The organism is Palleronia aestuarii (assembly GCF_003253995.1).
Lineage (GTDB): Bacteria > Pseudomonadota > Alphaproteobacteria > Rhodobacterales > Rhodobacteraceae > Palleronia > Palleronia aestuarii.
The window spans coordinates 112,743-225,916 of the sequence record NZ_QKZL01000003.1 but is presented as its reverse complement, the minus strand read 5'-3'; the positions used below and the strand labels follow the sequence as shown (position 1 = coordinate 225,916).

At 65.8% G+C, this 113,174-nt stretch carries 110 protein-coding genes, 2 tRNA genes and 1 pseudogene (2 of these 113 cut by a window edge); 66 read left to right on the top strand and 47 right to left on the bottom strand.

Going from position 1 to position 113,174, the window contains the following annotated elements:
* Positions 1-263 carry the beginning of a uracil-DNA glycosylase family protein gene (locus LX81_RS05165; RefSeq protein ID WP_111536223.1) on the bottom strand. The gene continues 322 nt to the left of window position 1, outside the view, so the window shows 263 of its 585 coding nt (coding positions 1-263); its start codon is at positions 261-263; its stop codon lies beyond the left edge, outside the window.
* 149 nt (positions 264-412) lie between these two features.
* On the opposite strand from LX81_RS05165, the gene LX81_RS05160 reads away from it, so the two are divergent.
* Positions 413-487 (top strand) — tRNA-Gln (locus LX81_RS05160).
* Positions 488-2,737: 2,250 nt separating this feature from the next.
* Here LX81_RS05160 and LX81_RS05150 read toward each other — a convergent pair.
* On the bottom strand, positions 2,738-3,634 hold the full coding sequence (locus LX81_RS05150) for an ion channel (protein ID WP_111536221.1): 897 nt from the start codon (positions 3,632-3,634) through the stop codon (positions 2,738-2,740).
* A 2,148-nt stretch (positions 3,635-5,782) separates the two neighbouring features.
* On the opposite strand from LX81_RS05150, the gene LX81_RS05145 reads away from it, so the two are divergent.
* The 3 genes from LX81_RS05145 (at position 5,783) to LX81_RS05135 (ending at position 10,969) form a co-directional block, all read left to right on the top strand.
* Complete coding sequence (locus tag LX81_RS05145; protein WP_111536220.1) at positions 5,783-9,226, top strand: class I SAM-dependent DNA methyltransferase; 3,444 nt, start codon at positions 5,783-5,785, stop codon at positions 9,224-9,226.
* Positions 9,216-10,133 (top strand): restriction endonuclease, encoded by a 918-nt coding sequence (locus tag LX81_RS05140; protein WP_111536219.1) that lies wholly within the window; start codon positions 9,216-9,218, stop codon positions 10,131-10,133. The genes LX81_RS05145 and LX81_RS05140 overlap by 11 nt, the downstream gene beginning before the upstream one ends.
* 140 nt (positions 10,134-10,273) lie before the next feature.
* On the top strand, positions 10,274-10,969 hold the full coding sequence (locus LX81_RS05135) for a DNA-binding protein (RefSeq protein WP_111536218.1): 696 nt from the start codon (positions 10,274-10,276) through the stop codon (positions 10,967-10,969).
* A 40-nt stretch (positions 10,970-11,009) separates the two neighbouring features.
* On the opposite strand, the gene LX81_RS05130 is transcribed toward LX81_RS05135, so the two are convergent.
* On the bottom strand, positions 11,010-12,770 hold the full coding sequence (locus LX81_RS05130) for a hypothetical protein (protein WP_111536217.1): 1,761 nt from the start codon (positions 12,768-12,770) through the stop codon (positions 11,010-11,012).
* A gap of 561 nt (positions 12,771-13,331) precedes the next feature.
* Here LX81_RS05130 and LX81_RS05125 point away from each other — a divergent pair.
* The 4 genes from LX81_RS05125 (at position 13,332) to LX81_RS05110 (ending at position 15,879) form a co-directional block, all read left to right on the top strand.
* A complete protein-coding gene (locus LX81_RS05125; RefSeq protein ID WP_111536216.1) occupies positions 13,332-13,724 on the top strand; it encodes a hypothetical protein in 393 nt (130 codons plus the stop codon).
* Positions 13,721-14,191, top strand: coding sequence for a hypothetical protein (locus tag LX81_RS05120; protein WP_111536215.1), 471 nt, complete (start codon positions 13,721-13,723; stop codon positions 14,189-14,191). The genes LX81_RS05125 and LX81_RS05120 overlap by 4 nt, the downstream gene beginning before the upstream one ends.
* Before the next feature lie 357 nt (positions 14,192-14,548).
* Positions 14,549-14,806 carry a helix-turn-helix domain-containing protein gene (locus LX81_RS05115; RefSeq protein WP_111536214.1) on the top strand — a complete coding sequence of 86 codons (258 nt, stop codon included), beginning with the start codon at positions 14,549-14,551 and terminating at the stop codon, positions 14,804-14,806.
* Positions 14,803-15,879 (top strand): tyrosine-type recombinase/integrase, encoded by a 1,077-nt coding sequence (locus tag LX81_RS05110; RefSeq protein ID WP_170133850.1) that lies wholly within the window; start codon positions 14,803-14,805, stop codon positions 15,877-15,879. The genes LX81_RS05115 and LX81_RS05110 overlap by 4 nt, the downstream gene beginning before the upstream one ends.
* 214 nt (positions 15,880-16,093) lie before the next feature.
* Here LX81_RS05110 and LX81_RS05105 read toward each other — a convergent pair.
* The 7 genes from LX81_RS05105 to LX81_RS05075 all read right to left on the bottom strand — a co-directional run bounded on the left by LX81_RS05105 (position 16,094) and on the right by LX81_RS05075 (position 22,893).
* Positions 16,094-16,170 (bottom strand) — tRNA-Arg (locus LX81_RS05105).
* Between the two features lie 185 nt (positions 16,171-16,355).
* On the bottom strand, positions 16,356-18,380 hold the full coding sequence (locus tag LX81_RS05100) for a M3 family metallopeptidase (protein ID WP_111536212.1): 2,025 nt from the start codon (positions 18,378-18,380) through the stop codon (positions 16,356-16,358).
* Positions 18,381-18,416: 36 nt separating this feature from the next.
* A complete protein-coding gene (locus LX81_RS05095) occupies positions 18,417-19,490 on the bottom strand; it encodes a HesA/MoeB/ThiF family protein (protein ID WP_111536211.1) in 1,074 nt (357 codons plus the stop codon).
* Positions 19,490-19,954, bottom strand: coding sequence for a dUTP diphosphatase (dut, locus tag LX81_RS05090; RefSeq protein ID WP_111536210.1), 465 nt, complete (start codon positions 19,952-19,954; stop codon positions 19,490-19,492). Before dut ends, LX81_RS05095 begins: the two co-directional genes overlap by 1 nt.
* Positions 19,951-21,153, bottom strand: coding sequence for a bifunctional phosphopantothenoylcysteine decarboxylase/phosphopantothenate--cysteine ligase CoaBC (coaBC, locus tag LX81_RS05085; protein WP_111536209.1), 1,203 nt, complete (start codon positions 21,151-21,153; stop codon positions 19,951-19,953). The genes dut and coaBC overlap by 4 nt, the downstream gene beginning before the upstream one ends.
* Before the next feature lie 58 nt (positions 21,154-21,211).
* Entirely contained in the window at positions 21,212-22,018 is an 807-nt protein-coding gene (locus LX81_RS05080; protein WP_234822494.1) for a ChaN family lipoprotein, read from the bottom strand.
* Complete coding sequence (locus tag LX81_RS05075) at positions 22,015-22,893, bottom strand: RNA polymerase factor sigma-32 (protein WP_111536383.1); 879 nt, start codon at positions 22,891-22,893, stop codon at positions 22,015-22,017. Before LX81_RS05075 ends, LX81_RS05080 begins: the two co-directional genes overlap by 4 nt.
* Positions 22,894-23,018: 125 nt before the next feature.
* On the opposite strand from LX81_RS05075, the gene cobU reads away from it, so the two are divergent.
* Genes cobU through LX81_RS05055 form a run of 4 tightly spaced genes read left to right on the top strand, consistent with a single transcriptional unit; the run spans position 23,019 to position 26,607 of the window.
* On the top strand, positions 23,019-23,555 hold the full coding sequence (gene cobU / locus LX81_RS05070) for a bifunctional adenosylcobinamide kinase/adenosylcobinamide-phosphate guanylyltransferase (protein ID WP_111536208.1): 537 nt from the start codon (positions 23,019-23,021) through the stop codon (positions 23,553-23,555).
* On the top strand, positions 23,552-24,121 hold the full coding sequence (locus LX81_RS05065) for a histidine phosphatase family protein (RefSeq protein ID WP_111536207.1): 570 nt from the start codon (positions 23,552-23,554) through the stop codon (positions 24,119-24,121). The genes cobU and LX81_RS05065 overlap by 4 nt, the downstream gene beginning before the upstream one ends.
* Positions 24,122-24,179: 58 nt before the next feature.
* Positions 24,180-25,064, top strand: coding sequence for a glutathione S-transferase (locus LX81_RS05060; protein WP_111536206.1), 885 nt, complete (start codon positions 24,180-24,182; stop codon positions 25,062-25,064).
* 34 nt (positions 25,065-25,098) lie between these two features.
* Positions 25,099-26,607, top strand: a complete 1,509-nt coding sequence (locus tag LX81_RS05055) for a YifB family Mg chelatase-like AAA ATPase (protein ID WP_111536205.1) — start codon at positions 25,099-25,101, stop codon at positions 26,605-26,607.
* Positions 26,608-26,615: 8 nt separating this feature from the next.
* Here LX81_RS05055 and gshB read toward each other — a convergent pair whose 3' ends face one another.
* The 3 genes from gshB to rsmI all read right to left on the bottom strand — a co-directional run bounded on the left by gshB (position 26,616) and on the right by rsmI (position 28,814).
* Positions 26,616-27,557, bottom strand: coding sequence for a glutathione synthase (gshB, locus tag LX81_RS05050; protein WP_111536204.1), 942 nt, complete (start codon positions 27,555-27,557; stop codon positions 26,616-26,618).
* Between the two features lie 61 nt (positions 27,558-27,618).
* The gene (locus LX81_RS05045) at positions 27,619-27,969 is read right to left on the bottom strand and encodes a YraN family protein (RefSeq protein ID WP_111536203.1); all 351 of its coding nucleotides are present in this window, start codon (positions 27,967-27,969) and stop codon (positions 27,619-27,621) included.
* Complete coding sequence (rsmI, locus tag LX81_RS05040; RefSeq protein ID WP_111536202.1) at positions 27,966-28,814, bottom strand: 16S rRNA (cytidine(1402)-2'-O)-methyltransferase; 849 nt, start codon at positions 28,812-28,814, stop codon at positions 27,966-27,968. The genes LX81_RS05045 and rsmI overlap by 4 nt, the downstream gene beginning before the upstream one ends.
* 86 nt (positions 28,815-28,900) lie before the next feature.
* Between rsmI and LX81_RS22695 the strand changes: the two genes are divergently transcribed.
* The 4 genes from LX81_RS22695 (at position 28,901) to murJ (ending at position 34,862) form a co-directional block, all read left to right on the top strand.
* Entirely contained in the window at positions 28,901-30,067 is a 1,167-nt protein-coding gene (locus tag LX81_RS22695; RefSeq protein ID WP_111536201.1) for a penicillin-binding protein activator, read from the top strand.
* Positions 30,027-32,846 carry a [protein-PII] uridylyltransferase gene (locus LX81_RS05030; RefSeq protein ID WP_373280268.1) on the top strand — a complete coding sequence of 940 codons (2,820 nt, stop codon included), beginning with the start codon at positions 30,027-30,029 and terminating at the stop codon, positions 32,844-32,846. The genes LX81_RS22695 and LX81_RS05030 overlap by 41 nt, the downstream gene beginning before the upstream one ends.
* A 1-nt stretch (position 32,847) precedes the next feature.
* Entirely contained in the window at positions 32,848-33,198 is a 351-nt protein-coding gene (locus LX81_RS05025; protein WP_111536199.1) for a nuclear transport factor 2 family protein, read from the top strand.
* A gap of 68 nt (positions 33,199-33,266) precedes the next feature.
* A complete protein-coding gene (gene murJ, locus LX81_RS05020) occupies positions 33,267-34,862 on the top strand; it encodes a murein biosynthesis integral membrane protein MurJ (protein WP_111536198.1) in 1,596 nt (531 codons plus the stop codon).
* A gap of 4 nt (positions 34,863-34,866) precedes the next feature.
* Here murJ and LX81_RS05015 read toward each other — a convergent pair whose 3' ends face one another.
* Positions 34,867-35,553, bottom strand: coding sequence for a rhomboid family intramembrane serine protease (locus LX81_RS05015; RefSeq protein ID WP_111536382.1), 687 nt, complete (start codon positions 35,551-35,553; stop codon positions 34,867-34,869).
* Positions 35,554-35,623: 70 nt separating this feature from the next.
* On the opposite strand from LX81_RS05015, the gene trpS reads away from it, so the two are divergent.
* On the top strand, positions 35,624-36,643 hold the full coding sequence (trpS, locus tag LX81_RS05010) for a tryptophan--tRNA ligase (protein WP_111536197.1): 1,020 nt from the start codon (positions 35,624-35,626) through the stop codon (positions 36,641-36,643).
* Between the two features lie 165 nt (positions 36,644-36,808).
* On the opposite strand, the gene LX81_RS22475 is transcribed toward trpS, so the two are convergent.
* The gene (locus LX81_RS22475; RefSeq protein WP_111536196.1) at positions 36,809-36,991 is read right to left on the bottom strand and encodes a hypothetical protein; all 183 of its coding nucleotides are present in this window, start codon (positions 36,989-36,991) and stop codon (positions 36,809-36,811) included.
* Positions 36,992-37,150: 159 nt separating this feature from the next.
* Positions 37,151-37,333: a hypothetical protein gene (locus tag LX81_RS05000; protein ID WP_146259389.1), complete on the bottom strand. Its 183-nt coding sequence runs from the start codon at positions 37,331-37,333 to the stop codon at positions 37,151-37,153.
* A gap of 316 nt (positions 37,334-37,649) precedes the next feature.
* Between LX81_RS05000 and LX81_RS04995 the strand changes: the two genes are divergently transcribed.
* From LX81_RS04995 to LX81_RS04930, 14 genes are all read left to right on the top strand, one after another.
* On the top strand, positions 37,650-38,513 hold the full coding sequence (locus LX81_RS04995; RefSeq protein ID WP_111536194.1) for a branched-chain amino acid aminotransferase: 864 nt from the start codon (positions 37,650-37,652) through the stop codon (positions 38,511-38,513).
* Between the two features lie 73 nt (positions 38,514-38,586).
* Complete coding sequence (locus LX81_RS04990; RefSeq protein ID WP_111536193.1) at positions 38,587-39,042, top strand: universal stress protein; 456 nt, start codon at positions 38,587-38,589, stop codon at positions 39,040-39,042.
* On the top strand, positions 39,039-39,758 hold the full coding sequence (locus LX81_RS04985) for a heparan-alpha-glucosaminide N-acetyltransferase (RefSeq protein ID WP_111536192.1): 720 nt from the start codon (positions 39,039-39,041) through the stop codon (positions 39,756-39,758). Before LX81_RS04990 ends, LX81_RS04985 begins: the two co-directional genes overlap by 4 nt.
* Before the next feature lie 72 nt (positions 39,759-39,830).
* Positions 39,831-40,394 carry a NifU family protein gene (locus LX81_RS04980; RefSeq protein WP_111536191.1) on the top strand — a complete coding sequence of 188 codons (564 nt, stop codon included), beginning with the start codon at positions 39,831-39,833 and terminating at the stop codon, positions 40,392-40,394.
* Positions 40,394-41,062 (top strand): tRNA (adenosine(37)-N6)-threonylcarbamoyltransferase complex dimerization subunit type 1 TsaB, encoded by a 669-nt coding sequence (tsaB, locus tag LX81_RS04975; protein WP_111536190.1) that lies wholly within the window; start codon positions 40,394-40,396, stop codon positions 41,060-41,062. Before LX81_RS04980 ends, tsaB begins: the two co-directional genes overlap by 1 nt.
* Complete coding sequence (locus LX81_RS04970) at positions 41,059-41,472, top strand: GNAT family N-acetyltransferase (protein WP_111536189.1); 414 nt, start codon at positions 41,059-41,061, stop codon at positions 41,470-41,472. The genes tsaB and LX81_RS04970 overlap by 4 nt, the downstream gene beginning before the upstream one ends.
* 177 nt (positions 41,473-41,649) lie before the next feature.
* A complete protein-coding gene (locus LX81_RS04965; RefSeq protein ID WP_111536188.1) occupies positions 41,650-42,639 on the top strand; it encodes a BMP family lipoprotein in 990 nt (329 codons plus the stop codon).
* A 78-nt stretch (positions 42,640-42,717) separates the two neighbouring features.
* Positions 42,718-44,304, top strand: coding sequence for an ABC transporter ATP-binding protein (locus LX81_RS04960; protein ID WP_111536187.1), 1,587 nt, complete (start codon positions 42,718-42,720; stop codon positions 44,302-44,304).
* Positions 44,304-45,413, top strand: a complete 1,110-nt coding sequence (locus LX81_RS04955; RefSeq protein ID WP_111536186.1) for an ABC transporter permease — start codon at positions 44,304-44,306, stop codon at positions 45,411-45,413. The genes LX81_RS04960 and LX81_RS04955 overlap by 1 nt, the downstream gene beginning before the upstream one ends.
* Positions 45,414-45,444: 31 nt before the next feature.
* Positions 45,445-45,921: a LysE family translocator gene (locus LX81_RS04950; protein WP_111536185.1), complete on the top strand. Its 477-nt coding sequence runs from the start codon at positions 45,445-45,447 to the stop codon at positions 45,919-45,921.
* Between the two features lie 3 nt (positions 45,922-45,924).
* A complete protein-coding gene (locus LX81_RS04945) occupies positions 45,925-46,890 on the top strand; it encodes an ABC transporter permease (protein ID WP_111536184.1) in 966 nt (321 codons plus the stop codon).
* Position 46,891: 1 nt separating this feature from the next.
* Positions 46,892-47,695, top strand: coding sequence for a purine-nucleoside phosphorylase (locus LX81_RS04940; protein WP_111536183.1), 804 nt, complete (start codon positions 46,892-46,894; stop codon positions 47,693-47,695).
* Between the two features lie 65 nt (positions 47,696-47,760).
* Complete coding sequence (locus LX81_RS04935) at positions 47,761-48,672, top strand: sulfite exporter TauE/SafE family protein (protein ID WP_111536182.1); 912 nt, start codon at positions 47,761-47,763, stop codon at positions 48,670-48,672.
* Positions 48,669-49,424, top strand: a complete 756-nt coding sequence (locus tag LX81_RS04930; protein ID WP_234822493.1) for a TIGR02186 family protein — start codon at positions 48,669-48,671, stop codon at positions 49,422-49,424. Before LX81_RS04935 ends, LX81_RS04930 begins: the two co-directional genes overlap by 4 nt.
* On the opposite strand, the gene LX81_RS04925 is transcribed toward LX81_RS04930, so the two are convergent.
* The 7 genes from LX81_RS04925 to LX81_RS04895 form a co-directional block, all read right to left on the bottom strand.
* The gene (locus LX81_RS04925) at positions 49,421-50,956 is read right to left on the bottom strand and encodes an ATP-dependent DNA helicase (RefSeq protein WP_111536181.1); all 1,536 of its coding nucleotides are present in this window, start codon (positions 50,954-50,956) and stop codon (positions 49,421-49,423) included. The genes LX81_RS04930 and LX81_RS04925 overlap by 4 nt on opposite strands.
* Positions 50,957-50,997: 41 nt before the next feature.
* Complete coding sequence (locus LX81_RS04920) at positions 50,998-51,636, bottom strand: acyl-homoserine-lactone synthase (RefSeq protein ID WP_111536180.1); 639 nt, start codon at positions 51,634-51,636, stop codon at positions 50,998-51,000.
* Between the two features lie 89 nt (positions 51,637-51,725).
* Positions 51,726-52,442 (bottom strand): helix-turn-helix transcriptional regulator, encoded by a 717-nt coding sequence (locus tag LX81_RS04915; RefSeq protein ID WP_111536179.1) that lies wholly within the window; start codon positions 52,440-52,442, stop codon positions 51,726-51,728.
* On the bottom strand, positions 52,411-52,605 hold the full coding sequence (locus LX81_RS04910) for a hypothetical protein (protein ID WP_111536178.1): 195 nt from the start codon (positions 52,603-52,605) through the stop codon (positions 52,411-52,413). The genes LX81_RS04915 and LX81_RS04910 overlap by 32 nt, the downstream gene beginning before the upstream one ends.
* A gap of 127 nt (positions 52,606-52,732) precedes the next feature.
* Positions 52,733-54,016 carry a crotonyl-CoA carboxylase/reductase gene (gene ccrA, locus LX81_RS04905; RefSeq protein ID WP_111536177.1) on the bottom strand — a complete coding sequence of 428 codons (1,284 nt, stop codon included), beginning with the start codon at positions 54,014-54,016 and terminating at the stop codon, positions 52,733-52,735.
* Between the two features lie 84 nt (positions 54,017-54,100).
* Entirely contained in the window at positions 54,101-55,513 is a 1,413-nt protein-coding gene (locus tag LX81_RS04900; RefSeq protein ID WP_111536176.1) for a 1-acyl-sn-glycerol-3-phosphate acyltransferase, read from the bottom strand.
* Between the two features lie 103 nt (positions 55,514-55,616).
* Positions 55,617-57,605, bottom strand: coding sequence for a calcium-binding protein (locus LX81_RS04895; protein WP_111536175.1), 1,989 nt, complete (start codon positions 57,603-57,605; stop codon positions 55,617-55,619).
* A gap of 338 nt (positions 57,606-57,943) precedes the next feature.
* Between LX81_RS04895 and LX81_RS04890 the strand changes: the two genes are divergently transcribed.
* Entirely contained in the window at positions 57,944-59,911 is a 1,968-nt protein-coding gene (locus LX81_RS04890) for a methylmalonyl-CoA mutase family protein (RefSeq protein WP_111536174.1), read from the top strand.
* 129 nt (positions 59,912-60,040) lie between these two features.
* On the top strand, positions 60,041-60,349 hold the full coding sequence (locus tag LX81_RS04885) for an H-NS histone family protein (protein ID WP_111536173.1): 309 nt from the start codon (positions 60,041-60,043) through the stop codon (positions 60,347-60,349).
* Between the two features lie 87 nt (positions 60,350-60,436).
* On the opposite strand, the gene LX81_RS04880 is transcribed toward LX81_RS04885, so the two are convergent.
* The 10 genes from LX81_RS04880 to LX81_RS04835 form a co-directional block, all read right to left on the bottom strand.
* On the bottom strand, positions 60,437-61,216 hold the full coding sequence (locus LX81_RS04880) for a succinate dehydrogenase iron-sulfur subunit (protein ID WP_111536172.1): 780 nt from the start codon (positions 61,214-61,216) through the stop codon (positions 60,437-60,439).
* Positions 61,217-61,239: 23 nt separating this feature from the next.
* Complete coding sequence (locus LX81_RS04875; RefSeq protein WP_111536171.1) at positions 61,240-61,554, bottom strand: hypothetical protein; 315 nt, start codon at positions 61,552-61,554, stop codon at positions 61,240-61,242.
* The gene (locus LX81_RS04870; RefSeq protein ID WP_234822492.1) at positions 61,551-61,838 is read right to left on the bottom strand and encodes a hypothetical protein; all 288 of its coding nucleotides are present in this window, start codon (positions 61,836-61,838) and stop codon (positions 61,551-61,553) included. Before LX81_RS04870 ends, LX81_RS04875 begins: the two co-directional genes overlap by 4 nt.
* 111 nt (positions 61,839-61,949) lie before the next feature.
* Positions 61,950-63,749: a succinate dehydrogenase flavoprotein subunit gene (sdhA, locus tag LX81_RS04865; protein WP_111536170.1), complete on the bottom strand. Its 1,800-nt coding sequence runs from the start codon at positions 63,747-63,749 to the stop codon at positions 61,950-61,952.
* A gap of 16 nt (positions 63,750-63,765) precedes the next feature.
* Positions 63,766-64,137, bottom strand: coding sequence for a succinate dehydrogenase, hydrophobic membrane anchor protein (locus tag LX81_RS04860; RefSeq protein WP_111536169.1), 372 nt, complete (start codon positions 64,135-64,137; stop codon positions 63,766-63,768).
* Positions 64,138-64,148: 11 nt separating this feature from the next.
* The gene (gene sdhC, locus LX81_RS04855) at positions 64,149-64,532 is read right to left on the bottom strand and encodes a succinate dehydrogenase, cytochrome b556 subunit (protein WP_111536168.1); all 384 of its coding nucleotides are present in this window, start codon (positions 64,530-64,532) and stop codon (positions 64,149-64,151) included.
* A gap of 125 nt (positions 64,533-64,657) precedes the next feature.
* A complete protein-coding gene (locus LX81_RS04850) occupies positions 64,658-65,692 on the bottom strand; it encodes a MaoC family dehydratase (protein WP_111536167.1) in 1,035 nt (344 codons plus the stop codon).
* Positions 65,689-65,889: a DUF1737 domain-containing protein gene (locus LX81_RS04845; protein WP_111536166.1), complete on the bottom strand. Its 201-nt coding sequence runs from the start codon at positions 65,887-65,889 to the stop codon at positions 65,689-65,691. Before LX81_RS04845 ends, LX81_RS04850 begins: the two co-directional genes overlap by 4 nt.
* Positions 65,890-65,893: 4 nt before the next feature.
* Positions 65,894-66,454: an NnrU family protein gene (locus LX81_RS04840; protein WP_111536165.1), complete on the bottom strand. Its 561-nt coding sequence runs from the start codon at positions 66,452-66,454 to the stop codon at positions 65,894-65,896.
* Positions 66,451-67,323 (bottom strand): HpcH/HpaI aldolase/citrate lyase family protein, encoded by an 873-nt coding sequence (locus tag LX81_RS04835; RefSeq protein WP_111536164.1) that lies wholly within the window; start codon positions 67,321-67,323, stop codon positions 66,451-66,453. The genes LX81_RS04840 and LX81_RS04835 overlap by 4 nt, the downstream gene beginning before the upstream one ends.
* A 272-nt stretch (positions 67,324-67,595) precedes the next feature.
* On the opposite strand from LX81_RS04835, the gene LX81_RS04830 reads away from it, so the two are divergent.
* The 4 genes from LX81_RS04830 to LX81_RS04815 all read left to right on the top strand — a co-directional run bounded on the left by LX81_RS04830 (position 67,596) and on the right by LX81_RS04815 (position 71,201).
* Entirely contained in the window at positions 67,596-68,297 is a 702-nt protein-coding gene (locus tag LX81_RS04830; protein WP_111536163.1) for a PRC-barrel domain-containing protein, read from the top strand.
* Between the two features lie 143 nt (positions 68,298-68,440).
* Positions 68,441-69,403, top strand: a complete 963-nt coding sequence (gene mdh / locus LX81_RS04825) for a malate dehydrogenase (protein WP_111536162.1) — start codon at positions 68,441-68,443, stop codon at positions 69,401-69,403.
* 70 nt (positions 69,404-69,473) lie between these two features.
* Positions 69,474-70,232 (top strand): sulfotransferase family 2 domain-containing protein, encoded by a 759-nt coding sequence (locus LX81_RS04820; RefSeq protein WP_111536161.1) that lies wholly within the window; start codon positions 69,474-69,476, stop codon positions 70,230-70,232.
* A gap of 177 nt (positions 70,233-70,409) precedes the next feature.
* Positions 70,410-71,201 carry a putative nucleotide-diphospho-sugar transferase gene (locus LX81_RS04815; protein WP_170133848.1) on the top strand — a complete coding sequence of 264 codons (792 nt, stop codon included), beginning with the start codon at positions 70,410-70,412 and terminating at the stop codon, positions 71,199-71,201.
* A gap of 19 nt (positions 71,202-71,220) precedes the next feature.
* On the opposite strand, the gene LX81_RS04810 is transcribed toward LX81_RS04815, so the two are convergent.
* Entirely contained in the window at positions 71,221-71,652 is a 432-nt protein-coding gene (locus LX81_RS04810) for a CBS domain-containing protein (RefSeq protein ID WP_111536159.1), read from the bottom strand.
* Between the two features lie 279 nt (positions 71,653-71,931).
* Between LX81_RS04810 and LX81_RS04805 the strand changes: the two genes are divergently transcribed.
* The 4 genes from LX81_RS04805 to LX81_RS04790 are packed head-to-tail and all read left to right on the top strand — an operon-like array spanning position 71,932 to position 76,576.
* Positions 71,932-73,110, top strand: a complete 1,179-nt coding sequence (locus tag LX81_RS04805) for a glycosyltransferase (RefSeq protein WP_111536158.1) — start codon at positions 71,932-71,934, stop codon at positions 73,108-73,110.
* A complete protein-coding gene (locus tag LX81_RS04800) occupies positions 73,107-74,234 on the top strand; it encodes a carboxylate-amine ligase (RefSeq protein WP_111536157.1) in 1,128 nt (375 codons plus the stop codon). The genes LX81_RS04805 and LX81_RS04800 overlap by 4 nt, the downstream gene beginning before the upstream one ends.
* Positions 74,235-74,266: 32 nt before the next feature.
* The gene (locus LX81_RS04795; protein ID WP_111536379.1) at positions 74,267-75,358 is read left to right on the top strand and encodes an enoyl-CoA hydratase/isomerase family protein; all 1,092 of its coding nucleotides are present in this window, start codon (positions 74,267-74,269) and stop codon (positions 75,356-75,358) included.
* A gap of 51 nt (positions 75,359-75,409) precedes the next feature.
* Positions 75,410-76,576, top strand: coding sequence for a cytochrome P450 (locus LX81_RS04790; protein ID WP_111536156.1), 1,167 nt, complete (start codon positions 75,410-75,412; stop codon positions 76,574-76,576).
* Here LX81_RS04790 and LX81_RS04785 read toward each other — a convergent pair.
* Complete coding sequence (locus tag LX81_RS04785; RefSeq protein WP_111536155.1) at positions 76,573-77,034, bottom strand: Lrp/AsnC family transcriptional regulator; 462 nt, start codon at positions 77,032-77,034, stop codon at positions 76,573-76,575. The genes LX81_RS04790 and LX81_RS04785 overlap by 4 nt on opposite strands.
* Before the next feature lie 138 nt (positions 77,035-77,172).
* On the opposite strand from LX81_RS04785, the gene cysG reads away from it, so the two are divergent.
* The 6 genes from cysG to LX81_RS04755 all read left to right on the top strand — a co-directional run bounded on the left by cysG (position 77,173) and on the right by LX81_RS04755 (position 82,661).
* Positions 77,173-78,606: a siroheme synthase CysG gene (cysG, locus tag LX81_RS04780; protein ID WP_111536154.1), complete on the top strand. Its 1,434-nt coding sequence runs from the start codon at positions 77,173-77,175 to the stop codon at positions 78,604-78,606.
* Positions 78,603-78,902 carry a DUF2849 domain-containing protein gene (locus tag LX81_RS04775; protein ID WP_111536153.1) on the top strand — a complete coding sequence of 100 codons (300 nt, stop codon included), beginning with the start codon at positions 78,603-78,605 and terminating at the stop codon, positions 78,900-78,902. Before cysG ends, LX81_RS04775 begins: the two co-directional genes overlap by 4 nt.
* Positions 78,903-78,933: 31 nt before the next feature.
* Entirely contained in the window at positions 78,934-80,601 is a 1,668-nt protein-coding gene (locus LX81_RS04770) for a nitrite/sulfite reductase (protein ID WP_111536152.1), read from the top strand.
* Positions 80,591-81,328 carry a phosphoadenylyl-sulfate reductase gene (locus LX81_RS04765; protein WP_111536151.1) on the top strand — a complete coding sequence of 246 codons (738 nt, stop codon included), beginning with the start codon at positions 80,591-80,593 and terminating at the stop codon, positions 81,326-81,328. Before LX81_RS04770 ends, LX81_RS04765 begins: the two co-directional genes overlap by 11 nt.
* Before the next feature lie 23 nt (positions 81,329-81,351).
* Positions 81,352-81,762 carry a DUF934 domain-containing protein gene (locus LX81_RS04760; RefSeq protein ID WP_111536378.1) on the top strand — a complete coding sequence of 137 codons (411 nt, stop codon included), beginning with the start codon at positions 81,352-81,354 and terminating at the stop codon, positions 81,760-81,762.
* 65 nt (positions 81,763-81,827) lie between these two features.
* A complete protein-coding gene (locus LX81_RS04755; RefSeq protein ID WP_111536150.1) occupies positions 81,828-82,661 on the top strand; it encodes a ferredoxin--NADP reductase in 834 nt (277 codons plus the stop codon).
* Between the two features lie 19 nt (positions 82,662-82,680).
* Here the strand turns inward: LX81_RS04755 and LX81_RS04750 are convergent, their stop codons facing one another.
* Together LX81_RS04750 and LX81_RS23105 are read right to left on the bottom strand one after the other, a co-directional pair.
* Complete coding sequence (locus LX81_RS04750) at positions 82,681-83,019, bottom strand: hypothetical protein (protein WP_111536149.1); 339 nt, start codon at positions 83,017-83,019, stop codon at positions 82,681-82,683.
* A 94-nt stretch (positions 83,020-83,113) separates the two neighbouring features.
* Entirely contained in the window at positions 83,114-83,236 is a 123-nt protein-coding gene (locus LX81_RS23105) for a hypothetical protein (RefSeq protein WP_272939472.1), read from the bottom strand.
* Positions 83,237-83,250: 14 nt separating this feature from the next.
* Between LX81_RS23105 and infC the strand changes: the two genes are divergently transcribed.
* Positions 83,251-83,943 carry a translation initiation factor IF-3 gene (infC, locus tag LX81_RS04745; RefSeq protein ID WP_444543919.1) on the top strand — a complete coding sequence of 231 codons (693 nt, stop codon included), beginning with the start codon at positions 83,251-83,253 and terminating at the stop codon, positions 83,941-83,943.
* Between the two features lie 76 nt (positions 83,944-84,019).
* Positions 84,020-85,102, top strand: a complete 1,083-nt coding sequence (locus LX81_RS04740) for an endonuclease/exonuclease/phosphatase family protein (protein ID WP_111536147.1) — start codon at positions 84,020-84,022, stop codon at positions 85,100-85,102.
* Here LX81_RS04740 and LX81_RS04735 read toward each other — a convergent pair.
* The 5 genes from LX81_RS04735 to LX81_RS04715 form a co-directional block, all read right to left on the bottom strand.
* Positions 85,099-86,091 carry a molybdopterin-binding protein gene (locus tag LX81_RS04735; protein ID WP_111536146.1) on the bottom strand — a complete coding sequence of 331 codons (993 nt, stop codon included), beginning with the start codon at positions 86,089-86,091 and terminating at the stop codon, positions 85,099-85,101. The two genes, LX81_RS04740 and LX81_RS04735, sit on opposite strands and share 4 nt — an antisense overlap.
* Complete coding sequence (locus LX81_RS04730) at positions 86,091-87,068, bottom strand: XdhC family protein (protein ID WP_111536145.1); 978 nt, start codon at positions 87,066-87,068, stop codon at positions 86,091-86,093. The genes LX81_RS04735 and LX81_RS04730 overlap by 1 nt, the downstream gene beginning before the upstream one ends.
* 41 nt (positions 87,069-87,109) lie before the next feature.
* A complete protein-coding gene (locus LX81_RS22095; RefSeq protein WP_111536144.1) occupies positions 87,110-89,389 on the bottom strand; it encodes an OmpA family protein in 2,280 nt (759 codons plus the stop codon).
* Between the two features lie 63 nt (positions 89,390-89,452).
* Entirely contained in the window at positions 89,453-90,694 is a 1,242-nt protein-coding gene (locus tag LX81_RS04720) for a vWA domain-containing protein (protein WP_111536143.1), read from the bottom strand.
* A gap of 13 nt (positions 90,695-90,707) precedes the next feature.
* Positions 90,708-91,619: an AAA family ATPase gene (locus LX81_RS04715; RefSeq protein ID WP_111536142.1), complete on the bottom strand. Its 912-nt coding sequence runs from the start codon at positions 91,617-91,619 to the stop codon at positions 90,708-90,710.
* A 96-nt stretch (positions 91,620-91,715) separates the two neighbouring features.
* Here LX81_RS04715 and pyrC point away from each other — a divergent pair, with 96 nt between their 5' ends.
* From pyrC to LX81_RS04645, 14 genes are all read left to right on the top strand, one after another.
* Positions 91,716-92,762: a dihydroorotase gene (gene pyrC / locus LX81_RS04710; RefSeq protein WP_111536141.1), complete on the top strand. Its 1,047-nt coding sequence runs from the start codon at positions 91,716-91,718 to the stop codon at positions 92,760-92,762.
* Between the two features lie 13 nt (positions 92,763-92,775).
* Positions 92,776-93,468 carry an orotate phosphoribosyltransferase gene (locus LX81_RS04705; RefSeq protein WP_111536140.1) on the top strand — a complete coding sequence of 231 codons (693 nt, stop codon included), beginning with the start codon at positions 92,776-92,778 and terminating at the stop codon, positions 93,466-93,468.
* A 171-nt stretch (positions 93,469-93,639) separates the two neighbouring features.
* Positions 93,640-95,127 carry a replicative DNA helicase gene (locus tag LX81_RS04700; RefSeq protein ID WP_111536139.1) on the top strand — a complete coding sequence of 496 codons (1,488 nt, stop codon included), beginning with the start codon at positions 93,640-93,642 and terminating at the stop codon, positions 95,125-95,127.
* Positions 95,128-95,190: 63 nt separating this feature from the next.
* Positions 95,191-95,991, top strand: a complete 801-nt coding sequence (locus LX81_RS04695; RefSeq protein WP_111536138.1) for a DUF1194 domain-containing protein — start codon at positions 95,191-95,193, stop codon at positions 95,989-95,991.
* A gap of 62 nt (positions 95,992-96,053) precedes the next feature.
* Positions 96,054-97,097, top strand: a complete 1,044-nt coding sequence (gene alr / locus LX81_RS04690) for an alanine racemase (protein ID WP_111536137.1) — start codon at positions 96,054-96,056, stop codon at positions 97,095-97,097.
* Positions 97,098-97,299: 202 nt separating this feature from the next.
* The gene (locus LX81_RS04685) at positions 97,300-98,061 is read left to right on the top strand and encodes a DNA repair protein (RefSeq protein WP_111536136.1); all 762 of its coding nucleotides are present in this window, start codon (positions 97,300-97,302) and stop codon (positions 98,059-98,061) included.
* A 40-nt stretch (positions 98,062-98,101) separates the two neighbouring features.
* The gene (gene radA / locus LX81_RS04680; RefSeq protein WP_111536135.1) at positions 98,102-99,466 is read left to right on the top strand and encodes a DNA repair protein RadA; all 1,365 of its coding nucleotides are present in this window, start codon (positions 98,102-98,104) and stop codon (positions 99,464-99,466) included.
* A gap of 14 nt (positions 99,467-99,480) precedes the next feature.
* Positions 99,481-100,041 carry a CvpA family protein gene (locus LX81_RS04675; RefSeq protein ID WP_111536134.1) on the top strand — a complete coding sequence of 187 codons (561 nt, stop codon included), beginning with the start codon at positions 99,481-99,483 and terminating at the stop codon, positions 100,039-100,041.
* Positions 100,042-100,050: 9 nt separating this feature from the next.
* Positions 100,051-100,644, top strand: coding sequence for a LysE family translocator (locus tag LX81_RS04670; protein ID WP_111536133.1), 594 nt, complete (start codon positions 100,051-100,053; stop codon positions 100,642-100,644).
* Positions 100,645-100,739: 95 nt separating this feature from the next.
* Complete coding sequence (purF, locus tag LX81_RS04665; RefSeq protein ID WP_111536377.1) at positions 100,740-102,197, top strand: amidophosphoribosyltransferase; 1,458 nt, start codon at positions 100,740-100,742, stop codon at positions 102,195-102,197.
* Positions 102,198-102,239: 42 nt separating this feature from the next.
* Positions 102,240-102,908 carry an SDR family NAD(P)-dependent oxidoreductase gene (locus LX81_RS04660; protein WP_111536132.1) on the top strand — a complete coding sequence of 223 codons (669 nt, stop codon included), beginning with the start codon at positions 102,240-102,242 and terminating at the stop codon, positions 102,906-102,908.
* A gap of 73 nt (positions 102,909-102,981) precedes the next feature.
* Positions 102,982-103,776: a 5'/3'-nucleotidase SurE gene (gene surE / locus LX81_RS04655; RefSeq protein ID WP_111536131.1), complete on the top strand. Its 795-nt coding sequence runs from the start codon at positions 102,982-102,984 to the stop codon at positions 103,774-103,776.
* Positions 103,773-104,414: a protein-L-isoaspartate(D-aspartate) O-methyltransferase gene (locus tag LX81_RS04650; protein WP_111536130.1), complete on the top strand. Its 642-nt coding sequence runs from the start codon at positions 103,773-103,775 to the stop codon at positions 104,412-104,414. Before surE ends, LX81_RS04650 begins: the two co-directional genes overlap by 4 nt.
* 84 nt (positions 104,415-104,498) lie before the next feature.
* Entirely contained in the window at positions 104,499-105,668 is a 1,170-nt protein-coding gene (locus tag LX81_RS04645; protein ID WP_111536129.1) for a M23 family metallopeptidase, read from the top strand.
* 3 nt (positions 105,669-105,671) lie between these two features.
* Here LX81_RS04645 and LX81_RS04640 read toward each other — a convergent pair whose 3' ends face one another.
* From LX81_RS04640 to LX81_RS23290, 4 genes and pseudogenes are all read right to left on the bottom strand, one after another.
* Positions 105,672-106,469, bottom strand: a complete 798-nt coding sequence (locus LX81_RS04640; protein ID WP_111536376.1) for an ATP-binding protein — start codon at positions 106,467-106,469, stop codon at positions 105,672-105,674.
* Between the two features lie 38 nt (positions 106,470-106,507).
* Complete coding sequence (gene tatC / locus LX81_RS04635; protein WP_111536128.1) at positions 106,508-107,404, bottom strand: twin-arginine translocase subunit TatC; 897 nt, start codon at positions 107,402-107,404, stop codon at positions 106,508-106,510.
* On the bottom strand, positions 107,401-107,814 hold the full coding sequence (gene tatB / locus LX81_RS04630) for a Sec-independent protein translocase protein TatB (RefSeq protein WP_111536127.1): 414 nt from the start codon (positions 107,812-107,814) through the stop codon (positions 107,401-107,403). Before tatB ends, tatC begins: the two co-directional genes overlap by 4 nt.
* Positions 107,815-107,952: 138 nt before the next feature.
* Positions 107,953-108,132 (bottom strand): annotated as a pseudogene (locus LX81_RS23290) (twin-arginine translocase TatA/TatE family subunit); the annotation flags it as partial.
* A gap of 414 nt (positions 108,133-108,546) precedes the next feature.
* Between LX81_RS23290 and LX81_RS04620 the strand changes: the two are divergent.
* Both LX81_RS04620 and LX81_RS04615 read left to right on the top strand, forming a co-directional pair.
* Positions 108,547-109,026, top strand: a complete 480-nt coding sequence (locus LX81_RS04620; RefSeq protein ID WP_234822503.1) for a flavin reductase family protein — start codon at positions 108,547-108,549, stop codon at positions 109,024-109,026.
* A gap of 77 nt (positions 109,027-109,103) precedes the next feature.
* The gene (locus LX81_RS04615; RefSeq protein ID WP_111536125.1) at positions 109,104-110,342 is read left to right on the top strand and encodes an aspartate kinase; all 1,239 of its coding nucleotides are present in this window, start codon (positions 109,104-109,106) and stop codon (positions 110,340-110,342) included.
* A gap of 14 nt (positions 110,343-110,356) precedes the next feature.
* Here the strand turns inward: LX81_RS04615 and bluB are convergent, their stop codons facing one another.
* Positions 110,357-111,034 (bottom strand): 5,6-dimethylbenzimidazole synthase, encoded by a 678-nt coding sequence (bluB, locus tag LX81_RS04610; RefSeq protein WP_111536124.1) that lies wholly within the window; start codon positions 111,032-111,034, stop codon positions 110,357-110,359.
* A gap of 113 nt (positions 111,035-111,147) precedes the next feature.
* Here bluB and ptsP point away from each other — a divergent pair, with 113 nt between their 5' ends.
* Positions 111,148-113,174, top strand: partial view of a phosphoenolpyruvate--protein phosphotransferase gene (ptsP, locus tag LX81_RS04605; protein WP_111536123.1) — the 5' portion only. Its footprint extends 226 nt past the window's final position; the window shows 2,027 of its 2,253 coding nt (coding positions 1-2,027); the start codon lies at positions 111,148-111,150; its stop codon lies beyond the right edge, outside the window.

Below are 113,174 nucleotides of genomic sequence, written 5' to 3'. Positions count from 1 at the left end.
GCCATCGGCACGATCGCCACCCGGCTGCGATCGTAGAAGGTCGCCTCGTCGAGCCCGAGCCAGTCTCGCAGCCGAACGCCCGACTGGTCCCAGAAAGGCGTGTTCGCCTCGTGGACCCGCAACCCGGGCGCCTGGGAGGCGATGAGCAGACGCGCGCCCGGACGGAACCAGACGACCGGGTTGGGCGCATGCCCCGTCGCCGTGTGCGCGAACCGTTCGGCACAGATCGTGCAGCCGCGTAGCGCGTCCATGAGGTCTTCCATGCCGCGCACCCTATCCACGAGGAAGTCGGGCGCAACCGCCCTCCGACGTGGTGACCCGGACAACTTGATCGGAAGGTGACACGGATCGGAGAAACCGGTCCCGAACCTCTTGCACCCGGCCCCGCTCCTGCATAGAACGCGAGCCACGTTGGGGTGTAGCCAAGCGGTAAGGCATCGGTTTTTGGTACCGTGTATCGTAGGTTCGAATCCTACCACCCCAGCCATTTTTCTTGCGATAGTTTTGACGATACCCCGTCGGCAGGTTGCGGTTACAGAATGATGGCTCGCGCCATCCCGGGGCCTGCAAATGAAGCACGACGTGTGAAGCTGCGGTATCGTTCTTGTCGTCCTGCCGATAGACCATGGTCGAATGGCCCCGACATCCGGCAAAATTCTGGTTCCACAGGTTCGCTAGGCTGTGCTCCGCGTCATGGCTCCAAGGGCGAAACTGAAGCGATCCGCGCACAGATCAGTTTCTACGATCCTTGGTAAGTGAACACTTACGCCGGAGCGTTTCGACGCGACCGTTCCGACGACACTCGATCAAACTCCGACGATCTCTACTGCTTTCTTCGAGCCAGAGCTGAAATCGATGAATCTCGAACCGAACCGGGCACCTTGATCCGAAGCTTGGCGCCGACAGAAAAGGGAGGAGTCAGATCAGTCCTCCGACCATGCTGGAAAACCGCTATATCACTTCTTGAGAGAAAAATGGCGCGCTGGGGAGAACTTCCCAAATCTTTTATTTTCAATGCCTTATAGGATATTAGACAAAATATCGGCCCTATGCTTCGCAATGGCTTAGTTGGGTCTATGTCTAACCATCCGGCGCACGAAAACTGTCAAGGCCTCTCTTGACTGAAGGCAACGAGAGTTCGACCGCGGAATGCCAAGGCCCTGACCAAGGATCGCGCAGGCATCGTCAGCCTCGGCTCCCATGTCCGCGACGGGCATAGTCGGACGATAGTGTCTCAACGCTCGCCTCTACGGGTCGCAGAGATGGCACTCTCTCTATGTTTAGGTTGAATGATCATGACTTCGTTCGAAATCGTCTTCCTCTTGGTCTACTTCGTTTCGACTGTTCTTGGACTTGCCTTCGTAGCGTATGTGCTGCGAACCTACGTGCGCGACAGGCCACACGATCCTGAGGCCGTGGATCGGCTGATCGCGATTGTGCAGAAAGGGAAGGGTCCGCAAGAGAGTTCTGATCACGTCGCGAAAGATCGTGGACAAGTTCCTGAGGACGACCGACCAGCTCCACATGATTTCGATCTGCGATCACCGTAGCCGCTCGACTTGCAGCCGGATCTCGACTGCGTTCGGCCGAGGCTGTGTGAAAACTCGACAGGACATGGTCGGCTCTGGGATAGCGTTCGCCAGCTGGCGATCCTGAGGAGTTTTGTTCCGATGCTGGCGGCCGTGAGTGGCCTGAGAAGGAAATCGTCCCTCGCCATTTTGGTAAATCTGAGTTTCCACACAGCCTCGGCCCGAACCCGCCATTCAAAGCGAGCTTGGTGAAAGACATGAACCAGCCCGGGGATAATTTTATTCGGAAATGTAGACTGCAACTCTTGCACGTATGGTTTGCGCCGAAGTAGCGCCTTTAGTGCCTGTGCTGCCATGCGAGGAAATCTGACACGTTCTTGGACCATTTTTGTAGACGAGGAGGTCTCGGCTTGTAAGGGTCAGAGTTACATATCGTGGACCATAGCTCCGTCAGTTCGTGAGATCTGTCCAATTTATCCATGTATACGGGTCCAACTGCGCGAACAAGCTGACCTTCGAGTGCGCGCATCTCGAAGTAACCATTTGAGACTTCTTTTGCATTTTCGGTCGCACAAGAAAGTCCAGCCCAATAATTAGCCAGCTTTCTCGTAGCGCTTGAAATCTCAATGAGATCGGAGACATCTATGGCCGTGCATCGCGCCCGATATGCATGCTTTAATAAGCGAAGGCGCAGCAACGTGTCTTTTTCCGCGGGCGTCAGGCCTACAATGCAGCTTGCCCAATCAATCAATCTCTTAAAATCAAACTCCGGCTCCGCGACAGTTGCCCGATGGAGTATGCAAGCATTGCGAACAGCCACATATAGAATATCGGCCTGAAATAGCTTTCCCCAATAGCTCGACTCAACCCCTCCGAATAAGCGGATTGGTTTGATCGCAGACGATAGCTGCTCGGTGTAATTGCAGTTGGGTCTGTAGATATCCAACAGATTCCGCAAATATCCTTGGTCATCTCGGACTATCCGCCCGTCCTGTTTGACATGCTGGACAAATAACGATTGAGACTGCGCCATTTCATTAAACTCCAACCAGGAGTAATGCGCTATATTCCATCCGCTCGCTTTGTAGTCAGAAACAGCCATTTCCGCCTCGACCGAACATCCGACTGCAAGGAGGTCCTTGTCACTTAGTATGTCGCTCTCGCATCGAGCAACTGAGCCTATTTCGCAGATTGAAATCATCTCGCCCTCAACTTGTGATTTTCCTGAATGTCATAGAAACAAGTAAGGCAAATGTCAGGAAGCCAACAATCGCTTCAAACGCAACTACAATCCTGCCCAGATCAGTGCCGGGCGTTATGTCCCCGAAACCGAGAGATGTTACTACTATTGTCGAGAAATAGAATGCTTCGGTGATCGTCAGAACCGGGTCGCCTTGCAAGCTAAGACCAAAGGTCGAGCAGTAAAAGTAATTTATGCCGGTAATGGTAGCAAGCAAGACACAGGACGTTATGGCAAGATTGCTTAGTCGCATGCCAGACCCCGTCGTCAACTCAAACAGCCATGAAGGAACTAAGGCTATTGACTTCAGTAATTTCACCAATCGACCAGCATCTGAGTTTCTAATTTCACTCCTCTTTAGATATCTTTTCCATTGCACGAATTTGTATTGTGCGTAACTTGTGAATTCCGTCTGGGCTTGCTGTCTACTATTGTGCAGAAGCTCTTGGTAAAGCCCTACGCCAATGTTCGCATGCCTCTTAGGGTCAAGGCATTCGGCGAACGCCTTGGGGTCAATAAAGCATTCTTGAATTCGCGCCCGGTAAAAGTTACAATTCACAAAAATGCAAAAATTGAACCTGCAATCGTAGATTACCGATCCCGTAAAGAGGCATTCTTCAAAATGGCAATCGGTGAACTCAATTTGTGAAAGTAGAGTTTTTGAGAAGGATACGTTACAGAATTTCTTGTTTCTAACCCGCCATCTCTTAGGCGGCTCAACGCTCTCAAGCTTATCTGGCCTGAAAAGAAGATCTTTAAGCACCTTCTCGTCGTCACCGTCCACTAATGCCCAAAACTCACTTGGGGTCGAAAGCTCTTCATAAGGCTTCCTCAAAGTAAAGAAATCTCTTGTCTCTCGACTCATGCTAATGATTTCATTCCGCAGGTCTTCGAGAAAGGTTTCCTATAGTGAATATGTTTCATGTGAATTCTGTCTTCCGAAGTTGAGTCTGAACCGCTCCGACAGGGTCACACAAAATAGATTACTTGCGTAAGCTTATCGGTTCTCATGTTTGTCCGCCAGTCCCTCAAGGCTACCATTCCTACAGTTCAGCAAACCCTGATCGCAAGAGCGCTTAACTTCGCCTCCCCGCGCAAACCGGTCGTTAGTGGCAATTGCAGCGAACGGTTGCTGCCCGCCCTTTTCAGGCATCGGCGCTGACCGCAGCGAACGACTCTCCGCCCTTCGTGTCAATCGAGCGGGCTCTGGTCCGGGTCACCGACTGAATGTCCGCTCGTGCGGTGTGGCCGGGGTACCCTCGCGACCGCGAAGAACGACCGCGGCGCACCCAGCAAGCCAACGCAAGCAACTTCACAGAATGGGCCGCTCCTCGGCGACCATAGGTGTTCGCTCCTGCGATTTCCGTACTCCCTCTGGTGAAACGACCTGCGCGGGTTACTAAAACGAGGGTTCGAACAGGTTACTCGACAAGTTTTGAGGGGGAGCTGTTTGGAACCAGTTCCTTGCGATGGAACACTTTGCCCCTTCAATTCTCGATATACACACTCCCGTCGGCAATACCCTTTCACCGGCGGACTACGTGCGGATTCTCCACACTCCTGGTTCCGTCGGCAAGACATCGATCATGGTAAAGGCTTGCCGAGACCGGATCTTTACGAAGACCTACTCGGTCGAGGATGCGCCGCGATGGATCGAACCCTTGCTCGACTACGACGCATACATCACGTTGCATCGCTTCCATGGACCACGCTCAGGGCATCGACTCGCAGCTCTCAACGGCCTCTTCCTCGATCTTGACATCGATCGCGTTCCGAGTCGACCGGCGGACACAGGTCGTTGGGCTTCCGCAATCAGTGCAAGGGCTTCTGAACTTGGCTTGCCGGAACCGAGTATCCTGCTTTTCACCGGGCGAGGGCTGGGAGCGATCTGGTTGATCGATGAGATGCCGGCCCGAGCGCTACCTCGCTGGCAGGCAGCGCAAGATGCTCTGATCGCGCTTTTTCGTGTCCATGGTGCGGACCCGTCGCGCCGGGATGCCGCCCGCATCACGCGCCTACCCGGGTCGATCAATTCGAAGAGTGGAAAGGAAGCCGCAGTTATTGGCGGTTCTCTGCGCCGCTACTTCTTCGACGCCTTGGCAGATGCGATTTATCTTGCCGCAGGACGGCCAACGCGTGAGCAGCTACGATCCAACAAGGAAGCGACCAAGAAGAAGAAAGCCGGAATCAAACAGACACCCGGCGGCCTAACGCCGCGGGCCAAGTTTCGTGCCGTTCAGCGTGATCTGGAGCGCATTTGTTGCGCTTGGGGCGGCAGAGTCCCTGAGGGCTTCCGAAACACTTGGCTGCACCTCTTCGCTACGAGCCTGTCGCATACTTCGACGCCGGCCGAAGTCGAGCAGAGGGTCATGGCAGCAGCGGCCTCGGCGACACCGTTCCTGCCGGCCGCGGAGGTGAGGGCCGTAGCGAAGCTTGCCAGTCGCCAGGCGGAACTTCCGAGATCCACCGCCCCCCTACGCGACGGCCGCTATCACTACTCCGGAGCTATGATCGCAGAACTGCTCGGCATCTCCGGGCGGACATCCGAAGCTCTCGGGCTGGAACAGATCATGCCTCCGGAAGAGCGCGCGCGTCGCAAAGCGCGCAGACAGCGCGCACGCCGGCATGATGCCGGAGCCACCGCCCGCAATGAGTGGCTGGAGAAGAACGATCAGGAACGGCGGCAGCCTTGGGTCGCGCTCGGAATCTCCCGGAGCACCTTCTTCAGAAGGAAACGGGCAGGCATCGTTGCTGATAGCCAAGAGTCGAGCCGGTACGATGAGACTGGTCCGTGCCCGCTACAGGGGGGCTATGCCTTGCCGAAGGCGCAAGCTGAGGAGCCCCGCTCCTCAGCTATTCTGCCCCCGCACCAGCCACCAGCCACGCCGCCGCAACCGTCCGGCGACGAAGCGGAAACGCATGATATTCGCATTCCCTGCGCAAATCGCCCTCGAGATGGCATTGTTGATTCAAGCCCTTGCGTGCAATCTGATCTCCAACGGGGAGACGGGTATTGCAAGTTGAAGATTTCATTACGCGGTGGCGTGCATCCGGCGGAAGCGAGATCGCGAATTTTCAGACCTTCGCATCCGAGCTCTGCGACATACTCGGGGTCGACCGTCCGAAACCTGCCCAGAGCGATGGTCAGACAAACGACTATCGCTTCGAACGCCCAGTCACCGAAACCCACACCGGGACACGCCGACGGCGGCGGATAGATCTCTACCGCCGACAGTGTTTCGTCATGGAGGCGAAGCAGGGCGCTGGCCCGAAGGCTGAATCCGAGCAGCTCAGCCTCCTGTCGGCTGAGGACGCCCCCCAGGGTCAACTGGGGCATGGTCGCCGAGGCACGCGAGGCTTCGAAGATACGATGCTACGCGCCCGAAACCAGGCGGACGGCTACGCCCGGGCAATCTCGAAGGAGGACGGATGGCCACCATTCCTGCTGGTCGTCGACGTCGCGCATGTCATCGAGGTCTACGCCGACTTCTCCGGCCAAGGACAGGGCTACACTCAGTTCCCCGATGGCAACCGCTACCGCATCACACTCGAAGATCTCCGGGATGACGAGGTCCGCGAGCGTCTGCGGACCATCTGGTCCGACCCCTTGTCTCTCGATCCCTCGCGCACCGCGGCACGGGTCACCCGTGAAATCGCCGACCACCTGGCTCAGCTTGGACGCAGCTTCGAGGGCCAGGGCCATGAGGGAGAGGATGTCGCCCGTTTCCTCATGCGCTGCCTCTTCACCATGTTCGCCGAGGATGTGGAGCTGCTGCCCAAGGATTCCTTCCGCGACAAGCTGCGGGACCTGCGCGGCAAGCCCGAGATGGCCGCGCCGGTGCTCCAGTCGCTCTGGGAGACGATGAACACCGGCGGCACCTCGACGGTCCTCATGGCGAAGCTCCTCCGCTTCAACGGCGGGCTCTTCCGCGACGCTTCGGCGCTGCCCCTGAACGAGGTGCAGCTTAGCCTGCTGATCGAGGCGGCCGAAGCGGACTGGAAGCAAGTCGAACCGGCGATCTTTGGCACCCTGCTGGAACGCGCGCTCGACAAGAAGAGCCGGCACAAGCTGGGCGCGCACTACACGCCTCGCGCCTATGTCGAACGGCTTGTGATGCCGACAATTATCGAGCCCCTGCGCGCCGACTGGCGCAGCGTGCAAGCCGCCGCCGATTTGCTGCGCAGCCAGGGCAAGGAAAAGGAAGCGCTGCGCGAGGTGCAAGGCTTCCACCGCCAGCTCTGCGAGGTCACGGTGCTTGACCCTGCCTGCGGGTCGGGAAATTTTCTCTATGTCGCGCTGGAGCTGATGAAGCGCCTCGAAGGCGAGGTTGTCGCCACCATGGAGGAGCTGGGCGAAACGCAGACAAACCTTGGCCTTGCAGGATACACCGTTGACCCGCACCAGTTCCTCGGGATCGAGCTGAACCCCTGGGCCGCCAACGTCGCCGAGCTGGTGCTGTGGATCGGCTACCTGCAATGGCACTACCGCACTCACGGCAAAGCCGCGCCTTCCGAGCCGATCCTGCGCGACTTCAAGAACATCGAACATCGCGACGCCGTGCTCACGTGGACGAACCGCACGCCCCGGCTGGACGACAACGGCGCGCCCGTGACCCGCTGGGACGGCACGACCACCATGCGCCACCCGGCGACGGGGGAGGAGGTGCCGGACCCCTCGGCGCGGATGCAGATCTACGACTACGCCGATCCCCGGCCGGCGGTGTGGCCCGAGTCGACCTTCATCGTCGGCAACCCGCCCTTCATCGGGGCGAGCCGTATGCGCGAGGCGCTGGGCGACGGCTACGTCGAGGCGCTGTGGAAGGCCTATCCGAAGATGCCGCAAAGCGCCGACCTCGTGATGTTCTGGTGGGAAAAGGCGGCACTGAAGGCGCGAGCCTATGACGGCCAGACCGGGTTGCGGAGGTTTGGCCTGATCACAACGAACTCGCTGCGTCAGGCGTTCAACCGTCGGGTCCTGGAGCCGCACCTTGGCGATGCTAAGCGCCCTCTGTCGCTGCTTTTCGCGATCCCGGACCACCCGTGGGTAGATACCGTGGATGGGGCCGCCGTGCGGATCGGCATGACAGTGGCAGCGGCCGGCAGTCGACCGGGTCGGCTGGTGACGGTGGTCTCCGAGAGTGGTGAGCGAAACGAGGCCGAGGGGCGGCATGTCGAGCTCAAGACAGAGATGGGCCTAATCTTCTCGAACCTACGGATCGGCGCAGATATCGGTAGCGCCGTGCCGTTGAAATCTAATCTGCGTATCGCAGGCATGGGGGTAAAGCTCCACGGTCCGGGCTTCATTGTCTCGGAGAATGAAGCCCGTGAGCTTGGCTTGGGCATCCGACCCGGTCTGGAAAATCACATCCGTCCTTTCAGAAACGGACGCGACCTAACGGGCCAACCGAGAGATGCTCATGTAATCGATCTTTTCGGACTGACTTCAGATCAAGTCAGGCATAGTTTTCCGGAGGTTTACCAACACGTTGCCGACACGGTGAAGCCTGAGCGCGACCAGAACCAGCGTGAGTGGCGTCGGCGAAATTGGTGGCTTTTCGGGGAACCGATAAGCACTTTTCGACCCGCCTTCTCGGGACTGAAACGATATATCGCAACAACGAGAACCGCACGTCACCGTGTGTTCCAGTTCCTCCCGGAAGATATACTCCACGAGAGCAAGGTCGTTGCGATTACCATTGATAGAGCCGAAGAACTGGCGGTTCTATCCTCTCGACAGCACACAGTCTGGGCTTTGGCAGCAGGGGGCTGGCTTGGTGTGGGCAATGACCCGACTTACAACCACGCCGATTGCTTCTACAAGTTTCCGTTCCCCGACCTCACCCCCACGCAACGCACCATCCTCCGCCAGCTCGGTGAGGAGCTCGACGCCCACCGCAAGGAGCGACAGGCGCAGCACCCGAAGCTGACGCTGACCCAGATGTACAACACCCTCGAAAAACTCCGCGCGGGCGAGGTCATCGAAGGCAAGGACAAGCAGGTCTACGAGGACGGGCTGATCGGTCTGCTCAAGGACATCCACGACCGGATCGACGCCGCCGTGGCCGAGGCCTATGGCTGGCCGGCCGATCTCTCCGAGAACGACCTCCTGATGAACCTCGTGGCCCTCAACCACGAACGCGCCGCCGAGGAAGCGCGCGGCCATGTCCGCTGGCTCCGCCCCGATTACCAGAACCCCGACGGCCTCGCCGCCGAGGCGAAGCAAGGCAAGCTGGAGATCGCCGCCGCCGCCAAGACCGGCAAGGCCCCCTGGCCGAAGTCGCTCCCCGCTCAGATCGCCGCCGTCTGCGAGGCGTTGGAGGATCTCGGAGAGGCCGACGCCGAAACCGTCGCCCGCACCTTCGCCCGCGGCCGCGCCACCACGGTCGCCCCGCTGCTCGAGACGCTGGCAGGCCTCGGCATGGCCGAAATGACTGATGAGGGCCGCTATGCCATCTGATCGCCGCTTCATCATCGAGCCCGAGGGGTTGCCGGATCTCGCTGGCATGATGGTCGCCACTCTCGACGCCCTTCGGCACCTCGGCGGGTCGGGCAGCATCCAGGAGATCGACGAGACCGTCATCGAGCTCGAGGGCTTGTCGGAGGCCGAGCAGGCGATCCCGATGCCGAACAATGATCAACGCCTGAAGGTGAACTACTACCTCGCTTGGGCGCGCACCTACCTTCGGCGCGGCGGTGCCGTCGAGAACTCCGCACGTGGCGTCTGGGCGATTACCGAGGCCGGCAGCGCCATCCACGATCGCGCACCCGCGGCTGCCATCGTCGAGACCGTTCAGGCCGAAGAACGCGAGAAGGCGCGGCAAAAACGCAAGGCCAAGGAAGCGGCCGAAGTTTCCGGCGATGCGGATGTCGTTATCGCAGACGCGGATGCTGGGCCGGCGGACGAAGAGGACTGGAAAACCGCGCTGCTCTCCGTCCTCGGGTCTATGGCGCCAGATGCCTTCGAGAGACTGTCCCAGCGTCTCCTGCGCGAGGCTGGCTTCACCAAGGTCGAGGTCCGCGGAAAGACCGGCGACGGCGGCATCGACGGGCTCGGCGTCCTGCGCGTGAACCTCGTCTCGTTCCAGGTCTACTTCCAGTGCAAGCGCTGGAGAGGCAGCGTCGGCGCGAAGGAAATCCGCGACTTCCGCGGGGCCCTTCAGGGACGGGCCGATAAGGGGCTTTTCATCACCACGAGCCACTACACCCCGGCCGCGACCGATGAAGCGACCAGGGACGGCGCCATCGCCATCGACCTCATCGACGGAGACCGTCTGTGCGACCTGCTCAAGGAGAACGGGCTTGGAGTCGCGACCGAGATGGTCGAACGGGTTCGCATCGACGGCTCATGGTTCGACAGCGTTTGAGCGCAGAATACCAACTTTTCTGACTGTCGCGTTTCCGACCTTCGACCGACGATCCGACATTCTTCCTGCCACCTCGGGACGGGGTGGTAGCGCCGAGACGGTATTACCGGCGCTTACCATTACCCGAGCAGGTGCCAAGAATGACCGAAGCTACGAAGAAGACCAACGCCGCCCTCGAGAAGAAGGTGCGCAAGGCCGTCGCCGACATCCAGGCGAAGGGCGAAAAGCCGACCAACGCCGCCGTGCGGGAGATCACGAAGGGATCGTTCCGAGACATCGGGCCAATCGTGAAGATCGTCCTCGCTGAACAGAAGGCCGCGGCCGAAGCATCGCGCGCGGCCCCCGAGATGCCCGAAGAGGTGATTGACCTCTATGCCTCCGCTTGGGAGGCAGCCTGGCGCTGCGCCGACGAGGCAGCGGCTATCGAACGGCGCGCCCACGCCAGCCAGCTCGCCGAGGTCGAAGAGGAAAAAGCGGAGGTCCTCGACAATATCGGGCTGGTCGAGGACGAGCGTGACAGTGCCGTCGCCGAGGCAGAGGCCGCCGGGGAACGCGCGCAACAGGCTGAGGAGAGGGTCGCTTCGCTTACGGCAGAGCTCATGGACGCCAAGGTCCTCATCGCGAAACTCGAAGGTCGTCTCCTTGGGCGGGAGGAGTTCGCCTCGCAGGGCAACAGTCACGCATCCAACGAAGAGAGCTCCGCGGCGCCTGCCGTGAAGGACGACAGTCAAATGTCTCTATTTCCCGACTCCGGCGACGACCGGATCGTCGGGCAAAACGATGACGGCGGCGCGGAGCAAGTAGATGATCCCGACGACGAACAGGATGCAGCGTGATAGTGGAGATGCCGAGACGCCACCGTCTCGGCATCTCTCGTCATGATCCGCGAACCCGCTGGCGCTCCTTGGCCGCATTGGCGACCCTTATAGGCCCAAGGAACTCGTCGCGGTGCAATGCAGCGACCTCGGGGCGCTTGGCTGTATCGAGGTTCTGCTGACCACTTTCCAGGTCCACCCCCCGATCGTCCGCATTCGCTTCGATGACACGCACGCCGAGTGCGAAGCGATCTCGCAGAGATGTGTTATTCTCGACCAGCTCAACCGCGTCCCGGGTTGCCTGCCACGCCGTGCGTAGCTGGAGATTGGTCGTAGCATTGAGGCGTTCCCGGATCTCATCCGGCTTCGCCTCCGGCGAGATCGACCATGCTCCAGGAAAGCTCGCCTCGGACATGATCAGCGGCTCGCCAGCAGCTACCGCCTCGAGAGGTGCCGGTACCGATTGCCCATCGCTTCTGAGGGCCGCCGCAACGACCCCGGCGCGGCGTCGCGTCTCGGCATCCTGACGGTCCCGTTTGCGAGCCCGTCGCTCGCTCTCCGCTTCCAGTTCCGCATGGGCTTCCTCTCGCTGACGGAGACGGAAAACCCGTCTGGCAAAGCTGACCAACACGTCGAAGGCCGGCCGGATCGCCTCCTTGAGCTTGCCACGCTCCTTCTTGTCGGCAGGTGCTGCGGGTCCGAAAGTAAGGCCCTCCCGGCGGTCCCGATCCCCTGGCCGGTAATCTATCTGGCGCTCCTCGATCGCCCGTGTCCCGACATTCAGCGCCCTGATCCGTGCCTCTGCGGTCGAAGCGACCGACCGGCCGCGCGAGATCTCCTCGCGTGCTTGAACGGTCAACGAAGCGACTTCATGCTCGCGGACCAAGAGGTCCACCTTGTCTCCAGCCATCGAGGCCTTCTCACGCGCGAGGTGTCGCGCGCTCTCGGCGGCTTCTTTCACAATTGCGGCGAGCTGCTCTTCCTGGCCAGAGATCTCAATCGCCAAGATCTTGCTGCGCTTAGCGTCTTCAGCCTGCTGGGCTTTCGCGGCCTTCGCCTTCTGGTAGTCCGCCCGGCTCAACCGATGGCGCTTCGGCCCATACCGGAGAAGTCCGGCCCCTTCGAAGACCTCCTCATGAAACGAGTCCTGCCAGCCGCGCATGGCCTCGCAGTAAGCCCTGTTCGCCCCATGTCCGACAGCTTTCCTATCTGTGCCATCGGCATCGACATGGGCAGCATTGAAAACGGCCTTCGCAGCATGTCCAGGATGCAGGCCGTCGGCCCGTCCAGCCTGAGGCGCGACGGCGAGATAGTGCGCATGGACATGTTCCTCATCCCAGTGGATCACCCCCATCAGGAGCACACCTCCGCGAGCTGCCAAGGTCTTCTGCTCGTGCTGCATCGCCTCGGTGAGAAGCGCGACGCAGTCGGCGGCGAGAGCCGGATCAGCGAGTGCGTCGCGCGTAAGTGTCGGAAGCGAGACGACGGAGGAATAGAGCGTCCGGGCATCTGATCGCAGCTTCCGCCAGGCCTTTTTCTTTTTCCCGTCCTTGCCCTTCCGCATGTAGGATTCCTTCGCGGCCGCAGCCTTGGCATGCTCGGCCCGCACAGCTGCGAACGATCCCACCGTGCCAGGAAGTATCTGCGGCGGCGGGCAACCGGGGTTCACGTGCAGTGAGGCCATGGGATGACGCTCCGCTTCCCGAAGAACCTCCTCGGCGGTCCATGCCCGCGCGCCGTTCTTACGTATCTTCGTCGGCTTGCTGCCGGGTGCGCCTTGGACGGAAAACGTCTCCAGGCGCGCGAATTGATATCCTTCCATCGCCATCTCCTTTGTTCGAGGCGACGGGGAAATAGGTAAAAAGGGTGCCCCTCCGGGAATGTCTGCGACGCGCGCCGCAGGCGCGCGTATCAGGCATAGTGTCCGACTATGCGTAGTGCGAGACGCCCCCCTCCAGGGGCTCACTACGCGCGGCTCTCCGAGGGCCCCTTGCGCCGGGGAGGCGGTCCTGGGCGGACGGCCAACGGAAGCTCGCTGCGCGCACTCCCGCGCCTCCGGCGGCCGGGGGGAGTCGTTCCGCACTCTCCCCCCGGCCCCCCGCTGCTCGGGCCTCCCCGGCCCCGGCGAGGAAAGGGCAGGCCCTCTCCTCGACCTCTCCCGACATGACGGCGCCGAGCGCCAAGGCCACATCGCGATGCCTTCGGCCGGGAGGAATGACGCGCGCAGTAGCACGGGCGGGGTGCATCATTCCGTTTCGGCTCCTCTCTCCGAGAGCCGAAACTGAATGATGCACCGAGGGGAAAGAGAGACACAGGACTGAGAGAGAAGATCGAACACTGCTTGACCCGGACCTGATCCGGAAACCCCGAGGGAGATCCTCTCATGTTCGATTTCACCCCACCATCCGAGCACACCGGTTTTGCGTCATCGGACGCCTTCGACGAGCTTAGAGGCTTCGTCGAGGAGCATCGCGAAGGCCTCTTCGCGGCCGCGGAATTGCTGGGTGCCACACCCGGTCTGCGCCTCGCTCAAGCGGCGCTGGACGGCGTGGCCGCGCCGCAGCTACCGACGCGCAGCACAATGAGAGCGCTCGCCGGTCTGCTCGACCTTCTCATGCTCGAGCACGTTCACGATCCGTCGCGGATCGAAGCTGCCCAGTTCGCGCTGATCGATCCAGCAAGCCCTGTCGTCGAAGACATCTGCTTGCTCGCGGACGGCCTCGAAGAGGCTCTGACGTCCTGCCAAGAGGGCGTCGCGGGGAGGGCCGCCGCATGATGCCGAGTCCTCTCAAGCACTTCCCGACGCTGGTCAATCTCATCGCAGATACGGAGATGACCGAAAATCTCGTTACGCGGATAGCAGCCATCGCTTTGATGCAGGCCCATATCGTCACGACACAGGTCCACGACGTCGTGATCCCGCATCTGCCGCCAGAACGGCGCGCCATCGCCCGAACCTTTGTCGGTCGGCTTGATCGTCGGCGGCTCTTTTCGCTGAGCATTCTGGACGAGGTCGATGCCCTCAGGGCAACGCTCCAAGACCGGGTAGACGCGGGCACCTACACATCCTGGCACGGCGACGCTGATCACGTAAGAGGCGGCTACGAGGTGCTTCATGTCGATCCCGCCGCGCGAACGCTCGGCAAAGTGATCGGAGAACTCGACCTTCTGTCGAACCTCGTCCTCGCGACCATTTCTGCGCTCGACGCCATGCGAGAGGCTGGAAACCTGATTCACCGATAAAGATCCGCGGTGCCCCACGTGGGGTGCCGCGTCTTGAGGGTCGCAAGACCCAAGCTCACGGCTGGATCACCGTGAGCGGGCGTGTCGACACCCATCTCCTTGCTGCTGCTCCATCGACACGCCTCTTGACGCCGATCGGCCACCGATAACGGGGGTGTACCCCAAGAAGGGAAATCCAATCGTTATCTGCCGCTGAACCGATCTCCCTCCCGAGAGCGGCAAGCCGCTCTCGATCGACCAACCAACCCGATCGGTGGAGGGGAAAATGGAGCGCATATTCAAGAAGAGCTGTCGGGCTGAAAGCTCCGATCGCCTTCCTTGCCTGTCGCGCATCATCGCCTCCCGGGGAGAGTGCTGATGTCCCAGAGCTACGGCTATGCACCGCGCCTGATGCAGGCACGTGAAGCTGCAAGATACCTCGGCGTGTCCGAGAGCAAGTTTCGCAGTCTTGACCTGCAATCGAAAAGGTCCGGCGGAAACCGGCTCTGGGACCTCCGCGATCTCGACGACTACGCCGATCGCCTCGAATACAACGGAGAAAAGACATGCGAGATCGAAACCAACGACAAGGCGGCGGCAGCGTTCGGCATGACGCCAAACCAGGCAGCAGCATGAAACTGAAAGGCCTGAAGCGATACGAAAGCGGCGGCATCAAGTACGTCTACCACCGCGCCACGGGAAGTCAGTTGCCAGCCCATCTTCCCGAGGACCACCCAGACTTCCTGGCCGCCTACCTCGCAGCCTGCAATCAAGGGGCAGCCAAGCCGCCTAAGGTCGTGGAGCTTGTAAAGCCGAATTCTGTTGCCGATATCGTCGCACAGTATCTGCGCTCGCACTCCTTCAAGGGCCTTTCAGAGTCCTACCGGGACGTCCGACGCCGCGACATGATGCGGCTTCTGGCAGTGAACGATGGCGCCGTCGGCAGGGTCGCTTTCGCCAGCGTGCGCCCCGAACACATCCGACACCAGATGGATAGCATGGAGCGAAATCCAGCAAACGAGCGCCTCAAGTCGTGGAGCGCTCTTGGAGAATTCGCGCTCGGGCGGCGTCTGATCATCACGAAGCCCACCGAAGGGGTGAAGAAGCTAAAGGTAGAGGCCACTCAAGGGTACCTTCCTTGGACTTTCTCGGATATCTCCAAATATCGCTCTCGCTGGGAATATGGCACCGAGGAACGCATAGCCTTCGAGCTGCAATACTGGGCCGGTTCCCGGATCTCGGACACCGTCGGTCTTGGCCCTAAGAACGTCGATGACGATGGTTGGCTTGTCTTCATCCAAGAGAAGACCAATAGTGAGGTCTCGGTGCCATTCGACAGAGGGTTGCCGAAGTTCGCGGTAGCAGAAGATCTCGAGCATCTTCGCCTCGCGATCGCCGCCATGGGAGAACGCACCGAAACCTTTATGTTGACGGTGCATGGCAAACCTCGGTCCCGCAAGGGCGCCTCGCAGTGGTTCTCGGAAAGGGCTCAAATGGCCAACGTCCCTGCGGGGAAAACGTCTCACGGGCTACGGAAGAGCCGGATGATTCTTCATGCCGAGCGTGGCGCGAACATTCATCAGATCGCTGCGTGGAGCGGACATGAGACGCTGAAGGAAATCGAGCGCTACACGAAGCGCGCCGAACGGCGGCGGCTTCTCAGCCCTGAACCCTCCGCGCTTGAGACCGGCAAGTTTTTGAAAGAATGAGCGTCCAAGCATCCGAAGAGGGCCGCACTTGGTGCGGCCCTTTTGCTTTCTGCCGCGTGTCACTTCGGCGACACCTCGATGAAATTTCGCAGGGGCATGAGGAGAGAAGCGACTGGGAAGCATCCTTCGGGACGCCGTAAATTGTCTAAGGCCCAATCTGCCTTAGACAAAACCAACCAAGAAGCCAGTGATACCAATGCTTCGCGGAAGGTAGTGGCGCGCTGGGGAGGATTCGAACCCCCGACCCTCTGATTCGTAGTCAGATACTCTATCCAACTGAGCTACCAGCGCGTCACGGGTGGGCGTAAATAATGACCCGGCGGTTTGCAACGCCAAAATGCGCATGATCCGGGATTACCTGTGCCGTTTCACGCGCGGCGGAGTGAGGCGCGCCGTCGCCCGAAATGCATCGGCGCACGACCCCGGCCCGACGCCCCGCAACGACGGAGATCGCCGGCGCGTCGAAGCCCGCCCGATCAGGCGTCGATCAGGCCACGGCCCTTCAGGAGGGCTTCCACCCCTGGCATGCGTCCGCGGAAATCGGTATAGGCCTCTTCCGCTTCCTTGACCCCGCCGGCCGAAAGAATATGGGCCTCCAGCTTGCGCGCAATTTCCGGATCGAAGGGACCGCCCGCCTCTTCGAACGCCGCGAAGGCGTCGGCGTCCATCACCTCCGACCACATGTAGCTGTAATAGCCCGACGAATAGCCGTCCCCGGTGAAGATATGGGCGAAATGGGGCGTCGCGTGCCGCATCCCCACGGCCTTCGGCATCCCGATATCTTCCAGGATGCGCGCCTGTTCCTCCATCGGATCCTCCGGCGCTTCGCCCGCGTGGAACTCCAGATCGACGAGGGCGGAGCCAACGTATTCGACCGTCTGGAACCCCGTGTCGTAGGTGTTCGCCGCGAGCAGCCGGTCGAGGAGATCACGCGGCATCGGCTCACCCGTTTGCGCATGGGTCGCGAATTCCGACAATACCTCAGGCACTTCCAGCCAGTGCTCGTAGAGCTGACTCGGCAGTTCCACGAAATCCCGCGCGACGGACGTGCCGCTCAGGCTCTCGTAGGTGACGTCGGACAGCATCTGGTGCAGCGCATGGCCGAACTCGTGGAAGAGCGTGCGGGCGTCGTCGTAGCTCAAAAGCGCAGGCCGCCCTTCTGCGGGACGCGCGAAGTTGCAGACGTTGACGACGACGGGCCGGATGTCGCCCGCGAGCTTCTGCTGTGACCGGATGGCGGAACACCAGGCCCCGGAGCGCTTCGATCCACGTGCGAAATAGTCGCCGAGGTAGACGGCCATGTGCCGCCCGTCCCGCGTCACCTCCCAAGCACGGACATCCGGGTGGTAGAGCGGTACCTCCACTCGCCGGAACTCGAGGCCGAAGAGGCGGTGGGCGCAGGCCATCGCGGCCTCGATCATCCGGTCGAGCTGCAGGTAGGGCTTCAACTCGGCCTCATCGAGGTCGTGCTCCTCCTCGCGCCGCTTCTCCGAGTAGTAGCGCCAGTCCCAGGGTTCGAGATCGCCGTTCACCCCGTCCTTGTGCATCATCGCGGTCAGCCGGATCTGATCCGCCTCCGCCGCCGCCCGCGCCGGTTCCCAGACCTTCATCAGGAGATCGCGCACCGCCTCGGGCGTCTTGGCCATTTCCGGCTCGAGCTTGAACTCGGCGAAGCTGTCGTATCCCAGAAGTCCCGCACGTTCCTCGCGCAGCGCCAGGATCTCGGTCGCGATGTCGCGATTGTCGGTCTCGCCGCCATTGGCGCCGCGTGCCGTCCAGGCGGCATGGGCCTGCTCGCGCAGGTCGCGGCGGGGCGAGAATTGCAGGAACGGCACGATGAGCGAACGCGAGAGCGTGATCGCGGGACCGTCCACCCCCTTCTCCTTGCCTGCGGCACGGGCCGCCTCGACGAGAAAATCGGGAAGTCCTTCCAGATCCCCCTCGGCGAGCTCCATGAACCACGCCCGTTCGTCGGCGAGCAGGTTCTGCCCGAACTCAACGCCGAGGCTCGAAAGTCGCCGTGTGACCTCCGCGAGACGGTCCCTCGCGAAACCTTCGAGCTCCGCACCGCGCCGGACGAAGGACCGGCGGGTGAGCGTCAGGAGCCGCATCTGCTCCTCTGAGAGATCGAGCGTCTCGCGCGTGTTCCAGACCGCCTCGATCCGCGCGAAGAGCTCGGCATTCATCGACACTTCCGAGGAATAGGCGGAAAGCTTGGGAGAGAAATCACGGCTCAACGCCTCGCGCTCCGGATTGCTGTCCGCGCCAGCGAGATTGTAGAAGACCGACAGAACCCGTCCCAGCGTCTCGTCCGCGCGCTCCAGCGCCTCGATCGTGTTCGCGAAGGACGGCGCCTCCGTATTCCCCGCCATCGCCGCGACATTGGCGCGGGCCTCCTCGAGCGCCGCGTCGAGCGCGGGTGCGAAGTCGTCGTCTTCGATCCGGTCGAACGGCGGCATCTCGTAAGGCGTGGTCCAGTCGTCGAGGAGGGGATTGGTCAAGGAGGAACTCCGATGTTCAGGAAAGAAGGTCGGGATCTACGCGTTGCCACTGCGATTGGCTAGTCCCGGGGCCACGTCGCCGCAATCGGGACAGGCCGGATCGCGGGCGATCCTGATGGTGCGGTTCTCTCCGTAGAGTGCATCGTGGATCGCCATCCGTCCACGCAGGCTCTCTCCCGCCCCGGTCAGCTCTTTGATCGCCTCCGCCGCCATGAGCGATCCGACGAGGCCCGGCAGCGGCCCGAGGACGCCCGCCTCGGCGCAGGTGGGCGCGAGGCCCGACGCGGGCGGTTCGGGAAAGAGACAGCGATAGCATGGGGCGCCCGCATGCGGGGCGAAGACGCTGACCTGCCCTTCCCACTGCGACAGCGCCCCGTGAACGAGCGGAATGCCGGCCGCGATGCAGGCGCGATTGACTGCATAGCGGGTCGCGAAATCGTCGCATCCGTCGAGGACGAGATCGTAGTCGGAGACGAGCGTCGTCGCCATCTCCTCCGTCAAGCGGCGGTTGTAGGGGCGCACGACCGTGTAAGGGTTGACCGCCCGCATGGCGGCTTCCGCCGAGAACACCTTGGGCATGCCGATCCGGCCGTCGGTGTGGATCACCTGTCGCTGCAGGTTCGATTCCTCCACGCGATCGTCGTCGATCACCCCGATCGTCCCGACACCCACCGCGGCGAGATAGAGAAGCGCGGGCGAGCCCAGACCCCCTGCCCCGACGACGAGGACGCGCGCTTCCTTCAATCGCCGCTGCCCCGTGCCGCCGATCTCGCGTAGGACGATATGGCGGGCATAGCGTTCGATCTCGCCGGGTGCGAAGGCGCCGGGCGGGGTCTCTGGCTTGCGGTTCTCGGGCCGCACCCGCGCGCGAAGCCTGACGAGGACGACGCGATACGCCGCGACGACGAAGCCGAGGATCCCCAGAAGCGCCCAATCCCCTGTGGAGCCTCCAAGCGCCGCGCGCAGGCCGTTTCCGACCGGCAGGACAATCGTGAGAGCGAGGATCGAGACGTAGAGAAGGCCGAGCGTGATCGCACGCGCCTGGACCGGCCAGCCCGCGCGCCGACCGAGCCACCAGATCGCAGCCGCTGCGAGAAGAAAGAGCAGCATCAGCCGGTCCCGGTGGAGCCGAACCCGCCCGCCCCGCGCTGCGTCTCGTCGAGCGTCATGACGGAACGGAAGGTGGCCCGGACGACGGGAGCGAGGATGGCCTGCGCGATCCGCATTCCGTGAGTTATCGTCACCGGCTCCGTGCCGAGATTGACCATCAGCACGCCCACCGGCCCACGGTAATCCGCATCGACCGTTCCGGGAGTATTGACCAGCGTCAGCCCGTGCTTCAGCGCGAGGCCCGATCTCGGGCGGATCTGCATCTCCATCCCGTCTGGCAGGGCCACGCGCAACCCGGTGGGAACGACGGCCCGCTCGAAGGGCGCGAGGACGCAGCCCTTTTGCCGGACCTCCTCGGGGAAGTTCGCGCGCAGATCCGCCCCCGCGGCGGCAGGCGTCGCGTAATCGGGCAACGCGACTGCGTTGTCCGCCCAGGGCTCGCGCATGACCAGAACCTCCGTCATGCCGTGGTCGCCAGATGCGCCGCGATCCGGTCGACGAGGCGGCGCGCGACCGCGTCCTTGCCCGCGCGCGGCCAGCGCTCCACGCCGTCCTGCGCGATCAGCGTCACGGCATTCTCGCTCCCGCCCATGATCCCGGTATCGGCGGAGACGTCGTTGGCGAGGATCCAGTCGCAGCCCTTGCGCAACCGCTTGGCGGCGGCGTTCTCCTCGACGTTCTCGGTTTCGGCAGCGAAGCCCACGACGAGGGGCGGCCTGCCCGCGTCGAGACCGGCGATCCGACGCAGGATGTCGGGATTCTCCGCCAGGCGGATTTGCGGGACCTCGCCCGGGCGCTTCTTCATCTTGGTGTCTCCCGCCCCCTCGACATGCCAATCCGCGACGGCTGCCGCGAAGACCGCGGCATCGGCGGGCAAGGCCGCCTCCACGGCACGGAGCATCTCCGCCGCCGTCTCCACCCGGATCACATCGACGCCCGTGGGCGGCGGCACCGTCGCGGGGCCGGTGACGAAACTTACCCGCGCGCCGGCCGCCCGCGCGGCGGAGGCGATGGCCGCGCCCTGTGCGCCCGAGGAACGGTTGGCGATATAGCGGACCGGGTCGATCGGCTCGTGCGTCGGCCCGGAGGTGACGAGCACGTGGCGTCCCGTCAACGGGCCAGAGCCGAGCCGCGCCTCGATCGCCGCGACGATCTCGAGCGGTTCCGCCATCCGGCCCGGCCCGTACTCCCCGCAGGCCATGCCACCCTCATTGGGCCCGACGACCCCGATCCCGTCGGCTGTGAGCGTCGCGAGATTGCGTCTCGTCGCGGCGTGCTCCCACATCCGCACGTTCATCGCGGGCGCGATCAGGACGGGTGTATCCGTCGCAAGAAGCAGCGTCGCCGCCAGATCGTCGGCACGGCCCATAGCCATTTTGGACATCAGATCGGCCGTCGCGGGCGCCACGACGATCAGATCGGCCACGCGGGAAAGCTGGATGTGTCCCATCTCCGCCTCGTCGGTCAGATCCCAGAGATCGGTATAGACCTTGCGTCCCGCCAGCGAGGAAACGGAAAGCGGGGTGACGAATTCGGCCCCCGCCCGGGTGAGCACCGGCGTCACCGTGACCCCCCGCTCCCTGAGCCGGCGGATCAGGTCGAGCGACTTGTAGGCGGCGATCCCGCCGCCGACTATGAGAAGGATGTGTCTGCCTGTCAGCATGCGGATGCCCCCGGTCGCGCCGGACCCTAGGCAGAACCCGCCCGGGCGGCAAGGCGGCTTACCGCAGCGCGTCGCACGGATCGCCGCGACCGGATGCGTCGTCCGCGGTCACGACCCAGGCATCGAAGGGTGCATCGGGATCGGGCGCCGTGAGCTGACCCAGGGCGAGAACGCGCAGATCGGGTCTCGCGAGGGCCAGCATCGCGGGCACGCCGCGGTCGCGGCGGGCATGTCCGTTCCCCGTGACCACCGCGATCGGCCCGCCCGTTGCATCCAAGGCGGCAAGCGCCTGAGCGGCCAGCGTCGCGTCGCGCAATCGCTGCGCCTCAACCATTCCGGGCAGCATCTCCTCGGGCAAGAGCCCGCAATGCGCCTCGTCCTGTTCCGCCTCCCGCTCGGCCCGAACGTCTTCAGGCAGGGCCTCGTCGAGGCCGAAGAGCGCCGCGTCGCCCGGAAAGACGGCGGCTGCACCCTCGGCGACGGCCTCGCCCAGCGCCTCCCGCGAGACTTCCGCGCCGAAGAGCTCGGCCTCGCCCGAGGCCTTGAAGATCGGATCGTAGATGGCGAAGTCGGGCCAGCCGCGCGCTTCCCAATCGAGGGCTGCACCGAGGATCTCCGCCGGCGCGAGGCGCTCTGCTTCCGCAGCATCGCCCTGCCCCGGCACCAGCATTTCGAAGACGATGGCACGTGCGCCCATGCGCCGTACCCAGTCTGCCTGATTGACATGATGAGCCGGTACGTCGTGATACTCGCCCATCACGACGATATCCGCATCGAGCGGAACTGCGTCCGCCGCGAGTTCCTCCGCGTGCGACGACGTGGCGGTCAGGATGGCTCCCAGAAGCAGCGCCGTGCTGCGCCTCACGCGAGGAAGTGGCGCACCTCAACGGAGGTGGTCTCCAGCGCCTTGCGCATCTTGCCGAACGCCGCCGCCTCGAGCTGGCGGACCCGCTCCTTCGAGAGACCGAGCTCCGTCCCGAGGCTTTCGAGCGTGCGGGGCTGATCGCGCAGCTTGCGCTCGCGCACGATGAACCGTTCGCGCTCGTTCAACTGCCCCATCGCGTCGACGAGCCAGTGCCTCAACGTGTCGATATCCTTGGCGTTGCTGACCGTCTCGTCGGCCTGTGCGCTGTCGTCCTCTAGCGCATCGATCCACTGACGCCCCTCGTCCTCCATCGACTGCGTGGCGTTGAGCGAGAAATCTGATCCGGCGAGACGTCCCTCCATCATCTCCACGTCATGGAGGGGGACGCCCACTTCCGTCGAGATCATGTGGCGCATCTGATGCTTGTCGAGCCGTTCGCCCCGCGAGGCCGCCTCGCGCTCGAGGCGCGCCTGAACCCGGCGCATGTTGAAGAACAGCGATTTCTGCGACGATGTCGAACCGGTCCGCACCATCGACCAGTTGCGCATGACGTAATCCTGGATCGAGGCCTTGATCCACCAGACCGCGTAGGTCGAGAATCGTACGCCGCGATCGGGGTCGAACTTGTCGGCCGCCTTCATCAATCCGAGACCCGCTTCCTGGATCAGGTCATTCATCGGCGCGCCGTACCGCTTGAACTTCGCGGCCATCGAGATGGCGAGGCGCATGTAGGCCGTGATCAGGCGGTGCAGCGCCGCTTCGTCGCGATGATCGCGCCACGCATAGGCGAGCGCCAGTTCCGTCTCGGCATCGAGAAGTTCCGCCTGCATCGCGCGGCGGGACAATGTCTGATCGTAGGAACCGTCCAAAGCCATCATGAGTCTCCATACCAATCGGGTCGTGCGGGCGACGCACGCGGCGCCGTTGCTAAACTGTACCGGACGGTCTAGGACCGCCGTCACTGGGGAGACGCCCTCAAACGAAAGAAAGTTCCCCGACGATGTTGCCTCGTCTGACATTCGTGCTAGGCGGCGCCGCCTCGGGTAAGTCCAACCTAGCGGAAAGATTGGCAAAGTCCTGCGACAAAACGCGCGTCTACATCGCGACGGCGCAACCTCTGGATGGAGAGATGGCCGCCAAGATCGCCCTCCATGTCGAGGCTCGCAGCGGTGATGGATGGCGCACTCTCGAGGCACCAGTCGAACTCGCGGATACGCTTGGCGGGATCGGCGCAGGCCATGTCACCCTCGTGGATTGCCTGACCATGTGGCTCTCGAACCTCGTCCTGTCGGAGCGCGATGCCGAACGGGAGATCGACGCCCTCCTCGCGGCGTTCGACGCCGCGACCGGTCCAGTCGTCGTCGTGTCGAACGAGGTCGGACAAGGGATCGTGCCCGACAATGCCCTGTCGCGACGCTTCCGCAATCTCCAGGGGCGGATCAACCGCGAGATGGCGGCGCGATCGGATTGCGTCGTCGCTGTGATGGCGGGGCTGCCACTGTGCCTCAAGGGCGCGATGCCCGACCTCCCAGGATGACCCGGCTCTGGTTCATCCGTCATGGCCCGACGCATGCGCGCGGCATGGTGGGACACAGCGACATCGCGGCCGACCTTTCCGATCTCGAGGCAATCGACAGGCTGGAGGCGCTGCTGCCAAAGGACGCTCCCGTCCTCTCTTCCGATCTTTCACGGGCCGTCCGCACCGCAGACGCGCTGCAAAAGTCGCGCCCCCGCCTGCCGCACGACCCGGACCTGAGGGAGATGCATTTCGGCGAATGGGAACTGCGCGAGCATGACGAGATTTCGGCAGAAACCCCGGATCTCGCCTTCGCCTTCTGGGACCGCCCGGGTGACGTGCGCCCACCAGGCGGCGAGAGCTGGAACGACCTCTGCCGACGGGCGGATCGCGCCGTCGACCTTCTCGCGGAGTTCGGCGGCGACGTGATCGTCGTCGCACATTTCGGCGTCATCCTGAGCCAGTACCAGCGCGCCGCCGGCCTCCGCCCGAAGGAGGCGATGGCCCAGAGGATCGCGCCGCTCTCGCTCACCCGCATCCGGGCCGGAGCGGACTGGGCCGTGGAGACGATAGATCACCACCCGTGATGGCCGGATCCTCAAAGCGTCGTTAGGAAAACCGGCGCTACCTTTCTAGCCTCGCCGCATGACATATGACCTCCATCTCGGCGATCGCGCCTATTCGAGCTGGTCGCTCCGCGCCTGGCTCGTCGTGGAACGGTTCGGCATCGCGCACCGCACGCACCTCGCGGGGCTCTATCAGGACGCGTCGCTCGCCCATCAGATCGGCGAGCCGCCGGCGCGCACGGTGCCGACCCTCGTGACGCCGGAAGGTGCCGTGATCTGCGATTCGCTCGCGATCGCGGAAGAACTCGCCAACCGGCATCCCGACCTCGGTCTCTGGCCTGCCGATCCGAAGCTGCGCGCCACCGCGCGAAGCCTCACGGGGGAGATGCATTCGGACTTCCCCGCGTTGCGCAGGGACTGCCCGATGAATTTGCGGCGCGCCTGGGCGGGCTACGTGCCGGACGATGCCGTCTGCGCGGATCTCGACCGGATCGAGACGATATGGACCCATGCCCTCGATCTATCCGGCGGACCGTGGCTTGCCGGGACATACTCGATCGCGGATGCCTTCTTCGCCCCCGTCGCGGCCCGGATCGCGGGATACGACCTCCCCGTGGGCGAACTCGCGCAAGCCTACATGGCCCGCCACCTCGCGGACCCCGCCTTCCGCCGCTGGCGCGCGATGGGGCTCGTCTCGGGACCGGATTTCGCCGTCTACGCGCGCGACTTCGCACAGCGCGCCTGGCCGGGGCCGACACCCTTGCCGGCGACGGAGGCGAACGGGCCCTCCGTCAATCCCGCCTGTCCCTATTCCGGTGATCCCGTCACGCATTTCCTGTCCCTCTACGGGACGGTCTGGGGTTTTTGCAACGCATTCTGCCGCGACAAGACGCTGGCCGACCCGGAAGCCTGGCCGGCCTTCGAGGCGATGCGGCTTAACCTCGATGAAAGCCGCATGGGGTAGCGCTCTCCCCGAAACGTCATGCGGGGAGACGGATTTGGTCACGCGCGCCTACACGGTGGCCTTCGAGGGGATCGAGGCCCGCCTCGTCGAGGTGCAATGCGCCGTCGCGCCCGGCCTGCCGGCCTTCTCCATCGTGGGGCTACCCGACAAGGCGGTGAGCGAAGCCCGCGACCGGGTGCGTGCCGCGCTCACCGCGATGTCGATCGCGCTGCCTTCCAAGCGGATCACCGTCAATCTCTCGCCCGCGGACCTGCCGAAAGAAGGGTCACATTTCGACCTGCCCATCGCGATGGCGCTTCTCGCCGCGATCGGTGCGGTCCCGCCCGATGCGGTGGAGCGTACGCTGGCCCTGGGCGAGTTGTCGCTCGACGGATCGCTCGTCCCGGTCATCGGTGCGCTTCCCGCGGCGATGACCGCGGCCGCGGAGGACCGGCTTCTGCTCTGCCCAGCGGGCTGCGGCGCGGAAGCCGCATGGGTGGACGCGGCGACCGTCATCGCACCGAGGACGCTCGCCGCGGCGATCCAGCATTTCCTCGGCCGCTCTCCCCTCCCCCCGGCCGAGGCCGGTACCGTGCGCTCGGGGACGGGTCTGCGCGACCTGCGGGAGGTGAAGGGACAGGAACGCGCCAAGCGCGCGCTCGAGATCGCGGCCGCCGGGCGGCATCACCTGATGCTCGTCGGCACACCCGGATCGGGCAAGTCGATGCTCGCCCAGCGCCTGCCGGGTCTCTTGCCACCGCTGACGGCGCGCGAGGCGCTCGAGACCTCGATGATCCACTCGCTCGCTGGGCTCCTCGACGAAGGCGGTATTTCCCGCGACCGACCTTTCCAGGAGCCGCACCACACCGCCTCGATGGCCGCCATCGTGGGCGGCGGGAAGGGCGCCAAGCCCGGCCAGATCAGTCTTGCCCATAACGGCGTCCTCTTCATGGACGAGTTCCCGGAATTCGCGCGCCCCGTCCTCGAGACCCTGCGCCAGCCGATCGAGACCGGCGACGTGGTGATCGCGCGGGCGAACGCGCATGTCCGCTATCCCTGCCGCTTCCTGCTCGTCGCTGCCGCGAACCCGTGCAAGTGCGGCTACATGAGCGATCCGGCCCGCGCCTGCGCTCGCGCGCCCGTTTGCGGAGAAGAATACATGGCGCGCGTCTCCGGCCCCCTCATGGACCGGTTCGACCTGCGCGTGGACGTGCCGCCCGTGACCTTCTCCGACCTCGACCTGCCCGCATCGGGCGACAGTTCCGCGGAGGTCGCGGAGCGGGTGGCCGCGGCGCGTCGGGTGCAGGCGGACAGGTACGTGTCGGCGGAAGGCGTACGAGTCAACGCCGATGCGGAAGGCACCCTCCTCGACGAAGTCGCCCGGCCGGATGCCGAGGGCAAGTCGCTGCTCGTGCGCGCGGCGGAGCGGTTCGGGTTGTCCGCGCGCGGCTATCACCGCGTGCTCAGGGTCGCGCGGACGATCGCGGATCTCGACGGCAGCGCGGGGGTCCGCAAACCCCATGTGGCCGAAGCCCTCTCCTTCCGCATCGGAAACGCCGCCTGAGAGGGGGCTCAGGCGCGGCGCGCCTCGATCGCCTCCCAGATCGCGCCCGCGACGTTAGTTCCGTCGAACCGCTCGAGTTCCTGGATGCCGGTGGGCGAGGTCACGTTGATCTCAGTGAGGTAATCGCCAATCACGTCGATGCCGACGAAGATCTGGCCCTTCTCCTTCAGGAGCGGCCCGATCGCCTCGCAGATCTCGCGGTCACGCGCGGTCATCGCGACCTTCTCCGCCCGGCCGCCGACATGCATGTTCGAGCGCGTCTCGCCTGCCTGCGGCACGCGATTGATGGCACCCACGGCCTCCCCGTCGACGAGGATGATGCGCTTGTCGCCCTTCGAGACGTCGGGCAGGAACTTCTGCGCGATGAGCGGCTCGCGATTGATCCCCGCGAAAAGCTCGTGGAGCGAAGCGAGGTTGCCATCGGATTCGGGCAGGCGGAACACGCCCGCGCCCCCGTTGCCGTAGAGCGGTTTCAGGATCATGTCGCCGTGGCGCTTCTTGAACTCCCTCAGCGTCGGGAGGTCGCGGGCGATGAGCGTCGGCGGCGTCAGCTTCGGAAACTTGAGGACCAGAAGCTTCTCGGGATAATTCCGCACCCAGAACGGATCGTTGACGACGAGGGTGGAGCCACGGATCAGGTCGAGGATGTGGGTCGTGGTGATGTAGCCCATGTCGAACGGCGGATCCTGGCGTAGCCAGACCACATCGTAATCCGCGAGCGCCGCGTCCTGCTCCTCCCCGAGGGTGAAGTGGTTGCCCTTCTCGCGCCGGACCTCGAGCGGCCAGCCGCGCGCCATCACCCGCCCCTCGCGCCAGGACAGCTTGTCGGGCGTGTAGTAGAAGAGCGTATGGCCCCGCGCCTGCGCCTCCTCCGCGATGCGGAAGGTGCTGTCGGCGTCGATGTCGATCGGACCGATCGGGTCCATCTGGATGGCGACTTTCAGGCCCATGAAGCTCTCCCGTTCGGCGTCGGGCCCTTACATGGCGCAGGCCCGCCCCCGGGGCAATGGCCTAGAGGAAGGCGTTCTCCCGGATCTCCACGACCCCGCGCGCATCGACGAGCGCCACGTCGAAGCGCGCCTCGGTCAGCGTGCCGGCGAGCTCGCCGCCCAGGAATTCTTCCGCGGCATCGAAGAGCCGGGCGATCTGCGGGCCCTGAACCTTCTCGGCGGCCTTCGCGTGACTTCGGGCGAGCTTCACCTCGACGAAGACCACGGTATCGCCATCGCGCAGGATCAGGTCGATCTCCCCGCCCTTCCCGCGCCAGCGACGATGGGCGAGCGCGAAGCCCAGCGCCTCGTAATGACGCTCAACGATCTCCTCGGCCGCCGCGCCCGCGTGATGTCCGATGGCGCCGCTCATTCCTCGCGCCCGAAGCTGAGCGCCAGCTGATAGACGTCGCGGCGCGGCACGCGGTAGGCGTCGGAGACGGCCTGCGCGGCGTCCTTTACGCGCATCGTCTTCAGGGCCTCGCGCAAGGCCGTCTCCACCCGCCCCTCGTCCGCCCCCGCGCGGTCGCGGTCGATCACCAGCACGATCTCTCCGCGCGGCGGGTCGGCCTCGCACCCCGCCACGAGCTCGGAGAGCCGGCCGCGCCGCACCTCCTCGAACCGTTTGGTCAATTCCCGGCAGAGGGCCGCGTCGCGATCCCCGAGCACTTCCCGCAGGCCCTTCAGCGTCCGCAACACGCGTTTCGGCGCCTCGAAGAAGATCAGCGTGGCCGGGACGCTGGCGAGGTCCTCGAGCGCGCGGGCGCGGGCGGCATCGGTGGGAGGCAGAAACCCCGCGAAGAGGAAGCGATCGGTGGGCAGCCCCGCGAGGCTGAGCGCGGCGAGGGCGGCGGAGGCGCCCGGCGCGGTCGTGACCGGCAGACCCGCCGCGCCGAGTTCGCGGGCGAGCTGGAAACCCGGATCGGCGACGAGCGGCGTGCCCGCATCGGAGGCATAGGCGACCGACAGCCCCTCCTCCACCAGCGCGCGGATCCTCGGCCGCATCGCAGCGCCGTTATGATCGTGATAGGCGAGGATCTTCCGGTCCCCGAGCGCGATCCCGTGGATCTCCATCAGCTTGCGGAGCGTCCGTGTATCCTCGGCGGCCAGCACATCGGCCGAAGCGAGGATGTCGAGCGCACGGAGCGTGATGTCGCGCGCCGAGCCGATCGGCGTCGCCACGAGATAGAGGCCGGGAGCGAGCGGGGGCGCACTCACAGCCCGTCATCCGATTTACACCACGCAAGGGAGGGCATAGGGTCGCTCACGAAAAAGACGGTCTCGTCACAGGGAGAGTTCGACCGATGGTTGCCTTTTTGTCTGCCCTGCGCAAGCCGCTGGGTCTGCGCCTCCTCTCGCTCCTGACCCTCGGATCGCTCGCCGCCTGCGGCCCCCTCCCGGTTCGCGGTCCGCTTTCGGGTCCGACCGTGGGTGGCAATGCGCCGGTCGAGGTCGCGATGCTTCTTCCCCTGGGCGATACCGGCGGCGCGTCGGACGTGGCGCGCTCGCTCGAGAATGCGGCGCGGCTCGCGGCATCCGATCTCGTCGGGGCGCAGATCGATCTCACGGTCTACGACACCGCGTCGGGCACCACGGCCGCGGCCTCGCAGGCCATCACCGAGGGGGCGCAGATCATCCTCGGCCCCCTCTATGCGCAGAACACGACCGAAGCCGCACGGGTGGCCGCGGGCAGCGGCATCAACGTCCTGTCGTTCTCCAACAACACCGCGGTGGCGGGCGGCAACGTCTTCGTCCTGGGCCCGACCTTCAACGATATCGCGTCGCGCCTTTCCTCCTATGCCGCGCGGAACGGGCGCAGTTCCATAGCCGTCGTCCACGCCGACGACGTCTCGGGCAATGCGGGACGCGACGCGATCGTCGACGCGGCGCGGTCCGCAGGCCTCAGCGTGGCGACGGTGCAGGGCTATCCGCTTTCCCAGCAGGGCATCGTGGAGGCCGGTCCGCGCATCGCGGAGGCAATCGAGCAGACGGGCGCGGATGCCGTGTTCCTTACCGCGAACGTCGACAGCGACCTTCCTTTGATTGCATCGACCCTCCCCGAGAACGGCATCGATCCCGCGCAGACCCGCTATCTCGGCCTTACGCGCTGGAATGCGGCCCCGCAGGCGCTCTCGCTCCCGGGATTGCAGGGCGGACTCTTCACCCTGCCCGACCAAAGCGTGCAGGCGCAGTTCGAGGCCCGCTACCGTGCGGCCTACGGAAGCGCACCGCATCCGCTCGCGGGCCTCGCCTACGACGCCGTACAGGCGGTCGGGTCCCTCGCGGCCAACGGCTCGGCGCTCAATGCCGTGGGGCTCACCCAACCCTCGGGCTTCGCGGGGGCGACCGGTGTCTTCCGGCTTCTTCCCAACGGCACCAATCAGCGCGGACTCGCCGTCGCTCAGGTCCAGAACAATCAGGTGGTCATCCTTGACCCTGCCCCAAGGCGTTTCGGTTCCGGCGGCTACTAGCACCGCCGCGGGACCCGACGACACGCATCGCGCCCCCAAGGGGCTCATCGTCCCGGGCGAACGGCTGTTCGACGCGGCAGCCATTCGTGCGGTGATCGAGGCGGACCTTTCGCCCGATGCCACGCCCGCGACCGTGCGGGCGGTCGTGGTCGAGCATCTGAAAGCGGCGCGATCCACGGCACGCGCCGAGATCGAGGCGGCCTTCGCGGCGGCACCGCTCGACTCTCGCGCAACCGTGTCGGCCTATAGCTGGCTCACCGACCGGATCGTGGAGATGGTCCACGAGATCGTCCTCACGCATCTGCATCCGTGCAACTCTCCGACCGAGGGCGAGCATCTCGCGATCTTCGCCGTCGGCGGCTACGGACGGGCGGAAATGGCGCCCTTCTCGGATGTGGACCTGCTCTTCCTCAGCCCCTGGAAGCTCACGAGCTGGGCCGAGTCCGTCATCGAATCGATGCTCTACATCCTGTGGGACCTGAAGCTGAAGGTGGGCCACGCCTCGCGAACGGTCCGTGATTGCGTGCGGCTTGGACGGGACGATTACACGATCCGCACCTCCCTTCTCGAGCACCGCTTCCTTGCCGGCGACAAGGCTTTGGCCACGGAGCTGCAGACGACGCTCTGGGGCGAGCTCTTCACGGGGACCGGGGGCGACTTCATCGTCGCCAAGCTCGCCGAACGCACCGAGCGTCACGAGCGGCAGGGGGGACAGCGCTACGTCGTCGAGCCCAACGTGAAGGAGGGCAAGGGGGGCCTGCGCGACCTGCAGACCCTTTTCTGGATCGCGAAGTACGTGAATGGCGTGCAGGACGCCGCCGAGCTTGTCGCCCGAGGAACCTACACGCAGGACGAATTCGAGAGCTTCGTCCGCGCAGAATCGTTCCTTCTCGCCGTACGCTGCCACCTTCACCTGATCACTGGCCGCGCGATGGACCAGCTGGCCTTCGACCTTCAGGTCGAGGTCGCGGAACGGATGGGGTATCAGGATCGCGCGGGCCGCCGGGCCGTCGAGCAATTCATGCAGGACTACTTCCGTCACGCGACCCGCGTGGGGGAACTCACCCGTATCCTCCTGGCGAGCCTCGAAGCCGATTTCATCAAGGCGCCGCCGAAACTCATCGGATTCTTCCGCCGCCGCAAGCCCGTGAAGCCGGGCTTCGCGATCCTTCAGAACCGGCTATCCTACGCGGACGAGGCGGCGTTCCTGTCGGACAAGCTGAACATCCTGCGTATCTTCGAGGAAGCGCTCAGGACCGGGTTGCTGCTCCATCCCGACGCGATGAGGACGATCGCCTCGCATCTGTCGCTCATCGACGACGAGATGCGGAACGATCCAGAGGCCGTGCGGATCTTCCTCGATCTGCTTCTGAAGCACCAGTTTCCCGACCGCGCCCTGAGGCGGATGAACGAACTCGGCGTCCTGGGGGCGTTCCTGCCTGAGTTCGAACCGATCGTCGCGATGATGCAGTTCAATATGTACCATCACTTCACGGTGGACGAACACACCATCCAGTGCATCCGCCATCTCCGCGGGATCGAGGGCGGGGAATTCGCAGAGGAACTGCCGGTCTGCACGGCCATCCTCAAAGGCGGTGTGAACCGCAAGGTGCTCTATATCGCGCTTCTTCTGCACGACACCGGGAAGGGCCGTCCTGAGGATCATTCCGTCGTCGGCGCCCGCATCGCGCGCAAGGTCGGACCGCGCCTCGGCCTCGGCCGGCAAGATGCCGAGACGGTTGAATGGCTGGTGCGCTACCACCTCCTGATGTCGGACATGGCGCAGAAACGCGACCTGAGCGACCCGCGCACGATCCGCGACTTCGCCAAGGCGGTGCGGACGCGCAAAAGACTGGATCTGCTGACGATCCTCACCGTCTGCGACATTCGCGGCGTCGGGCCGGGCACGTGGAACAACTGGAAGGGACAGCTGCTGAAGCGTCTCTATACGGAGACGTCGCACGCGCTCGAGAACGGGCTCGAGGCGCTCAATCGGGAGAATCGCGGCAACGAGGCGCGGACGCGCCTGCGCGACGCGCTCTCCGATTGGGACCGCCGCGACGTCCGGATCGAGACGCAGCGTCATTATCCGCCCTACTGGCAGGGGCTCGGTCTGTCGTCCCACAAGGCCTTTGCCCGGATGCTGCGCGATATCGGGGCCGACGAGATCCGTATCGACGTCACCGACGACGTCGACCGCGATGCCACGCGGATCTGCTTTGCCATGTCGGACCATCCCGGCATCTTCTCCCGCCTCGCGGGCGCCCTCGCGCTCGTCGGGGCGAACGTCGTGGATGCGCGGACCTATACATCGAAGGACGGCTATGCCACGGCGGTCTTCTGGGTGCAGGACGGTGACGGCCATCCCTACGACGCGCAGCGGTTGCCGCGGTTGCGCACCACGATATCGAAGACCCTGCGTGGCGAAGTGATCGCCCGCGACGGCCTCACCGACCGCGACCGGATCAAAAAACGGGAGCGCAATTTCCGCGTCCCGACCAACATCGCCTTCGACAACGAAGGCTCGGAGATCTACACGATCGTCGAGGTCGATACGCGCGACCGCCCCGGACTCCTCCACGACCTGACCCGCGTCCTCGCGAACGCGAACATCTCTATCGCGAGCGCCGTCATCGCCACCTACGGCGCGCAGGTCGTCGATACGTTCTACGTCAAGGACATGTTCGGCCTGAAGCTCTATTCCGAATCCAAGCGCAAGGGGCTGGAACGCAAGCTGCGCGAATCGATCGACAGGGGCGCGGAGCGGGCGCGACGCTGAGATGGATGCGAAAGCTTTCGCCGCGGAATGGGAGGCTGGCTGGAACAGCCACGACCTCGACCGCATCCTGGAGCATTATGGCGACGACATCGTCTTTCGGTCCCGCAAGGCGGAAGCGCTGACCGGCGACGGAGAGGTCCGCGGCAAGGTGGCCCTCGCCGCCTACCGGTCCGCCGCGCTCGCCCGCCAGCCGAACCTGGCCTTCCGCATCGAGGACCTGTTCGTGGGCGCGGGCGTCCTCACGATCGTCTATCGCAACCACGACGGCGTCCGCGCCGCGGAGACCCTCTGGTCCGACGCGGACGGTCGCGTGAGGCAGGCCGCGGCCTGCCATCCTCCCGAACCCGATTGAGGCGCTCGGGCGCCCTTGCCTCCTTCCCCACCGCATTCCATAGCGGCCCAAACCGCTGGAGATCGTGCATGAAAGCCCCTGCCCCGCCCCGCCTGATGCGCGGCTTTCTCACCGTCGGTGTCTGGACCTTCGTGAGCCGCATCGTGGGGTTCGCCCGCGACATCCTGATCGCCGCCTTCCTCGGCACCGGCGTGGTGGCCGAGGCGTTCCTCATCGCCTTCGCACTGCCCAACATGTTCCGCCGCTTCTTCGCCGAAGGCGCGTTCAACATGGCCTTCGTGCCGATGTTCTCGAAGCGCCTCGAAGGGGGCGAGGATCCACGCGAATTCGCGCAGGACGCGTTCTCCGGCATGTTGCTGATCCTCACGCTCTTCACGATCCTGGGCGTGATCTTCATGCCGCTTCTCGTCTACGCCATGGCCTCGGGCTTCGCGGGCGACGAGCGCTTCCCGTTGGCCGTAATCTACGGGCGCATCGCGTTTCCCTACATCCTCTTCATCTCGCTCGCGGCGCTCCTCTCGGGCGTCCTGAACGCGAATGGCCGGTTTCTCGCCGCCGCCGCCGCGCCCGTCCTCCTCAACATCGTCTTCATCGCCTCGATGCTGGTCGGATGGGCGATGGGCCGGCCGATCACCGACGGACTCGGGATCGGGATCGACAACCTTCTGGGCCTCCGCGTGGGCGACACGCTCGCCTTCTCCGTGCCCTTCGCCGGGGCGGTGCAGTTCGCGCTCGTCTGGTGGGCCGCGGCGCGGGCCGGGTTCAAGCTGACGATCACCCGCCCCCGGCTTACGCCCGACATGAGGCGGCTCGCGCGCATCGCGGCGCCCGCGGCACTCGCGGGCGGCGTCGTGCAGGTCAACCTCCTCGTGGGCCGGCAGGTCGCGAGCTTCTTCGATGGCGCGGTGGCGTGGCTCTCCTATGCCGACCGTCTCTACCAGCTGCCGCTCGGCGTCGTCGGCATCGCCATCGGGGTGGTTCTCCTCCCCGACCTGTCACGACGCCTCCGGGCGGAGGACACGGCGGGCGGCCAGCACGCGATGAGTCGCGCCGCGGAGTTCGCACTGGTCCTCACGGTACCCTGCGCGGTGGCGTTCCTCGTCATTCCCCTGCCACTCTCGACCACGCTCTTCCAACGTGGCGCCTTCGACGCCGACGATGCGGCGGCGACGGCCGCGGCGCTCGCCGTCTACGGGCTCGGCCTGCCCGCCTTCGTGCTCCAGAAGGTCTGGCAGCCGCTTTATTTCGCGCGGGAGGACACACGCTCGCCGTTCCACTTCGCGCTCTGGGCGCTCGTCATCAACGCGCTCGTCGCGATCGGCCTGGCGCCGGTGATCGGGTTCCTCGCCGCGGCGCTCGGCACGACGCTCGCGGGCTGGGCGATGGCGATCCTCCTCATCCGCCGCGCGCGTCCGATGGGGGAAGCGGCACGGCTCGACGACCGGTTCCGCAGACGGATGCCCCGGATCCTCCTGGCCTCTGTCGGGATGGGCATCTGCCTCTGGATCACGCAAATCCTGCTCGGGGCGCTCCTCGGTCTCGGCGCGTGGCAATTCCTCGCCCTCGGCATCCTGATCGGGGCGGGGATCGTCAGCTACGCCGTGATCGGTCAGCTCGTCGGCGCCCTGTCTCTCGGCGAACTAAAGGGGATAGTGCGCCGCTGACGGCTCAGCGCTGTCGAAGCCGCTGCATTACCCGGTGCCAGCCACCGGGAGAGACCAGAAAGCTCATCGCGAAGCCCGTGGCGAAACCCGAAAGGTCCGCGATCCAGTCGTATCCCCCGCCGAAGAGCAGGCCGAAGGCGAGCTGGATGCCGAGGAGGAACGCGATGAGCGTGAAGGCGCGCGAGCGGTTCTGCCCCGCCGCGCCGAGCCCGACCCACAGGATGAAAGTGTAGGCCCCGATGAGCCCGTAGACGGCGGGATACCCGCCAACGAGCGCGATCTGGCCCGGCGCGAGGAGCGCGTAGCCTAGGGCGCCGCCGATCGCGGAGGCCGCGAGAACCACGACGACCGCCCAGGAGGAGAAGGTCTCCGCCACCATCTTGCCGAGGGCCAGCAGGAAGACGAGTACGAAGAGCACGTGCGTGAAGTTGTAATGGACGAAGGCATAGCTCACGAAGCGCAGGAGCGCGCGCGGCGGCCAGGTATTCGTCTCCACCATCCGGTCGAAGAGCGCAGGCGAGAAGGCGAAGGCGTTGAGCGCCTCGATCCGCCAGCCCACGCCGGACGCACCACCGAGGAGGCCCCGCTCGGCAAGCTGGAAGACGATCTCGATCCCCCCGATCGCGACGACGAGGATCAGGACCACGGTCGGGATCGCATTGAACGGGTTCTCGGTGTGGGCTGGGCGCATGGGGGCTTCCTTGACGGTCTTGGACCCCATCGGTAAGCGAGGCGAACCCGATTATCCAGCGAGTCCGCCCATGTCCGAGCCGAGCTTCACCCCGCGCGTCTTCTCCGGCATCCAGCCCTCGGGCGGGCTGACCCTCGGCAATTACCTGGGCGCGATCCGTCGCTTCGTCGAGATGCAGGAGGCCGGCACGCACGAGACGATCTACTGCATGGTCGACATGCACGCGATCACCGTCTGGCAGGAGCCCGAGCGGCTGCGCCACAATACCCGCGAGCTGGCCGCCGGGTTCCTGGCCTCCGGTGTCGATCCCGAGAAATCGATCCTCATCAATCAGAGCCAGGTGCCCGAGCACGCGCAGCTTGCCTGGATCTTCAATACCGTGGCCCGCATGGGCTGGATGCGCCGGATGACGCAGTGGAAGGAGAAGGCCGGCAAGAACGCGGAGGAAGCCTCGCTCGGCCTCTTCGCCTACCCCGCGCTGATGGCCGCCGATATCCTGGTCTACCACGCGACACACGTCCCCGTGGGCGAGGATCAGAAGCAGCACCTCGAGCTTACGCGCGACATCGCGGCGAAGTTCAACCACGATTACGGTGTCGATTTCTTCCCGATCACGGAGCCGGTCATCGAGGGCGCGGCGACGCGGGTGATGAGCCTGCGCGACGGCACGAAGAAGATGTCGAAATCCGATCCCTCGGACGCGAGCCGGATCAACATGACCGACGATGCCGATGCGATCGCGAAAAAGATCCGCCGGGCGCGGACGGATCCCGATCCCCTGCCCGAAAGCCTCGACGGGCTGAAGGACCGTCCGGAGGCTCGCAACCTCGTCAACATCTATGCCGCGCTCTCGGATCGTTCGGTGGAGGTGGCCTTCGGGGAGGTCGCGGGTCAGGAATTCTCCCGGTTCAAGCCCGTCCTCGCGGATCTCGCCGTCGCGAAGCTCGCACCCATCGCGACGGAGATGTCGCGCCTGATGCAGGATCCCGCGGAGATCGATAGGCTGCTCGCCCGCGGGTCGGAGCGGGCACGGGCGATTGCCGCCCCGATCCTGGCGCAAACCTTCGATCTGGTCGGCATGGTGCGCTGAACATCGACGGATCGACGGGGCTTAGACCGGGCCGCCACGCGCGGCCGATCCGGCATCTGGACCGCGAGTTGCAACTTTTCCTTCGCGTCTTACGTTATTGCTCTCACGTTGCATTGCGGCGTAGGTTCAACGCCAGCGGCGGACATCGTGGATTCGAGAGAGAGATCAGTACTTGCCGCGGAATATGCGCTCGACCTCCTCGACGGGACCGATCGGCGTGAAGCGATGCACCTGCTTGCCGGGGATCTCGACTTCCAAAGGGAGTTCCGCCTCTGGCAGCTGCACTTCACCCAGATCGCAGAACTCTGTGTCGAAGAGGTTCGTCCCTCCGGCTCGGTCCTTGATCATGTCTGCGACGAACTTTTCGGAACGCCTCCGAGCCGACGATCGAGGATTCGCGATGTGATCTCCTCGATCTTCGCCCCCGAATACAGGCGCCTCACCTGGATGACGCTCGCTGTGAAGGCCGCGGCCCTTCTCCTCCTCGCCCTTCTGCTGCTCTGAAGATCAAGCGCCCTTAAAGGAGGTTTCGGGCGCCAGGACGTTGCCGATGAACTTCCACAGGAAGACCGCGGCGAACAGGGTCGCAAGGAACATGATGCCCGCAAGAGTCCACTGGCCTGGAATATCCGCGTAGACAAGATAAAGCCCGACGCAGAGGAACGGCAGGTGAGCGCAGAGAAAGCTCACGATCTGTATCTTTCGGACGGATGTCTTCATCATTCTGCGTTTTGGTCCCACATTTCGGTCGAAGAGGAGGAAACCTTTACGATGCTGCAGCCATGAACGAACCCCCGGCACTCTTTTACGGCGATTAGTTCCTGCGGTCCATGCCCGAAAGGCGCTGTACTATCGACCGTACGTCCGTCTTCGCGAAACCGCGGCGTCAATCGTCTCGATCCAAGTTCAACGACGGCTTCGCTAAGGCGAACGTCGCATTCCGTCAGGTGGTTCCCCCCTTCGATCTCGGATGTTAGGGGATGTTGCGCGCCCGGGAGGATTCATCATGGCGGTCGGTTCGGACATCCGCACTTACTTCGAAGGCACCTGGCACGAGGGCGACGCGCTGGTGATGCGCGCGGCCGATCACGGCGCCTGGCTCGGCTCCTCGGTCTTCGACGGGGCGCGTTACGCGCATGGCGTGGCGCCCGATCTTCTTGCCCATTGCCAGCGCGTGAACGCCTCCGCCCGCGCCCTGATGCTGACGCCCACGATCGGCGCGGAAGAGATGGTCGAGATCGTCCGCGAAGGTCTCGCGCTCTACCCCAGGGATGCGGCTCTCTATATCCGGCCGATGTACTGGGGGATCGACGGCGGCGCCGGCGCGATCGCGCCCGCTCCCGACCGGACCGGGTTCTGCGTCTGTCTCGAAGCGATCCCGCTGCCCGCGGGTGAAAGCACGACGACGCTGACGACCACGCGGTTCCGCCGCCCGGTCCTCGAGAGTGCCGTGGTCAACGCGAAGGCGGGCTGTCTCTACCCGAATAACGCGCGAATGCTGCGCGAGGCGCAGACGAAGGGGTTCGGCAACGCCCTCGTCGCGGATGCGATGGGCAATGTCGCGGAGAGCGCCACGGCCAACGTTTTCATCGTAAAGGACGGGGCCGTCTCCACCCCGATCCCGAACGGTACGTTCCTCGCCGGGATCACCCGCGCCCGCCACATCGCCAATCTCGCCGCGGACGGGGTGGAGGTGCGCGAGCGCGTTATCGGCTTCGACGAGGTACGGGAGGCCGACGAGGTCTTCCTCACGGGCAACATGTCGAAGATCACCGCGGTGACGGCCTTCGACGAGCGAACCTACGAAATCGGTCCCGTCGCCCGCCGCGCTCGCGAACTCTACTGGGACTGGGCGCTTTCGAGCCGGTGAGAGACGCAGATGCCATCGATGGACACCGGCGCAAGGCTGCGACATCATGCGCCCCGATCCGGCGGAGCAAGCCATGCGTAAATTCCTGGTCATTCTCGACGACACGCGCGAATGCCTCAACGCGATGCGTTTCGCGGCCATGCGCGCCGCGAAAACGGGTGGCGGGGTCCAGATTCTCTCGATCATCCCGCCCGACGAATTCAACCACTGGATCGGCGTCGGCGACATCATGCGGGAGGAGGCGCGCGACCGGATTCACGCGCATTTCGAAGTCTTCGCCAAGTGGATGCGCGACCGTCAGAACGTCGCCCCAGACCTCGTCATCCGCGAGGGAGAGCCGGTGCCGCAGATCCTCGCGCAGATCCGAGACGATCCGGATATCGGGGTTCTGGTCCTTGGGGCGAGCAACCAGAAGGGGGGGCCGGGCCCCCTCGTCTCGCAATTGTCGCGAAACGCGGGCGGGCTGCCCATCCCGTTGACAATCGTTCCGGGCGATCTCAGCAAGGAACAGCTCGAAATGATCACGTGACCGCCACGACGCTCTCCGCCGCGCCGCCGCATCGCATTACCTGGCTCGACCGGGCGCGGGGCGTGGCGCTCCTCGCGATGATCGTGTTCCACGGATCGTTCGACCTGTCCTTTCTCGGCTTCGTCGATTGGCCAGTGGGATCGGGATCGGGCTGGCGCCTCTTCGCGATCTCGATCGCGGGGACGTTCCTGCTGCTATCAGGCGTATCGCTGCAGATCGCGTTCGGCACCAGCCTGCGCGCCCGGCCATTCCTGCGGCGGCTGGGTCTCCTCTGCCTTGCCGCGGCCGCGATCACGCTCGCGACGTGGATCGCGATGCCCTACCCGATCCGTTTCGGCATCCTGCACGCGATCGCAACCTTCAGCGTCCTCGCGATCCCGTTCCTGCGCGCCCCGAGCTGGGTCGTCGCCGTGGCGATCGTGGCGGTACTCGTCGCAGCACCGCTCCTGACCTCGCCACTCTTCTCCCACCCAGCGCTCTATCCGCTGGGCCTCGATCCCGCGCCGCCGCCCTCCTTCGACTACGAGCCGATCTTTCCCTGGTTCGCGGCCGTACTCGCGGGGCTCCTCGCGGGCCGTTTCCTGCCGACCGGGCGCCGCGCGATGACAACCGATCCGCTCGCCTTCCTCGGTCGACATTCGCTTGCAATCTACCTCCTGCACCAGCCCGTCCTCATGGGAACGCTCCTCGCGATCCGCATGGCGGCGACACTTTAGAATCGTTCCAAACGGTTGACAGTGACGGGCCGGGACGGCATATGAGGTTCTCCTGACGAAGGGGTCGCTCCGATGTTCATCCAGACCGAATCCACGCCGAATCCGGCGACGCTGAAGTTCCTGCCCGGCCAGACCGTGCTGGAGACCGGCACGGCCGACTTTCCAGAGCCGGAAACCGCTGGAACCTCTCCGCTCGCCACCCGGATCTTCGCGGTCGAGGGCACGACCGGGGTGTTTCTGGGCAACGACTTCGTCACCGTGACGAAGGACGACATGGTGGAGTGGGACCACATCAAGCCGCAGGTCCTTGGCGCGATCATGGAGCATTTCCAGTCGGGTCAACCGGTGATGGCGGGCGATGCCGATGCGACCGGCGGTCACGCGTCGCACGACGGTCCCGACGGAGAGATCGTGGTGCAGATCAAGGAACTCCTCGACACGCGCGTCCGCCCCGCCGTCGCGCAGGATGGCGGCGACATCACCTTCCACGGCTTCGAGCGCGGCGTGGTCTATCTCCACATGCAAGGTGCGTGCGCAGGCTGCCCCTCTTCCACGCTGACGCTCAAGATGGGGATCGAGAACCTGCTGCGCCACTACATTCCCGAAGTGGTCGAGGTGCGCCCGATCGGCGTCTGATGCCCGCTCTTCTTGCCTTCGACAGCTCGGCCGCGCATTGCGCGGCCGTTCTCGTTCGCGATGACGCGATCGCGGAAACCCGCTTTCAGGCGATGGAGCGCGGACAGGCCGAAGCTCTCATGCCGATCCTGACGGACCTTCTTCGCGGTGCGGGGCTCGGCTGGAACGGTATCGATGCATTCGGCGTGGGGATCGGTCCCGGAAACTTCACCGGAACGCGGATTGCCGTGGCCGCAGCGCGCGGCCTCGCCCTCGCGACCGGCCGCCCGGCCTTGGGCATCAGCATGTTCGACATTCTGCGCCATGCGGAGGAGGAGGTTCCAGACCCGGTCCTGACCTGTCTTCCCGCGCCGCGCGGGCAAGTCTACGCCGAGCTTCGCCCCGGGGACGGATCAACGCAGACATTTACCTTCGATGGGGACGAGCCGATCCTCCCCCGCGATCTTCCCGACGGAACGGTCATACTTGGCCATCGAGCGGAGGATCTCGCCCTTCGGCTCGGCGGCACGGGGCGTCCGCGGCATATCGCCGATCTGCCCCGATCGCTCGGACGCGAGGCGATGCGCCGGTTCGGTGGGGGCCCGCCCTTTTCCCGGCCCGCCCCGCTCTACGCCCGGGCCGCCGACGCAGCCCCGCCGCGGGAGATGCCTCCCCCGATCGTTCCGTGACGCCGGACGAGATGGCGGCAATCCACCGCGCCGCCCTCCGAATCCCCCGGCCATGGTCCGCTGACGAATTCGCCGCGATGCTCGATCTGTCGGGGACGTTCGTCGTCGAAGTACCGCAGGGTTTCGCCCTCGGCAGTGTCGTGGCGGACGAGGCGGAGCTTCTGACCCTGGCGATCGATCCCGCGGCTCAGCGGCAGGGCAAGGGACGCGATTGCCTCTCGCGTTACCACGCCGCGGCGCGCATGCGAGGCGCGGTCACCGCTTTCCTCGAGGTCGCCGAGACGAACGTTGCGGCACGCGCGCTCTACGCCCGTGCGGGCTATGCCCGGACCGGTCTGCGCCGGGGCTACTACGCCGACGGCGCCCAACGGATCGACGCGCTCCTGCTCAGCCGTGCATTGTGCCCCTGATGCGGTGTCGGGCGCCCGATCCGCAGGCAGGTGCCTCGCGAGGGCGCGAGATCGTCGAGAACTCGCTTGATTCTCCCGAGGCCTGCGGCCTTAATCCCGCCATGTCGCCGGCGCGGGAAACCGCGTCGCCCGGCCGGCCCCCGAGGCGGGCCGCCGCAGTTTCAGGGAGTTTTCCAAATGGGTTTCACCAAGACGATGTCCGGTGCCGCCGCTCTGGCGCTCTGCGCGGGTGCCGCGCTGGCCGAGCCGGGCCTGATCATCGACCTCGGCGGCAAATTCGACAAGTCGTTCAACGAATCCGCCTATAACGGCGCCATGCGCTGGTCGGAGGAGACCGGCGAAAGCTACATGGAGACGGAGCTTCAATCTGAAGCGCAGCGGGAACAGACGATGCGGCGCATGGCCGAGCGCGGCGCCAACCCCATCGTGGTTCTGGGCTTCGCCAACGCCTCGACGCTCGAGAAGGTGGCGCCCGACTATCCCGATACCGATTTCGCGATCGTCGACATGGTCGTCGAGCAGCCGAACGTGCAATCGATCGTCTTCTCCGAGCACGAGGGCAGCTATCTCGTCGGCATGATGGCCGCGATGGCGTCCGAGACGGGTACGGTGAGCTTCGTGGGCGGCATGGACGTCCCGCTCATCCGCAAGTTCGCCTGTGGCTACGCGCAGGGGGCGAAGGCAGTGAACCCCGACATCACGGTGATCGAGAACATGACCGGGACCACGCCCGCGGCCTGGAACGATCCGGTGAAGGGCGGCGAACTCGTCCGCGCGCAGATCGGCCAAGGCTCCGACGTCGTCTTCGCCGCGGCGGGCGGCACCGGGGTGGGCGTGCTGCAGACCGCCGCCGACGAGGGGATCGAGGCGATCGGGGTGGACAGCAACCAGAACTACCTCCATCCGGGCACGATGCTGACCTCGATGGTCAAGCGGGTCGACAATGCCGTCTACGATGCCTTCAATGCGGCGGAAGCCGGTACGTTCGAGACCGGAATCCAGGTCAAGGACCTCGAGGACGATGGCGTGGGCGTAGCGTTGGACGAGTACAACGAGGAACTCGTGACCGACGACATGCGGTCCGCCGTCGAAGAGGCGAAACAGCAGATCATCTCCGGCGAGATCGAGGTGCACGATTACACGTCCGACGACAGCTGCCCGGTTTGAGATGAAGTACGGGACGGGGGCGCGCTCGCTAAGACGCGCCCTTCTCCCGTTGCCGCCTGTCGGTCAGGGAGAGCATAGATGAGCGACCCCGCGATCGAGCTCAGGGGCATCTCGAAGTCCTTCGGCGCCGTGAAGGCGAACAAGGACATCGCGATCCGCGTGATGCCAGGGACGATCCACGGCATCATCGGGGAGAACGGCGCCGGCAAATCGACGCTGATGTCGATCCTCTACGGATTCTACCGCGCCGATCGCGGCGAGATCTTCATCCGTGGCGAACGCACCGACATTCCCGACAGCCAGGCCGCGATCCGCGCGGGCATCGGCATGGTGTTCCAGCACTTCAAGCTGGTGCAGAACTTCACCGTGCTGGAGAACATCGTCCTCGGCGCGGAGGAAGGCGCGCTGCTGACCACCTCTCTCGGCAAGGCCCGCACGCTCCTGAAGCAGCTTTCCGAAGATTACGAATTGCAGGTCGATCCCGACGCGCGGATCGAGGATCTCGGCGTCGGCATGCAGCAACGGGTGGAGATCCTGAAGGCCCTCTACCGGCAGGCCGATATCCTGATCCTCGACGAGCCGACGGGCGTCCTCACTCCGTCGGAAGCCGATCACCTCTTCCGGATCCTCGAAGGCCTGAAACGCGAGGGCAAGACGATCATCCTCATCACCCACAAGCTGAGGGAGATCATGGAGATCACCGACACCGTCTCCGTGATGCGTCGCGGCGAGATGACGGCGACGGTCAAGACCGCTGAGACGGGCCCGGAAGAGCTCGCGGAGTTGATGGTGGGGCGCAAGGTGCTCTTGCGCGTGGAGAAAAAGGCAGCGCAGCCGGGCGCCAGGGTTCTTGAGATCGAGGATTTGCGGGTCGTCGACGGCAGCGGGGTGGAGCGTCTGCGCGGCATCTCCCTCGACGTTCGGGCGGGCGAGATCCTCGGCATCGCGGGCGTGGCGGGCAACGGTCAGTCGGAGCTTCTGGAAGTGCTTGGCGGGATGCGAAGCGGCACCGGCCGGGTCCGCGTGAACGGGGACGAGCTCGACCTGGTCGGTCCGCGGGCCGATGCGCGTACGCGCCGTGCCCGCGGGATCGCGCATGTGCCGGAGGACCGGCAGCACGAGGGGCTGATCATGGATTTCCACGCGTGGGAGAACGTGGCCTTCGGATATCACGCCGATCCCGCCTATAACCGCGGGCTCCTGATGGACAATGACGCGCTGCGTCGCGACACGGAACGCAAGATCGCGAAATTCGACGTGCGGCCCGCGGATTGCTGGCAGACGGCCAAGAATTTCTCGGGAGGCAACCAGCAGAAGATCGTCATCGCGCGGGAGCTCGAGCGCGATCCCGATCTCCTCCTCGTGGGTCAGCCGACACGTGGCGTCGATATCGGCGCGATCGAGTTCATCCATCAGCAGATCGTGGCCCTGCGCGATGCAGGCAAGGCGATCCTTCTCGTCTCCGTCGAACTCGACGAGATCCTGTCGCTGTCGGACCGGATCGCGGTCATGTTCGACGGCCGCATCATGGGCGAGCGCCTTCCGTCCCAGACCGATGAGCGGGAGCTCGGACTGATGATGGCGGGGATCACCGATACGGATCGCGGCCATACCCATGCCGAGGTGGAGGGAAACCTCGCCCATGTGCACGGGAAGGTCGGCTGATGGAGAAGCTTCCGCGCTGGGCCGATATCGCGCTCGTCCCAATCCTCAATCTCCTCCTCGCGCTCATCGTCTCGGGGATCGTGGTGGCCCTCATCGGCCAGAACCCGTTCGAGGCAATGCGCATCATGGTCGACGGCGCGGTCGGCTCCACCTATGGTTGGGGATACACGCTTTTCTACGCGACGAACTTCATCTTTACCGGTCTCGCCGTGGCCGTGGCCTTTCACGCCAAGCTCTTCAACATCGGCGGCGAGGGACAGGCGCAATTCGGCTCGCTCGGCGTGGCGCTCGTCTGTCTGGCGGTGCCGTGGCCGCACTGGACGCTCGCGCTGCCCGCCGCGATCCTGGGCGGCGCGCTTTTCGGGGCGGGCTGGGCGGCGATCCCGGCCTATCTCCAGGCGCGACGGGGCTCGCACATCGTCATCACGACGATCATGTTCAACTTCATCGCCTCTGCGCTCCTCGTCTATCTTCTCGTGGGGATCCTCAAGGCGCCAGGCATGGCGCCCGAGACGGCGCGCTTTCCCGAAGGGGCATACCTTCCCACCGCACGCGACATCTTCGCGGTGATCGGCGTCGATTTCGGCTACTCGCCGCTCAACGTGACCTTCCTCGTTGCGCTCCTCGCAGCCTGGCTCGTCTGGCTCCTGCTCTGGCGGACACGCCTTGGCTACGAGATCCGCGCCTTCGGTCATTCGGAGCCCGCGGCGCTCTATGCCGGTATCTCGCCCTTCCGCATCACCATGCTCGCCATGCTGATCTCTGGCGCGCTCGCGGGGCTCATGGCGATAAACGCGGTCATGGGCGAGCAGCAGCGTCTCCTGCAGGACAACGTCCTCGGCGCGGGCTTCGTCGGCATCGCAGTGGCGCTCATGGGCCGGTCGCATCCGGTGGGGGTGCTCCTTGCCGCGATCCTTTTCGGCGCGCTCTACCAGGGCGGTGCGGAACTCGAATTCGAGACGAGCGTACCGCGCGACATGGTCGTGGTGATCCAGGCATTGGTGATCCTCTTCACCGGCGCGCTCGACGGCATGACGCGCAGTCCCCTGGAGCGGGTGTTCCTGCGCTTCGGTCGACGCGCGCCCGAACCCGGAGCTCCCGCCGAATGACAGCGCATCGCCGACTCTCAGGACGGAGGACATGACCGACCTCATCTCCCATCTGCCCGCCTTCACCGCGGGCCTTCTGATGTCGCAACCCGCCTGGGCGATGAACGTGATCCGCGTCGCCGGCGCGACCTATCTAGCGTGGCTTGCATGGACGTCGTTCCGCAAGGCCCCTGCGCCGGGTGCCGTCACGCAAGCGGTGGTTCCTGCGCGGGAGGCAGCCCGCCTGTTTCTTTCGCGTTTTCTCCTGCAGATCACGAACTCCAAGGCCATCGTCTTCTTGCTGGCCATCGCGGCCATCGGGGCGACGCCTGGCGGCAATCTCTTCACGCACCTGGCGTTCGTCGCGGGCGCCTTCGCGATCTCCTTTCTCTGCCATGCGGCCCGGGCGCTTCCACTGTTCTCTGCCATCGTGCGCGCGGCATGGGCTTGGGCCCGTCGCGGGATCGAGGTAATGCTCGACACTTTCATTTCTCCCGCGGTGCCCCGCATGGCCACGGCGCGGGACTGAGGCATGGATTTCCTCACCATCGTCCAGATACTCGACAGCTCCATCCGGCTGGCCACGCCCCTCCTCCTCGCCTGTCTCGCGGGCCTTTTCTCCGAGCGTGCGGGGGTTTTCGATATCGGGCTCGAGGGCAAGATGCTGGTGGCGGCTTTCTTTTCCGCCGCGATCGCGGCCACGACGGGATCGGTCTGGCTGGGCCTGCTTGCAGGGGTCGCAGCCTCTCTCGTCTTCGCGGCGATCCACGGGCTTGCCTCGATCACCTTCCGCGGCGATCAGCTCATTTCCGGCGTGGCGCTGAACTTCCTCGCGGCCGGCACGACGGTGCTCATCGCGCAGGACTGGTTCGCTCAGGGCGCTCGGACCCCGGCCCTCACCGGCGCCGCGCGTTTCGCACCGATCGACCTGCCCTTCGCGGACGCGCTTTCCGGTATCCCGCTTCTGGGACCGCTCTACGCTCAGGCTCTCTCGGGCCACACGATCCTGGTCTATGTGGGCCTCCTTGCCGTGCCCGCGACCTGGTACGTTCTCTTCCGCACGCGCTTCGGGCTCAGGCTCCGCGCGGTGGGAGAGAACCCCGGCGCGGTCGATACGGCGGGCGTCTCGGTCATCCGCCTACGCTATGCCGCCGTGCTGATCTGCGGGCTCCTTTGCGGTCTCGCGGGCGCCTATCTCGCGACCGGCCTCGCGGCGGGCTTCACGCAGGACATGACGGCCGGGCGCGGCTTCATCGCGCTGGCCGCCCTCATCTTCGCGAAATGGCGCCCCTGGTACGCGCTCTGGGCCTGCCTCCTCTTCGGCTTCCTGCAGGCCGTCTCGAACCGCTATTCCACGATCGACCTCTGGATCGTTGAGATCCCCAACGCCTTCGTCATCGCCCTGCCCTACATCCTCACCGTGGTGATCCTCGCGGGTTTCGTGGGCCGGGCCACCCCGCCACGGGCCGGGGGCGTCCCCTACGTGAAGGAGCGCTGAGATGTCGCGCGTCGCATCGGACCTGACCCGGTTCATCCAGGATCGCGCGGGCTCGGAGCCGATCTCCGCCGGCCTGATTCTCGGATCCGGCCTCGGGCATCTCGCCGATACGGTCGACGGGGTCTCGATCGACTATGCGCAATTGCCGGGCTTTCCGGAAGCTGGCGTTTCGGGTCACGCGCCACGCCTCGTGATCGGACGGCTGGAGGGTCGGCGTATCGCGATCCTCGGCGGGCGCGCGCATTACTACGAAAGCGGGAGCGCTGACGCGATGCGCTTGCCGCTGGAGGTGCTTTCAGCACTTGGGGCGAAGACGCTTCTCCTGACGAATGCGGCGGGATCGCTCGTGCCGAAAATGCCGACAGGCAGTCTCATGTTGATCGAGGACCACATCAACTTCTCCGGCCTCAATCCGCTCATCGGGGAGCCGACGGAGGCGAGATTCGTGCCGATGGGGGACGCCTACGACGCGGAGCTGCGCGGTCATGTCTCGCGGGCGGCGGAGGAAGCAGGCGTGGCGCTACACCGGGGGGTCTACGCCTGGTATTCGGGCCCGAGCTTCGAGACCCCGGCCGAAATACGGGCGATTCGCGTTCTCGGCGCCGACGCGGTCGGCATGTCGACGGTCCCCGAGGTCATCCTGGCGCGGTTTTTCGGCCTGCGGGTCGGTGCGATCTCGGCGATCACGAACATGGCCGCAGGGATGAGCGACGAGGCAATCGGCCACGAGCACACGAAGGCCATGGCGCTTCGGGCGGCCGACAAGCTAGAGAATGTCCTGCGCGCTCTTTTGCGTATGCTGTGACGCATGCCATGATGGCGGGGGCATCCATGCGGTGATGCGCCGAATTCACGGGGATCCGACGATCCATGCAGATCTATCTTCCGATCGCGGAGGTCTCGATCAACGCGATCCTCCTACTCGGGATCGGGGGCCTCGTCGGTGTCTTGTCGGGCATGTTCGGTGTCGGCGGCGGATTCCTCATCACGCCGCTCCTCTTTTTCGTCGGCATTCCGCCGGCCGTTGCCGTCGCGACGAGCACGAACCAGATCGTCGCGTCCTCCTTCTCGGCGCTCCTGGCGCATCTGCGGCGTCGTACCGTCGACATCCGCATGGGTACCGTGCTGCTTGCGGGTGGCCTCGTGGGCGCCGCGCTCGGAATTTGGCTGTTCGCGTATCTGCGTGAGCTCGGCCAGGTCGATCTCCTCGTCCGGCTGAGCTACGTCGTCTTCCTCGGCGGGATCGGGGCCCTGATGTTCGTCGAATCGCTCCGCGCGATCCTGCGAACGCGCGCGGGCCGTCGTCCGCAGCGTCGCAAACACAACTGGATCCAGGCGCTGCCGCTCAAGATCAAGTTCCGCACCTCGGGCCTCTACATCTCCGTGATCCCCCCGGCCCTTGTCGGGCTTGCCGTCGGCGTGCTCGCGGCCATCATGGGCGTGGGCGGCGGGTTCATCATGGTGCCCGCGATGATCTATCTCCTCGGGATGCCGACGAAGGTCGTGGTCGGCACTTCGCTGTTCCAGATCCTCTTCGTGACCGCGTTCACCACCATCCTGCACGCGATGACGAATTATTCCGTAGACATGCTTCTGGCCGTCCTTCTCATCATCGGCGGCGTGGTGGGCGCGCAGGTCGGCACCCGGATCGGCCTTCTTATGAAGGCGGAGCAACTCCGCATTCTCCTCGCGGTGATCGTTCTGGGTGTCTGCGGGCAACTGGCGCTCGAATTGCTGATCCGGCCCGACGAACTCTATTCCGTCGGCAGGGAGGCCTCGTGATCCGCTGGCTGTTTCTCCTGCTGATCCTCACGACCTCCGCCAGCGCCCAGGAGGAGGTGATCGCGGGGATGAGCAGCAGCAGGATCTCGATCTCGGCCAATTTCGACGGCTCGGAGATCCTGATCTTCGGCGCCGTCAAGCGCGAGCAATCCCCGCCCGAGGGCGAACTCGGCGTGATCGTCACGGTGGAAGGACCCGGACAGCCGCTGACGGTCCGTCGCCTGGAACGGCGGGCGCTCATATGGGTCAACGGCGAAGCGGTCCGGATCGCGCGGGCCCCGAGCTTCTATGCGATCAACACGTCTGCGCCGCTCGCGCAGCTTCTGAACACCCAGGCCGACGCACGAGCCCGGATCACGACGCGCCGCGTAATCGGAACGATCGACGCGCCGATGGAGGTCAACGACGCGACGGCCTTCTCCCAGGCCCTGATACGGATCCGCAAAGACGTGAACCTCTACCAGACGAATATCAACGCGGTGGAGTTGCGCGAGGAAACGCTTTTCAACACGACCGTTACGCTTCCGGCCAACCTCGTAGAGGGGATCTACATCTCCCGTATCTTCCTGACGAGGAACGGGGAAATCGTCGCGACGTCCTCCACGGCCATCGATGTCGAGAAGATCGGGCTGGAGAAGTTTCTCTACAATCTCGCCTATGACGATCCGCTCATCTATGCGTTGCTGTCGATCGCCCTGGCGATCGGTGCAGGATGGGGCGCCTCGGCCGCCTTCCGCTACCTGCAGAGTTAGTCCGCCGCATCCGACTGCGACTTGAGCTCGAGCGGGGCCGGCGCCTGCGTCAGGTCTTCGGTCGAAAGCGGCGCATCCGGCCTCGCCAGGCGATTGCGCATCACCCAGAAGAGGCGCGTCTCCGCGCGGGTGATCGCGACATAGGCAAGCCGCTTCCACAGCGGCAGACCCGCTTCCGTCCGGCCCGCCCGCGCCGCGGCCCAGAGATCGGGCGCGAAGACCTGCACCTCATCCCATTGCGACCCTTGCGCCTTGTGGATCGTGACCGCCGCGCCGTGAAGGAATGTGGCGCCCATCCTTGCGGCGAAGGGGATGAAAGGCTCCTCTTCGTCGGGCATCTCGATCTTGACGATGGAGGCCACGTTGACCCGCGGCTCCGGCGCGCCGACGACGTGGAGGATCGAGAAACCCGGCCGCGTCCCGTCGCCGAGATAGATGACCTGCGCCCCCTTGATGAGGCCCCGCGCCTCCAAGTCGATGCGCTTCTTGCGGTGCTTGAGCGGCAATTCGATACCGTCGCAGATCAGTGGCTCGCCCGGCAGGAGCGCATCCGCCGGGGCACCGAAGGCCGTCCGGAAGGCATGGATGAGCCGGATCCGCGTCGCATTTCGCCAGACGAGGACGGGACTGCGCGCCATCTTCGCCGCTTCCACGCGTCCGGCCACGACCACCCGGTCGTCACGTCGCGCCGCTTCCTCGACTTGCCGCTCGAATTCCTCGAAGGTGAGATCCGGATCGCCGAGGGCATGAGCGAGATCGAGGATCGGATTACCCGCGTCCTGGCGGTGGATCCTGTCGAGCGAGACGCGATCCTTCTGCGGCAACCGCTCGAAGACCATCTCGCCCGCATGCTGCACCGGGGCGAGCTGCGCGGGATCGCCGAAGAGGACGAGGGTGGGAAAGATTTCCTTCAGGTCCTCGAACTGCTTCTCGTCGAGCATGGAGCTTTCGTCCACCATGCCGATATCGAGCGGTTCCTCCCGGCGCTTCCAGCCGGAGATGAAATCCGAGCCGCGGAGGCCGGCAGCGGCGAGCGCGCCGGGAACCGAGTTGTTCATCGTGTAGAATGCCAGCGCCCGATCGAGCGCCTGGTCGCCGAGTTCCGGAATCTCCGGCCGCTCACCTTGCCCGGCCAGCCATTCCGCGATCTTCTCGTATTGCGGGTCGTAGACGGGGGTGTAGAGGATGCGGTGGATCGTGGTGGCAGGAACGCCCCGCCCTCGCAGCACGCTCGCGGCCTTGTTGGTCGGAGCGAGAATCGCCAGCGTGCGCCGATCCTTGCGCCGGCGTGCCTCGTAATCACCCGACACGATCTCGACGCCAGCATCCCGCATCTCTCGAAAAAGGCCGGCGAGCAGCATCGTCTTTCCAGATCCGGCCTTCCCGGTCACGGCGACGACCTGCGACCGGCCCTCCGAGAGCGGGGTCAGCGAGCGGCTGCCGAGATCGATGCCGGCACCCGCCAGACAGTCGGCGACACGGGCATGGGCATCGGCTTGATCGTCGGAAAAGGTAGGGGCAGGTTCGGCCATGGCAGGGTTCTAGCCGCCGTGGCCGCGCATGCCCAGTGAGATCACATCGCGGCGACGAGCGCGGGCTGATGATCCGTCTCGAAAGCGGCCGTGAACCAGGCCCGTGATTGTGCCGCGGTGAGACCCGCGCGGCGCAGGAGGCGCGTCTCGGCCGTTTCTGTGAAAGACCATAGCCCGACGCCGATCGCATCGGGGCCCGTTCCGGACATGCCCAGTATCTCGGGCTCGCCGCCCAGCATCTTGTAGACCCGGATCATGCGGGCATCGAAGACGCCCACGAAGTTCATCAACTGAAAGCCTCGAAGGATTTCGCCTCCCGCCAGCATCAGTGCCGCCGAGGTCGCGGAGCCGGCGCCGGGGGCGAGGCAGAACCGGGTGCATTCCCAGATGATCGGGCTCTGGATCCGGGCGCCATCGGTCAGCGACAGGAAATGTTCGTTGACCATGGTCCGCCCCGTAGTCGGCAGGAACCGCATGGAGCCGCCATGGGTACCGTCCGGACGCTCCCAGATCACGTAGAGCGGTCCGAGCTCGTCGTACTGATCCCGCTCGAACCCGTCGGCATCCACCGTCACGTCCCAGTTCAGCCGGTCGCGGAATTGCGTCGCGCGATCCCGGAACATGGTCGCGCTCAGCAGCGGATGTTGACCAAGTTCGTCGGCATAAAGATAGCGGATCATCGTTAAGCTCCTCTAGAATGCATCTACGCAATGCATCTGACGGGGACATGCTTAACGGGAGTTGAGACCAGCGCGCGTTGCGCAGGCGATCAGATCACCAGGAGACCGAGGTTGAGCGCCTTGGCGACGGCATGGGTCGTGTTCATTGCGCTAAGCTTGTGGCGAGCGCTCTCGATGTAGACGCGCAAAGTATGCTCGGAAATCGACAGCGTATCCGCGGCCTGACTTCGCGTGTAGCCCAGTGCCAGGAAGGTCAGCGCGTCGACCTCCCTGGGGGAAAGAGCGACGTCCTTATCGTCGTTCCTTATTTCGCTGAGTTCGAGCGCCTTCTGGTTGAAAAAGTGGCCGAGCAGGATGAGGTAGCGGCCGTTCGCTTCGTTGAAGGACGCGAATTCCGCGTCGCTGCATCCCATCGTTGCCGTGAGATGGGCCATCTGCCCGCCCGGACCGCGGATCGGGATCGTCAGCCCCTGCGGGCCGATCCCGGCATCCTGCGCATCCGCCCTGAAGTCACGAACATCCTTCGACGACCAGTCGAGATTTCGCCAGTTGAGGGGATGAAAGCGCTTCCGCGCGCCCTGCACCACCGGGTCGATCCGCATGTATCGCTCGTCGAGGTAATGGACGCGCCACGCCGGGTCGTACGTCCCGGCGCCGAACACCCTCCCCTCAGAGTTGATCCAGTGATAAAGGACATGCTGGGCACTCAGGCGGTCGCGGATCTCGGAAACCTCGCGCTCCAGATCACCGAGGCTGGAGGCACCGTCGATACGCTCAATGAATCCTTCGAGTACCTGTTGCTTCATCTATACAGAACTGATCGGTGGACGCACCGCCTTCGATGAAGGCGATTTCTGCTTCCGCCACGCGATGCACCTCTTCCAGTTGAGCCGAAACTGCATGAAGACCGTTCTTCACCGCAAACGTTCTGAGGTCGTCCAGGACGTCGAGGAACCAGTCATGCGCCATTCTAGTTCTCCTTGAGAGGGCGAGGCAATTATTTAATCGCCTCTGACGAGAACTATTAATCGTTTATGACCACCATTCAGCAACTCGCCATTTTTGGGTAGTCATCAAACGTGGCTCACCCGGAAGTTTAGCCGGCGGAGACGGACAGTTCCTGTGCATCCTCGAAGGTCCGCAGGCCGGTACGCGGCGTCTGGACGAGAACCGCCATGTTGCCGGGCTTGTGCTCGTTGCGCCGCATTTTTGCGTGGGCGAAGGGAATGTCCGAGAACTCGAACACTTCGGACATGCAGGGGTCGAGGCGACGCTCGATCATCAGCTTGTTGGCCGCGGCGGCCTGCTTCAAATGCGCGAAATGGCTGCCTTGGACACGCTTCTGGTTCATCCAGACATAGCGCGCATCCATCGTCAGGTTGTAGCCGGTCGTGCCGGCACAGATCACGACCATCCCGCCCCGCTTGCACACGAAGGTCGAGACGGGAAAGGTCGATTCGCCCGGATGCTCGAACACCATGTCGACATTCACGCCCTTGCCGGTGATGTCCCAGATCGCCTTGCCGAACTTCCGCACTTCCGCGAACCAAGTCTTGTAGGCGTCCGAGTTGACCGTTGGAAGCTGTCCCCAGCAATCGAAATCCTTGCGATTGATGACGCCCTTGGCGCCAAGCCCGAGAACGAAATCGCGCTTGTCCTCCTCGCTGATCACGCCGATCGCGTTCGCACCGGCTGTATTGATAAGCTGGATCGCGTAGGACCCCAGCCCTCCCGACGCACCCCAGACAAGGACGTTCTGGCCTGGCTTCAACTCATGAGGGTGATGTCCGAAGAGCATCCTGTAGGCTGTCGCGAGCGTTAGGGTGTAACAGGCGGATTCTTCCCAGGTCAGGTGCTTCGGTCGCGGCATGAGCTGCTGCGCCTGAACGCAGGTGAACTGAGCGAATGATCCGTCGGGCGTCTCGTATCCCCAGATACGCTGCGATGGCGAGAACATCGGGTCGCCGCCATTGCATTCCTCGTCGTCGCCATCATCCTGATTGCAGTGGATCACGACCTCGTCGCCGACCTTCCAACGGGTAACCTTGTCGCCGACAGCCCAGACGATGCCGGAGGCGTCCGACCCCGCGATGTGGTATTCGGCCCCGTGGACGTCGAAGGGTGAAATCGGAACGCCGAGTCCCGCCCAGACGCCGTTGTAATTGACGCCGGCTGCCATCACCATGACGAGCACCTCGTGCCCGTCCGGGCGGGGCGTCGGCACGACTTCCAGCAGGAAGGATTGCTCGGGCTCGCCATGCCGCTCGCGGCGAATCGCCCAAGCGTGCATATGATCGGGCACATGTCCGAGAGGCGGCATTTCACCCACCGCATACAGGGATTTCGCCTTCGCACGGGTTTGCGTTGTCTCGGTTTGCATTCCAGCCCTCTCCATCGACGATGCCGCAACGCGGCGACAATTCTACACCCCGTGGGTAGGGTCAAATACGAAAGATCGCAACCTTCAGGCGCCTTTCTCGGTAATTATATTTCTGTCGCGTCTGGAGGCCGGGTTATCGAGCTCGTTCAACGCCGTCGTGACGCTCTCGGCATAGAACTCCAGAAGCGGTCGGGCATTGTCGCGGACGCTTATCCGTCCGGCCGGAGAGACGGAGATCATCCGTCGCAAGGCCAGCATGTCGAGCGCCGCATCGATCGTACGACCGGGATCGTCGGCGACGAGCAGCACGTCGTGTCCCGCACCGGAGAGGGCTTCGCGGCGCGAGTGGAAGCAGGCTTCCGCCTCCTGCCGTGTCGTCGCACCCGAGAGCAGCGCTTCCGACAGCATCGGCACGGGGAGGAGCGGAACGCGGCGCCGGATCGCAGCCATGAGGTGCTGCCCCAAGCGGGCGATATCGGCATCGTTGCGAAGCGGGAAATCGGAGAGCGGTACCGGTGTGCCGAACGCGACGCCGGCGATGCCGAAGCTTCGGGCCTGGCCGGTCAGACGGCGCCAGAGCCAGCGCAACACGAAGGCAGTTCCGGTCGCGAAGGACCCCTTGTAGCGTCGTTCGCCCGATTGCGCCGCCTCGATCAGGATCCGGTCCTCGATCACCTTGTCGTAGCTGAGTGCGACCGGGACGAAGACAACCGGACGGTCCCCTTTCCTGCCGCCTTCGGCGATGTATGACAGCAGCCCGAGCTTCGCCGCGCCGACACTGCCATCCACGCTGAGCCTGCCTTCGGGAAATATTGCCTGGGTCACGCCGCCCGCCACGGCGAGTTGGACGTACCGCGCAAGGACCCTGCGGTATAGCGGATTGCGGGACCGGCGGCGGATAAAATAGGCTCCCATCGCACGCAGCAGCCAACTCACGGGGCGTACCCGCGCCCATTCCCCGACCGCGTAGGCAAGCGCGGACCGGTCGGCGGCCAGATAGGTGACGAGCACGTAATCCATGTTCGAGCGGTGGTTCATGACGAAGACGACGGTCGCGTCGTGCGGTATCCGCGCCAGATCCTCGCCGCCTCCGGTCAGGCGGACGTCGTAGAGCTGCGTGCTGACCCACCGCGCCGCTCGCGTGGCAAAACCGAAATAGGCCGTCGCACTGAACGACGGGACGATCTCACGCGCGTAACGCTTGGCCTCGGAGAACGCGACGTCCTCGCGCATGCCGGTGGCGCTCGCATGCTCGGACACCGCCTCGATCACCGCGGGATCGTAGATCAGCCGCAGGATCATGTCGTGCCGCCGGGCGAGCTTGAATGGCTGGATGGGCCTTTCGAGGCGTTCGTTGAGACGAGCGACGGCCCGTTCCATGCGTCGCCGAAGGAACCACCGGACCGGGGGGATGAAGAGGTGACTCGCCGCGGTGACCGCCGCGAAGAGCAGGATCAGGACAAAGAGCCAGACGGGGATTTCAACGGTGCCAAACATGTGCGCCGACAATGACAAATGGCGCCGCCACAATCCATATCGGCCGGTGCTTCAAAAACATGAAGGGGCGCCGAAGCGCCCCTGTCAGCATCGTGTGCCCGGCTTACACGTCGAAGAGATCGACGATCTGGCCATTCCCGCTCCCGAAAACGAGCAGATTGTCGTTAGCTTCCGCATCGACAACGTTCCAGACCACCACGCCCGTCTCGTTGTAGGTGACAAGGGCATCACGTATCGATGCATCGCCCCTCTGCGAAACGAAGTTGACCGTGAAATCATCCTGCGCGATTGCCCGCCCGGACAGGAACAGCAGCTCGTTCGTCCCATTGGGATCGTAGTCGGCGATGATATCGGTTCCATCGGACGCGGCACCGGTATGGAAGAAGAAGTCGCTTCCAGCTCCGCCGAACAGGAAATCGTCGCCCGCACCGCCGAAGAGGTTGTCGCCGCCGCCGCCACCGTAGATCGTGTCGTTGCCGCCGCTGCCGTAGAGCTGGTCGTTGCCGGTACCGCCACCGATCGTGTCGTTGCCGCTGCCGCCATAGATCGTGTCGCGCCCGGCATTGCCGAAGACCTCGTCGGCGCCGCCTCCGCCGCCCATCCGGTCGTTGCCACCATTGCCGTAGAGCACGTCGGCCCCACTGCCGCCGAAGACCGAATCATCGCCGGCCGCACCCGCGATATCGTCGGAACCGGCATCGCCGTAGAGCGCGTCGTCACCGCCAGCGCCACGGATGATGTCGTTCCCGGCGCCACCATAGGCTTCATCGTCGCTCGTGCCGGTATGCTGGTTCGCGAAGCCCTGATCGGAGTCGGCCCAGCTTCCGGTATGGATCTCGTCGTTGCCGTCGCCGCCGTAGATCACGTCGGACCCATCCGCCTGCGCGTTGAAGTTGGAACCGACTTCCGCGGTCACGCGGCTATCGTCATCCCCGGTGATGATGTCGCTGCCCGGCCCGCCGAAGATTGTGTCGTTCCCCCAGCCACCGGCATAGGCGTTGTCGTATTCGTCGAGGGGCAGGCTGCCGGAGGCGCCGTTATTCGCGTCGTTGTCGGGATCCGCCGCGTCGCCCGTGCCGTTGCGCAGTAGGTCGTTGCCGTAATCGCCGTAGAGAATGTCCTCCGCCGCGCCGCCGAAGAGCGTATCGGCCCCGGCCTCGCCATTCATCGTATCCTCTCCGAAGCTGCCGAAGAGGCGGTCGTTCCCGTTGCCGCCACGCAGGAAATCGTCGCCGGTCCCGCCGCCGACGCCGTCGTTGCCGTTTCCGCCACCGACGGTGTCATCCCCGATGCCACCACCGACGTAATCGTCGCCATTGCCGCCGTAGACCGTGTCTTCGCCCGGACCGCCGTTCAGTCGGTCATCGCCGTCACCCCCGAAGACGTAGTCGTCCCCCAGAGCCGCGAAGAATACCTGCCGACCGTCCCCGAAGATGAAGCGCTGCGAAGCGCCGTCCTCGTGATCCTCGAGCAGGTCGAGCGCCTCGTCGACGTCGATCTCCACAATCTCGCCGGCGGCGACGGGCAGGGTCGGCTTGTAACCCGTCTGTCCGTTCACCTCCCCGCCAGTACCGGCACCGGCATTTCCGCCGACGAAAAGGCCATGCAGGACCACTTCCCGGAATTCGAGCGGGGTCAGGTCATCGAGATCTTCGGAAATATCGTAGTTCTGAACGAATTCGACCGTGCCGTTCAGGTTCGCGGTCGGCATCGCTCCGGCCGGGAAGGTCAGAGGGAGAAGAATCCCGCCATAGGAACGCGCACCCTCCGCAAGCTCGACGAACCCGTCGCCGTCGGTATCGGCCGATGGTAACGGGGTCGTGGCATCGGTCGGGTTGCCCTGCCCGTCGAACGTCCCATGGATATGCTGGACATGCACACGGTTCGGCGCCAGCCCGTCGGCGAAGATCGATACGGCGAGGCGACGGCTTCCATCCGCCTCGGTCGTCAGCGCGAGGATCGCGCTGCCCTCCACCCCGGAATCGTTCAGCGCGGTAAAGTCCGCCGAATATACTGCATCGACGGTCCAGTCTCCGCCGTCGTCCTCGAGCAGCGTTTCGAAGGACTCATAGTTCGTACCGAGATGTGCCAATGTGCTCTCCCTGGCTGTAACCCGTAGGTGCAGTCACGCATCCTGCGTGCCGTAGTTTCGCGCGGCGCGCAGAAATTGGGCAGCGCCGCCACGAACTCGAACGCAGCCTTTCAGCATTCCCGGGACGGTTGCAACCCGCGACCGGTCGACCGGGCCTCGTTGACGAAATTTTGTAGCGTTAATATTCGTTTACGCAATCCGCGCCACACTGCGACCGGATCGCGCCCTTCTCGTATTCGTAGTGTATTTCGACGACACCACCGCCTGAAACTTGGACTGGACACGAAATTTTGTTGCGTGTATCCGGTCATTATTCGCAATTAAATGAGGATTGCCCCTTGGATAAGGTTCGTCGGGATCAGCCTTGGCTCTTTCGCACCTATGCCGGCCATTCGACGGCCCGGGCCTCGAACATGCTTTACCGTGGCAACCTCGCGAAAGGGCAGACGGGACTCTCCGTCGCCTTCGATCTGCCGACGCAGACGGGGTACGACAGCGATCATGTTCTCGCGCGCGGCGAGGTAGGCAAGGTCGGCGTACCGATTTCCCATCTCGGTGACATGAGGATGCTCTTCCAGGACATCCCGCTCGAGCAGATGAATACGTCGATGACGATCAATGCCACGGCGCCGTGGCTCCTCGCGCTCTACATCGCGGTTGCGGACGAACAGGGTGCAGACATCGCGCGGCTACAGGGCACCGTGCAGAACGACATCGTCAAGGAGTATCTGAGCCGGGGGACCTATATCTGTCCTCCCGAACCGTCGCTGCGGATGATCACGGATGTCGCGACCTACACGCGCCAGCATCTTCCGCGCTGGAACCCGATGAACGTCTGCTCTTACCATCTGCAGGAAGCCGGCGCGACACCGGAACAGGAACTCGCCTACGCCCTCGCGACCGCGATCGCGGTCCTCGACGATCTGCGCGGGCGGGTCGATCCCGCGGATTTCCCCGACATGGTCGGCCGGATCAGTTTCTTCGTGAATGCCGGCATCCGTTTCGTGGCCGAATTGTGCAAGATGCGCGCCTTCACCGATCTGTGGGACGAGATCTGCCGCGAGCGTTACGGTGTCGAGGAGGAGCGATTCCGGAGATTCCGCTACGGGGTGCAGGTGAACTCCCTGGGACTGACGGAGCAGCAGCCGGAGAACAACGTCCACCGCATCCTGATCGAGATGCTCGCCGTGACGCTCTCCAAGCGCGCGCGGGCACGGGCAGTACAGCTTCCCGCCTGGAACGAGGCACTCGGTCTGCCCCGGCCCTGGGACCAGCAATGGTCGCTCCGGATGCAGCAGATCATGGCCTACGAGACAGATCTTCTCGAGTACGACGATCTCTTCGACGGCAATCCGGCAATCGAACGCAAGGTCGCCGAATTGAAGGCGGCGGCTTGGGCAGAGCTTGCGCAGATAGAGGCGATGGGGGGCGCCGTCGGTGCGATCGAGCACATGAAGACGCGTCTCGTCGAGAGCAACGCCGCACGGATCGCCGCGATCGAGAGTGGCGAAACGACCGTGGTGGGCGTCAATCGCTACGTGGAGGGAGAACCCTCACCGCTCACCACCGGACCCGACGCCATCCTTCTTGCCGATCCCCATGCCGAAACCGACCAGATTGCCCGGCTGCAGCAATGGCGCACTGAACGCGATCAGGACGCTCTCGAAAGCGCGCTGAGGGCATTGCGAGACGCGGCGGCGACAGGCGCGAATATCATGCCAGCGTCAATCGCGGCGGCGAAGGCGGGGGCGACGACGGGCGAATGGGGCGATATCCTGCGACAGGCGTTCGGCCAGTATCGGGGGCCCACGGGTGTGAGTCCGGCACCGTCGAACCGGGTACAGGATCTCGACGAGATCCGCGAACTCGTCGACGCTGCCTCGAGCCGGCTCGGCCGTCGTCTAAGCTTCATGATGGGAAAGCCGGGCCTCGACGGACATTCGAACGGCGCCGAACAGATCGCCGCGAGAGCACGCGATTGCGGTATGGCGATCGTTTATGACGGCATCAGGTTGACCCCTGCCGAAATCGTCGCGCGCGTCGGTCAGGAGGAACCGCACGTTTTGGGATTATCGATCCTCTCGGGAAGTCACCTTCCGCTCATATCCGAAATAATGGAAGGGTTAAGAAATGCCGGGCATGGTGAATTGCCGGTCGTCGTCGGTGGGATCATTCCCGATGACGATGCGGATCGCCTGCGTTCTATCGGTGTTTCCCGTATTTACACGCCAAAAGATTTTGCGATGAACCGGATCATGTTCGATATCGTTGCGCTCGCCGATCCACACTCTTTGGCGGCCGAATGATAAGGTCGAACCGGTAATTGCGTTCTGTCACTGATACATTTGGCGCAAATTCATTAAAGATTGCCAATTCTACTTGCTATTCGATCACGCAAGGTGCAATTCGAAATAATTCACATTGCGGAGTATCGAATGGCACGGGATCTGAGCAAAATGTCTCGGGAGGAATTGGAAAGCTTGAAAGCTGAAATCGAGGAAGCTCTTTCCTCGCTCGACGCGCGGCGAAAAGCAGAAGCGCGTGCAGCGGCGGAAAAGGTTGCTCGGGATCACGGCTATTCCCTGGACGAAATTCTCGGTCAGCAGAAGAAGAGCCGGAAATCCTCTCCGAAATACAGAAACCCTACCGATCCGAGAATGACGTGGACGGGACGCGGCCGTCAGCCGGGATGGATCAAGGATGCCCTTTCGGAGGGTCGTTCGCTTAAGGAATTCGCGATTTGACGATGTGAGATCGCGGAGGCAAACCGGCCACCGCGATCGAAGCTTCGATTTGGCCCGCACTCTGCGGGCCATTTCGCGACGTGGTCTTCAGACCGCCCGCTCGACCATGAGCTTCTTTATTTCCATGATCGCTTCCGCCGGATTGAGCCCTTTCGGACAGGTACGGGCGCAATTCATGATCGTGTGGCAGCGATAGAGCTTGAACGGATCCTCGAGATCATCGAGACGCTCGCCCGTTGCTTCATCACGGCTATCGATGATCCAGCGATATGCATGCAGGAGGGCGGCAGGGCCCAGATACTTGTCGCCATTCCACCAATAGGACGGGCAGGATGTAGAGCAACAGGCACACATCACGCATTCATAAAGCCCGTCAAGTTTCTTCCGGTCATCCGTCGACTGCTTCCATTCCTTCTGCGGGCGCTGCGTCTTGGTTTCGAGCCAGGGCATGACGGACGCATGCTGTGCATAGAAGTGGGTGAGATCGGGAATAAGATCCTTCACGACGGGCATATGCGGGAGCGGGTAGATCTTCACATCGCCCGAAACCTCGTCGATCCCGTAGATACAGGCGAGGGTATTGATCCCACCGATATTCATTGCGCACGAACCGCAGATCCCTTCCCGGCAGGACCGGCGGAACGTCAATGTCGGATCGATCTCGTTCTTGATCTTGATAAGCGCGTCCAACATCATCGGACCGCAGGAATCGAGATCGACGAAATACGTGTCGACACGCGGGTTCTCGCCGTCGTCGGGATTCCAGCGATAGATGTCGAATTTCTTGAGATTGTTCGCCCCTTCGGGCTTCGGCCACGTCTTTCCCGTGCGAATTCGGCTGTTTTTGGGGAGGGTCAACTGAACCATGGCGTCCTCATTTCGGCATGACCCTAACGCAGGGCCGGAAGATCTCGCGCGGCGAGACATCTCATCGTTTCGACCCTTTCCGCAATGACGGAAACGGTTTGAATCGTCGCAGCGGTGGGACCGATCACCGTATTGGAAGCCAATGACCGGATTTCCGGCGCGCTGGCATTTGCCAGGATACAATCGGTCGCTGGCTCTACGGGGAAAGCGGGATATTGTTTTACAACGACGCGTGCAACGAGACTGCGCGCCGCATCGCGCGTCACCACTTCGCGATCGTTCGGCGAACACGAGGCGATCAAGCCCAATCCCAGCACGATAGCGGCTCGTATTTTCATTCGATCACCTCCGCCCCGGCAGTGCTCCGCGCCATGCAAGAGCGATAGACGTCGTCCGGATCGCGTCCGACGATATAATCGTGACTGACGGAAAGGCCGATCCCAACGTGCGACGAGCCTCCCGAACCGAGTTCCACCCCGACCGCGCCGCTCGGGGCCGCGGCAGCACGCGCTCGTTCAGCGCAGAGCCGTTCCACCTCGGCCGGCGAGGGCGCGCTGCAGCCGCCGAGGATTGCCGCGAAGACGAGGGCCGATACGGCCACGCGGGATGGGTGGTGTCCCATCACGACAGCTCCGGAACGGCGGCTTCGCCGCAGGACCGCGCCCTCACGGGCCGTCCTGCGACGAAAACCGATATCTTCGGGAAATGCATGGCTGCGCCCCAATCCAAGGGATCAGTAGACCCGCGCCTTGGGCTTGATCTTGTCGAGATCGATCCCGCCTTCGTTATGCCCGATCAAAGGATTGAGGTGGACGGGCCGGTATTCCAGATCGACCTTGCCGTTGACGAAGGCGAGCGTGTGCTTGCGCCAGTTCTCATCGTCGCGATCGGGATGATCCTCCTGCGCATGGGCGCCACGGCTTTCCTTCCGTGCCTCCGCGCTCACGATCGTCGCAAGCGCGTTCGGCATGAGGTTCGTGAGCTCCAGCGTCTCCATCAGGTCGGAGTTCCATACGAGGCTGCGATCGGTGACGCTGATGTCATCGAGCTTCGCGGCCACGCCGTACATCTTCTCGACACCTTCGGCGAGGGTCTCGTCGGTGCGGAAAACGGCTGCGTCTTCCTGCATCGTCTTCTGCATCTCTGCCCGGAGTTCCGCGGTCGGCACGTTGCCCTTGGCGTGGCGGAAGCCATCGAACCGGTCGAACGCCTTGTCGACGGAGGCCTGGTTCAGCGACGGATTCGACCCGCGGTCGACGACTTCGCCTGCCTTGATCGCCGCCGCACGCCCGAAGACCACGAGGTCGATCAGCGAATTCGATCCGAGCCGATTGGCGCCATGGACGCTCGCGCAGCCCGCCTCGCCGACGGCCATGAGGCCCGGCACGATCCGGTCAGGGTCCTCTGCGGTCGGGTGAAGCACCTCGCCCCAGTAATTCGTGGGGATCCCGCCCATGTTGTAATGCACCGTCGGCAGGACCGGGATCGGCTCTTTCGTGACGTCGACGCCGGCGAAGATCTTCGCCGACTCGGAAATGCCCGGCAACCGTTCGTGCAGGGCCTCTTTCGGCAGGTGGTTGAGGTTGAGATGGATATGGTCGCCGTCCTTGCCGACGCCGCGGCCCTCCCGGATCTCCATCGTCATGCAGCGGCTGACGACGTCGCGAGACGCCAGATCCTTGTAGGTCGGGGCGTAGCGCTCCATGAACCGCTCACCCTCGGAATTGGTGAGGTAGCCGCCCTCGCCGCGGGCGCCTTCGGTGATGAGACACCCGGCGCCGTAGATCCCGGTGGGGTGGAACTGCACGAACTCCATGTCCTGCAGCGGAAGACCCTGCCGCGCCACCATCCCGCCGCCGTCGCCGGTGCAGGTATGCGCCGAGGTGGCCGAGAAATATGCGCGTCCGTAGCCCCCTGTCGCGAGAACCGTCATCTTGGCGTTGAAGACGTGCATCGTGCCGTCCTCGAGCGACCAGGCGACGACACCCTGACACTGCCCGTCTTCGGACATGACGAGGTCGATGGCGAAATACTCGATGTAGAATTCCGCATCGTTCTTGAGGCTCTGCCCATAGAGCGTGTGCAGGATCGCGTGTCCCGTCCGGTCGGCGGCCGCACAGGTGCGCTGCACGGGCGGACCCTCCCCGAATTGGGTGGTATGTCCACCGAACGGACGTTGGTAGATGCGCCCATCCTCGGTGCGCGAGAACGGCACGCCGTAATGCTCGAGCTCGTAGACGGCCTTCGGCGCTTCCCGCGCGAGGTATTCCATCGCATCGGTATCGCCGAGCCAGTCCGACCCCTTCACGGTGTCGTACATGTGCCACTGCCAATTGTCCTCGCCCATGTTGCCGAGCGAGGCGGCGATCCCGCCCTGCGCCGCGACGGTGTGCGAGCGGGTCGGAAAGACCTTGGTGATGCAGGCTGTCCGCAGGCCCTGCTCCGCGAGGCCCAGCGTGGCGCGGAGACCGGATCCGCCCGCGCCGACCACGATGGCGTCGTAGGTATGGGTCTCGTACTCGTAGGCAGCCATGTTCTCTTCCTCTGCTTCAGAACGCCAGCGCGACGAGGGCGAAAAGCCCCGCTGCGGCAGCGGCATAGGCGATGCAGTTCACCGCGATGATGAGGAGCTTGCGGGTCGTCCCGCGCGAATAATCCTCGATCGCGGTCTGCGCGCCGTTCTTGAAATGGAGCCAGCTCACCACGATCGTCAGCGCGGCGACGATCGCGGGAAACGGGCGGGAGTAATAGGCGATAACCTCCTCGTAGGAGGAGCCGAGGATCGGTCCGAACGTGAAGACGAACAGCGGAACGAGGATCAGAAGCCCGACGGAGGACTGGATCATCCCCCAGTAATGCTCCGTTCCGGACTTCGCCGATCCAAGGCCTTCGGCCCGCTTGCGGTCGGTCATGTAGCTCATGGTGTCGCTCCTCAGACGAACAGCAGGGTCAGGATCGTCAGCAGGATCGATCCGCCGACCACGCCCCAACCGAGCAAGGTGACCCGCTCGAGATCGAAGCCCGCGCCGGTATCCCAGTAGAGATGCCTGAGGCCCGCGAGCGTGTGGTACCAGAGCGCCCAAAGCGAGAGCGTCATGACCAGATCGCCGAACCACGAGGTCAGCACGCCGTTCGCGACGGAGAAGGCGTCGGGACCGCTTGCCGCGGCAAGCAGCCACCAGGTCACGAGCAGGCCGCCCACGACCAGCGCGTTGCCCGTGATCCGCGTCAGGATCGACGTCACCATGTTCAGTTCACGGCGGTAGATCGTGAGATGTGGACTGAGCGGTCTGTTTCCCCGGTTCACGTCGGCCATGCGGACTCCCTTCGCGGCACCATGCCAATTTCGTCGAACATCTGTTATACCCTAGTTAGCGATCCTGACAGGGGAGTCACGCACCCCGCGTCGAAATCGCGGGATGGGACACTGCGGCAAAGCGCTCAGACCGGCATCAGTGCCCAGTAATCGAGATCGAGAAGGACATGCGGATGGTATTTTCCGTCCGCGCCACGCAGTTCGGTGCCGTTCCCGGCCTTCGTCGCGACCAGCCGCAAGCGGATCGCGCCGACACCGGGCGAACCGGTCTTCGCGATGTCCAGGACTTGCGACCATGCGCGAACCGTATCTCCGGAAAAGCACGGATTGGCATGCGCACCGGCGTTGAGTCCGACGATCATCTGCGCGTTGGCGAGCCCGTTGAACGAAAGCGCCCGGGCGAGCGAGATCACGTGTCCGCCATAGACAAGCCGCCGCCCGTCCTCGCGGTTCGTGGCGTCGAAATGCACCTTGGCGGTGTTCTGCCACAAACGGGTGGCCATCATGTGCTCGGCTTCCTCCACCGTCACGCCGTCCACGTGGTCGATGATCTCGCCGGGTGCGTAATCGGAAAGCCTGTGCGGTTCGCCGGCGAGCGCGAAATCGTAGCCGGTGAAATCGAGGCCACGCGGAACGACGAGACTCTCCGGCGCGACGACCTGCGCCAGGTCCGGCACGACGGTTTCGGGCGCGGGCGCTTCGGGATCGCGCTTGCGTACCATGACCCAGCGAACGTAGCTCAGCACGTCGATGCCGTCCTGGTTGCGCCCGGTGGTGCGGACCCAGACCACGCCGGTCCGTCCGTTCGAATTCTGCTTGAGCCCGATCACCTCCGACGTCGAGGCGATCGTGTCGCCCGGCCAGACCGAAGCCAGCCAGCGCCCCTCCGCATACCCCAGATTGGCCACGGCATTAAGTGAGATGTCCGGCACGCTTTTCCCGAAGACCGTATGGAAGGCCACGAGATCGTCGAGCGGGCTCGCCGACAGGCCGGAAGCCCGCGCGAACTCGTCCGAGGAATGAAGCGAGTGACGCGCCGGATAGAGCGCATGGTAAAGCGCCCGCTCACCCTGTCCGAGCGTCCGCGGCACGGCATGCACGATCACCTGCCCGAGCGCATAATCCTCGAAAAAGCGCCCGTGGTTGGTCTTGCCAGTCATTGCGCGCCGAGCTTCATGTCGGGGCTGTATGGCGCGTCGATCTCCTTCACCACGGCCTGCGCGCAGCGCATCACGCCATGCTCCGCATCGAAGGCGTAGGAGGGATCGCCGTAAAGGGTCCAGCCCTTCGAGAGCGCCTCGCTCACCTTGTGGCAGAATGCGGACGTGTCGTCGCCCGTCAGCAATCGGTAGATCATGTCGTCACCCGGGAAATGGCCAGACACCCAGCCAGGCATGGATCGCGGTAATGACCGCATAGAGAACGAGGGCGATGAGGGCGAGCCGGACGGTGCCCTTCTTGCTTCCACCCTGGTAAGGCACGTAATCCCCCTCCTGCGCGTTGATGAGCGCCATCTCTGCGAAGGCCCAGAGCAGCAGGACACCGAAGAGCAAAATCGAGGCCAGATCGCCGTTGACGAGAAGATGCGCGACGGCCCAGATCGAGAAGCCCCAGAGCTGGGGGTGGCGCGTACGCGCCCGCAAGCTCGATTTCGAGTGGCTGAGCCCGAAGACGAAGATCGCGACATACATCAACGTGTTGTTGAGATGGACCGTCCAGACCGGCGGCGTCCACACCGCGATATAGGGTGCACCGCGATAGCCCCAGACCATCAGCACGACGGAGAGGACGAGCAGAACGGCGAAGAGGCCCTTCGAGGCATTGCCGAGACGGTCCTGCATCGCGCCGCGCGCCGCGGGCGCGACGCGCTTGAAGACATGCGCCCCGATCCAGAGCGCGAGGCCGAGGAGAAGGAGGATCATCGCGATGCCTCCTTGGCGGCGCGGTCGCGGGCGAGCGTCGCCTGAGCGGCCGCGACATGGAGGTTCTCGACGATCTCCCCGTCGAGGACGGCGATGCCCTTACCCTCCCGCTTCGCCGCCTCCCACGCCTCGATCTGACGCCGCGCGCGGTCGACTTCCTCCGCACTCGGGGCGAAGATTTCGTTGGCTACCGCGATCTGGCTCGGATGGATGAGCGTCTTGCCGTCCATTCCCAGCATCCGGCCCTGCAGACATTCGGCACGCAGGCCCTCCTCGTCGCGGAAGGCATTGAAGACACCGTCGATGCAGTCGATGCCAACCATCCGCGCTGCAGCGACATAGGTCTGAAGCGCCATCATGAGCGGCGCGCGGTCGGCACCGGGCCGGCAACCGAGTTCGGCCGCGAGATCGTTGGTGCCGATCACGAGCCCGTCGAGCCGCGGGGCGGTCACGATTTCGGCGGCGTGGAACACGCTGCTCGCCGTCTCCATCATCGCCCAGATGCGCGTCGTGGAGGTGCCGCCCGTCTCGTCCAGCGCCGCGTTCAGCCGTTCGATATCGGCGGCCGAATTGACCTTGGGCAACAGGATGGCGTCCGGGCCCGTGGCCGCGATCTCGATCAGGTCATCCTCGCCCCATGGCGTGTCGAGGCCGTTGATCCGCACGATCCGCGTCCGCTCGCCATAGCCGCCTTGTTCGAGCGCCGCCTCGAGCGTGTGTCGCGCATCCACCTTTCCGTCGACCGCGACGGCATCCTCGAGATCGAAGATGATTGCATCCGCAGGAAGATCGCGCGCCTTCTCGAGCGCCCGCGCATTCGAGCCGGGAATGTAGAGGACGGAGCGCCGTGGCCGGGGCGATGGGGGCATGAGGATGTCCTCGATGGGAAACGATCGGTTTCACACATCACGATTTGCGCCTGTTCCGCAACCGGATTGGCGACGCGACGCGGCAGGATGTCCGGCATCTCGGGCCGTTTCCGAGGGGCGTAACGCCGATCCCCATGGGGTTCGAGAAATATCGGATAGGTTGTTCGATGAATTTTTAGTCACACAAAAAATTGTGGGAACACAGAGATAGGCCAGGACTTGAGGGTCCATACCGCGGCCAACGCCGCACAGGTTCGAAGGGAGTTCGAAATATGAAACGTCTTATGACCACCTCCGCCGCGATCATCGCACTGGGCACCGCATCGATGGTGTCCGCTCAGGATGCAAGCGGGCCGTTCGAAGCCTACGAGATGGATCCGATGACCGAGTTCTTCGCATCCGACCTCATCGGCTCGCGGATCTACGCGACCGAATCCGACGTCGGCGAGAGCGTCGCGTCCGGCGCGGAAACGGAGTGGGATGATCTGGGCGAGATCAACGACATGGTGATCAGCCCCGACGGCAGCGTCGAGGTCGTGATCCTCGGCGTGGGCGGCTTCCTCGGCATCGGCGAGCGCGACGTGGCCGTGTCGATGGACGAGCTGCAGATCGTGCGCAACCAGGACGACATGAGCGATTACTACCTGGTCATCAACGCCAATCCCGATGCTGTCGAGAATGCGCCTGAATTCACGCGGGCCGACGAGCAGATGGAAGCCGGCGGCACGATGGACAACGGCTCCGCGACCGGTACGGGCGACGCGGCGATGCAGGACGCGTCACAGTCGATGGATCAGGCCGGCGACAACATGGAGAACGCCGCGGATCAGGCTGGCCAGAGCATGGAGAACGCGGCCGATGCCACGGCTCAGCAGGCCGAGGAAACCGCGAACGAGGCCGAGAACATGGCCGAGGACGCCGCCGATCAGGCCGAGCAGGCCACCGACGAGGCGACGGAGAACACCGGCAACTGATCGACGAGCGACAGTTGTTATCCGAGTGAGGAACGGCCGTCCCGAAAGGGGCGGCCGTTTCCTTTTAGAGGGGGCGACGGTCTTGCGTCACCGTTGTGGAGGCCGTAACCCTCGCCCCGACCCAATCACGATCGGAGAGTCCAATGGCCAGAGCAAAGATCGCCCTCATCGGGGCTGGTCAGATCGGCGGCACGCTCGCACATCTCGCGGCAATCAAGGAGCTGGGCGACGTCGTCCTCTTCGACATCGCGGAGGGCACGCCGCAAGGCAAGGCGCTCGACATCGCCGAATCCGGCCCGTCGGAAAAGTTCGACGCGACGCTGAAAGGCACCAACTCCTATTCCGACATCGCCGGTGCCGACGTGTGCATCGTCACCGCGGGCGTCCCGCGCAAGCCCGGCATGAGCCGCGATGATCTGCTCGGCATCAATCTCAAGGTCATGAAGGCCGTGGGAGAGGGGATCGCGGCCAACGCGCCCGATGCGTTCGTCATCTGCATCACCAACCCGCTCGACGCGATGGTCTGGGCCCTCCGCGAGTTCTCCGGACTGCCGCACAAGAAGGTCGTGGGCATGGCGGGCGTGCTCGACAGCGCGCGGTTCCGGCATTTCCTGAGCCTCGAGTTCAACGTGTCGATGAAGGACGTGTCCGCCTTCGTGCTCGGCGGCCACGGCGACACGATGGTTCCGCTCACGCGATATTCGACGGTGGCCGGCATTCCCCTGCCCGACCTCGTGGAGATGAACTGGACCACGCAGGAAAAGCTCGACGCGATCGTGCAACGCACCCGCGACGGCGGCGCGGAAATCGTGGGTCTCCTGAAGACCGGTTCCGCCTTCTACGCCCCCGCGACCTCCGCGATCGAGATGGCGGAAGCCTACCTGAAGGACCAGCGTCGCCTCCTGCCCTGTGCGGCATGGTGTGACGGGGAATTCGGCCTCAAGGGCATGTATGTCGGCGTCCCCACGATCATCGGTGCGAACGGGATCGAGAAGGTGGTGAACATCAAGCTCGCCAAGGACGAGCAGGAGATGTTCAACAGCTCCGTCGAAGCTGTGAAGGGCCTCGTGGAAGCCTGCAAGGGGATCGACGACAGCCTGGCGTGAGGAAGGAAAGCGCCCCGCGAACGTGCCTTGCGGCTGACAGACGTGGCCATCCAGCAAATCGGATCAGAGCATGACGATCGCGCGGCTAAACCAGAAGGTCTTCCTCTTCGTCCACGTGCCGAAGACCGGGGGGTCCTCGGTCACGAAGTTCCTCACCGACAACGGACGCGTCGCACTCGACGGCGCTCCGACCTGGGGATGGTCACGATGCACGGTGGAGCACGTTCACGCGGCCGTCTATTCCCGGATCATCCCGAGGAGCTTCTACGACGAAGGGTTCCTCATCCTGCGCGACCCGGTCGACCGCATGCGCAGCGAGTTCAAGATGTACGCCCAGGAATGGGGTCCGACCTGGAATCCCGCGAACTGGGTGTTCGAGGCCTATGCGAAGTCCAGACGACGTCCGACCTATTCCGTCTTCCTGCGGAATCGTCGCTGGACGATCGACATCGATACGTGGCTGCGCCTCTCGCTTGCCATGCAGCGCCGTCAACCCTACCGCGGGAACAACCATTTCCGCGGGCAATCGGAGTTCTGGATCGAGGGTCTCACACCCTTCTTCTTCGACGAGGGCCTCGATCGCGTCGCAGAATGGCTGAAGCGCACAGCGGATCTCGGTGCGGACGCCGTGATGCCGCACAGGATGCCCGATCAGCCCGGCAAGCGTGTCGCGACCTGCGATTTCTCGGATGCGTCGAAGGCCCTGATCCGACGCCATTTCGCGCGGGATTACGAGTTGATCGCGGAACTTCGGCGGCGCCGCGATGCCGGCGAGTTTCCCGGCAACCCGCCATTGGACCTCGAGAAAGCCGCGAGCCTTTCGGCCTGAGCGTATCGCTTGGAATCGGGTCAGGCCCCGCAATCTGACGCACGGACATGCACTTGCCGCAAAAATTGGGAAAGTTCGGCGATCGACAGTTCTGCAGGTGCCATGCCTGGGAGTGAGCCATCAAACGGGAGGAGTGAGCCCCGCGGTGTCGTCTTCGCGGCAAGCGGTGCCTCGTACGTGGTGCTCGCGCGCCGGGCCGCCCGGACCCTGCGTCAGGTGATGCCGGGCACACCGATCGACCTTTTTGCCGATCGCGCGTTCGAGGATACGACCTTCGACACCGTCCATCGCCTCGAGGGGCGCGGGCGGCGCCCTAAGATGGAAGCGTTGCGGCGATCCCGGTTCGACCGGACCCTCTATCTCGATTGCGACGTCATCGCCCTCGCCGATCCGTCGGAAATCTTCGCGCTGCTGGACTATGCCGACCTCGCCGGTGCGCACGAACATTACGGAAGCGCGCCCATCGCCATGCAGAGCGTGCGCGACACCAGCATCCCACCCTCCTTCCGGCAGATCAATTCGGGCGTACTCGGTGTCCGGAAATCGGCCGCGACCGACGCGTTCCTCGCCCGCTGGCAGGACGATTTCGAGGCGTTGAAGCTGCAATTCGACCAACCGCTCCTGCGCGAGCTTCTCTGGAAGAGCGACCTGCGGCTCGCGGTGCTGCCGCAGGAGTATAACCTGATGCATATGCCTTACCTGACGGCCGGCAACGAGAAGATGATGGCCCCGCGCCTGTTGCACCTTCCGCATCTGCATGTCGGCAGCAAGTTCACGGACGATCCAAGCCGTCCCCTCTCTCCCGCCGAGATACTGTCTGATCACGAATGCAGTACGATCGCGGCGCGGTTCGCCACGGACCGCACGCTCGGTGCGTCGCGTGACCTGCGCGTCCTCGCGGCAGACATGCTGCGCAAGGCTCCGGCACTCGACCGGACCGTGCGCGGGATCTGGAACAGGTTCAGATAAACCGCAAGACGCCGGGCCGTCAGAAGCCGCGGACCATTCCCTCGAGCGCGTCGCGTTCCATCGAAAGCTCCGCCAGGCGGGCCTTCACCACGTCGCCGATCGAGATCAGTCCCACCATCTCGCCGCCCTCGATCACCGGCATGTGCCGGAAGCGTCCCTCCGTCATCTTGGTGAGGACGTCGTGCGCATCGTCGTCCGGTGCGCACGTGATGAGATCCTTGGTCATCATCGTCTCGACGTGATCGTCTAGGCACTTCGCGCCGCGGCGGCCGAGCTCGCGGACGATATCGCGTTCGGAGAGGATCCCGCGTGGAGCGCCGCCGTCCGAAATGATGACCGCGCCGATCCGCTTGCCCGAAAGCAGTGCCACCGCTTCCGCGACCGATGTGCCGGGCTTCATCGTGATGACCCCATCATTGCCCTTCTGCCCAAGTATCTGCTGGACCCGCATGTCCAAGTCTCCCCCGATGATCTTTCAGCGAGCGTGGCCGCGCGGGGGTCACCCTGTCAAGTCACCCCAAGGGAGAGCGGCGCGCTGCTCTTGTCGATCGTGTCGAGACGTCTAGACTGACCGGGGGGAAGCGGAGGACGTTGCGCGCATGGATGCCACCGGTCGGCAAGCGGGAGAGGCCGTCGGTCCCGCGGGGTTGGATCGTGCTTCGATGGCGGGACCGGCCGATCGAACCGGGAAACGTCAAACGCCCGGTCCTGCCAGGCCGAAGCCGACATCATGATCTCGTCGGTCACGCGGCCCGCATCCCTTCCGCGCGCGGCACTTGTGGTCGGCAACTGGCCCACCACGAGCCAGACCTTCGTGATGCGGCATGCGAGCAAGCTCTTTGACGGTCGGACCTGCGTGGTCGCCAATACGACGCGCGCCCCCGTCCCGTCCGCGCCCCCGGTCTTCGACCGTAGCGCCTACCGTCGCGGTCCGTTCGAAGCAGTCGCGTGCATGGCGCCCATGGCGCGGAACCGGCTTATTGTCGGGACGGGCCATATTCCCACGGGCTCCGAACGCCGGGCGATCGCGGATTTCCTGCGCGATCAGGGGGTGACCGTGATCCTGTCGGAATTCGGAACCAAGGCCATCATCCTCGCCGATATCGCCGCGGAGATGGGGCTGCCCTGCTACACCTATTTCCGCGGCTCCGATGCCAGCAAGGAACTCGCGCTGCCGAGGCGGCGACGGAGTTATGCCTACGTGATCCCGAAACTCACGGGGGTCATCGCGGTCAGCCGTTTCCTGCTCGACAACCTCGCGGCACGGGGGATCAGCCATCCCAACGCGCACGTGATCCCCTCGGGCGTCGATGTCCGCCGCTTCGAGCCCGGGGCGAAACGACCCGGCTCCTTCCTCGCCGTCGGACGGATGGTGGAGAAGAAGGCCCCGGACCTGACCCTCAGGGCTTTCGCCAAGGCGACCCGCGACCGGCCCGAGGCGCATCTTCGGATGATCGGCGACGGTCCGCTTCTGGCCAGGACACGTGATCTCGCAAGCGAACTCGGGATCGCCGGCAAGGTGGTCTTCGAGGGGGCACAGGCCCACGATACGGTACGCGAGGCCCTCGCAACGACGGAGGTTTTCCTGCAGCATTCGATCACCGCGGGCGACGGCAATGCAGAAGGCCTGCCGACCGCCATCCAGGAAGCCCTCGCCGCGGGCTGCGTCGTGATCTCGACGCGGCATGCGGGCATTCCGGAGGCGGTCGATCCCGGCGTCACCGGCTGGCTTTCCGCAGAGCGCGATCTCGCGGGCTTCACGGACCTGATCCGCGAGGCACGGCATGCGGACCTCGCGACGATGTCGCAGGCGGCCCGCAATGTCGCGCTGGAACGGTTCGACAACACGATGCTTCTGCACCGTCTCGAAACGGTGCTCACCCAGGATGGAAGCGGAGCCCCCCGATGAGCGACACCCCCTTCTCCATCGGCATCGAGGAGGAATACCTGCTGGTCGACGCGGAGACCCTCGAACTTTCCGAGGCGTCCGAGGAGTTGATGGCGGCCTGCCGCGACGCGCTCGGCGATCAGGTTTCACCCGAATTCCTGCGCTGCCAGATCGAGATCGGCACGAAGGTCTGCGCCGACATCGCGGAGGCGCGGGCGGAACTCGGCCATCTCCGGTCGACCGTCACCGAGATCGCGGGCCGGTATGGGCTGATCCCGATCGCGACCGGCTGCCACCCAACGGCCGACTGGACCCGCCTCGCGCACCGCGACAAGGAGCGTTACAACGACCTCAGGCGCGATCTCGCGGCGATCAGCCAGCGGATGCTCATCTGCGGAATGCATGTCCATGTGGGATTGCCCGAGGACGACCTGCGCATCGACCTGATGAACCAGGCGAGCTATTTCCTGCCGCATCTCCTTGCGCTCTCCGTCTCCTCCCCGTTCTGGCAGGGCCGCGACACGGGCCTCGCGTCCTACCGCGTGGGCATTTTCGACAACCTGCCTCGGACCGGTCTGCCACCGCGCTTCGAAAGCTGGGGCGCCTATCGCCGCTCGGTCGAGACGATTATCTCGACGGGCATGATCGAGGACGCGACGAAGATATGGTGGGACATGCGCCCCTCCGACACGTTCCCGACGCTCGAGACGCGGATCTTCGACGCCTCGCCCCGGCTCGCCCATGTCCTGTCCCTCGCCGCCGCGACGCAATGCGTGATGCGGATGCTGTCGCGGCTGAGGGAACGCAACCTGCGCTGGCGGATCTACGACACGTTCCTCGTCAGCGAGAACCGCTGGCGCGCACAGCGCTACGGCTGCGAGGAGGGGCTCATCGATTTCGGCCGCGGCACGGTTTCGCCGATGAGCCAGCTCGTGGACGAACTCATCGACCTCGTGGGAGAGGACGCGAAGGCGCTCGGCTGCGAAGCGGAGCTTGCCGGACTGCACGACATCCTGGCCGGCGGCACCTCGTCGGAGCGGCAGCGGCGGGTCCGTCGCGAGGCGCTGGAGGCGGGGGCGGACGAGGCGGAGGCGATGCGCGCGGTGATCCGTCATCTCGCGGAGGAGTTCGTCCTTCCCGGCTGACGGGCTTGCGCATGGGCAAAGAAAGGATCGGAATGGGACGAAGCGCGAAGGCGAGGTATGCGTCCGATGGCGCGGACACGACGGGCGATATCGTCGTTCGAAAGGCGGGACGCGCCGGACGGATCACGCTGACGCGAAGTGCGGCGCTGAATGCGCTCAATCGCGACATGATGGCCGCCATCCACGAGGCGCTGGACGCTTGGCGCGACGATCCCGACGTCGATCTCGTGGTGATGGATGCAGCAGGGGAAAAGGCCTTCTGCGCGGGCGGGGACATCACGTTCATCCACCGCTCCGCGATGGCGGGCGACCTCGACACGCCGCGTGGTTTCTGGCGCGCGGAATACCGCATGAATGCGTGCATCGCCACCTGGCCAAAGCCGATCGTCACGTTCCTCAAGGGCTACACGCTCGGCGGCGGGGTCGGGGTCGGGTGTCACGGCTCGCACCGCGTCGTCGGAGCCTCGAGCCGGATCGGGATGCCCGAATGCGCGATCGGCCTTGCCCCCGATGCGGGCGGCACCCTCCTGCTGGCGCGGGCGCCGGGGCGGATTGGAGAATATCTCGGTACGACCGCGATGCGGATGGGCCCCGCCTGCGCGATCCATGCGGGCTTCGCCGATCTCTACGTCCCCGAGGGGGAGTGGGATGCGCTGATCCGCACGCTGGAGGCCCAGGGGAAAGCTGAGGTCCTCGCCGAAGCCGCGACGGATCCCGGTTCTTCCAAACTTGCGTCGCGGCAGGACTGGATCGACCGGACGTTCGATGGGGCGACGCTCTCCGCAATCGTCGCGACCCTCCGCACGGATGAGAGCGAAGTGGCGGCCGAGACCCTCGACGCGCTCTCCCGCGTCTCTCCGCTCGCCGCCGCGACCGCGTTGCCTCTCATCCGCGAGGTGCGCGCGCACGACGACATCCATGCGGCGCTCGAACTCGAATACCGCGCCATCTCCCGCGCGATCGAGGAGGGGGACATGGTCGAGGGGATCCGTGCCAAGGTCATCGATCGAGACGGCGCACCGCGCTGGCGCTATGCCACGATCACCGATGTTCCCGAGCACTTGCCGGCCGAGATGCTAGCCCCGCTCGGCGATCGCGCGTTGAGCTTCGCCGAAGAGGGCTAGCGTGACGGATCGGCCCCGACGGCCCGCCCCCAAAGGCTGCGGATCACCCGCGTGAAGACGTTCCGCCAATCGCCCGTCGATCCCGGTTTCGTGCAGGATCCGTACCCCGCCTACGAGAAAGCGCGGGCGCTGGGCGACATCGTCTTCTGGGAAGAATACGGGATGCCGGTCGCGACCACCCATGCGGCGGTGGACCGGCTCCTGCGCGACCCGCGTTTCGGCCGGGAGCGTCCGAACGACCGCCGCGTGGCCCCGCAAGCCCATCTCGCGGCCTTCCACGCCGTCGAGGATCTGTCGCTCTTGGAACTCGAGGGAGAACGTCACGCGCGGCTCCGCGGTCTGGTTCTCAGGGCGTTCACATCGCGGCGGATCGCCGGGATGGAGGCGGAGATCGCGGCCCTCGCCGGCGACCTGATCGACGGCTTTCCGGACGATCCCTTCGACCTCCTTCCGGCCTTCGCCCGGCCGCTCCCCGCCATCGTCATCGCGCGGCTCCTCGGCGTACCGGACGCGGCGGCGCCGCGGCTTCTCGACTGGTCGAACGCGATGGTCGCGATGTACCAGGCCCGGCGCGGACGGGAGGTGGAGCAGGCCGCCTCCGACGCGGCGGCGGAGTTCTCCGCCTATCTGGCAGGGGTGATCGAGGGGCGGCGCGCCTCTCCGGGAGACGATCTGATCTCCGAACTGATCGCGGCGCGCGACGGGACGGGACGGCTGTCGCAGGAGGAAATGATCGCGACCTGCATCCTGCTCCTCAATGCCGGGCACGAGGCGACCGTCCACACGATCGGCAACGCGGTCCTGGCTCTTCACGCCGAGGGTTCTCCGCCCGTCACCGACGCCGTGATCGAGGAGGTGCTACGCTTCGACCCGCCCCTGCATCTCTTCACGCGATGGGCTTACGAGGAATCTGAGATCGCCGGGGTCCAGATTCCCCGTGGAACCCAGGTCGGCCTGCTGCTCGCCTCCGCGGGGCGCGATGCGCAAAGATTTCCCGCGCCCGACAGGTTCGATCCGGATCGCGCGGCCAACCGTCACCTGGCCTTCGGCGGCGGACGGCATTTCTGCCTCGGCGCGCCGCTCGCGCGTCTGGAACTGCGCGTGGCGCTCGGCATGCTCAGGGACCGGCTGCCCCGGCTGAAGATCGTCGAAGTGCCGCGTTTCGCCGGTATCTACCATTTCCACGGGCTCGAGCGACTGATCGTCCGGGCAGGCTAGATCGGCAGCTCCGTCGTGAATTTCAGCTCCTCCATCGACAGGAGCGCGGTGACGTTGTGGATTCGCACCTCGGCGATGAGCGCCTGGTAGAAGTGATCGTAGGCCCGCGCGTTGGCGACGCGCACCTTCAGGATGTAGTCGATATCGCCCGCGAGCCGGTGCGCCTCCATGACCTCCGGTCGCGCCTTGAGCGTGGCGAGGAACCGCGCCTGCCAGGCCGCGTCGTGTTCCGAGGTACGGATCAGCACGAAGAAACAGGCCTCGAGCCCCAAGGCATCGGCGTCGATGAGGACCGTCTGCTGGCCGATGATCCCGGCCTCCCGCATCTTGCGGATCCGGTTCCAGACGGGGGTCTTCGAAGACCCCACGACCTGGGCGATCTCATCGAGCGAGCGGGAGGCATCGCGCTGTACGGCCGCAAGGATCTTCCGGTCCATCGCGTCGAGCCGGACATTCATTCGCAAACATCTCCCGATCCGGAACCCTCGTCCCGCCAGATAAACAAAACTGGACACACGTTCCTTATAGCAAGCGGATACTGCACGAAAGCGGAAATCTGTTCTATGTAGCACGTGATCAGAGCAGGATTCGACGCGATGAAACACTTCCCGATCTACTTGGCCGTCGAAGGCCGACGGATCGTCCTTTCGGGCGGCGGCGATGCGGCCCTGTCGAAGCTCAGGCTGCTTCTCAAGACGGAAGCGCATCTGACCGTGCTGGCAACCGATCCGGCGCCGGAGATCGTGGACTGGGCAAAAGCCGGTCGGCTCAGGCTCGTGCGCCGTGCGATGGCTCCGGGCGATGCGCTCTGCGCCGCGCTTTTCTATTCCGCCAACGACGATGCGCGCGAGGATGCGCGGACTGCCGCGCTCGCCCGCGCCGACGGGGCACTCGTCAACATGGTCGACAACCTCGAAGGCTCGCAGTTCATCACGCCCGCCATCGTTGATCGCGATCCGGTCACCGTCGCGATCGGGACCGAAGGCGCGGCCCCCGTCCTCGCCCGTGCGATCAAGGCCGATCTAGAGGAGAGGCTCTCCCCTGCCCTCGGCACGCTGGCGCGGATCGGCAAGACGTTCCGCAAGGCCGCCGACGCGCTGCCCTTTGGCCGTCCGCGCCGGGCGTTCTGGTCCGACTATTACGGCGGATACGGTGACCGGTCCCTGGCGCAGGGCGGCGAAGGAGCGGTTCGCCCTGCCCTCGACCGTCTTCTCGAAACGCACCTGGGCGCGCAGGACGAGCCGGGCCGGGTGTCGTTTGTTGGCGCGGGACCTGGTGATCCGGAACTTCTGACGCTGCAGGCGCGTAAGGCGCTCCACGAGGCCGACGTGGTGATCTACGACCGTCTCGTCACGCCGGAGATCCTCGAGCTCGCGCGGCGCGAGGCGACCCTGATCGATGCCGGCAAGGAAGGGTTCGGACCGTCGACCCCGCAGGAAGCGATCGACGCGATGATCGTGGAGCACGCGGCGGGCGGTGCGCATGTCGTCCGGCTCAAATCGGGCGATCCCACCGTCTTCGGACGGCTGGACGAGGAGATCGAGGCGGTGGAGGCGGCCGGCATCGCCTGGACGATCGTCCCCGGCATCACCGCAGCCTCGGCCGCCGTCGCGGGAATCGGGCAGAGCCTCACGCGTCGTGGGCGCAATGCCGCGATCCGGATCCTGACGGGCCACGACATGAAGGGCTTCGCCGATCACGACTGGGCGGCCCTTGCGCGTCCCGGAGAGGTGGCGGCGATCTACATGGGCAAGCGGGCCGCGCGTTTCATCCAGGGACGGCTGATGATGCACGGTGCGAGCCCCGAGACGCCCATCACGGTGATCGAGAACGCCTCCCGCCCCGACGAGCGTATCCTCGCGACGACGCTCGCCACACTTGAGCCAGACCTGTCGCGGGCCCAGCTGAGCGGACCCGCCGTGATGGTCCTGGGCCTCGCGCCCCGCGCGGCGTCGCGCGTGCTCGACCGGGACCAGATATCCGCCGCGATCGTGGCGCAAGAAAGACCCGTATTGGAGGCCACGCCATGAGCCGCACGTTCACCCCGAAGGTCGTCACCGCCAACGCGCTCCTCGAAGGGGACGCGGTCTGGCTTACCGCTGCGGATACGTGGACCCGCGACATGGGCGAGGCGGAGCTGATCGAGGATCCGGGCCATGCGGAGCTGCGGCTCCTCCATGCGCAGGGCGAGACCGAAACCGTCGTCGGCGCCTATCTCGCCGATGCGAAGGCCGGGCCCACCGGCCCCGTTCCAACCCATTTCCGCGAGGCGTTCCGGACCCGTGGTCCGTCGAACTACGCCCACGGCAAGCAGGAAGGCGCCTGAGCTCCGGCTCGGCACCCCGAAAGGTCAGACCATGTACACCTATTCCGATTTCGACGAAGCTTTCGTGCGCGAGCGCGTGGCGCAATTCCGTGGCCAGGTGGAGCGGCGGATCGACGGCTCGCTCACGGAGGACGAGTTCAAGCCGCTGCGGCTGATGAACGGCCTCTATCTGCAACTTCACGCCTACATGCTGCGCGTCGCGATCCCCTACGGGACGCTGAGCTCGCGGCAGATGCGCCAGCTCGGCTACATCGCCGGCAAGTGGGACAAGGGCTACGGCCATTTCACGACGCGGCAGAACATCCAGTACAACTGGCCGAAGCTGCGCGATATTCCCGATATGCTCGACGCCCTCGCGGACGTGCAGATGCATGCGATCCAGACGAGCGGGAACACGATCCGCAACGTGACCGCCGACCATTTCGCGGGTGCCGCAGCCGACGAAATCGCCGATCCGCGCCCCGTGGCCGAGCTTCTGCGGCAATGGTCGACCGACCACGCGGAATTCCAGTTCCTGCCGCGCAAGTTCAAGATCGCGATCACCGGCGCCCCGAACGACCGCGCCGTCATCCGGGCACACGATATCGGGCTCGAGATCGTGGAGCGCGACGGCGAGGTGGGCTATCGCGTCTTCGTGGGCGGAGGTCTCGGCCGCACGCCGATGATCGGCAAGGTCGTGCGGGACTTCCTGCCGCGCCTCGACCTCCTGCCCTATATCGAGGCGATCCTGAGCGTCTACAATCTGCTCGGTCGGCGTGACAACAAGTACAAGGCGCGAATCAAAATCACCGTCCACGAGACGGGGATCGACGAAATCCGTGGCATGATCGAGGAGCGGTTCGCCGAGATCCGCCCCGAATTCACCGGGGTCGACCAGCAGATCCTCGCGGGCATCGAGGCCCAGTTCGCCCCGCCCGCCTTCCGCGACGCCGATCCCGCGCCCTATCTGGCCGCGCGCGATGCCGATCCCGTCTTCCGCGCCTGGTGCGACACGAACCTCACGGCACACAAGCGCGACGATCACGCCATCGTCTCGATCTCCCTCAAGGCGCACGGCAAGACCCCCGGCGACGCCACGGCGGAGCAGATGGCGGTCATGGCCGATCTCGCGGAGCGCTATGCCTATGACGAGCTTCGGATCAGCCACGAGCAGAACGTCATCCTGCCGCATGTGCCCCGCACGGACCTTCCGGCGATCCACGCGGCGCTGAAGGAGGTCGGGCTCGCGACGGCCAATATCGGGCTCGTCTCCGACATCATCGCCTGCCCCGGCATGGATTACTGCGCGCTCGCCACCGCCCGTTCGATCCCGGTCGCGCAAGAGATCGCGACGCGGTTCGAGGAACTGAAGCTCGAGCACGATATCGGCGCGCTGAAGATCAAGATCTCGGGCTGCATCAATGCTTGCGGGCACCACCATGTGGGCCATATCGGCATCCTGGGCCTCGACCGCGCGGGGGTGGAGAACTACCAGATCACGCTCGGCGGCGACGGGACGGAGGAGACGACGATCGGAACCCGAACGGGTCCCGGCTTCGCCTACGACGAGATCGTCCCGGCGATCGAGCGGATACTCTTCGCTTATCTCGATCTTCGCGAGGACGCGTCGGAGACGTTCCTCGAAACCTATCGCCGGCTCGGCATGGCACCGTTTAAGGCCGCCCTCTATCCCGTGAAGGAACGCGCAGATGCCGCTTGAAGCCCCCCTCGCGCCGGCGGTCGAACGGGCCGCCGAACTCAACGCCCGCTACGCTCATCACGGCGCGACTGCCGTGCTGCGCCATGCGCTGACCGATCCGCAGGTGGGCCGGATCGCGCTCGTCTCGTCCTTCGGGGCCGAGTCGGTGGTGCTTCTGCATATGCTGAGCGTCGTCGACCGCACGGTGCCGGTCATCTTCCTCGATACCGAGATGCTGTTTCCCGCGACGATCGACTATCAGCGCGACGTAGCGGAGCGGCTGGACCTGACCGACGTGCGCCGTATTCGTCCCGACCGCGCGGCGGTGCTGAACCGTGATACGGAGAGCCTGCTGCACGTGGCCGACCCCGATGCATGCTGCGCCTTGAGGAAATCCGAACCGCTCGAACGCGCGCTCGGGGGCTTCGATAGCTGGATCACCGGTCGGAAGCGCTTTCAGGGGGCGACCCGCGCGACGCTCGAATTTTTCGAGGCCGACAGCGACGGACGGATCAAGGTCAATCCGCTCGCGCACTGGGCGCGCGAGGACGTGCAGGATTATCTTCTGAACAACCGTCTCCCGCGCCATCCGCTCGTTAAAGAGGGCTATCGCTCCATCGGGTGCTGGCCCTGCACGAGCCGTGTCGAGGCCGGGGAGGACGACCGCGCCGGCCGCTGGCGCGACAGCGCCAAGACCGAATGCGGAATTCATTTCAAGGACGGCCGGATCGTCCGGGAGAACGCGTGATGTCGAGTTCGAACCGCGAAAGCATGAATGTCATTGTCACGGATGACGGGTTCCGTCCGGATGACTGGACCCGGCCATTCGAGGCGCTGGATGCCCTGAGCGAGGCTAAGGGAGGCGAGGCTGTCGATGTCGCGTCCGATACGTCGCCCGATGCCCTGGAACGGCTGCTCGGAGCGAAGATGATCCGGGTCGATTTCCCGTCCTCGAACGACGGGCGGGGCTTCACCCTCGCGCGGCAATTGCGGCGTCTGGGCTATCCGGGCCGCCTGCGCGCGCGCGGGCACGTCCTGGCCGATCAGTACGCAATGGCGCGGCGGTCGGGCTTCGACGAAGTCGAGATCGCCCCCGACCTCGCGCGGCGTCAGACGGAGGATCAATGGTTGTCACGCGCCGATTGGCAGGCACGCGACTACCAGTCCCGTCTGCGCGGCTGATCCACTTTCACCTCTTGCCGAGAAACGCTATCAGAAGGTCGGGCCTCGAGGCCCGAAACGTCCGTATGAATGAGATTACCCCCGTGAACACGCAGAGCCCCGCGCCGAAGGCGCTTCCCGATGCGCAGCGCGTGACATCGGTCACGCACTGGACGGACCGCCTGTTCTCTTTCCGCGTGACGCGGCCCCAATCCCTGCGGTTCCGCTCCGGCGAGTTCGTTATGATCGGCCTGATGGGCGATCCCGATCCCGCGACGGGGCGGCAGAAGCCGTTGCTCAGGGCCTATTCGATCGCCTCGCCCGCCTGGGATGACGAACTGGAATTCTACTCGATCAAGGTTCAGGACGGGCCGCTCACCTCGCGGCTCCAGCATATCTCGCCGGGCGACGAGGTCATCCTCCGACCGAAACCCGTGGGAACGCTCGTTCACGATGCGCTTCTGCCGGGCAAGCGGCTGTGGTTCTTCTCCACCGGAACCGGGATTGCCCCCTTCGCGAGCCTCATCCGCGAGCCGCAGACCTACGAGGATTACGACGAGGTGATCCTCACCCATACCTGCCGGGACGTCGCGGATCTGGAATACGGTCGTCGACTGGTCGAGGACCTGCGCAACGATCCCCTGATCGGCGAGATGGTGGAGGGCAAGCTACGCTATTATCCCACGACCACGCGGGAGGAAAGTGCGGTGACGGGCCGCATAACCGACCTCCTACGCAGCGGTAAGGTGTTCGAAGACCTCGGTGTGCCTCCCATTTCCGCGGAATCCGATCGGGCGATGGTCTGCGGCTCCATGGGCCTCAACACCGATCTCAAGGAAATCCTCGAGGGGTTCGGCCTGCGTGAGGGTGCGAACAGCGAACCGGCCGAATACGTCGTCGAAAAGGCCTTCGTCGGCTGAACGAGGCGAGCGAAACGCCTTAGGGCGATTCTTCTTCGTCAGCCTCGGAACCGACCGTTCCTTCCTCCTCGGCCGCGTCGATCGCGTCGTTGCGCGCGGAATCCGCCGGTGCGTTTCCGGTCTGGGCCGCGCCCGTAGCGGCATTCGTCGCGTCCTGGGAGGCTTCGCCCATGTCGGTCGTCTCCCGTTCGACCTCCGCCGCGCTGTCCTCCGCGTCGGTATCGGAGGCGGCATCGGTCTCGACCTCGGACGTCTCCGCCTCCGTCGCGCCGGTATCGGTCTCCGTTTCCTCCTGGCAGGCCGCGAGGAAGAGACCCGCTGCCAGAATGGCGAGCGTCGGGGTGATCCGGATCGTCATGAGTACCTCCATGCATGATGCTGCAGGTACAACCTGCGCGTGGAACGCAAGGTTCCGGACATCAACTTATGATGTCCGGAACCGTTCTCGGGGATCAGTTCCCCGTCGTGGTTTCTTCCGTCGCATCGGTCTCTGCCTCGCCGGAATCGTCCTGGCAGGCCGTAACGATCATGCTGGCGGCGATCAGCGCGAAGAGCGTGGAAATACGAAAGTTCATGTCTAGTCTCCAGTTTGAGCGAACAGGAATGGAACCAGCATTCCCCGTTAACGGTTCCGGGCTCAAACCGGCCGATCGCGGTGTTCCGCGCCCGGTTTGGCTTGAATAGGCGCGTTCCCGCCGCTACCTTGTCTGAACCTCAAAACAACGGAAGGATGACCCCCATCGCTCGCAGACCTCATAACGCTCCTCCGGTGCGTGATACCGGCCCGCGCGTCAACGATCGCATCAGGGCCCCGGAAATTCGGCTGATCGGGGCCGATGGCGACAATGTCGGGGTGGTTTCACCGTCCCGTGCGTTGCAGCTGGCCGAAGAGGCGGGTCTCGACCTCGTCGAGATCTCGCCCAATGCCTCGCCGCCGGTCTGCAAGATCATGGATTTCGGCAAGTTCAAGTACGAACAGCAGAAGCGGGAATCCGAAGCGCGCAAGAAGCAGAAGACGATCGAGGTGAAGGAGGTCAAGTTCCGGCCGAACACCGACACCCACGATTACGATGTGAAGATGCGCAATGTCTTCAAGTTTCTCGAGAACGGCGACAAGGTGAAGATCACGCTGCGCTTCCGCGGGCGGGAGATGGCTCACCAGAATCTCGGACGCGACCTTCTCGAGCGCGTGGCGGAAGACACCAAGGAACTCGGCAAGGTCGAGAACTTCCCCAAGATGGAAGGCCGGCAGATGGTCATGATGATCGGCCCGACCCGTTGACCTCTGGCGCGGGGGATGTTGTCCTCCGCGCTCCATCGTGCGTTTTATGCGGTGTTTCTGATGGAGGGCGACGAAGTTGCTTGCTACGGCCTACGACGTCATCGTCTATCTCCTGACCGCGGCGGTCGCCGTCGTCTCTATCCTCCCCTTCATCAGATCGTATCGCTGGTGGGTTCGGGCCTGCGATTTTCCGCGGGTTCAGATCCTCGTCGCGGCGATCGCCGTACTCGTCGCCGCCTGGTTCCTCCCTACGCCCTGGCGGTGGGTTGCGATGGTCATCCTGCTGCTCTGCATCGGGTATCAGAGCTTCCGCATCCTCCCCTTCACGCGGCTCTATCCGAGCGAGATGAAGATCGTCCCGAGATCCGAGGAGGGAAGCCAGGTCACGATCGTCTCCTCGAACGTGGAGATGACGAATGACCGGCACGGCGATGTCGTCCGCCTGATCGAGGACGAGGATCCCGACGTCCTCTTCCTCATGGAGACGGACGAGCATTGGCAGAAGGCAGTGGAGAGCAGCCTTTCCCGGTACGAGACGGTCCTTCAGGAGATCCGCGACAATTACTACGGGATGATCTTCGCCACGCGGCTGAAGGTCGTTCGCCACGACATCGTTTATCTCACGCCCGGCGACACGCCGACCCTCTTCGCGGAACTGGAGACGCGGGCCGGCCAGCGGTTCCGCCTCGTGGGCCTCCATCCGCGCCCGCCCGTCCCCGGCGAGAATACGGCCGACAGGGATGCGGAGATGATCTATGCCGCGCGGTTCGCCGCGAAAACCGAGACGCCGGTGATCGCGATGGGCGATTTCAACGACGCGGCCTGGTCGCATACCTCGCGGCATTTCAAGCGCGTCGGCGGCTATCTCGATCCCCGTGTGGGCCGCGGGATGTATGCCAGTTTCGACGCGAATTCGCGCCTCCTCCGTGCGCCGATCGACCAGTTCTACGCGACGCCGAAGGTCGCGGTCGCCGAATTCAGGCGTGGGCCGAATATCGGCTCCGATCATTTCCCGATGATGATCCGCGTGGACCTGGATCCGGAGCGTGCGAAGGCGGCCAATCGTCATGCCAAGGCGCTGCCGGAAGCGACCGAGGAGGATGTGGAGCGCATCTTCGCGCAGTACCGCGAGCGGATCGGCCACGATCTCCTCGACTAGGCCTGGCGCCCTCGCGGGTGCGGCCGCGCGGGGCTCTCCTTCAGCAATCCTCCGACGCCCATGCCCGCGATCGTGTCGTCATCGGGAACGATCCCGCAGGCCACGCGCTCGAGAATCCAGTCCGCTCCGTTGAGGGCCGGAGATCTCGCGCAGCCCGGAAGCCCGATGACCGGACGCGCACCGAGACTGCCGAGAAACAGGAGATTGCCGGGATCGACCGGCATGCCGAACCGCAGGAGCGTGCCGCCCGCCGCGACGAGGCCCGCGGGTCCGACATCGCGTGCGTCCGACGTCGCCGAAGCCGTCAGGAGGAGGATCAGATCCTCCTGCGTCCGGGCAAGCCCGGCGGCGATCGCGTCGGTCTCGTGCGCGATCACGTCGACGCCCGTGAGCGCGATGCCGAGCCGGTCGAGCCGGGTGGCCATCGCCTTCTCTCCCTTGCCCGGGCCCTGCCCCATATCGGTGATGAGGAGTCGCGCGCTCCCGATCGTCACGGGCGTGCGCGAGAGCGCCCCGCGGACGATCGCGGCGCCCTCCGCGACGATCCCCGACGCGACGGCATAGGAGATGATTTTCACGGTCGCCACCATCGTGCCCTCCGCACATCGCGCGAAGGGCGGCAACGTCGCGACCGTCACCGAGGGATCAAGACGGTTCAGACGGGTGATCGCAGATGCGTCGAGCCTCACCACGCCCGGACCGGTCGCATGCACGTTCACCCGCCCCGTTGCGGCCCTGGTCAGGCGCAGGCCACTCGCCTCCGGATCGGGGACGAGCGCCTCCGCAAGGGCGGTTGCCGCCGCATCTTCGCCCAGATCGTCGCGGCCGAGCCGTGCGGCGACGACCTCCTCCAGCCCCTCAGAGCGGAGTAAGGCGATTTCTTCTCGCGTCAGGATCCGCCCCTTGCGGATACGCCCGTCGGCCACGCGTTGCGAATGGGCGAGGATCGCGCCTTCCGCGCGATCGAGGGGGATGGGTCCGAACTCCATCAGCCGTTCCGCAGCGTCGCGACGATCTCCGCCATGATCGCGATGGCGATCTCCGATGGGGAACGCGCCCTAATATCGAGACCCACCGGCGCGTGGATCCGGGCGATCGCGTCCGCCCCGAAGCCTGCCGCTTCGAGCCGCGCGACGCGCTTGGCGTGGGTCCGGGTGGAGCCGAGGCAGCCGAGATAGAAGGCCTCCGAGCGGAGCGCCGCCTCGATTGCCGGGTCGTCGAGCTTCGGATCGTGGGTGAGCGTGACGATCGCCGTCCGCGGATCGAGCCCGAACGCGTCGAGCGCCTCGTCGGGCCAGTCGTGGAGCAGCGTCTCGCCCGGGAAACGGGCCACCGAGGCAAAGCTCTCCCGCGGATCGACGAGTACCGCGTCGAAGCCGGAGAGCCGCGCCATCTGCATCAGCGGCTGCGCAATATGGACCCCGCCGACCACCGCCATGCGCAGGGGTGGGTTGTGGATCGCCACGAAACGCTCCGTCCCCTCCTCGAAGCCGGAGCGGTCGGCGCGGAAACGCTCGGCATGTGCGGGGGGATCGACGAGGGATCGCGACCAGGTCCCGACATCGACCTCGTAGGCGATCTGCCGCCGCGCGGTGCGTGCGGCGACCAGATCGGCGAGGAGCGACGGGGGCATGTCATCCTCGCGGACGGGCTCCACCAGCACGCGGATTCGTCCGCCGCAGGCGAGGCCCACGGCGAAGGCCTCGTCGTCGGACACGCCGAATTCGAGCATGCGCGAGCCGCCTTCCTCGACCGCTTCCATCGCCTCGACGACGACCGCGCCCTCGACGCAGCCGCCCGAGACCGATCCCGCGATCTCGCCCGTGCCGGAGATGGCGAGCTGGCTACCGACGGGCCGCGGCGCCGAGCCCCAGGTCTCCACCACCGTCGCGAGCGCCGCGCCCTGCCCCGCCTCGTGCCAGCGATGCGCGATGGCGGGAATGTCGTCGTGATCCGCGACGCTCATGTCGGCCCTTTCCTATCGGTGCCCGAAACGGCCACCGCCGGTCACTGCGATGACGCGACCTGCAGCAGCGGCGTGATCCGCCGGACCGTCGCCCGTCGGTTCTGCCGTTCGTCCTGCTGCGTATCTATCTTCAGGAACTGCTCGCCGTAACCCTGCACCACGAGGTTCTCCGGGGGCACGTCGAAATATTCCGTCAGGGCGAGCGCCACCGATTCCGCCCGGCGGTCCGACAAGGCGAGGTTGTAGGCCGCATCACCCACCGCGTCGGTATGGCCCTCGACGAGAAAGACCTCCCGGTCGTCGGCGGCGATCCGGTCGCGCAGGAGCTGGCCCAGCGCGGTCAGCTCTTCCGCCTCCGACGGCGAGATCGCGGCCGATCCCGAGGCGAAGGTGATGTTGTCGAGCTCGATCGCCGGAACCTGATCGCGAACCTCGACGACGTTGCGGACCTGATCGAGCGAATAGGCCCGATCGAAGTTCTCCTGCATCTCGAGCGCCTGGCGCAGGGCGGCGAGATCTCCCGTCCCCTCGATCGTGGCGGCGGGCTGCCTCAGCGTCGTCACGTCCACGGGCTGCGTCTGGGCGGTATCGTCGATGAGCAGCGTCCGCGTCCCGTCCGCCGCGATCCGCTCGCGTCTGAGCACCCTGAGGGAGGCGTCGCGGATCGTCTCGATCCGGCTGCCGTCCTGGCGATAGACGGTCGTGCGGGTGGAGCCGTCGTCGAAGGTCTCCGTCCCGACCTCCGTCCCGGGCCGCTGGAGAAGCGTGTTGTCGTTCTTCAGAAGCTGGTAGCTTCCGTCCGCCCCGGTCACGACCGCACGGTCGTCGGAGGAGGCCACGACCCGGCGATCCCCGTTCAGGAGCGTGCCCACGGCGAGCGCGCCCGCGCCGAGGAGCAGCGCCTTCTCGAGATCGCTGAGCCCGCCATCATCGTTCTCGGTGTCCGAGCTCGCGGTCTCCGAGCCGTCGCCACGCTGGATGGTGCTTTCGAAATCCTCGTCGCTCGACCGGGCATTGTCCTCGGTGATCGCCTGACGCGTCTCTTCGGAAGGCGTGGCGTCCTCGCGGATCGCGGCGGCGGAGTTCGCGGTTTGGTTGGCCGCCTGATTGCCGCCTCCGCCACCCTGACCCGCCTGCCGGGCCGGTGCGCCGTTCGCCCTCGCGGGCGGTCTGTTGCCGTTGCCTTGGGTGGCCTGTCCCGATCCCGCCTGGTTGCGCGGGGCGGGCGCATTCTCGCCGGATTGTGCCGCACGGGGGGCTCGGTCGCCCTGCGCGGGCGTGTCGGAGGCCCCTTGGGCCGCCTCTCCGCCCGCCGCGTTCTGCGATCCGCCTTGCCCCGGCGATCCGTTGGAATTGGCCGCATTACCGCCTTGGGCGGGAGCTTGCCGCGACGTGTCTAAATTACCCTCGGCGCGATTCCTCGTCGGCGGTGCCGCATCGGGGGCCGTGGTGTCGGACGAAGCGCCCTGTCCGGACGCCCCCCCGGAGCCAGCCGCGTTGCCGCTCTGCGCGGGCGCATCGGCGTCGGGCATCGCCGGCTCCGAAGCCGGGGCCTGTGCCCCGCCGCCCTGGCCCTGCGCGCCACCTCCGCCGCCTTGACCTCCACCGGCTTGGCCTTGCGATCCCGCCCCGCCTTGGCCCTGCGCGCCCGCTCCACCACCTTGACCTTGCGTTCCAGCTCCGCCGCCTTGGCCCTGCGCCCCGGCCCCGCCGCCTTGGCCCTGCGCTCCAGCTCCGCCGCCTTGGCCCTGCGCTTCGGCTCCGCCGCCCTGACCTTGTTGTCCCGCCCCGGCGTCGGGGGCCGGTATCACGGGGTCGGAGGCCGGGGCTTGCGCGTCTGCGCCGCCCGCTGCATGATCGCCCGACGACGCGGCGCCGGATGCGGCCGCGTCCGGTATCGCGGGCTCGGAGGCCGGAGCCGACGCGCCGTTGCCGGCGCCGTTACCGTTCGCCCCGGGAGCTGCGGCCGGAGCCTCCGACGCCCCACCATTGCCCGCCGGCGCCGCGTTCGCGGGCGGCTCCGATTGCGCCTGGCCCGCGGGCGGCTCGCCCGCTTGCGTCTCCGTCATCGGGGCGGCCTCGCCATCCACGGGCGCGTTGTCGGACGGCACCGTCTCCATCGGCGCGTCGGCCGTGTCCGCGACACCCTCCTCGAGCGCGCGCTCGGTCGCGTCGAGGCAATTCTCCGCACCCGGATCGGCGCAGGCGTCGGCGGCTTCGGCGGCCGCATCGGGCTGGCCCTGCTGCGCCATGATCGGCGCGGGAATGACGAGGTGCAAACATGCGAGCACCGCGGTGGTCGTCCTGAGGCTGGTCTTCATGGGGGTAATCCTCCCGTGGAACACGTATTTGCGGTTGAACGATCCGGTGAGCCGCGCGTTCCATCACACCCGCGACATGGGACGCGATCCGTTGGGTGAGGCCAGTGCCTCCGCCAGCCCTTCGAGCGAGGCGATGTCGTGGCCGGCCCGGAACATGTCCACATGCGGAAGCATCGTGGCGATCCCGCGCGCCCTGGGCTCGAAGCCGTCGAACCGGAGGAGCGGATTGAGCCAGATCACCTGCCGCGCGCCCAGACGGAGCCGCCGCATCGCCGCGTCGAGCCTGTCGGGATCGCCCCTGTCGAGCCCGTCTGTGATGAGGAGCACGATCGCGCCCTGCCCCAGGACGCGACGCGACCAGTCGCGGTTGAACGCTACGATGCTCTCCCCGATCCGCGTGCCGCCCTGCCAGTCCTGTGCTTCGGCCCCCGCGGCGGCGAGGGCGGCATCGACGTCTCGGTGGCGCAGATGGCGGGTGACGTTCGTCAGCCGCGTGCCGAAGGTGAAGGCATGGACCTCAGCCCAGCCCGCGCCCTTCGCGTTCGCAACCGCGTGCAGGAAATGCAGGACCGCGCGGGAATAGGACGACATGGAGCCCGAGATATCGCAGAGCGCCACGAGGTTCGGCCAACGGACGCGCCGCGTGCGAGTAGCGATCCGGGTGACCTCGCCCCCGCGGCGCATGGCCCCCCGCATCGTGCGGCGCCAATCGGGCTGCGCGCCGAGTTCCGACGCGATCGTGCGCCGCGACGGCAGCGGCGCCACCGGCAGGGTCAGGCGCGAGAGCATCCTGCGGGCCCGCGCCATCTCGTCCCCCGACATCTGCTCGAAATCGAGATGCCGCAGTCGTTCCTCCTCGGAGATCGTGCGGGCGGCGTCGGTCTCGATCCGCGTCTCCTCGCCGTCGTCTTCCGGCAGGTCTGGCGGTTCCGACTGGGCTCCGTCGAGAAGCGCCTCCGCCGCGCGCCGTTCAGCGGGTTTGGCGATCCGCTCCTCGTGCGTGCCGCGCACCGACGGGACGAGCCAGGACATCATCTGCTCCATCAGTCGCGGATCGCGCCAGTAGAGGCGGAAAACCTGGTCGAAGATCTCGCGCTCCGCCCGCCTCGACACGAAGCATGCGTGGAGCGTCCAGTAGAAGTCGCGCCGCTCGGTGAAGCCCACGGCCTCCACGGCGCGGATCGCCTCGATCACCCGTCCCGGCCCGATGGGAAGCCCCGCCGCCCGCAGCGCTCGGGCGAACCAGGTGATGTTCCGCGCGAGCTTCGGGGCATCGGGCAGGTCGAGGTCGCTATACGTCACCATGGGCGGGCCATGCTCATCCCGCCGCGAGCGCCCCCCGCGCCTCGTCGAGGATCCGCGCGGCCTCCGACCCCTGCAGCGCCGCGATGTCGTCCTGGTACTTCAGGAGCGCGCCGAGCGTGTCGGCGATCACCTGCGGCGAAAGCTCCATCATGTCGAGCGCGAGCAGGCATTTCGCCCAGTCGATCGTTTCCGCCACGCCGGGCCGCTTGAAGAGGTCCTCCGTGCGCAGCCGCTGGACGAAGGCCACCACCTCCCGGCTGAGCCGGTCCGAAGCCTCGGGGACGCGGGCGGCGAGAACCTCCATCTCCCGCTCGAAATCCGGATACTCGACCCAGTGGTAGAGACAGCGCCGCTTGAGCGCGTCGTGTACCTCCCGCGTGCGGTTGGAGGTCAGGATCACGATCGGCCGTTCCGGCGCGGCGATCGTGCCGAGCTCCGGGATCGTGACCGCGAAATCCGACAGCGCCTCGAGCAGGAACGCCTCGAAGGGCGCGTCGGTGCGGTCGATCTCGTCGATGAGCAGGACCGGCGCGCCGCCCGGCTGCGGCCGCATCGCCTGCAGGAGCGGCCGCGCGATGAGGTACTCCTCGGTGAAGAGCTCCGCTTTCAGGGCCGTGCGGTCCGCGCCGCCCGCGGCCTCCGCGGTGCGGATCGCGATCATCTGCTCCGCGAAGTTCCACTCGTAGACGGCCGAGGCCGCATCGAGCCCCTCGTAGCATTGCAGACGGATGAGCTTCCGGCCCAGCGCCGCGGCGAGCGCCTTGGCGATCTCGGTCTTGCCTGTCCCGGCCTCGCCTTCGAGAAAGAGCGGCCGACCGAGCCGGAGGGCCAGGAAGACGAGGGTCGCGAGCGGACGACCGCAGACATACGCCTCGCCGGCCAGCAACTCCTGCACCGCGTCGATGGAGCCGGGTTCGTGCGACATGTCGTTCCTCCTGCCACGAGACTGCATTCCGTCCCGGCGGGGTCAAGCCAAAGTGGCCGCTTCCCCTCTCCATCGGGAGCGTGTAGCCCGAGGATCATGGACCGATTGACCCTCCGACGCCCCGACGATTGGCACCTGCATCTGCGCGACGGCGCGATGATGGAGGCCGTGCTGCCCGAAACGACGCGGCACTTCGCCCGCGCCATCATCATGCCGAACCTCGTCCCTCCCGTGGTGACGGGCCGCGACGCCGCCGAATACCGGGATCGCATCCTCGCCGCGAAACCCCGCGGCTCGAAGTTCCGCCCGCTGATGACGCTCTATCTCACAGAGGAGACGGAGGTCCGCGATCTGCGCGCCGCCGCCGAGATCGGTCTCATCACCGCGGTGAAGCTTTATCCCGCGGGGGCGACCACGAATTCCGCCTCCGGCGTGCGCGACTTCTCGAAGGTGCGGCGCGTGCTCGAAAACATGGCGCAGATCGGTCTGCCGCTCCTCGTCCACGGGGAGGTGACGGATGCGGAGGTCGACATCTTCGACCGCGAGGCCGTCTTCATCGACCGCGTACTCGACCCGATCCGGCGCGACATCCCGGGCCTCAGGGTGGTCATGGAGCACGTGACGACCTCGGACGCGGTGGATTACGTCCGCGCGGGCGGCGACGACCTCGCCGCGACGATCACCGCCCACCATCTCGTCATCAATCGCAACCACATCCTCGCGGGCGGGATCAAACCGCATTACTACTGCCTGCCCGTCGCCAAGCGGGAAACGCACCGCCGGGCGCTCCTCGACGCCGCGACCTCCGGCGACGCGTCCTTTTTCCTCGGCACCGACAGCGCGCCGCATCCCGACCCGGCGAAGCTCGCGCCATGCGGCTGCGCGGGGTGCTTCACCGCGACGAACACGCTCTCGGTGCTGGCTGAGATGTTCGAGGGACAGACGGCGCTGCATCATCTGGAGCAATTCGTGTCCCTCAACGGCCCGGCCTTCTATCGCCTCCCCCCCAACGAGGAGACGATCACGCTGGAAAAGGGAGAGCCCGTCGCCTATCCCGCCGCCATCGAGACGGGCGACGGCCCCGTGACCGTGTTCGATCCCGGCATGGCCCTCCACTGGCGCGTTGCCGACGATCCCGCATGAGAAGGATTGCACGATGATCCCCACGAGCTTCCCCCCGAGGGAGGAGATCGCCCGGCTCACCGCCACCATGCTGCTCGAGGTGGGCGCCGTGCATTTCCGCCCCGAGGAACCCTACACGCTCGCCTCCGGCCTTCCCTCTCCCACGTATATCGATTGCCGCAAGCTCATCTCCTTCCCGCGCATCCGCGCAACGCTGATGGATTTCCTGACCGCGACCGTGATGCGCGACGCGGGCTTCGAGGCGTTCGATTGCGTCGCGGGCGGAGAGACGGCGGGCATCCCCTTCGCGGCGCTGATCGCGGAGCGGATGGCGCTGCCCATGACCTACGTTCGCAAGAAGCCCAAGGGCTACGGCCGCAACGCGCGGATCGAGGGCGTGATTGCCGAGGGGGACCGCGTGCTCCTCGTCGAGGACCTGACGACCGATGGCGGCTCCAAGATCAGCTTCGTCGACGCGATCCGGGAGACGGGCGCGTCCTGCGCGCATACCGCCGTCATCTTCTCCTACGGCATCTTCCCGGAGACGAAACGGACGCTCGGCGATCACGGCGTGCAGCTCCACGCGCTCTGCACATGGTGGGACGTCCTGGCCGCTGCGCGCGCAACCGGAAGTTTCACAGACGAGACGATGGAGGCGGTCGACGTCTTCCTGCGCGATCCGCGGACCTGGCAGGAGGCGCGGCGGGCGGCGGATTCGCCCACATGATATCCCCGGTTTTATCCACCGCGATCTGAAACCCGCCCGATCCTGTGGAAGTCTTTGGCTTTCCCACAGGATATGGTATGAAGGCGGAAAATCTCTCACCGAAATATGCGTCTTGAACGCAGCGGTGGGCACACCGTAAGTCCGATGAAACGGGCAGGAACAGGGGCGGACATGAACGAGGTCTCACGGATCGAGCACGAGCGGGCCGACGCGGACGCCGAAGTACTTCCGCACAATGTCGAGGCCGAACAACAACTTCTGGGTGCAATCCTCACGAATAACGACGTCTATGACCGCGTCGCCGCGATCATCAACGACAGTCATTTCTACGATCCCGTCCACGCCCGGATCTACGAGGTCGCGGCCGCCCGGATCGCCAAGAACGCGCTCGCCTCGCCGGTGACGCTGAAGGCGTTCCTCGAGGACGAGCCAGGGCTGAAGGAGCTCGGCGGGCCGTCCTATCTCGTCCGCCTCGCGGGCGCCGCAATCTCGTCCTACGCCGCGCGCGACTACGCGCAGATGATCTACGACCTGTCGATCCGCCGGAAGCTCATCGAGCTCGGCCGCGACATCGCGACGAGGGCCGGCAAGGTCGACGTGGCCTCCGAACCGCGGGAGCAGATCGTGGAGGCCGAACAGGCGCTCTACAAGCTCGGCGAGCAGGGCCAGGTGAACCAGGGCTTCCAGTCGTTCCTTTCCGCCGTGACCGACGCCGTGAATGTCGCCAACGCCGCCTATCAGCGCGAGGGCGGCCTCGCGGGCGCGTCGACGGGGCTCATCGATCTCGACAAGAAGCTCGGGGGGCTCCACAAGTCCGACCTTCTGATCCTCGCGGGCCGCCCCTCCATGGGCAAGACGTCGCTCGCCACGAACATCGCCTTCAATATCGCGCGCGCCTATCGCCGCGGCAAACGTCCCGACGGCAGCGAAGGCGCGGTCGATGGCGGCGTCGTGGGGTTCTTTTCGCTCGAGATGAGCGCGGAGCAGCTCGCCGCGCGGATCCTTTCCGAAGCCTCCGAGGTGCCGTCCGAACAGATCCGGCGCGGCGATATGAACGAGTCGGAGTTCCGCCGCTTCGTGGAGGCCGCGAAAGCCCTCGAGGCCTGCCCGCTCTATATCGACGACACGGCGGCGCTCCCGATCAGCCAGCTCGCCGCCCGCGCGCGGCGGCTCAAGCGCGAGCACGGGCTCGACGCGCTCTTCGTCGACTATCTCCAGCTCGTCCGCGGCGCGGGACGCAGCGAGAACCGCGTCAACGAGATCTCCGAGATCACGCAAGGCCTGAAGGCCATCGCCAAGGAGCTCGACATCCCCGTCGTCGCCCTCTCGCAGCTCTCGCGGCAGGTGGAGAACCGAGAGGACAAGCGCCCGCAGCTGTCGGACCTGCGCGAATCGGGCTCGATCGAGCAGGATGCGGACGTGGTGATGTTCGTGTTCCGCGAGGAATACTACAAGGAGCGCGAGAAGCCGGGCGATCACGAGCTCGACAAGATGGCCTCCTGGCAGGACGAGATGGAGAAACTGCACGGCCGTGCCGAAGTCATCATCGGCAAGCAGCGCCACGGCCCCATCGGCTCGGTCGATCTCTCCTTCGAGGGGCGCTTCACCCGCTTCGGCAACCTCGTTCAACCCTGGCAGGGTGGGGCCGACCGCTTCTGACCGGGGCGGCGCGCACGCGGCTGTGACTTTACAGGACGGGCGGCGGTTGCTCTGATCGCACCCATGCGGGTTCCCACATGCCTTGCCGCCCTCCTCCTCGGATGGGGTACGGCCCATGCGCAGCTGGCCGAGGAGGTCGATGTCGAGCTTCTGCTCCTCGTCGACGTTTCCCGTTCGATGACGCCGAACGAGCTCGAGATCCAACGGCGCGGCTACGCGGAGGCGCTTGCGGCGCCCGACGTGATCGACGCGATGCTCGGTGGCTTTCTCGGCCGCGTCGCGATCTCCTACGCGGAATGGGCCGGGGCCGGTTCGCAGAGGATCGTGATCGAGTGGCGGATCCTCGAGAGCGCGGAGGATGCTCGAAGCCTGTCCGACGATCTCGGTATCGCGTTCAACCCCTCGATGCGGCGCACCTCGATCTCGGGCGCCCTCGCCTGGGGGGCGCGGCATATCGAGGAGAACGGGATCGACGGGCTGCGCCGCGTGATCGACATCTCCGGCGACGGGCCGAACAACGAGGGGCGGCCGGTGCCCGGCGTGCGCGACGCCGTCATCTCCCGCGGCATCACCATCAACGGTTTGCCCCTGATGACGCAGGAGGGGATGGGACAGCGCTGGCATCTCGATGATCTCGACCAGTACTACGCCGATTGCGTGATCGGCGGCCCGGGTGCCTTCATGCTGCCCGTCTACACCTGGGCGGAATTCGGCGCGGCGATCCGGCGCAAGCTCGTGCTCGAACTCGCGGGCTCCCTGCCCGAGCGGATCCTGCCCGCCCAGTACCGGGAGGAGGAGACCGCCGATTGCCTCGCGGGCGAGCGGATCTGGGAACGCAACCGCCGCATCTACGACTTCCCCTGACACATGCGCCGCGGCCCCGTCGGCGCCCTTGACCCCGCCGGGGCGGCGGGGGAGAGAAGGGCATGGGAACCGCGACACTCACGATCGATCTCGACGCCATCGTCGCCAACTGGCGCGCGCTCGACGGGCGGACGGATGCCTCCACGGAAACGGCGGCCGTGGTCAAGGCCGATGCTTACGGTCTCGGCATTGCACGGGTGGCCTCGGCGCTTCGCGATGCAGGGGCGCGCAAGTTCTTCGTCGCCGTGGCCGAAGAGGGCGCGGCGCTTCGCCAGGCCCTCGGTCCGGAGGCGGAGATCATGGTCTTCTCCGGTCACATGGCAGGCGATACCGACCTGATCCGCGGGCTCGGCCTCGTTCCCATGCTGAACTCGATCGAGCAGATCACCCGCCACGTCGAGACGCTGCCCGGCGCGCGCTTCGGGTTGCAGCTCGACACCGGCATGAACCGTCTCGGGATCGAGCCCGACGAATGGGCCGCGATCCGCGACATCGTCCTGCCGCGCGGGCCGGTGCTCGTGATGAGCCACCTCGCCTGCGCCGACGACCGCGACGATGCCCGGAACGCCCGGCAGCTTCGCACCTTCCGCGAGATGACGGACGGGATCTCCGCCCCGCGCTCGCTCGCCGCGACCGGCGGCATCCTGCTCGGACCGGGCTTCCACTTCGACCTGACGCGGCCCGGCATCGGCCTCTACGGCGGGCGGCCTTTCGCCGATGCCCGTCCCGTCCTGCGGCTGAGCCTGCCCGTCATCCAGTGCCGCGACGTGGCGAGCGGCGAGATCGTGGGCTACGGCGGCAGCTTCGAGGCGTCCGCGCCGACGCGCATCGCCACGCTCTCGGCGGGCTATGCCGATGGCCTCATCCGGGCGATGGGGGGCGAGGCGGTGGTGTTCCACGGCGCGGTGCCCTGCCCGCTGGCCGGGCGCGTCTCGATGGATCTCCTGACGGTCGATATCGGCCATCTCGACACCGACCCGAGCCATCTCGACATCCTCGGACGGCATCAGGGCGTGGACGACCTGGCCGATTCAGCGGGCACGATCGGCTACGAGATCCTGACGAGCCTCGGGCCGCGCTACGTCCGGAATTACGCCGGAATCTGAGGATCGGCCGCGCCGGGCGCATTCGTCGCAGCGACAGTCGCCGTGATCCCGATGCAAAGTTTCTATATTCACAATGCGTTGTATGAGGCGCCGCAGACACAGCGTGCATTTTCACCGGATCGGGTAACATCTCGAAAACCCAAACATGCGACGAATACCTCCCGAAATTGGCGAAAATCCGCCGATACGAAGGAGGGTGACGATGCCCCGACATGCCCCGATTACCGCCGCGGGACCGACGCGGTGGCTGAACGTCACGGCGATGATCGTGCTCGGCGCGGCCGCGTTCGCGGCGCTCGGCGCCACGATCGCCGGAGCGCTCGATCTTCTGCCCTTCCTCACGCTCGAACTGCGCTTCGGCGACGTCGTCTTCGCGGGTGCGGGAATGGCGGTGCAGATCGGCGTCACGATCTTGCTCCTCTGCCTCGTGGCGGCATTGCCCGCGATGGGCCGGGTGCTCGCCCTCGAACGCTCGCATCGCACGTTCACCCTCACCATGGCCGACGTCGCGGACGCCTATCGCGCCTGTCACGCGGCCGACCGGCGGGGCGTCTTTACGCTCGCCTCGGAATTCGACGCGGTGAAGGAGCGGATCACCTATCTCCGCACCCATCCCGATCTCGGCAATCTCGAACCCGACGTGATCGAGACGGCGGCGCAGATGTCGCAGGCCTCCCGCATGCTCGCGGAAACCTACAGCGACGAGAACGTCGCCCGCGCCCGCGACTTCCTGCGCCATCGGCAGGAGGAGATCGCGCTCTTCGAGGAGCGCATCGAATGCGCCCTCGCCGCGGGGCATGAATTGCGCCGGCATCACGAGCGGCTGGAGGTGGAGGAATCGGTGATCGAGAGCCGCCTCGCCCGGCTCGAGGAAGAGTTCGGCGACCTCCTGCGGGGGCTCGGCTTCAAGGCTCGCCGCGGCAACGTGGTCGCGATTCCCGCCAAGGTGAAGGCCGCAGAATAGGCCGCCTTGCCCTGCCCCGCGCCGCGGGGCAGAAGAGCGCATGGCCAAGACCCCCGGTTTCACCTGCACCGCCTGCGGCGCGGCCCATACCAAGTGGTCGGGCCGCTGCGACGTCTGCGGCGCCTGGAACACGATCGTGGAGGAGGCGCCGCTCACCGCCGGCCCCGCCGCGAAATCGCTCGGGACGAAGCGCGGGCGCGGTATGGTGCTGACCGACCTCGCCTCCGCCGAGGCGCCACCGCCGCGCACGCGGTCGGGCCTCGCGGAATTCGACCGCGTCCTGGGCGGCGGGCTGGTTCCGGCCTCCGCGATCCTCGTCGGCGGCGATCCGGGCATCGGCAAGTCCACGCTCCTCCTCCAGGCCGCCGCGAGCTTCGCCAATGCGGGGCTGAAGGCCATCTACGTCTCGGGCGAGGAGGCTGGCGCGCAGGTGCGGATGCGGGCGCAGCGGATGGGTCTCGGCGACGCGCCGGTGCTGCTCGCCAACGAGACGAACCTGCGCGAGATCCTCACCACGCTCGAGGCGGAGAAGCCGGCGCTGGCGATCATCGATTCGATCCAGACGATGTGGGCCGACAATGTCGACAGCGCGCCCGGTTCCGTGAGCCAGGTCCGCGCGGCCGCCCATGAACTCACCACTTTCGCCAAGCGCCACGGGATCGCCGTGGTCCTCGTCGGCCACGTCACGAAGGAGGGCCAGATCGCCGGCCCCCGCGTGGTCGAGCACATGGTCGACACGGTCCTCTATTTCGAGGGCGAGCGCGGCCACCAGTTCCGCATCCTCCGCGCGGTCAAGAACCGCTTCGGCCCCGCCGACGAGATCGGCGTCTTCGAGATGACGGGCGCGGGTCTCGCGGAAGTCGCCAACCCCTCCGCCCTGTTCCTCGGTGAACGGGAGGTGCCGCAGCCCGGCGCCGCCGTCTTCGCGGGGATCGAGGGGTCGCGGCCGCTTCTGTGCGAATTCCAGGCCCTCGTGGCCCCCACGCCCCATGCCCAGCCGCGCCGCTCCACCGTGGGTTGGGATGCCGGGCGGCTCGCCATGATCCTCGCGGTGCTCGAGGCGCGCTGCGCCGTGCCCTTCGCGGGTCTCGACGTCTATCTCAACGTCGCGGGCGGCCTGAGGGTGCGCGAGCCCGCGGCCGATCTCGCCGTCGCGCTGGCACTTCTCTCGGCCCGCGAGGACACCGCGCTGCCTCCGGAGACCGTGGTTTTCGGCGAGATCAGCCTCTCCGGCGCCCTGCGGCCGGCGGGACAGAGCGAAAACCGGTTGAAAGAGGCCGCGAAACTTGGTTTCTCCGCCGCAATCGCGCCCGCCCGGACCAAGGCGCTCGCCGGGGACGGGATGGCGCTGCGCCAATTCCCCGATCTCGCCACCCTCGTGGGAGAGATGTTCGGCGCCGGATAGGGAAGGCTTGGCCCATGGAAGGTTTCACGCTCATCGACGCGCTCGTGGCGGGTGTCATCGTCGTCTCGGCGCTGCTCGCCTATGCGCGCGGCCTCGTGCGGGAGGCGATGGCGATCCTCGGCTGGATCGTCGCCGCGATCCTCGCCTTCGTGCTCGCCCCGGCGTTGCAGCCGCTCGTGCGCGAGATACCGCGCGTCGGCGATTTCCTGGGCGATTCCTGCGAGCTGTCGATCATCGTCGCCTTCGCCGCGGTCTTCGCCGTGGCGCTCGTCGTCGTGTCGGTCTTCACGCCGCTCCTCTCGGGCTCGATTCGCGATACCGCGGTGGGCCGCATCGACCAGGTGCTGGGCTTCATCTTCGGTGTGGCGCGCGGCGTGGTGCTCGTCGCCGTGGCGATGGTGGTCTACGACCGCATCTCCGCGACCGAGCCCGTGCCGATGGTGGAGGAGAGCCGCACCGCGCTCATCTTCGCCCGCACCCGCGGCAATATCGACGAGGCGATCCCAAGCGACGCGCCCGGCTGGATCGTCGCGCGCTACGAACAGCTCGTGGGCGTTTGCGAGATCCCGTCGTGACGATGCGCCATGGCGCCTGAGATCCTCGCGGGCCTCGTGCTCTTCGCCTTCGTGGCGACGGTGACGCCCGGGCCCAACAACGTCATGCTCACCGCCTCGGGCGCAAATTTCGGGTTCCGTCGAACGGTCCCGCACATGCTGGGGATCACGATCGGCTTTCCGGTGATGATCGCCCTCGTGGGGCTCGGCCTCATGCAGGTCTTCGACGCCGTTCCGGGCAGTCAGACGGTGCTCGAGGTCGCGAGCGTCCTCTACCTGCTCTACCTCGCCTGGAAGATCGCCCATGCCGGGGCGCCGAAGGATGCGAGCGCGGAGGGCCGTCCGCTGAGCTTTCTGCAGGCCGCGCTCTTCCAGTGGGTCAACCCGAAGGCTTGGGCGCTCGCGCTCTCGGCCATCGCGGCCTACGCACCGGCGCGCACCGCCGCCACGATCGTGACCGTCGCCCTTGTCTTCTCCGCGGTGAGCTTGCCCTCGATCAGCATCTGGGTCGTCCTTGGCCAGCAGATGCGGCGATTCCTGCGGTCCACGCGCCGCCTTACCGCATTCAACTGGACGATGGCGGCGCTGCTCGTGGCCTCGCTGGTCCCGGTCCTCAGGCATTAATGAACGAAATACGCGGGCACCCGGTGACAGCAGGTGCGGTTGCGAATATCTAACCCCCTGACGCCTCGCCCCCCGGAGTCGCTCCCATGACCCAGATGCCCCCTGCCCATCCCTTCGACGACGATGCGCTGCACGAGGAATGCGGCGTATTCGGCGTGGGCGGGGTCGCGGATGCCGCCAATTTCGTGGCCCTCGGCCTCCACGCGCTGCAACATCGCGGCCAGGAGGCGGGCGGGATCGTCAGCCACGACGCGGAGCACGGCTTCAACTCCGCCCGCCGCTTCGGCTACGTGCGCGACAATTTCACCAAGCAGTCGCTGATGGACACGCTGCCGGGCCCGCTCGCCATCGGGCACGTGCGCTATTCCACCTCCGGCTCAAAGGGCAACACGCAGATCCGCGACGTGCAGCCCTTCTTCGGCGAGTTCTCGGCAGGCGGGGCGGCGATCGCGCATAACGGCAACATCGTGAATGCCAACGCGCTCCGCCGCGAACTCATCGAGCGGGGCTCGATCTTCCAGTCGAACTCCGACAGCGAATGCATCATCCACCTCATGGCCCGATCGCTGCAGCGCCGCGTACCCGAGCGGATGCAGGACGCGCTGCGCCGCGTGGAAGGGGCCTTCTCCATCGTCGCGATGACCCGCACGAAGCTCATCGGCGTGCGCGACCCGCTGGGCGTGCGGCCCCTCGTCCTGGGCCGGCTTGGCGAAGGCTGGGTGCTCTCGTCGGAGACCTGCGCGCTCGACATCATCGGCGCGGAGTTCGTTCGCGAGGTCGAGCCGGGCGAGATGGTGATCGTCGAGAACGACGTGCTCACCTCCCACCGCCCCTTCGCGCCGCGCAAGCCGCGCTTCTGCGTCTTCGAGCACGTCTATTTCTCGCGACCCGATTCGATTCTCGGCGGCCGCTCCGTCTACGAGACGCGGCGCCAGATCGGGGTGGAGCTCGCCCGGGAGGCGCCGGTGGAGGCCGATCTCGTCTGCCCGGTCCCCGATTCGGGCACGCCCGCCGCGATCGGCTTCAGCCAGGAATCGGGCATTCCCTACGCGATGGGGATCATCCGCAACCAGTACATGGGCCGCACCTTCATCGAGCCCACGGAGCAGATCCGCAACATGGGCGTGCGGCTGAAGCTCAACGTGAACCGCGCCCTCATCCGCGGCAAGCGCGTGGTGCTCGTTGACGATTCCGTCGTCCGCGGCACGACCTCGATCAAGATCCGGGAGATGATCCTCGATGCGGGCGCGGCGGAGGTGCATTTTCGCATCGCGAGCCCGCCCACGGCCTGGCCCTGCTTCTACGGCGTGGACACGCCCGATCGCGACAAGCTCCTCGCCGCCTCCATGTCGGAAGCGGAGATGCGCGACCATCTGGGGGTCGATTCGCTGCGCTTCATCAGCCTCGACGGGCTCTACCGCGCCGTGGGCGAGGCCGGCGGACGCGATGCCGAATCCCCGCAATATTGCGACGCCTGCTTCTCCGGCGATTACCCGATCGAGCCCTCGGATCGCATCGAGCAGGGCTTCGAGCTCAAGACCGCGGCCGAATAGCTCCGTCTTGACCGCAGCCGCGATCCGTCCGAGACCCGCGCCATGACGCAACTGGCCCTCATCACCGGCGCCTCCCGCGGGCTCGGCGCCGCCCTCGCCCTCGCCCTGGCGCCGACCCATCACGTCGTCGCCGTCGCCCGCACCACGGGCGCGCTCGAGGAACTCGACGACCGCATCCAGGCCGCCGGCGGCTCCGCCACTCTCGCGCCGATGGACGTGACGAACGCGGACGCGATGGCCCATCTCTGCCGCGGCATCCACGACCGCTGGGGCCATGCCGATCTCTGGCTGCATACCGCGATCCACGCGGGCCCCCTCGCCCCCGCGGGCCATCTGGGCGCCAAGGACTGGCAGAAGAGCGTCGCGGTGAACGCGACGGCCACCGCCGGCCTCATCCCGATGGTCGAGCCGCTCCTCCTCGCGGCCCCTGCTGGGGTGGCGGTCTTCTTCGACGACACGCGCGGAGGGGAGAAGTTTTTCGGCCATTACGGGGCGACGAAGGCCGCGCAGATCGCGCTCGCCCGCTCCTGGCAGGCGGAAACGGTGCGGACCGGCCCACGGGTGGAGATCCTCGCCCCCGCGCCCATGCCAACCGCCACCCGCGCCCGCTTCTTTCCCGGAGAGGATCGCGCCCCGCTCGCCGATCCGGGGGCGGAGGCGCGGAGGCTTCTCGCCCGGCTCGACAAGCGCGCACGGCCCGGGACCTGCTGAACGGCGCAGGGAGAGCGGTCCTTTCCCCTGCAACGCGCTTCCCTTATGCAGGCGCCAATCAAGGGAAACATCCATGCGCATCCTCATCACGAACGACGACGGCATCAACGCGCCCGGGCTCGAGGTCGCCGAGGCGATCGGAGCCGAGATCGCCGGCGAGGGCGGAGAGGTCTGGACCGTCGCCCCCGCCTTCGAGCAATCGGGCGTCGGCCATTGCATCAGCTACGTCCATCCCACGATGGTCTCCGAGCTCGGCGAGCGGCGCTGGGCGGCGGAGGGGTCGCCCGCCGATTGCGTCCTCGCGGGCATCCACGACATCCTGCCCGACCGTCCGGACCTCATCCTGTCGGGCGTCAACCGGGGCAACAACGCGGCCGAGAATGTGGTCTATTCCGGCACGATCGGCGGCGCGATGGAGGGTGCGCTCCAGGGCATTCCGTCGATCGCGCTGTCGCAATTCCTCGGCCCCGCGACGCGTGAGCTCGACAATCCGTTCGAGGGGGCGGCGCAATGGGGCGCTCGCGTCGTGCGCGCGATCCTCGACGCCCGGCCGGACAATCCGAACGCCTACAGCCTGTTTTACAACGTCAACTTCCCGCCTTGTGCCGCGTCCGACGTCGCAGGGATCCGCGTCTGTCCGCAGGGTCGCCGGCCGGACATCACCTTCACCACGGAACGCCACCATGCCCCCTCGGGACGGCGCTTCACCTGGATCCGCGGCGGCGCGCAGCAGGTCGCGTCCGCCGACGGAACCGACGCGGCGCTGAACCTCGAGGGCTACGTCTCCGTCACGCCGCTCCGGGCCGATCTGACCGCGCATGACACGCTCGCCTCCCTCCGCGACGCCATCGACAGCAGCGGTCCATGAGCTTCGACGCGGAGGCCCGGATGAAGTTCCTCTTCGCGCTCCGCTCCCGCGGGGTGACCGATGCCCGCGTCCTCGGCGCGATGGAGAAGGTCGATCGCGGCCTCTTCGTGAAGGGCATCTTCGCCGACCGCGCCTACGACGACATGCCTCTGCCCATCGCCTGCGGCCAGACGATCAGCCAGCCCTCGGTGGTCGCGCTGATGACACAGGCGCTCGACGTGCAGCCGCGCGACAAGGTGCTCGAGCTCGGCACCGGATCGGGCTACCAGGCGGCGATCCTCTCGCATCTCGCCCGCCGGGTCTACACGATGGACCGCCACAAGCGGCTCGTCGAGGAGGCGCGCGAAACCTTCGAGGCGCTCGGTCTCGCCAATATCACCACATTTACGGCCGATGGCAGTCGCGGCTTCCCCGAACAGGCCCCCTTCGACCGCATCATCGTCACGGCCGCGGCCGAGGACCCGCCCGGACCGCTCTTGGCGGAACTGCGGATCGGCGGTATCATGGTGGTGCCCGTCGGCCAGTCCGACGCGGTGCAGACATTGATCAAGGTCACCCGGCGCGAGGGCGGCTTCGATTACGAGGAATTGCGCCCGGTCCGCTTCGTACCGCTTCTCGAAGGGCTCGCGCGCGATTAGACGACCACCCGGAAGGCCGCGAGCTGGACGGGTCCTGCGCGAACCGTCCGCGAGAGGCGGCGCGTCGAGACGAGGACGAGCACGATGGATACCATTTCGACCGGGCTGCGCCTGGGGCTTATGACGACCGCGTTCCTAGCGATCGCGTCCTGCGACCGCATGGGGGGTCTCGACCTCGACATGCGCGGCGGGATCGGCGACAATTTCGACACGTCCACCGCCGTCGCCCGCGCCGTCGCGGCGCCGCCGCGGCCCGATGCACGCGGCGTCGTCTCCTATCCGAATTACCAGGTTGTGGTGGCCGGGCGGAACGACACGGTCGAGGCGATCTCCTCCCGCGTCGGACTGCCAGCGCAGGAGATCGCCCGGTTCAACGGCCTGCCGCTCGGCGTGCCGCTCCGCGCGGGCGAGATCGTGGCCCTGCCCCGCCGCGTGGCCGAGCCCACCCCGACGCCCGCCGCGCCGGTCCGCGGCAACAGCTCTCTCGCCATGCCCGGCGCGGTGACGACGGCCCCGCTCGAGGAGCGCGCCAATTCCGCCATCATCCGCGCCGAGACCGCAGGCACCCCGGCGCGGCCCGAGCCTGTACGCCACCAGGTCCAGCGCGGGGAGACCGCCTTCTCCATCGCGCGGCGCTACAACGTGCCACTGGAGGCGCTGAGGGACTGGAACGCGCTGCCCGCCGACATGACCGTCCGCGTCGGCCAGTACCTCCTGATCCCCACCGTGACCGCCGCCGCGCCGCCCGCCAACGTCACCTCCGCGCCCGGCGCGGGCAGCGTCGCGCCGGAGCCGCCCTCGGCCGCGGAGCCCCTGCCCGAGGAGGACGCGACGCAGGCCCCGCCCGACGACGTCCCCGCCTCGCCCGACCTCGCGGAGGAAGCGACGGCGGAAAGCGCCTCTGGCGCGCGTCTCGCCCTGCCCGTGAACGGCCCGATCATCCGCGCCTTCTCGCGCGGGACGAATGACGGCATCGACATCTCGGCGAGCCCCGGCGCGCCGGTCCGGGCCGCCGATGGCGGGGTCGTCGCCGCGATCACCCGCGACACCGACCAGATCCCGATCATCGTGCTGCGCCACGAGGGGAACCTGCTCACCGTCTATGCCGGCGTCGACGATGTAAGCGTGGAGAAGGGCGACACGGTCGCGCGCGGCGAAACCATCGCACGGATCCGCAACACCAGCCCGAGCTTCCTGCATTTCGAGGTGCGACAGGGTTTCGACAGCGTCGATCCCGTCAGCTTCCTCGAATGAGGCTCAGGGGCGGAGGGCTACGCCTTTCCGCCCCGCCAGATCGGTGAAGAACTGCCAGGCGACGCGGCCCGACCGCGCCCCGCGCGTCGCCTGCCACTCGATCGCCTCCGCGCGCAGCGTGGCGTCGTCGATCTCGACCCCGTGCGCGTCGCAATAGCCCCGGATCATCGCGAGATACTCGTCCTGCGTGCAGGGATGGAAGCCGAGCCAGAGGCCGAACCGGTCCGACAGCGACACCTTCTCCTCCGTGGCCTCCGACGGCGAGATCGCGGTGGTCCGCTCGTTCTCGATCATGTCGCGCGGCATCAGGTGACGGCGGTTCGACGTGGCGTAGAAGACCACGTTGTCGGGCCGCCCCTCGATCCCGCCATCGAGCACCGCCTTCAGCGACTTGTAATGCTCGTCGTCGTGGCTGAAGCTCAGATCGTCGCAGAAGAGGACGAAGCGGTGATCCGCCGCCCGCAGATGCCCGAGGAGCCGCCCGATCGTGGGCAGGTCCTCGCGCTGGACCTCCACGATCTTGAGCGGATGCTCCGCCGCGACCTCGGCGTGGATCGCCTTGACGAGGCTCGATTTCCCCATGCCCCGCGCGCCCCAGAGAAGCGCGTTGTTCGCGGGCCGGCCGCGCGCAAAGTGGCGGGTATTCTCCAGAAGCGTGTCGCGGGACCGGTCGATGCCCACGAGAAGCGCCATCTCAACGCGAGCGACCCGCGGCACGGGGACAAGCCGGTCGGGTGCCACGTGCCAGACGAAGGCGTCGGCCGCGTCGAATTCGGGCGCGCGGAGCGGCGGCGGAGACATCCGCTCGAGCGCCTCCGCGATACGGGTCAGATCATCGCTCACGGCCGCTTGGTCTCGTCCTCGGGTTCCGCATCGTCGAGATCGTCGTCGTAATCGTAGAGCTCCTCGTCCGGCCCGAGCACGCCCTCGGCGCGCAGCTCCTCCGTGCGCTTCTTCTCCACGCGGCGCACGAGGAAGATGGAGATCTCGTAGAGGCCGTAGACGACGATGAAGAGGATGACCTGCGTGATCACGTCCGGCGGCGTTACCAGCGCCGCGAGCACCAGGATGCCCACCACCGCGTATTTCCGCACATCGGCGAGCCCGCGGGAGGAGACGAGCCCCGCCTTGCCCATCAGCGTGAGCAGGACCGGAAGCTGGAAGCAGAGCCCGAAGGACACGATGAACTTGATCGTGAGGTTCAGGTATTCCTGCGCGGAGCCCTGGAACACGACGGAAAGCGGCGCGCTCGCCTCCGGCGTCAGCGCTTCGCCCTGCGCCCCGAATTGCTGGAAGCCCAGGAAGAAGTCGTAGGCGAGCGGCGTGACGACGTAGAAGGCGAAGGCCGCGCCCATGACGAACATGAAGGGCGACGCGAGCAGGAACGGCAGGAACGCGCCCCGCTCCGAGCGGTAGAGCCCCGGCGCCACGAAGCGCCAGAGCTGCGTCGCGATGATCGGGAAGGCGAGGAAGAGCCCGCCCAAGAGCGACACCTTGATCGCGACGAAGAAACCCTCCTGCGGAGAGATGAAGATCAGGTCGCAATCCTGACCGCGCTGCGCCAGCGCCTCGCAAAGCGGCGCCGTGAGGAAGTTGAAGATCGGCGTGGCGACGGTGAAACTGATCACCATGCCGACGATGAACGCCGCGACGGAGCGGATGAGCCGCGTCCGCAGCTCCGCCAGATGCTCGATCAGCGGGGCGGAGCTGTCGTCGATATCGTCCTCGGCGCTCACGCGTCACGCTCCGGCGGGTTCGGGGTGGCGGGGCTCGCCGCCGCGTCTCCGGTCTGTTTGACCGCGCCCTTCTGCGGCGTGGCCTTGGCCGGTCCCGTGGTGGGCTTCGCGACCTTGGCCGAGGGCGACTTGCCCGGCTCCCATTTCTCGAACGCGTCCGCGGCCTCGTTCAGCCGGTCGAGCCCGTAACGCTTGGGGTTCTTCAGGCCCTTAAGGTCCTTCGAGATGTCCTTCACCCCGGCCTCGTCGGCCGCATCGTCCATCGCGCGCTGGAATTCCCGCGCCATGCCCTTCATCTTTCCCGTGAACCGCCCGAGCGTGCGGAACATGCCCGGCAGGTCCTTGGGCCCGACGACGATCAACGCGACGACGCCGATGACCAGAAGTTCGGTCATGCCGATATCGAACATGGCGCGGGGCTCCTGCCGGTCGGGTCAGCCGTTGCGCTTTTCCGTCTCGACCGATCCGTCGCTCGTCACCCGCTCGCCGGTCGTCGCGCGCTCCGTGGCGGCGCCGGTATGGACGACCTCGTCGTTCGAGGCGGCGATCTCGCGCGGGGTGGCGTCCTTCTGACGCTCCTCTTCCGAGCCTTCGCCGACGCCCTTCTTGAACGCAGTGATGCCCTTGCCGACCTCTCCCATGAGGGAGGAGATCTTGCCGCGTCCGAAGAGGACGAGGACGACGACCGCGATCAGCAGGAGGCCGGGCAGGCCGATATTGTTGAGCATGAATGTCTCCCTCTGCGCGGTCCCGCCGCTTCGGTGGATGTCGAAGCCGTATCTATGCCATGCCCGCGCCCGAGTGAAGCGGGTAGGCCCTACTCTTTCGCGCACCGCCGCGAATTCTCCGTCCCGGCCTCAAGGCCCGCACGCACCGGGCGAAACCGCCCCGCCCGCACCCGCCGTCGCACCGCCTGCGGGGGAACCGGATGGGGGGCGATGCCTTTTCCTCCCCGACCGTACCGCCTATGCAGGATCGAAGCGCTCCGGGCATCGAGGCGACAGCGCCCGGGGACAGGAGAGTGCCATGACGAGACGCATCGCGAGCGCGAGACCGCTGACCGCACGCCCGAAAGGCCCGCGCGCGGCATGAGCGCCGATCCCGACCATATCCTGGGGCCCATCCGCGCCCCCGGCGATCCGATGACGGAGGAGGACGGGCGGGCGCTGCGCACGGCGCTCGGCCGCTTCGCCACCGGCGTCGCGGTGATCACCGTGGCCACGCCCGGCGGCCCGCTCGGGATCACCGCGAACAGCTTCGCCTCTGTCTCCCTCGATCCGCCGCTCGTCCTCTGGTCGCCCGCCAAGGCGTCGCGCCGGTTCCGCCCCTTCGTGGAGGCCGATCACTTCGCGATCCACGTCATGGGCGCGGAACAGGGCGACCTGGCCGGGCGCTTCGTGCGCGAGGGCAACCCCTTCGGCGACCTCACGTGGAAGTCCGATCCCGAGGGCACGCCGCTTATCGACGGCTGTCTCGCGCGGTTCCGCTGCCGCCGGGCGGCCGTCCACGACGCGGGCGACCACGTGATCGTCATCGGCGACGTGCTCGCGGCGAGCCACCGCGACGGCGCGCCCCTCGTTTTCGCCGCCGGCCGCTACGGAGGGTTCGCGAGCTCCGATTGAGCCCGCGCGCCGCTTCCTCCCTTGCCCTCCCCGGGCCGCCTTCATAAGAGACCCGGGCCGGAGAGGAAGGGAGTCCCATGTCGCTTCTGGTGATGAAATTCGGCGGCACCTCCGTCGCCACGCTCGACCGGATCCGGCGCGCGGCCAAGCGCGTGGGCCGGGAGGTCGCGAACGGCCACGAGGTGATCGTCATCGTCTCGGCCATGTCCGGCAAGACCAACGAGCTCGTGGGCTGGGTGGGCGAGACCTCCCCCTTCTACGACGCGCGCGAATACGACGCCGTGGTCTCCTCGGGCGAGAACGTGACCGCGGGCCTCATGGCGCTCACGCTCCAGGAGATGGAGATCCCCGCCCGCTCCTGGCAGGGCTGGCAGGTGCCGCTCAGGACGACGGGCGCCCACGGCGCCGCCCGGATCACGGAGATCCCCACCGAGGCCATGCGCGGCCGGTTCGACGACGGCATGAAGGTCGCCGTCGTCGCGGGCTTCCAGGGGATCAGCGCCGAGGGCCGGATCACCACGCTCGGGCGCGGCGGGTCGGACACGACCGCGGTGGCCTTCGCCGCCGCCTTCGACGCCATCCGCTGCGACATCTACACCGACGTGGACGGCGTCTATACCACCGACCCGCGGATCACCTCGAAGGCGCGCAAGCTCGACCGCATCGCCTTCGAGGAGATGCTGGAGCTCGCGTCCCTCGGCGCCAAGGTGCTCCAAACCCGCTCCGTCGAGCTCGCGATGCGCTACAAGGTCAAGCTGCGGGTGCTGAGCTCATTCGACGAATACGACGAGAATGCGGGCACGCTGGTCTGCGAGGAGGACGAGATCATGGAAAGCAACGTGGTGGCGGGCGTCGCCTATTCCCGCGACGAGGCGAAGATCACGCTTCTGGGCGTGGCCGACCGGCCCGGCATCGCCGCGGGCATCTTCGGCCCGCTCGCGGAGGCGGGCGTGAACGTGGACATGATCGTCCAGAACATCTCCGAACAGGGCGAGACGGACATGACCTTCTCCTGCCCCGTCGACCAGGTCGCCCGCGCCGACCGCGCGATGCAGCAGGCGAGGGAGGCGGGCAGCATCGGCTTCTCCGAACTCGTCGCCGACACCGAGGTCGCCAAGGTCTCCGTCGTGGGGATCGGGATGCGCTCCCATGCGGGCGTCGCGGCGCGGATGTTCCAGTCGCTTCGCGACGAGGGGATCAACATCAAGGTCATCACCACCTCGGAGATCAAGATCTCCGTCCTCATCGACCGCAAGTACATGGAGCTCGCCGTGCAGGCGCTCCACGACACGTTCGAGCTCGAGAAGGCGGGCTGAGCGCGCCCCGGGGTTCACCGCCCCTCCGGCCAGCCCTCCTCGTGGATCAGCCCGTCGAGCGGCATCCGCTCCGCCCAGCCCCGCGCCTCGAGCTCGGGCCGCTCGTAAAGCTCGTCCACATAGCCGATGCAGAGATAGGCGATCACCCGGATCCGTTCGGGGATCCGCAGAAGCCGCTTCAGCTCGTCGGCATGGTAGATGCTGACCCAGCCCACGCCGATCCCCTCGGCCCGTGCGGCGAGCCAGAGGTTCTGCACCGCGCAGACGGTGCTGTAGAGGTCCATCTCCGGATTGTGCGTCCGCCCCAGCACGACCTGCCCGCCGCGGTCCCGGTCGCAGGTGACGCAGAGGTTGACCGGCGCCTTCACGATCCCCTCGAGCTTCAGCGCGCCATAGGCGCCCTGCCGCTCCTCCTTGAACATCTCGCGCGCCTCCGCGTTGGCGCGCGCGAAGATTTCGCGCACGGCGCGCCGCCGGTCGATGTCGCGGATGACGAGGAAGTCCCAGGGCTGCATGAAGCCCACCGACGGCGCCTGGTGCGCCGCCTCGAGGATCCGGCGCAGGACGGGACCGGGCACCGGATCGGGCAGGAACTGGTCGCGCACGTCGCGGCGGGTGCGGATCGCCTTGTAGACCGCCGCCCGCTCGGCGGCGTCGAAGGGCTCGGCCGCACCGGGTCCGTCGTCGGGCATGTCACTCCTCCTCCCGTACGTAGCCGGACCGGGCGGCGCGCGCTCACGATCCGCCCTCCCCATCGGCCGGACTTTCCCCTATACCTCAGAGCCGGAAAAGCGAAAGGGCCGATATGGCCGAGACGACCGAGAGCGAGAGCCGCAAGCTGCTGCAGCGCCTGCGCGGAACCCTGGCCGAGGACAGCGCCGGACAGGCGCGACTCGACAGCATCGTCCAGATCATCGCCGATTCGATGGCGACGGGCGTCTGCTCGATCTACCTCTTCCGCGATGCGGAGACGCTGGAGCTCTGCGCGACCGAGGGGTTGAAGCCCGAAGCCGTGCACCAGACGCGGATGCGCCTGGGCGAAGGGCTCGTGGGCCGCGTCGCGCGCACCGGGCAGATCGTCAACAGCGCCAACGCGCCCGGGGAGCGCGGCTTTCGCTACATGCCAGAGACCGGGGAAGAGCGCTTTTCCTCCTTCCTCGGCGTGCCGATCCAGCGCGTGGGCGACAAGCTCGGCGTGCTCGTCGTGCAGTCGAAGGAGGCGCGGGAATATTCCGACGACGAGGTCTACGCGCTCGAGGTCGTGGCGATGGTCTTGGCCGAGATGACCGAGCTCGGCGCCTTCACCGGCGAGGGCGCGGCGCTGTCGGCGCGCCACCAGAACCCCGTCCTCTTCCGCGGCACCGTCGCGCAGGAAGGCACCGCGGAGGGCCAGGTCTGGCTCCACGAGCCGCGCGTCGTGGTCACGAACCCGATCGCGGAGAACCCGGAGACGGAGACGAAGCGGCTGACCGACGCGATCGAGCAGCTGCGTGTGACCGTCGACGACATGCTCGAGGGGATCCGCACCGGCGACAAGGACCAGCGCGAGGTGCTCGAGACCTATCGCATGTTCGCCCATTCGCGCGGCTGGCTCCGGCGCATGTGCGAGGATATCGAGCTCGGCCTCTCGGCGGAGGCCGCGGTGGAGAAGGAGCAATCGGCCGCCCGCTCCCGCCTGCAATCGGTCCCCGACGCCTACATGCGCGAGCGGCTCCACGATCTCGACGATCTCTCGCGCAGGCTTTTGCGCATCCTCACCGGACAGGGGAAGGAGACGGGAGCGGAGATCTCCGACCGCCCGATCCTCGTCGCGCGCAATATCGGCCCCGGCGAACTCCTCGATTACGGCCGCAGCCTGCGCGGCATCGTGCTCGAGCAGGGATCGGTCGGCAGCCACGCGGCGATCGTCGCCCGCGCGCTCGCCATCCCCCTCGTGGTCCAGGCCCGCAACATCACGACGGAGGCGCTCAACGGCGACAACATCCTCGTCGATGGCGAGCAGGGCATCGTCCACCTTCGCCCCGAGGACAACATCACCGCCGCCTTCCGCGACAAGATGGCGATGCAGGCCAAGGCGCAGGAGCGCTACGCCGACATCCGCCACCTGCCCGCGACCTCGCTCTGCGGCCGCACGACGGCACTCACGATGAACGCGGGGCTCATGGCCGACCTTCCCTCGCTGGAGGGATCGGGGGCCGAAGGCGTGGGCCTCTTCCGCACCGAGCTGCAGTTCCTCGCCAACCGCTCCGTGCCCCGCCGCGGCGACCTCGCGCGGCTCTACGGGCGGGTGATGGATGCCGCGAACGGCCGCCCCGTCGTCTTCCGCACCCTCGACATCGGCTCCGACAAGGTGCTGCCCTACATGAAGCGCCCGGAGGAGCCGAACCCGGCGCTCGGCTGGCGCGCGATTCGCGTGGGCCTCGACAAGAAGGGCATCATGCGGATGCAGCTCCAGGCGCTGATCCGCGCCGCCGCCAAGCGGCCGCTCCACGTCATGTTTCCCTTCGTGGCGCAGTTCGACGAGTTCCGGGAGGCGCGCGCCTACGTCTTTCAGGAGATCGAGCGCGAGCGCGCGCTGGGCCGCGACCTGCCAGAGAGCGTCAAGGTCGGCGCGATGCTGGAGACGCCGAGCCTCGCCTTCGCGCCCGACCGCTTCTTCGAGGAGACCGATTTCGTCTCCATCGGCGGCAACGACCTGAAGCAGTTCTTCTTCGCCGCCGACCGGGAGAACGAGCGCGTGCGCCGCCGCTACGACACGCTGAACGTCAGCTACATCGCGTTGATCGAGATGATCATCGGGCGCTGCCGCGACGCGGGCACGAGCGTCTCGTT

Excerpts from the sequence above, each read along its gene's own strand:
- LX81_RS05150 (WP_111536221.1), bottom strand. The coding sequence starts at position 3,634 with ATGAGTCGAGAGACAAGAGATTTCTTTACTTTGAGGAAGCCTTATGAA.
- LX81_RS05140 (WP_111536219.1), top strand. The coding sequence starts at position 9,216 with ATGCCATCTGATCGCCGCTTCATCATCGAGCCCGAGGGGTTGCCGGAT.
- LX81_RS05135 (WP_111536218.1), top strand. The coding sequence starts at position 10,274 with ATGACCGAAGCTACGAAGAAGACCAACGCCGCCCTCGAGAAGAAGGTG.
- LX81_RS05130 (WP_111536217.1), bottom strand. The coding sequence starts at position 12,770 with ATGGAAGGATATCAATTCGCGCGCCTGGAGACGTTTTCCGTCCAAGGC.
- LX81_RS05125 (WP_111536216.1), top strand. The coding sequence starts at position 13,332 with ATGTTCGATTTCACCCCACCATCCGAGCACACCGGTTTTGCGTCATCG.
- LX81_RS05120 (WP_111536215.1), top strand. The coding sequence starts at position 13,721 with ATGATGCCGAGTCCTCTCAAGCACTTCCCGACGCTGGTCAATCTCATC.
- LX81_RS05115 (WP_111536214.1), top strand. The coding sequence starts at position 14,549 with ATGTCCCAGAGCTACGGCTATGCACCGCGCCTGATGCAGGCACGTGAA.
- LX81_RS05110 (WP_170133850.1), top strand. The coding sequence starts at position 14,803 with ATGAAACTGAAAGGCCTGAAGCGATACGAAAGCGGCGGCATCAAGTAC.
- LX81_RS05095 (WP_111536211.1), bottom strand. The coding sequence starts at position 19,490 with ATGCTGCTCTTTCTTCTCGCAGCGGCTGCGATCTGGTGGCTCGGTCGG.
- dut (WP_111536210.1), bottom strand. The coding sequence starts at position 19,954 with ATGACGGAGGTTCTGGTCATGCGCGAGCCCTGGGCGGACAACGCAGTC.
- coaBC (WP_111536209.1), bottom strand. The coding sequence starts at position 21,153 with ATGCTGACAGGCAGACACATCCTTCTCATAGTCGGCGGCGGGATCGCC.
- LX81_RS05075 (WP_111536383.1), bottom strand. The coding sequence starts at position 22,893 with ATGGCTTTGGACGGTTCCTACGATCAGACATTGTCCCGCCGCGCGATG.
- cobU (WP_111536208.1), top strand. The coding sequence starts at position 23,019 with ATGTTGCCTCGTCTGACATTCGTGCTAGGCGGCGCCGCCTCGGGTAAG.
- LX81_RS05065 (WP_111536207.1), top strand. The coding sequence starts at position 23,552 with ATGACCCGGCTCTGGTTCATCCGTCATGGCCCGACGCATGCGCGCGGC.
- LX81_RS05060 (WP_111536206.1), top strand. The coding sequence starts at position 24,180 with ATGACATATGACCTCCATCTCGGCGATCGCGCCTATTCGAGCTGGTCG.
- gshB (WP_111536204.1), bottom strand. The coding sequence starts at position 27,557 with ATGGGCCTGAAAGTCGCCATCCAGATGGACCCGATCGGTCCGATCGAC.
- LX81_RS05045 (WP_111536203.1), bottom strand. The coding sequence starts at position 27,969 with ATGAGCGGCGCCATCGGACATCACGCGGGCGCGGCGGCCGAGGAGATC.
- LX81_RS22695 (WP_111536201.1), top strand. The coding sequence starts at position 28,901 with ATGGTTGCCTTTTTGTCTGCCCTGCGCAAGCCGCTGGGTCTGCGCCTC.
- LX81_RS05025 (WP_111536199.1), top strand. The coding sequence starts at position 32,848 with ATGGATGCGAAAGCTTTCGCCGCGGAATGGGAGGCTGGCTGGAACAGC.
- murJ (WP_111536198.1), top strand. The coding sequence starts at position 33,267 with ATGAAAGCCCCTGCCCCGCCCCGCCTGATGCGCGGCTTTCTCACCGTC.
- LX81_RS05015 (WP_111536382.1), bottom strand. The coding sequence starts at position 35,553 with ATGCGCCCAGCCCACACCGAGAACCCGTTCAATGCGATCCCGACCGTG.
- trpS (WP_111536197.1), top strand. The coding sequence starts at position 35,624 with ATGTCCGAGCCGAGCTTCACCCCGCGCGTCTTCTCCGGCATCCAGCCC.
- LX81_RS22475 (WP_111536196.1), bottom strand. The coding sequence starts at position 36,991 with ATGATCAAGGACCGAGCCGGAGGGACGAACCTCTTCGACACAGAGTTC.
- LX81_RS04995 (WP_111536194.1), top strand. The coding sequence starts at position 37,650 with ATGGCGGTCGGTTCGGACATCCGCACTTACTTCGAAGGCACCTGGCAC.
- LX81_RS04990 (WP_111536193.1), top strand. The coding sequence starts at position 38,587 with ATGCGTAAATTCCTGGTCATTCTCGACGACACGCGCGAATGCCTCAAC.
- LX81_RS04980 (WP_111536191.1), top strand. The coding sequence starts at position 39,831 with ATGTTCATCCAGACCGAATCCACGCCGAATCCGGCGACGCTGAAGTTC.
- tsaB (WP_111536190.1), top strand. The coding sequence starts at position 40,394 with ATGCCCGCTCTTCTTGCCTTCGACAGCTCGGCCGCGCATTGCGCGGCC.
- LX81_RS04965 (WP_111536188.1), top strand. The coding sequence starts at position 41,650 with ATGGGTTTCACCAAGACGATGTCCGGTGCCGCCGCTCTGGCGCTCTGC.
- LX81_RS04960 (WP_111536187.1), top strand. The coding sequence starts at position 42,718 with ATGAGCGACCCCGCGATCGAGCTCAGGGGCATCTCGAAGTCCTTCGGC.
- LX81_RS04955 (WP_111536186.1), top strand. The coding sequence starts at position 44,304 with ATGGAGAAGCTTCCGCGCTGGGCCGATATCGCGCTCGTCCCAATCCTC.
- LX81_RS04950 (WP_111536185.1), top strand. The coding sequence starts at position 45,445 with ATGACCGACCTCATCTCCCATCTGCCCGCCTTCACCGCGGGCCTTCTG.
- LX81_RS04945 (WP_111536184.1), top strand. The coding sequence starts at position 45,925 with ATGGATTTCCTCACCATCGTCCAGATACTCGACAGCTCCATCCGGCTG.
- LX81_RS04940 (WP_111536183.1), top strand. The coding sequence starts at position 46,892 with ATGTCGCGCGTCGCATCGGACCTGACCCGGTTCATCCAGGATCGCGCG.
- LX81_RS04935 (WP_111536182.1), top strand. The coding sequence starts at position 47,761 with ATGCAGATCTATCTTCCGATCGCGGAGGTCTCGATCAACGCGATCCTC.
- LX81_RS04925 (WP_111536181.1), bottom strand. The coding sequence starts at position 50,956 with ATGGCCGAACCTGCCCCTACCTTTTCCGACGATCAAGCCGATGCCCAT.
- LX81_RS04920 (WP_111536180.1), bottom strand. The coding sequence starts at position 51,636 with ATGATCCGCTATCTTTATGCCGACGAACTTGGTCAACATCCGCTGCTG.
- LX81_RS04915 (WP_111536179.1), bottom strand. The coding sequence starts at position 52,442 with ATGAAGCAACAGGTACTCGAAGGATTCATTGAGCGTATCGACGGTGCC.
- LX81_RS04910 (WP_111536178.1), bottom strand. The coding sequence starts at position 52,605 with ATGGCGCATGACTGGTTCCTCGACGTCCTGGACGACCTCAGAACGTTT.
- ccrA (WP_111536177.1), bottom strand. The coding sequence starts at position 54,016 with ATGCAAACCGAGACAACGCAAACCCGTGCGAAGGCGAAATCCCTGTAT.
- LX81_RS04900 (WP_111536176.1), bottom strand. The coding sequence starts at position 55,513 with ATGTTTGGCACCGTTGAAATCCCCGTCTGGCTCTTTGTCCTGATCCTG.
- LX81_RS04885 (WP_111536173.1), top strand. The coding sequence starts at position 60,041 with ATGGCACGGGATCTGAGCAAAATGTCTCGGGAGGAATTGGAAAGCTTG.
- LX81_RS04880 (WP_111536172.1), bottom strand. The coding sequence starts at position 61,216 with ATGGTTCAGTTGACCCTCCCCAAAAACAGCCGAATTCGCACGGGAAAG.
- LX81_RS04875 (WP_111536171.1), bottom strand. The coding sequence starts at position 61,554 with ATGAAAATACGAGCCGCTATCGTGCTGGGATTGGGCTTGATCGCCTCG.
- LX81_RS04870 (WP_234822492.1), bottom strand. The coding sequence starts at position 61,838 with ATGGGACACCACCCATCCCGCGTGGCCGTATCGGCCCTCGTCTTCGCG.
- sdhA (WP_111536170.1), bottom strand. The coding sequence starts at position 63,749 with ATGGCTGCCTACGAGTACGAGACCCATACCTACGACGCCATCGTGGTC.
- LX81_RS04860 (WP_111536169.1), bottom strand. The coding sequence starts at position 64,137 with ATGAGCTACATGACCGACCGCAAGCGGGCCGAAGGCCTTGGATCGGCG.
- sdhC (WP_111536168.1), bottom strand. The coding sequence starts at position 64,532 with ATGGCCGACGTGAACCGGGGAAACAGACCGCTCAGTCCACATCTCACG.
- LX81_RS04850 (WP_111536167.1), bottom strand. The coding sequence starts at position 65,692 with ATGACTGGCAAGACCAACCACGGGCGCTTTTTCGAGGATTATGCGCTC.
- LX81_RS04845 (WP_111536166.1), bottom strand. The coding sequence starts at position 65,889 with ATGATCTACCGATTGCTGACGGGCGACGACACGTCCGCATTCTGCCAC.
- LX81_RS04840 (WP_111536165.1), bottom strand. The coding sequence starts at position 66,454 with ATGATCCTCCTTCTCCTCGGCCTCGCGCTCTGGATCGGGGCGCATGTC.
- LX81_RS04835 (WP_111536164.1), bottom strand. The coding sequence starts at position 67,323 with ATGCCCCCATCGCCCCGGCCACGGCGCTCCGTCCTCTACATTCCCGGC.
- LX81_RS04830 (WP_111536163.1), top strand. The coding sequence starts at position 67,596 with ATGAAACGTCTTATGACCACCTCCGCCGCGATCATCGCACTGGGCACC.
- mdh (WP_111536162.1), top strand. The coding sequence starts at position 68,441 with ATGGCCAGAGCAAAGATCGCCCTCATCGGGGCTGGTCAGATCGGCGGC.
- LX81_RS04820 (WP_111536161.1), top strand. The coding sequence starts at position 69,474 with ATGACGATCGCGCGGCTAAACCAGAAGGTCTTCCTCTTCGTCCACGTG.
- LX81_RS04810 (WP_111536159.1), bottom strand. The coding sequence starts at position 71,652 with ATGCGGGTCCAGCAGATACTTGGGCAGAAGGGCAATGATGGGGTCATC.
- LX81_RS04805 (WP_111536158.1), top strand. The coding sequence starts at position 71,932 with ATGATCTCGTCGGTCACGCGGCCCGCATCCCTTCCGCGCGCGGCACTT.
- LX81_RS04800 (WP_111536157.1), top strand. The coding sequence starts at position 73,107 with ATGAGCGACACCCCCTTCTCCATCGGCATCGAGGAGGAATACCTGCTG.
- LX81_RS04795 (WP_111536379.1), top strand. The coding sequence starts at position 74,267 with ATGGGACGAAGCGCGAAGGCGAGGTATGCGTCCGATGGCGCGGACACG.
- LX81_RS04785 (WP_111536155.1), bottom strand. The coding sequence starts at position 77,034 with ATGAATGTCCGGCTCGACGCGATGGACCGGAAGATCCTTGCGGCCGTA.
- cysG (WP_111536154.1), top strand. The coding sequence starts at position 77,173 with ATGAAACACTTCCCGATCTACTTGGCCGTCGAAGGCCGACGGATCGTC.
- LX81_RS04775 (WP_111536153.1), top strand. The coding sequence starts at position 78,603 with ATGAGCCGCACGTTCACCCCGAAGGTCGTCACCGCCAACGCGCTCCTC.
- LX81_RS04770 (WP_111536152.1), top strand. The coding sequence starts at position 78,934 with ATGTACACCTATTCCGATTTCGACGAAGCTTTCGTGCGCGAGCGCGTG.
- LX81_RS04765 (WP_111536151.1), top strand. The coding sequence starts at position 80,591 with ATGCCGCTTGAAGCCCCCCTCGCGCCGGCGGTCGAACGGGCCGCCGAA.
- LX81_RS04760 (WP_111536378.1), top strand. The coding sequence starts at position 81,352 with ATGAATGTCATTGTCACGGATGACGGGTTCCGTCCGGATGACTGGACC.
- LX81_RS04755 (WP_111536150.1), top strand. The coding sequence starts at position 81,828 with ATGAATGAGATTACCCCCGTGAACACGCAGAGCCCCGCGCCGAAGGCG.
- LX81_RS04750 (WP_111536149.1), bottom strand. The coding sequence starts at position 83,019 with ATGACGATCCGGATCACCCCGACGCTCGCCATTCTGGCAGCGGGTCTC.
- LX81_RS23105 (WP_272939472.1), bottom strand. The coding sequence starts at position 83,236 with ATGAACTTTCGTATTTCCACGCTCTTCGCGCTGATCGCCGCCAGCATG.
- LX81_RS04735 (WP_111536146.1), bottom strand. The coding sequence starts at position 86,091 with ATGGAGTTCGGACCCATCCCCCTCGATCGCGCGGAAGGCGCGATCCTC.
- LX81_RS04730 (WP_111536145.1), bottom strand. The coding sequence starts at position 87,068 with ATGAGCGTCGCGGATCACGACGACATTCCCGCCATCGCGCATCGCTGG.
- LX81_RS22095 (WP_111536144.1), bottom strand. The coding sequence starts at position 89,389 with ATGAAGACCAGCCTCAGGACGACCACCGCGGTGCTCGCATGTTTGCAC.
- LX81_RS04720 (WP_111536143.1), bottom strand. The coding sequence starts at position 90,694 with ATGGTGACGTATAGCGACCTCGACCTGCCCGATGCCCCGAAGCTCGCG.
- LX81_RS04715 (WP_111536142.1), bottom strand. The coding sequence starts at position 91,619 with ATGTCGCACGAACCCGGCTCCATCGACGCGGTGCAGGAGTTGCTGGCC.
- pyrC (WP_111536141.1), top strand. The coding sequence starts at position 91,716 with ATGGACCGATTGACCCTCCGACGCCCCGACGATTGGCACCTGCATCTG.
- LX81_RS04705 (WP_111536140.1), top strand. The coding sequence starts at position 92,776 with ATGATCCCCACGAGCTTCCCCCCGAGGGAGGAGATCGCCCGGCTCACC.
- LX81_RS04700 (WP_111536139.1), top strand. The coding sequence starts at position 93,640 with ATGAACGAGGTCTCACGGATCGAGCACGAGCGGGCCGACGCGGACGCC.
- LX81_RS04695 (WP_111536138.1), top strand. The coding sequence starts at position 95,191 with ATGCGGGTTCCCACATGCCTTGCCGCCCTCCTCCTCGGATGGGGTACG.
- alr (WP_111536137.1), top strand. The coding sequence starts at position 96,054 with ATGGGAACCGCGACACTCACGATCGATCTCGACGCCATCGTCGCCAAC.
- LX81_RS04685 (WP_111536136.1), top strand. The coding sequence starts at position 97,300 with ATGCCCCGACATGCCCCGATTACCGCCGCGGGACCGACGCGGTGGCTG.
- radA (WP_111536135.1), top strand. The coding sequence starts at position 98,102 with ATGGCCAAGACCCCCGGTTTCACCTGCACCGCCTGCGGCGCGGCCCAT.
- LX81_RS04675 (WP_111536134.1), top strand. The coding sequence starts at position 99,481 with ATGGAAGGTTTCACGCTCATCGACGCGCTCGTGGCGGGTGTCATCGTC.
- LX81_RS04670 (WP_111536133.1), top strand. The coding sequence starts at position 100,051 with ATGGCGCCTGAGATCCTCGCGGGCCTCGTGCTCTTCGCCTTCGTGGCG.
- purF (WP_111536377.1), top strand. The coding sequence starts at position 100,740 with ATGCCCCCTGCCCATCCCTTCGACGACGATGCGCTGCACGAGGAATGC.
- LX81_RS04660 (WP_111536132.1), top strand. The coding sequence starts at position 102,240 with ATGACGCAACTGGCCCTCATCACCGGCGCCTCCCGCGGGCTCGGCGCC.
- surE (WP_111536131.1), top strand. The coding sequence starts at position 102,982 with ATGCGCATCCTCATCACGAACGACGACGGCATCAACGCGCCCGGGCTC.
- LX81_RS04650 (WP_111536130.1), top strand. The coding sequence starts at position 103,773 with ATGAGCTTCGACGCGGAGGCCCGGATGAAGTTCCTCTTCGCGCTCCGC.
- LX81_RS04645 (WP_111536129.1), top strand. The coding sequence starts at position 104,499 with ATGGATACCATTTCGACCGGGCTGCGCCTGGGGCTTATGACGACCGCG.
- LX81_RS04640 (WP_111536376.1), bottom strand. The coding sequence starts at position 106,469 with ATGTCTCCGCCGCCGCTCCGCGCGCCCGAATTCGACGCGGCCGACGCC.
- tatB (WP_111536127.1), bottom strand. The coding sequence starts at position 107,814 with ATGTTCGATATCGGCATGACCGAACTTCTGGTCATCGGCGTCGTCGCG.
- LX81_RS04620 (WP_234822503.1), top strand. The coding sequence starts at position 108,547 with ATGACGGAGGAGGACGGGCGGGCGCTGCGCACGGCGCTCGGCCGCTTC.
- LX81_RS04615 (WP_111536125.1), top strand. The coding sequence starts at position 109,104 with ATGTCGCTTCTGGTGATGAAATTCGGCGGCACCTCCGTCGCCACGCTC.
- bluB (WP_111536124.1), bottom strand. The coding sequence starts at position 111,034 with ATGCCCGACGACGGACCCGGTGCGGCCGAGCCCTTCGACGCCGCCGAG.